The 113,313-nt window shown below is 61.2% G+C and carries 102 protein-coding genes and 1 riboswitch (1 of these 103 only partly in view); of the genes, 44 read left to right on the forward strand and 58 right to left on the reverse strand.

The annotated features are described in order from the left end of the window. Positions 1-151: 151 nt before the first annotated feature. On the reverse strand, positions 152-514 hold the full coding sequence (locus tag D6Z24_RS18300) for a winged helix-turn-helix transcriptional regulator (protein WP_129128066.1): 363 nt from the start codon (positions 512-514) through the stop codon (positions 152-154). A gap of 171 nt (positions 515-685) precedes the next feature. Between D6Z24_RS18300 and D6Z24_RS18305 the strand changes: the two genes are divergently transcribed. Both D6Z24_RS18305 and D6Z24_RS18310 read left to right on the forward strand, forming a co-directional pair. Continuing rightward, positions 686-1,321, forward strand: coding sequence for a flavodoxin family protein (locus D6Z24_RS18305; protein WP_129128067.1), 636 nt, complete (start codon positions 686-688; stop codon positions 1,319-1,321). A 14-nt stretch (positions 1,322-1,335) separates the two neighbouring features. Continuing rightward, positions 1,336-2,160, forward strand: coding sequence for a nitroreductase family protein (locus D6Z24_RS18310; RefSeq protein WP_129128068.1), 825 nt, complete (start codon positions 1,336-1,338; stop codon positions 2,158-2,160). A 62-nt stretch (positions 2,161-2,222) separates the two neighbouring features. On the opposite strand, the gene D6Z24_RS18315 is transcribed toward D6Z24_RS18310, so the two are convergent. The 3 genes from D6Z24_RS18315 to D6Z24_RS18325 all read right to left on the reverse strand — a co-directional run bounded on the left by D6Z24_RS18315 (position 2,223) and on the right by D6Z24_RS18325 (position 8,281). Continuing rightward, the gene (locus D6Z24_RS18315; protein ID WP_129128069.1) at positions 2,223-3,782 is read right to left on the reverse strand and encodes a YiiX/YebB-like N1pC/P60 family cysteine hydrolase; all 1,560 of its coding nucleotides are present in this window, start codon (positions 3,780-3,782) and stop codon (positions 2,223-2,225) included. A gap of 102 nt (positions 3,783-3,884) precedes the next feature. After that, positions 3,885-7,259, reverse strand: a complete 3,375-nt coding sequence (locus D6Z24_RS18320) for an acyl-[ACP]--phospholipid O-acyltransferase (protein WP_129128070.1) — start codon at positions 7,257-7,259, stop codon at positions 3,885-3,887. Between the two features lie 17 nt (positions 7,260-7,276). Then, positions 7,277-8,281 (reverse strand): amidohydrolase family protein, encoded by a 1,005-nt coding sequence (locus tag D6Z24_RS18325; RefSeq protein ID WP_129128071.1) that lies wholly within the window; start codon positions 8,279-8,281, stop codon positions 7,277-7,279. 305 nt (positions 8,282-8,586) lie between these two features. Between D6Z24_RS18325 and D6Z24_RS18330 the strand changes: the two genes are divergently transcribed. Next, on the forward strand, positions 8,587-10,065 hold the full coding sequence (locus D6Z24_RS18330) for a sigma 54-interacting transcriptional regulator (RefSeq protein WP_129128072.1): 1,479 nt from the start codon (positions 8,587-8,589) through the stop codon (positions 10,063-10,065). Positions 10,066-10,068: 3 nt separating this feature from the next. Here D6Z24_RS18330 and D6Z24_RS18335 read toward each other — a convergent pair whose 3' ends face one another. The 3 genes from D6Z24_RS18335 to D6Z24_RS18345 all read right to left on the reverse strand — a co-directional run bounded on the left by D6Z24_RS18335 (position 10,069) and on the right by D6Z24_RS18345 (position 11,726). Beyond that, the gene (locus D6Z24_RS18335; RefSeq protein ID WP_246014721.1) at positions 10,069-10,482 is read right to left on the reverse strand and encodes a type II toxin-antitoxin system VapC family toxin; all 414 of its coding nucleotides are present in this window, start codon (positions 10,480-10,482) and stop codon (positions 10,069-10,071) included. 2 nt (positions 10,483-10,484) lie between these two features. Further along, complete coding sequence (locus tag D6Z24_RS18340; RefSeq protein WP_129128073.1) at positions 10,485-10,730, reverse strand: antitoxin; 246 nt, start codon at positions 10,728-10,730, stop codon at positions 10,485-10,487. A gap of 117 nt (positions 10,731-10,847) precedes the next feature. After that, a complete protein-coding gene (locus D6Z24_RS18345; RefSeq protein ID WP_129128074.1) occupies positions 10,848-11,726 on the reverse strand; it encodes a GGDEF domain-containing protein in 879 nt (292 codons plus the stop codon). 209 nt (positions 11,727-11,935) lie between these two features. Between D6Z24_RS18345 and D6Z24_RS18350 the strand changes: the two genes are divergently transcribed. Beyond that, the gene (locus D6Z24_RS18350; RefSeq protein ID WP_198419374.1) at positions 11,936-12,244 is read left to right on the forward strand and encodes a TRL-like family protein; all 309 of its coding nucleotides are present in this window, start codon (positions 11,936-11,938) and stop codon (positions 12,242-12,244) included. A gap of 60 nt (positions 12,245-12,304) precedes the next feature. On the opposite strand, the gene D6Z24_RS18355 is transcribed toward D6Z24_RS18350, so the two are convergent. The 11 genes from D6Z24_RS18355 to D6Z24_RS18405 all read right to left on the reverse strand — a co-directional run bounded on the left by D6Z24_RS18355 (position 12,305) and on the right by D6Z24_RS18405 (position 26,383). Next, a complete protein-coding gene (locus D6Z24_RS18355) occupies positions 12,305-13,252 on the reverse strand; it encodes an NAD(P)-dependent oxidoreductase (RefSeq protein ID WP_129128075.1) in 948 nt (315 codons plus the stop codon). Continuing rightward, on the reverse strand, positions 13,252-14,052 hold the full coding sequence (locus tag D6Z24_RS18360) for a universal stress protein (protein ID WP_129128076.1): 801 nt from the start codon (positions 14,050-14,052) through the stop codon (positions 13,252-13,254). Before D6Z24_RS18360 ends, D6Z24_RS18355 begins: the two co-directional genes overlap by 1 nt. A gap of 31 nt (positions 14,053-14,083) precedes the next feature. Further along, on the reverse strand, positions 14,084-17,020 hold the full coding sequence (locus D6Z24_RS18365) for an NAD-glutamate dehydrogenase domain-containing protein (RefSeq protein ID WP_246014732.1): 2,937 nt from the start codon (positions 17,018-17,020) through the stop codon (positions 14,084-14,086). A gap of 104 nt (positions 17,021-17,124) precedes the next feature. Further along, a complete protein-coding gene (locus D6Z24_RS18370; protein ID WP_129128078.1) occupies positions 17,125-18,969 on the reverse strand; it encodes an aldehyde ferredoxin oxidoreductase C-terminal domain-containing protein in 1,845 nt (614 codons plus the stop codon). A gap of 183 nt (positions 18,970-19,152) precedes the next feature. Then, on the reverse strand, positions 19,153-19,377 hold the full coding sequence (locus D6Z24_RS18375) for a MoaD/ThiS family protein (RefSeq protein ID WP_162605184.1): 225 nt from the start codon (positions 19,375-19,377) through the stop codon (positions 19,153-19,155). Positions 19,378-19,517: 140 nt separating this feature from the next. Continuing rightward, entirely contained in the window at positions 19,518-20,228 is a 711-nt protein-coding gene (locus tag D6Z24_RS18380) for an ABC transporter ATP-binding protein (RefSeq protein ID WP_129128080.1), read from the reverse strand. Further along, the gene (locus D6Z24_RS18385) at positions 20,225-20,950 is read right to left on the reverse strand and encodes an ABC transporter ATP-binding protein (protein WP_129128081.1); all 726 of its coding nucleotides are present in this window, start codon (positions 20,948-20,950) and stop codon (positions 20,225-20,227) included. The genes D6Z24_RS18380 and D6Z24_RS18385 overlap by 4 nt, the downstream gene beginning before the upstream one ends. Positions 20,951-20,952: 2 nt before the next feature. Then, positions 20,953-21,954, reverse strand: coding sequence for a branched-chain amino acid ABC transporter permease (locus D6Z24_RS18390; RefSeq protein WP_129128082.1), 1,002 nt, complete (start codon positions 21,952-21,954; stop codon positions 20,953-20,955). Position 21,955: 1 nt separating this feature from the next. Next, complete coding sequence (locus tag D6Z24_RS18395) at positions 21,956-22,843, reverse strand: branched-chain amino acid ABC transporter permease (RefSeq protein WP_246014722.1); 888 nt, start codon at positions 22,841-22,843, stop codon at positions 21,956-21,958. A gap of 145 nt (positions 22,844-22,988) precedes the next feature. Continuing rightward, positions 22,989-24,230, reverse strand: coding sequence for an amino acid ABC transporter substrate-binding protein (locus D6Z24_RS18400; RefSeq protein WP_129128083.1), 1,242 nt, complete (start codon positions 24,228-24,230; stop codon positions 22,989-22,991). A gap of 371 nt (positions 24,231-24,601) precedes the next feature. After that, a complete protein-coding gene (locus tag D6Z24_RS18405; protein ID WP_129128084.1) occupies positions 24,602-26,383 on the reverse strand; it encodes a sigma 54-interacting transcriptional regulator in 1,782 nt (593 codons plus the stop codon). A 509-nt stretch (positions 26,384-26,892) separates the two neighbouring features. On the opposite strand from D6Z24_RS18405, the gene gabT reads away from it, so the two are divergent. From gabT to bfr, 3 genes are all read left to right on the forward strand, one after another. Continuing rightward, entirely contained in the window at positions 26,893-28,203 is a 1,311-nt protein-coding gene (gabT, locus tag D6Z24_RS18410) for a 4-aminobutyrate--2-oxoglutarate transaminase (RefSeq protein WP_129128085.1), read from the forward strand. A gap of 223 nt (positions 28,204-28,426) precedes the next feature. Further along, complete coding sequence (locus D6Z24_RS18415; RefSeq protein WP_129128086.1) at positions 28,427-28,909, forward strand: NUDIX hydrolase; 483 nt, start codon at positions 28,427-28,429, stop codon at positions 28,907-28,909. Positions 28,910-29,150: 241 nt separating this feature from the next. Then, positions 29,151-29,618, forward strand: a complete 468-nt coding sequence (gene bfr, locus D6Z24_RS18420) for a bacterioferritin (RefSeq protein ID WP_129128087.1) — start codon at positions 29,151-29,153, stop codon at positions 29,616-29,618. A gap of 117 nt (positions 29,619-29,735) precedes the next feature. On the opposite strand, the gene D6Z24_RS18425 is transcribed toward bfr, so the two are convergent. Continuing rightward, positions 29,736-32,720 carry an MASE3 domain-containing protein gene (locus D6Z24_RS18425; RefSeq protein ID WP_246014723.1) on the reverse strand — a complete coding sequence of 995 codons (2,985 nt, stop codon included), beginning with the start codon at positions 32,718-32,720 and terminating at the stop codon, positions 29,736-29,738. Positions 32,721-33,015: 295 nt separating this feature from the next. Here D6Z24_RS18425 and D6Z24_RS18435 point away from each other — a divergent pair, with 295 nt between their 5' ends. Both D6Z24_RS18435 and D6Z24_RS18440 read left to right on the forward strand, forming a co-directional pair. After that, complete coding sequence (locus tag D6Z24_RS18435) at positions 33,016-33,744, forward strand: AzlC family ABC transporter permease (RefSeq protein WP_129128088.1); 729 nt, start codon at positions 33,016-33,018, stop codon at positions 33,742-33,744. Beyond that, positions 33,728-34,036 carry an AzlD family protein gene (locus tag D6Z24_RS18440; protein ID WP_129128089.1) on the forward strand — a complete coding sequence of 103 codons (309 nt, stop codon included), beginning with the start codon at positions 33,728-33,730 and terminating at the stop codon, positions 34,034-34,036. The genes D6Z24_RS18435 and D6Z24_RS18440 overlap by 17 nt, the downstream gene beginning before the upstream one ends. Positions 34,037-34,708: 672 nt before the next feature. Here the strand turns inward: D6Z24_RS18440 and D6Z24_RS18445 are convergent. Then, positions 34,709-34,912, reverse strand: coding sequence for a helix-turn-helix transcriptional regulator (locus tag D6Z24_RS18445; RefSeq protein WP_129128090.1), 204 nt, complete (start codon positions 34,910-34,912; stop codon positions 34,709-34,711). Between the two features lie 272 nt (positions 34,913-35,184). Next, the gene (locus D6Z24_RS18450; protein WP_246014724.1) at positions 35,185-36,543 is read right to left on the reverse strand and encodes a Fic family protein; all 1,359 of its coding nucleotides are present in this window, start codon (positions 36,541-36,543) and stop codon (positions 35,185-35,187) included. Positions 36,544-36,665: 122 nt separating this feature from the next. On the opposite strand from D6Z24_RS18450, the gene D6Z24_RS18455 reads away from it, so the two are divergent. Both D6Z24_RS18455 and D6Z24_RS18460 read left to right on the forward strand, forming a co-directional pair. After that, entirely contained in the window at positions 36,666-37,007 is a 342-nt protein-coding gene (locus D6Z24_RS18455) for a helix-turn-helix domain-containing protein (protein ID WP_129128091.1), read from the forward strand. Further along, positions 37,004-37,216 carry a hypothetical protein gene (locus D6Z24_RS18460; protein WP_129128092.1) on the forward strand — a complete coding sequence of 71 codons (213 nt, stop codon included), beginning with the start codon at positions 37,004-37,006 and terminating at the stop codon, positions 37,214-37,216. Before D6Z24_RS18455 ends, D6Z24_RS18460 begins: the two co-directional genes overlap by 4 nt. Positions 37,217-37,412: 196 nt before the next feature. On the opposite strand, the gene D6Z24_RS18465 is transcribed toward D6Z24_RS18460, so the two are convergent. The 3 genes from D6Z24_RS18465 to mobF form a co-directional block, all read right to left on the reverse strand. Then, positions 37,413-37,796, reverse strand: a complete 384-nt coding sequence (locus D6Z24_RS18465) for a hypothetical protein (protein ID WP_129128093.1) — start codon at positions 37,794-37,796, stop codon at positions 37,413-37,415. Positions 37,797-38,078: 282 nt separating this feature from the next. Then, a complete protein-coding gene (locus D6Z24_RS21980) occupies positions 38,079-39,539 on the reverse strand; it encodes an ATP-dependent DNA helicase (RefSeq protein WP_162605185.1) in 1,461 nt (486 codons plus the stop codon). Between the two features lie 50 nt (positions 39,540-39,589). Beyond that, positions 39,590-41,179: a MobF family relaxase gene (gene mobF / locus D6Z24_RS21985; protein ID WP_162605186.1), complete on the reverse strand. Its 1,590-nt coding sequence runs from the start codon at positions 41,177-41,179 to the stop codon at positions 39,590-39,592. 175 nt (positions 41,180-41,354) lie between these two features. Between mobF and D6Z24_RS18480 the strand changes: the two genes are divergently transcribed. From D6Z24_RS18480 to D6Z24_RS18510, 7 genes are all read left to right on the forward strand, one after another. Continuing rightward, positions 41,355-41,558: a hypothetical protein gene (locus tag D6Z24_RS18480; RefSeq protein WP_129128096.1), complete on the forward strand. Its 204-nt coding sequence runs from the start codon at positions 41,355-41,357 to the stop codon at positions 41,556-41,558. A 140-nt stretch (positions 41,559-41,698) separates the two neighbouring features. Next, positions 41,699-41,917 (forward strand): TRADD-N-associated membrane domain-containing protein, encoded by a 219-nt coding sequence (locus D6Z24_RS18485; RefSeq protein ID WP_129128097.1) that lies wholly within the window; start codon positions 41,699-41,701, stop codon positions 41,915-41,917. A 332-nt stretch (positions 41,918-42,249) separates the two neighbouring features. Further along, positions 42,250-43,077 carry an SH3 domain-containing protein gene (locus D6Z24_RS18490; RefSeq protein WP_129128098.1) on the forward strand — a complete coding sequence of 276 codons (828 nt, stop codon included), beginning with the start codon at positions 42,250-42,252 and terminating at the stop codon, positions 43,075-43,077. Between the two features lie 161 nt (positions 43,078-43,238). Next, positions 43,239-44,024: a DUF2971 domain-containing protein gene (locus D6Z24_RS18495; RefSeq protein ID WP_129128099.1), complete on the forward strand. Its 786-nt coding sequence runs from the start codon at positions 43,239-43,241 to the stop codon at positions 44,022-44,024. Between the two features lie 772 nt (positions 44,025-44,796). After that, positions 44,797-45,765: a hypothetical protein gene (locus tag D6Z24_RS18500; protein WP_129128100.1), complete on the forward strand. Its 969-nt coding sequence runs from the start codon at positions 44,797-44,799 to the stop codon at positions 45,763-45,765. 86 nt (positions 45,766-45,851) lie between these two features. Next, positions 45,852-46,868, forward strand: coding sequence for a hypothetical protein (locus tag D6Z24_RS18505; protein ID WP_246014725.1), 1,017 nt, complete (start codon positions 45,852-45,854; stop codon positions 46,866-46,868). Between the two features lie 119 nt (positions 46,869-46,987). Beyond that, entirely contained in the window at positions 46,988-47,863 is an 876-nt protein-coding gene (locus D6Z24_RS18510; protein ID WP_129128101.1) for a hypothetical protein, read from the forward strand. Between the two features lie 46 nt (positions 47,864-47,909). On the opposite strand, the gene D6Z24_RS18515 is transcribed toward D6Z24_RS18510, so the two are convergent. The 4 genes from D6Z24_RS18515 to D6Z24_RS18530 form a co-directional block, all read right to left on the reverse strand. Continuing rightward, positions 47,910-49,175 carry a tyrosine-type recombinase/integrase gene (locus D6Z24_RS18515; protein ID WP_162605187.1) on the reverse strand — a complete coding sequence of 422 codons (1,266 nt, stop codon included), beginning with the start codon at positions 49,173-49,175 and terminating at the stop codon, positions 47,910-47,912. A 200-nt stretch (positions 49,176-49,375) separates the two neighbouring features. After that, positions 49,376-52,162 carry a GPMC system transcriptional regulator gene (locus tag D6Z24_RS18520; protein ID WP_129128103.1) on the reverse strand — a complete coding sequence of 929 codons (2,787 nt, stop codon included), beginning with the start codon at positions 52,160-52,162 and terminating at the stop codon, positions 49,376-49,378. Positions 52,163-52,331: 169 nt separating this feature from the next. Then, positions 52,332-54,176, reverse strand: coding sequence for a TIGR04442 family protein (locus D6Z24_RS18525; RefSeq protein WP_129128104.1), 1,845 nt, complete (start codon positions 54,174-54,176; stop codon positions 52,332-52,334). 31 nt (positions 54,177-54,207) lie between these two features. Then, complete coding sequence (locus D6Z24_RS18530; protein ID WP_129128105.1) at positions 54,208-54,963, reverse strand: GPMC system MBL fold metallohydrolase; 756 nt, start codon at positions 54,961-54,963, stop codon at positions 54,208-54,210. A gap of 156 nt (positions 54,964-55,119) precedes the next feature. Between D6Z24_RS18530 and D6Z24_RS18535 the strand changes: the two genes are divergently transcribed. The 6 genes from D6Z24_RS18535 (at position 55,120) to D6Z24_RS18560 (ending at position 60,594) form a co-directional block, all read left to right on the forward strand. Continuing rightward, positions 55,120-56,142 carry a GPMC system family 4 glycosyltransferase gene (locus D6Z24_RS18535; protein WP_129128106.1) on the forward strand — a complete coding sequence of 341 codons (1,023 nt, stop codon included), beginning with the start codon at positions 55,120-55,122 and terminating at the stop codon, positions 56,140-56,142. Positions 56,143-56,292: 150 nt separating this feature from the next. Beyond that, positions 56,293-57,798 (forward strand): methylmalonyl-CoA carboxytransferase subunit 5S, encoded by a 1,506-nt coding sequence (locus D6Z24_RS18540; protein ID WP_129128107.1) that lies wholly within the window; start codon positions 56,293-56,295, stop codon positions 57,796-57,798. A 25-nt stretch (positions 57,799-57,823) separates the two neighbouring features. Then, the gene (locus tag D6Z24_RS18545; protein ID WP_129128108.1) at positions 57,824-59,368 is read left to right on the forward strand and encodes an acyl-CoA carboxylase subunit beta; all 1,545 of its coding nucleotides are present in this window, start codon (positions 57,824-57,826) and stop codon (positions 59,366-59,368) included. 11 nt (positions 59,369-59,379) lie between these two features. Next, positions 59,380-59,580 carry a hypothetical protein gene (locus D6Z24_RS18550; RefSeq protein ID WP_129128109.1) on the forward strand — a complete coding sequence of 67 codons (201 nt, stop codon included), beginning with the start codon at positions 59,380-59,382 and terminating at the stop codon, positions 59,578-59,580. A 15-nt stretch (positions 59,581-59,595) separates the two neighbouring features. Continuing rightward, positions 59,596-60,000: a biotin/lipoyl-containing protein gene (locus D6Z24_RS18555; RefSeq protein WP_129128110.1), complete on the forward strand. Its 405-nt coding sequence runs from the start codon at positions 59,596-59,598 to the stop codon at positions 59,998-60,000. A 129-nt stretch (positions 60,001-60,129) separates the two neighbouring features. Beyond that, positions 60,130-60,594, forward strand: a complete 465-nt coding sequence (locus D6Z24_RS18560; RefSeq protein WP_129128111.1) for a CHRD domain-containing protein — start codon at positions 60,130-60,132, stop codon at positions 60,592-60,594. A gap of 257 nt (positions 60,595-60,851) precedes the next feature. Here the strand turns inward: D6Z24_RS18560 and rmuC are convergent, their stop codons facing one another. The 5 genes from rmuC to recC form a co-directional block, all read right to left on the reverse strand. Beyond that, a complete protein-coding gene (gene rmuC / locus D6Z24_RS18565) occupies positions 60,852-62,213 on the reverse strand; it encodes a DNA recombination protein RmuC (protein WP_246014726.1) in 1,362 nt (453 codons plus the stop codon). 2 nt (positions 62,214-62,215) lie between these two features. Continuing rightward, complete coding sequence (locus D6Z24_RS18570; protein WP_129128112.1) at positions 62,216-63,013, reverse strand: alpha/beta fold hydrolase; 798 nt, start codon at positions 63,011-63,013, stop codon at positions 62,216-62,218. A gap of 68 nt (positions 63,014-63,081) precedes the next feature. Further along, on the reverse strand, positions 63,082-64,884 hold the full coding sequence (recD, locus tag D6Z24_RS18575) for an exodeoxyribonuclease V subunit alpha (protein ID WP_129128113.1): 1,803 nt from the start codon (positions 64,882-64,884) through the stop codon (positions 63,082-63,084). A gap of 227 nt (positions 64,885-65,111) precedes the next feature. Continuing rightward, positions 65,112-68,486, reverse strand: coding sequence for an exodeoxyribonuclease V subunit beta (gene recB / locus D6Z24_RS18580; protein WP_129128114.1), 3,375 nt, complete (start codon positions 68,484-68,486; stop codon positions 65,112-65,114). A gap of 69 nt (positions 68,487-68,555) precedes the next feature. Further along, complete coding sequence (gene recC / locus D6Z24_RS18585; protein WP_129128115.1) at positions 68,556-71,774, reverse strand: exodeoxyribonuclease V subunit gamma; 3,219 nt, start codon at positions 71,772-71,774, stop codon at positions 68,556-68,558. Positions 71,775-72,033: 259 nt separating this feature from the next. Between recC and D6Z24_RS18590 the strand changes: the two genes are divergently transcribed. The 3 genes from D6Z24_RS18590 (at position 72,034) to D6Z24_RS18600 (ending at position 75,710) form a co-directional block, all read left to right on the forward strand. Then, complete coding sequence (locus D6Z24_RS18590; protein WP_246014727.1) at positions 72,034-73,068, forward strand: polysaccharide deacetylase family protein; 1,035 nt, start codon at positions 72,034-72,036, stop codon at positions 73,066-73,068. Next, a complete protein-coding gene (locus D6Z24_RS18595) occupies positions 73,065-74,114 on the forward strand; it encodes an endonuclease/exonuclease/phosphatase family protein (protein ID WP_246014728.1) in 1,050 nt (349 codons plus the stop codon). Before D6Z24_RS18590 ends, D6Z24_RS18595 begins: the two co-directional genes overlap by 4 nt. A gap of 387 nt (positions 74,115-74,501) precedes the next feature. Further along, entirely contained in the window at positions 74,502-75,710 is a 1,209-nt protein-coding gene (locus tag D6Z24_RS18600; RefSeq protein WP_129128116.1) for an acetate kinase, read from the forward strand. Between the two features lie 243 nt (positions 75,711-75,953). Here D6Z24_RS18600 and metX read toward each other — a convergent pair whose 3' ends face one another. The 5 genes from metX to D6Z24_RS18620 form a co-directional block, all read right to left on the reverse strand. Beyond that, positions 75,954-77,057 carry a homoserine O-acetyltransferase MetX gene (gene metX / locus D6Z24_RS18605; RefSeq protein ID WP_129128117.1) on the reverse strand — a complete coding sequence of 368 codons (1,104 nt, stop codon included), beginning with the start codon at positions 77,055-77,057 and terminating at the stop codon, positions 75,954-75,956. Positions 77,058-77,157: 100 nt separating this feature from the next. Beyond that, a riboswitch (SAM riboswitch) is annotated at positions 77,158-77,257 on the reverse strand. A gap of 87 nt (positions 77,258-77,344) precedes the next feature. Further along, on the reverse strand, positions 77,345-77,515 hold the full coding sequence (locus tag D6Z24_RS21715) for a hypothetical protein (protein WP_198419586.1): 171 nt from the start codon (positions 77,513-77,515) through the stop codon (positions 77,345-77,347). Then, positions 77,512-78,375: an NAD(P)-dependent oxidoreductase gene (locus tag D6Z24_RS18610; protein ID WP_129128118.1), complete on the reverse strand. Its 864-nt coding sequence runs from the start codon at positions 78,373-78,375 to the stop codon at positions 77,512-77,514. Before D6Z24_RS18610 ends, D6Z24_RS21715 begins: the two co-directional genes overlap by 4 nt. Positions 78,376-78,436: 61 nt before the next feature. Then, the gene (pabB, locus tag D6Z24_RS18615) at positions 78,437-80,155 is read right to left on the reverse strand and encodes an aminodeoxychorismate synthase component I (protein ID WP_129128119.1); all 1,719 of its coding nucleotides are present in this window, start codon (positions 80,153-80,155) and stop codon (positions 78,437-78,439) included. Then, a complete protein-coding gene (locus D6Z24_RS18620; protein ID WP_129128120.1) occupies positions 80,155-81,012 on the reverse strand; it encodes a TIGR02757 family protein in 858 nt (285 codons plus the stop codon). Before D6Z24_RS18620 ends, pabB begins: the two co-directional genes overlap by 1 nt. A gap of 115 nt (positions 81,013-81,127) precedes the next feature. On the opposite strand from D6Z24_RS18620, the gene D6Z24_RS18625 reads away from it, so the two are divergent. Beyond that, complete coding sequence (locus D6Z24_RS18625; RefSeq protein ID WP_129128121.1) at positions 81,128-81,499, forward strand: pyridoxamine 5'-phosphate oxidase family protein; 372 nt, start codon at positions 81,128-81,130, stop codon at positions 81,497-81,499. Here the strand turns inward: D6Z24_RS18625 and dtd are convergent, their stop codons facing one another. The 5 genes from dtd to dapF all read right to left on the reverse strand — a co-directional run bounded on the left by dtd (position 81,500) and on the right by dapF (position 84,755). Beyond that, positions 81,500-81,949, reverse strand: a complete 450-nt coding sequence (gene dtd / locus D6Z24_RS18630; RefSeq protein ID WP_129128122.1) for a D-aminoacyl-tRNA deacylase — start codon at positions 81,947-81,949, stop codon at positions 81,500-81,502. It lies immediately after the preceding gene. Further along, on the reverse strand, positions 81,949-82,464 hold the full coding sequence (locus D6Z24_RS18635) for an O-acetyl-ADP-ribose deacetylase (RefSeq protein WP_129128123.1): 516 nt from the start codon (positions 82,462-82,464) through the stop codon (positions 81,949-81,951). Before D6Z24_RS18635 ends, dtd begins: the two co-directional genes overlap by 1 nt. Positions 82,465-82,487: 23 nt before the next feature. Further along, a complete protein-coding gene (locus D6Z24_RS18640) occupies positions 82,488-83,339 on the reverse strand; it encodes a deoxyribonuclease IV (protein ID WP_129128124.1) in 852 nt (283 codons plus the stop codon). Beyond that, positions 83,339-83,773, reverse strand: coding sequence for an HIT family protein (locus D6Z24_RS18645; RefSeq protein WP_129128125.1), 435 nt, complete (start codon positions 83,771-83,773; stop codon positions 83,339-83,341). Before D6Z24_RS18645 ends, D6Z24_RS18640 begins: the two co-directional genes overlap by 1 nt. Before the next feature lie 145 nt (positions 83,774-83,918). After that, positions 83,919-84,755, reverse strand: a complete 837-nt coding sequence (dapF, locus tag D6Z24_RS18650) for a diaminopimelate epimerase (RefSeq protein WP_129128126.1) — start codon at positions 84,753-84,755, stop codon at positions 83,919-83,921. Between the two features lie 134 nt (positions 84,756-84,889). Here dapF and D6Z24_RS18655 point away from each other — a divergent pair, with 134 nt between their 5' ends. From D6Z24_RS18655 to larE, 3 genes are all read left to right on the forward strand, one after another. Beyond that, positions 84,890-85,099, forward strand: coding sequence for a hypothetical protein (locus D6Z24_RS18655; protein WP_129128127.1), 210 nt, complete (start codon positions 84,890-84,892; stop codon positions 85,097-85,099). 110 nt (positions 85,100-85,209) lie between these two features. Beyond that, on the forward strand, positions 85,210-85,668 hold the full coding sequence (locus D6Z24_RS18660) for an RrF2 family transcriptional regulator (protein WP_129128128.1): 459 nt from the start codon (positions 85,210-85,212) through the stop codon (positions 85,666-85,668). 95 nt (positions 85,669-85,763) lie between these two features. After that, the gene (gene larE, locus D6Z24_RS18665) at positions 85,764-86,570 is read left to right on the forward strand and encodes an ATP-dependent sacrificial sulfur transferase LarE (RefSeq protein ID WP_129128129.1); all 807 of its coding nucleotides are present in this window, start codon (positions 85,764-85,766) and stop codon (positions 86,568-86,570) included. A gap of 1 nt (position 86,571) precedes the next feature. Here larE and D6Z24_RS18670 read toward each other — a convergent pair whose 3' ends face one another. Continuing rightward, positions 86,572-86,994 (reverse strand): Hsp20/alpha crystallin family protein, encoded by a 423-nt coding sequence (locus tag D6Z24_RS18670; protein ID WP_129128130.1) that lies wholly within the window; start codon positions 86,992-86,994, stop codon positions 86,572-86,574. Between the two features lie 112 nt (positions 86,995-87,106). Then, complete coding sequence (locus D6Z24_RS21720) at positions 87,107-87,280, reverse strand: hypothetical protein (RefSeq protein WP_198419372.1); 174 nt, start codon at positions 87,278-87,280, stop codon at positions 87,107-87,109. A 184-nt stretch (positions 87,281-87,464) separates the two neighbouring features. Between D6Z24_RS21720 and D6Z24_RS18675 the strand changes: the two genes are divergently transcribed. The 3 genes from D6Z24_RS18675 to D6Z24_RS18685 are packed head-to-tail and all read left to right on the forward strand — an operon-like array spanning position 87,465 to position 91,359. Further along, on the forward strand, positions 87,465-87,638 hold the full coding sequence (locus D6Z24_RS18675) for a DUF4177 domain-containing protein (protein WP_129128131.1): 174 nt from the start codon (positions 87,465-87,467) through the stop codon (positions 87,636-87,638). Continuing rightward, positions 87,639-90,317, forward strand: coding sequence for a DNA polymerase I (polA, locus tag D6Z24_RS18680; RefSeq protein WP_129128132.1), 2,679 nt, complete (start codon positions 87,639-87,641; stop codon positions 90,315-90,317). Positions 90,318-90,372: 55 nt separating this feature from the next. Continuing rightward, positions 90,373-91,359, forward strand: coding sequence for a PilZ-like domain-containing protein (locus D6Z24_RS18685; RefSeq protein ID WP_129128133.1), 987 nt, complete (start codon positions 90,373-90,375; stop codon positions 91,357-91,359). Here D6Z24_RS18685 and D6Z24_RS18690 read toward each other — a convergent pair. Together D6Z24_RS18690 and D6Z24_RS18695 are read right to left on the reverse strand one after the other, a co-directional pair. Beyond that, a complete protein-coding gene (locus tag D6Z24_RS18690) occupies positions 91,343-92,194 on the reverse strand; it encodes an HDOD domain-containing protein (protein WP_129128134.1) in 852 nt (283 codons plus the stop codon). The two genes, D6Z24_RS18685 and D6Z24_RS18690, sit on opposite strands and share 17 nt — an antisense overlap. 1 nt (position 92,195) lies before the next feature. Beyond that, complete coding sequence (locus D6Z24_RS18695; protein WP_246014729.1) at positions 92,196-94,061, reverse strand: GspE/PulE family protein; 1,866 nt, start codon at positions 94,059-94,061, stop codon at positions 92,196-92,198. Positions 94,062-94,352: 291 nt separating this feature from the next. On the opposite strand from D6Z24_RS18695, the gene D6Z24_RS18700 reads away from it, so the two are divergent. From D6Z24_RS18700 to D6Z24_RS18720, 5 genes are all read left to right on the forward strand, one after another. Next, the gene (locus D6Z24_RS18700) at positions 94,353-95,060 is read left to right on the forward strand and encodes a Smr/MutS family protein (protein WP_129128136.1); all 708 of its coding nucleotides are present in this window, start codon (positions 94,353-94,355) and stop codon (positions 95,058-95,060) included. Positions 95,061-95,337: 277 nt separating this feature from the next. Next, entirely contained in the window at positions 95,338-96,240 is a 903-nt protein-coding gene (locus D6Z24_RS18705) for an ROK family protein (RefSeq protein ID WP_198419587.1), read from the forward strand. Between the two features lie 77 nt (positions 96,241-96,317). Continuing rightward, a complete protein-coding gene (locus tag D6Z24_RS18710) occupies positions 96,318-96,716 on the forward strand; it encodes an FKBP-type peptidyl-prolyl cis-trans isomerase (protein WP_129128137.1) in 399 nt (132 codons plus the stop codon). A 185-nt stretch (positions 96,717-96,901) separates the two neighbouring features. Then, entirely contained in the window at positions 96,902-97,078 is a 177-nt protein-coding gene (locus D6Z24_RS18715) for a type II toxin-antitoxin system RelE/ParE family toxin (RefSeq protein WP_456237291.1), read from the forward strand. 9 nt (positions 97,079-97,087) lie between these two features. Further along, entirely contained in the window at positions 97,088-97,393 is a 306-nt protein-coding gene (locus tag D6Z24_RS18720; RefSeq protein ID WP_129128138.1) for a HigA family addiction module antitoxin, read from the forward strand. Between the two features lie 35 nt (positions 97,394-97,428). Here the strand turns inward: D6Z24_RS18720 and D6Z24_RS18725 are convergent, their stop codons facing one another. After that, positions 97,429-98,595 carry a DUF2235 domain-containing protein gene (locus D6Z24_RS18725; RefSeq protein ID WP_129128139.1) on the reverse strand — a complete coding sequence of 389 codons (1,167 nt, stop codon included), beginning with the start codon at positions 98,593-98,595 and terminating at the stop codon, positions 97,429-97,431. 391 nt (positions 98,596-98,986) lie between these two features. Between D6Z24_RS18725 and D6Z24_RS18730 the strand changes: the two genes are divergently transcribed. Further along, positions 98,987-99,370 carry a hypothetical protein gene (locus D6Z24_RS18730; RefSeq protein ID WP_129128140.1) on the forward strand — a complete coding sequence of 128 codons (384 nt, stop codon included), beginning with the start codon at positions 98,987-98,989 and terminating at the stop codon, positions 99,368-99,370. A 775-nt stretch (positions 99,371-100,145) separates the two neighbouring features. On the opposite strand, the gene D6Z24_RS18735 is transcribed toward D6Z24_RS18730, so the two are convergent. Then, complete coding sequence (locus D6Z24_RS18735) at positions 100,146-100,442, reverse strand: MTH1187 family thiamine-binding protein (RefSeq protein WP_129128141.1); 297 nt, start codon at positions 100,440-100,442, stop codon at positions 100,146-100,148. A 212-nt stretch (positions 100,443-100,654) separates the two neighbouring features. Here D6Z24_RS18735 and D6Z24_RS18740 point away from each other — a divergent pair, with 212 nt between their 5' ends. The 4 genes from D6Z24_RS18740 (at position 100,655) to D6Z24_RS18755 (ending at position 103,568) form a co-directional block, all read left to right on the forward strand. After that, positions 100,655-101,590, forward strand: coding sequence for an NmrA family NAD(P)-binding protein (locus D6Z24_RS18740; RefSeq protein WP_129128142.1), 936 nt, complete (start codon positions 100,655-100,657; stop codon positions 101,588-101,590). A gap of 98 nt (positions 101,591-101,688) precedes the next feature. Next, positions 101,689-102,081 carry a response regulator gene (locus D6Z24_RS18745; RefSeq protein WP_129128143.1) on the forward strand — a complete coding sequence of 131 codons (393 nt, stop codon included), beginning with the start codon at positions 101,689-101,691 and terminating at the stop codon, positions 102,079-102,081. A 17-nt stretch (positions 102,082-102,098) separates the two neighbouring features. Next, positions 102,099-102,815 (forward strand): PilZ domain-containing protein, encoded by a 717-nt coding sequence (locus tag D6Z24_RS18750; protein WP_129128144.1) that lies wholly within the window; start codon positions 102,099-102,101, stop codon positions 102,813-102,815. Between the two features lie 42 nt (positions 102,816-102,857). Beyond that, the gene (locus D6Z24_RS18755) at positions 102,858-103,568 is read left to right on the forward strand and encodes a cytidylate kinase-like family protein (RefSeq protein ID WP_129128145.1); all 711 of its coding nucleotides are present in this window, start codon (positions 102,858-102,860) and stop codon (positions 103,566-103,568) included. Positions 103,569-103,598: 30 nt separating this feature from the next. Here D6Z24_RS18755 and D6Z24_RS18760 read toward each other — a convergent pair whose 3' ends face one another. The 9 genes from D6Z24_RS18760 to D6Z24_RS18805 form a co-directional block, all read right to left on the reverse strand. Further along, complete coding sequence (locus D6Z24_RS18760) at positions 103,599-105,767, reverse strand: alpha-amylase family protein (protein ID WP_129128146.1); 2,169 nt, start codon at positions 105,765-105,767, stop codon at positions 103,599-103,601. A 204-nt stretch (positions 105,768-105,971) separates the two neighbouring features. Further along, on the reverse strand, positions 105,972-108,029 hold the full coding sequence (locus tag D6Z24_RS18765; protein WP_129128147.1) for a PocR ligand-binding domain-containing protein: 2,058 nt from the start codon (positions 108,027-108,029) through the stop codon (positions 105,972-105,974). Positions 108,030-108,334: 305 nt separating this feature from the next. Then, positions 108,335-108,760 carry a MarR family winged helix-turn-helix transcriptional regulator gene (locus tag D6Z24_RS18770; RefSeq protein ID WP_129128148.1) on the reverse strand — a complete coding sequence of 142 codons (426 nt, stop codon included), beginning with the start codon at positions 108,758-108,760 and terminating at the stop codon, positions 108,335-108,337. 151 nt (positions 108,761-108,911) lie between these two features. Further along, positions 108,912-110,060 carry a sensor histidine kinase gene (locus D6Z24_RS18780; protein ID WP_246014730.1) on the reverse strand — a complete coding sequence of 383 codons (1,149 nt, stop codon included), beginning with the start codon at positions 110,058-110,060 and terminating at the stop codon, positions 108,912-108,914. 168 nt (positions 110,061-110,228) lie between these two features. Further along, on the reverse strand, positions 110,229-110,975 hold the full coding sequence (gene modA / locus D6Z24_RS18785) for a molybdate ABC transporter substrate-binding protein (RefSeq protein WP_129128150.1): 747 nt from the start codon (positions 110,973-110,975) through the stop codon (positions 110,229-110,231). 204 nt (positions 110,976-111,179) lie between these two features. Beyond that, a complete protein-coding gene (locus tag D6Z24_RS18790; RefSeq protein ID WP_129128151.1) occupies positions 111,180-111,599 on the reverse strand; it encodes a c-type cytochrome in 420 nt (139 codons plus the stop codon). Between the two features lie 5 nt (positions 111,600-111,604). Beyond that, on the reverse strand, positions 111,605-112,126 hold the full coding sequence (locus tag D6Z24_RS18795) for a HyaD/HybD family hydrogenase maturation endopeptidase (protein ID WP_129128204.1): 522 nt from the start codon (positions 112,124-112,126) through the stop codon (positions 111,605-111,607). Positions 112,127-112,144: 18 nt separating this feature from the next. Beyond that, entirely contained in the window at positions 112,145-112,813 is a 669-nt protein-coding gene (cybH, locus tag D6Z24_RS18800; RefSeq protein ID WP_129128152.1) for a Ni/Fe-hydrogenase, b-type cytochrome subunit, read from the reverse strand. 15 nt (positions 112,814-112,828) lie between these two features. Beyond that, positions 112,829-113,313, reverse strand: the 3' portion of a protein-coding gene (locus tag D6Z24_RS18805; RefSeq protein ID WP_129128153.1) for a nickel-dependent hydrogenase large subunit. Its footprint extends 1,213 nt past the window's final position; 485 of the gene's 1,698 nt are visible here — the last part of the coding sequence; its start codon lies beyond the right edge, outside the window — the gene reads right to left on this strand; the stop codon is at positions 112,829-112,831.

A 113,313-nucleotide genomic window follows, 5' to 3' on the forward strand; every position in this document is an offset into this window, starting at 1 on the left:
CCACGGATCAGGACGGAACATTTTTAATTTACTACTGCCACCATAAGCTCCGGGAGATCCGGATCGGCGATAAAAAAGTGTCACCCATGTCTCCGAACGACTGTCACCCTTGACTCCGGTCTATACAAAGGGGGGACAGGGGGGATTTGATTCAAGGTGTGTTAGCCGCCTTAAGATAGCTAGAACCCCAGTCGCACATCATCTCCAGGATCGGAAAGATGCTCTTTCCCTGCTCGGTCAGCGAGTACTCGACCTTGGGCGGGACCTGCGGATAGACTTTGCGGTGCACCAGTCCGTCGGCTTCCAATTCGCGCAACTGCTGGGTGAGCATCTTCCTTGTCGTGTCCGCGAACTGCCGCTGCAGATCCGAGAAGCGCATGGTGTCCTGTGCGAGATGCCAGAGGATGGAGGCCTTCCATTTCCCACCGACAAGAGCCAGGGTCACGTCGATACCGCACTTGTATTCCTTGTCCCGCAATGTCATTACTTCGGCCGTCGACTGGCTTTGCTGCATGTCATCTCCTTCTGGCAAAGTTCCCTGTGGGGTACTGTGTTTCAAATAAGGTACTACGTTTCGTAAAAGTACGTTATTGACGGTCCGGCACCAATGGTCCTATATAGCCCATCTGCAAGAAAAAGAAAAGCATCGGGTTGATCTGAGAGCAGCCCGACGGGAGGAGACACAATGAAGGTCGTGGCATTCAACGGCAGCCCCAACAAGGAAGGGAACACCTATCACGCCATCAAGCTGGTGGCCGACGAGCTGGCCAAGGATGGGATCGAGACCGAGATCGTGCATGTGGGGAACAAGGCGATTCGCGGCTGCATCGCCTGCTACCAGTGCGCGAAGAACCAGGACGAGAGGTGCGCCATCAAGGACGACGAGGTGAACGAGTACGTCCAGAAGATGAAAGATGCGGACGGCATCATCCTCGGTTCTCCGGTGCACTACTCAGGCGTCGGCGGCACCATGAAGTCGTTCATGGACCGCGCCTTCTTCGTAGCCGGGGTGAACGGCGGGCTTTTGCGCCACAAGGTGGGGGCGGCGGTGGTAGCGGTGCGTCGCTCCGGCGGGGTGACCACCTTTGACCAGTTGAACCACTTCCTGAACTACTCTGAGATGCTGCTTCCTACCTCTAACTACTGGAACGTTATCCACGGCAGAGCACCGGGAGAGGCGCTGCAGGACGGCGAAGGGGTGCAGATCATGCGCGTTCTCGCTAAGAACATGGTATGGCTTCTCAAGCTGGTGGAAAACGGCAAAGGGGTGGTGCCCGAGCCGGAGCAGGAGGCGAAGGTCTTCACCAACTTCATCAGATAGGGCGCGGAGGAAGGATGCTTCAATTCAAGGTAGACAAGGAAAAATGCACGAGGTGCGGCCTGTGCGTTGCCGACTGTCCGGCCCACGTCATGGACACGGCCGACGGTTACCCGGTGATCACTGCGGAGAAGGAAGCCGGATGCTACCGCTGCCAGCACTGCTTCGCGGTATGTCCCACCGGCGCCATATCGATCCTGGGGCTCGACCCGCAAGAGAGCACGCCTCTCGAGGGGGACTGGCGCCCTGACCCGGCGAAGCTGGAGACGCTGATGAAAGGGCGTCGCTCGGTGCGGCGCTACAAGCAGGAGAACCTGGAGCCGGAGCTTTTGCAGCGCCTGCTCGAGGTCGCCTGGCACGCTCCCACCGGCGTCAACACGCGCCAGGTACGCTTCACGGTCATCGACGATCGGGAAAAGCTCGCCTCCTTCCGTGACGAGCTTTTGGCCGGCATCGCGCGTCTGGTGCGTGAGAACGCGCTTCCCGAGCAGCTCGCCTTCTTCGGCGATTTCGTGAAGCTCTGGGAGGAGCAGTGCGTGGACGTGCTTTTCCGCGGCGCACCGCACCTGCTGGTCGCGTCGGTCTCGGACAAGGCGGTCTCGCCGTTGCAGGACTGCATGATCGCGCTCAGCTACTTCGAGCTCTTCGCGCAGGCAAACGGCGTCGGTACCGTCTGGGACGGCCTCGCGAAGATCGCCATCAATGATCTCGTCCCCGAGTCCCTGGCGCGCCTCGGCATCCCCGAGGACCACGCCGTCGGCTATTGCATCGCCTTCGGTAAGCCCGCCGTCCAATACGCGCGCACCGTCCAGCACAAGGGTGCCCTGATCCACCGCGTCTGACAAAAAAGGGGACCGGCTCAGCATGTGCCGGTCCCCCTTCTGCTTTTCTCCGCACCGCTAATTTACCGCGCCGCCTGCCCCCCGTTGGTCACCCCCATGAGCTTCGCCATGGTGTTGAGCGGGTCGTGCGAGACCAGATTCCCCTCGTGGTAGAAGGTCACCAACTGCAGGGTGCCCCCCTTGATCGCCTTGATGGCCACGTCGTCCGGGGTGAATGTGGTGCGTCCCAGCGACTTCTTCGTCGGCCATTCCACTCCGCTGTAACTCATGTAGACGAGTTTCGAGCAGTACACCCTCCCTTTGGACTCGACGTCGAAGTTGAAGTCGTACGGTTTCCCCACCTGGCGCAGCGCCTGGATCACCGTGTGGGCGCGGTCCTGGCGTGTGGCCGCGGTCTTGCGCAGCACCCCGATGCTGTCGATGTTGAGGAAGTGCTGCATGGTGTTCATCTCGACCCCGGAGCGCAACGCCTCGACCACCATGTGGCCGCTTTTTATCTGTTGTTGGTACGGCTTCACCACCGGATGTTCCCAGATCCCCAGCTCCCGCAACTCCTGTTCCGTGCCGGTCCACACCGCTGCATGTCCCCAGTAGCCCGGGATTAGCTTGTCGGTGAGCCGGAAGGGGGTCTTCTCCAGGAGGATGTCTCCCGCCTGCAGGTTCTTCTGCACCTCGGCCCTTACCGCTTCCTTCCCGTACAGTTTTCCCTTCCGGGTCTCCACGAGCCCCACCGCGTTGCCGAAGACCATGCTGAACAGGCTGGTGCCTTCCCGCTCCAGCCCGAGCAGCGTGTCCGTGGTCACCGCGCCGAAGAAGCCGAGCTTTCTGCCGATCACGTAAAAGGGTGACCATTTCTTCACTATGTCGTAGGAGGGACTTTGCCTTATCAGGGTGGAGACGTAGTCCATGGCGAGGGTATCCGAGGTGAAGGGGGACTTCCTGGTCTGCTTCTCGTAGAACCGGATCGCCTTGCGCACCCGCTGGCGGTTGGCGATGGAGTCGTAGTTCATTGTGACCTTGGCGAGCTCGGCGCGCCGCACCGCGTACCCCGGGTCGCGCTCGTTGAGGACCCGGCGCAGTTTCGCGTCCCCTTCGAATAGCGAGATGGCGAGCAGGTAGTTGTCGTAGAGGACCAGGGCGGAGGAGAGCGAGAGCATCACCCCCTTGAGCCGGCTCTCCTTGGTCACCCCGAGTTCGGCGAGGTCCCTGTCATCGGCATCAAGCCAGCACTCGTGCGCTTCGGCAAGCGCGAGCAGCTTCTCGCGCAGCGCCAAGTGGTCGATGATTCCCTGGTTGATGAGGGCGAGGTCGTCGCCTGAGAGCGGTTTGCCCCGCTCCATGTCCTGCTTGATGCGGATGCCGGTCTTGATGGTCTCAGCGCGCAGCGCGAGCGCCTCTTCCGCTAGGCTGCGGAACTCGTTGAGCTCACGCGTGAGCCCCTGCTCCACGCTTGCCTTGGTGCAGCCGTGTGCCTCGAGGAAGTGCCCGGTACAGGTATTGTCCGATTCCCCGCCGCATGCACCCCTTTCCACGAGCTCTTTGAGGGTGTCGACGGCCAGGACCGGCGGCGCGCAGGAGAGGGCGAAGAAGAGCGAGAGCAGGATGCAGAGCCGAAGCCTCATGTGGGGCCTCCTTGTACGGATGTTAAATTCTCCCACTACCGGGTGAGAGGGTAGACGGGGGGCAAGCGGGCAAAAGATACCGGCAACGCATCTAAATGACAACTAATTTGTTGCCGCCAGCGCGATCTCCTTCAGTCCTTTCAGGTCCAGCTTTCCCGTTCCGAGGATGGGAAGACTTTCCACCTCCACGAACCCGTCGCGTCCGGGCTTCCAGAGGTTGGGGAGCTCGCTCTCGGAAAGGTGCCGCGAGAGCGTCGCGGCATCGGTTGCGCCGCGGGTGTAGACAACCACCAGCCGCTCCCCCCTTTTCTCGTCGGGTACCGCGGTCACCGCGAGGACCCCGCTCTGCCCGAGCTGGGCGTGCAGCTCGTCTTCGATCGCCCCGTGGGGGACCATCTCGCCGCCGATTTTGCTGAAGCGTGAGATGCGGTCCGTGATCCTGACGAAGCCGTCCTCGTCCATGATGCCGAGGTCCCCGGTCAGGTACCAGCCGTCACGCACCACCTCGCCGGTCAACTCCTCTCGTCCCAGGTAGCCGAGCATCACGTTGGGACCCTTCACCTGGAGCATCCCGGCTTCCCCCGGCTTTAATGCCGCGCCGCTTTCCGGGTCGACCACGCGGATGGCTACGCCGGGGATCGGGTGCCCTACGCTCCCTGCCTTGGCGCCGTGCTGCTTCACGCCGTCGATCTCCACGTCCGGAAGGCTCAGGGTGATCACCGGGGACAGCTCTGTGGCGCCGTACCCCTCCATGGGGCGGATGCCGAACTTCTCCTCGAAGCTGTCCGCAACCTTGCTCTTCAGTTTCTCCGCGCCCGTGATCACGAGGCGCAGCGACCCGAAGTCCTCGAGCTTTGCGCGGCGCAGGTAGGAGAGGAGGAAGGTGGGAGTCGCAAGGAGGAGCGTGGAGCGGTGCTCGCGCACCACCTGGGCGATTCTCTCCCCCTCCATCGGGTTCGTGTGGTAGGCGGAGGAAAAACCGCTCGTGAGCGGGAACCAGAGCGTCGCGGTGAAGCCCAGGGAATGGAAGAAGGGGAGCGCAGAGCAGATGTTGTCGTTTAAGTCCACCTTGAACACCATGCGCAGCGCCTCGATGTTCGACATGATGTTGTGATGGCTGAGCATCACCCCCTTCGGCTCTCCGGTGCTCCCCGAGGAGAAGATCACCGTGGCGCTGCGGTCGGCGTGGAACCCTTTCGCGCGGCACAGGATGGTGGCGGGGTAGAACCGCGCCTTGATTAGGGCCATGAGCTTTGCCCGGCCGGAGATGGCGGGGGCGATGTCCTCCAGGAAGATCATGCCGTCAAGTCGCGGCAGGGTCGGGACTCTTTCCAGGAAGGCGCGCGAGGTGACGATGGTGCGGATGCCGCACTGGGAAACTGCGGAGGAAAGTGAAACCTCGGAGGCGGTGTAGTTGAGGTTCACGGTGACCCGTCCCAGCATGGAGAGGGCGAGGTTCGCGAGCACGCCCCCGGCGGACGGCGGCAGCAGAAGTCCCACGTGTTCCGCATCGTCGATCATTTCGTCGAGCTTTCCTGCCAGGGCGACCGCGGAGGTCAGGGTGCGGCCGTAGCTCAGGTTTTTTCCCGAGGTGTCGGCGATGGCGCGACGTCCCCAGTAACGGCGTGCGGTGCGGATGAAGTACTCAGGCAGCGGCCGGCGCTGCTCCTTTCTGGAGGCGAAGTAGTCGCAGGAAAGCTCGGCCACCTTCTGGCGCACCTCGACGGCGAGGCTCTTCGCGGGCATCGGGTCCCCGAAGAGGATGGTGACCGGGTAGGGGGAGAGTGCCGGGAGCCGGGAGAGGAGTTTTCCGTGGGCGTAGGAGAGGATGCTCCCCCAGGCCCCGCCGATGTACACCGGGATGATCGGGTGGCCGCTGTCCTTCACGATGCGCTCGAAGCCGCCGCGGAACTCGCCCAGCATGCCGGTCCTCGTGAGCGCCCCCTCGGCGAAGATGCAGACCATGTACCCCTCGTCGAGCGCGGCGCGCGCCCTCCTGATGAACTCGAGCATCTCCCTTTTGCCGTCCGTCGAGGAGACCGGGATCACCCCCATGAGCCGGAACAGGCCGCGTAAGAGGGGCGTGTTGTAGATGCTCCGCTCCATGACGAAGCGGATGCGGCGCTGGCAGGTGGCGGTGAGCAGCAGGGCGTCGACCCAGGTGACATGGTTCGGGATCAGGAGCGCAGGCCCCTCCACCGGGAGGTTTTCGAGCCCCTTGATGCGCAGGCGGTAGAAGACCCGCATGGTGACGAGGGCTACGAAGCGGAGCAGGAAGTCCGGGAGGATCTTGAAGGAGAGGAGCGTCAGGACCAGGGTCAGCGCGCCGACGGCGCTGAACCCCTGCGCTGCGGAGAGTCCCATCGGGCCGCTGAAGAGCCAGGTGAGCCCGGATGCGGCGAGGATGCCGACCCAGTTGATGAAGGAGGAGGCGGCCAGCACCTCGCCGCGGATGGCGGCGTCGGCTCTGAGTTGAATGAAGGTCTGCAGCGGCAGGCTGAAGACACCCGCCGAGATACCGAAGCAGACGATGACGATGAGGCTCGCGGTGAGGTTTCCGGGGAGTACGTGCAGCAGTATCGGGGCGAGGGTGAGCCCGGCTGCGCCAAGCGGTACGATGCCGAACTCGACGTCGCGGCCGGAGAGCTTGGCGGCTATGAGCGAGCCCGCGCCGATGCCGAGCGCGGCGGCGAGGAACAGGTAGCCGCTTTGCGCCTCGGAGAGCCCGAGCCTTTCCATGCCGTAGCCGATCAGGTTCAGTTGTGCGAAGGCGCCGATGAACATGAACCAGGCGAGCCCGATGATGGCGAGCATGAGGTGGCGGTCGCGGGAGATGCCTTGGAGCGTGTGCAGGATGCCGGTGGGGAGAAGGGCCACGGGACGGGCCGCGTCGCCGGGAGTGCTTTCCCCGATCATCCTCGAGCAGGCAAGCCCGGCGCAGGCGACGGCGAGACTGAAGAGCGAGGCGATCCAGAAGCTTCCTCCCGCCGCCTGGGCGAGACCGGAGGCGAGGCCGGTGCCGACGATGATGGCCAGGAAGGTGCAGGATTCCATCAGGCCGTTCACCCGGGAGAGTTCATCCTTTCGGACCAGTTCGGGGACTATGCTGTACTTCGCCGGTGCGAAGAAGGCGCTGTGGCTCGCCATGAGGAAGACGACGAGGTAGAGGGCGTGCTCCTGTCTGAAGGCGAAGGCGGCGACGGCCAGGAGGGTGACCGTCACCTCGAAGAGCTTCACGTTCACGATGAGCCTCGACTTCGCCATGCGGTCGGCGAGGCAGCCCGCCGGCGCGGAAAAGAGGAGGAAAGGGAGCACGAAGGCGGCGCCGACCGAGGCGGTGATCATCCCGGCGTGAGCGCGTCCCCGGCTGCCGATCAGGAAGAAGATGATCAAGAGCTTCAGTATGTTGTCGTTCAGCGCCCCTAGGAACTGGGTGGCGTTCAGCCAGGCGAAGGATTTGGATGAGGTGTTGGTCATGGCGGTGCTCCGGGTGATCAGGGAGTCGGGACGGGAAGTCTGAGGACGGCGTTCGCGTTGGAAAATACCTGTTCCGGCACGCCCAGCGCCTCCTTCAGGGCAACGTCCTGGTCCCACGGGTTGGCGATTTTTGAGAGTTCCACCATGCGCCGCGGCGAGAGCTTGATCGGGAACGCATAGGGGGTGACCGTGACGGTGTTGGGAAGCGGCATGTCGGTGCCGTAGAGAAGCCGCTCGGCAATCCCCTTCTTCAAGAGGCGTGCGAGGTGCCACTTCCGGTTGATCTGGGTGAGCGCCGAGATGTCGCCGTAGAAGTTTGGGAACTCGTCCAGGAGGCGAAGAAAGCGGCGGTAGTTGCTCTCCCCTTGGTTTCTGCCGCAGCTGCCGCAGTGCGCCGCGATCACCTTCACCCCGAGCGAGAGCGGGAGCCTGAGCCGCTCGGGGTCCGCGAGCTCGTTGCGCGTCATGGTGAAGGAGTGCTCGGTGCCGGTGTGGGTGAGCAGCGGAAGCCCCAGCTCTTTGAGCTTCAGGTAGAACGGGACCAGGCGCTCGTCGGCCGGGTCAAAGTGCTGGATGGAGGGGAGCCACTTGACCAGCACGGCGCCGTCCGCCGCCGCTTTCTCCAGACGCTCCAGAGCGTCACGGCGCATCGGGTTGATGCTTGCTCCGAAAAGGAGGTTCGGATACTTCGCGGTTTCCGCCGCGACGAAGTCGTTGGGGATGTACATCTCGGTGCTGTTGCGATCGAGCTCGCCGTTGCCGTCCACCGCGCCGTCCATGGCGAGGACGACGGCGGCGGTTACGCGCTGCGAGGCGGCGAGCCGCTCGGAGATGCGCCGCATGACAAGTCCGTCACCCTCCTCGATGAGCTGCTGCTCGGTCACCCAGAACGCTTTCAGGAAGACCCTGTAGCGCCAGCTTTTGCGCATGGCGGGGGAGATGAAGCAGCCGCTGTTTCCCGCGCCGATGCCGGCGGTGTGGCAGTGCATGTCGATGATCCCCTTGAAAGCTGCTGAACGCATGTCGGTCTCTCCTGTGCGTGGAATGTCATAGTCATTACAGGGACTGTGCCAATTGCTGCTTTAACTGGATCAGACGGGCAAAGTGCTGATTTGCCGTCAGGCGTTGTTGAGGTTATACGGTTCTTTAAATAGCGTGTTGACATTTTATGTCTATTGATCGTACATAAAACGAACAGTATCGTTGTGTAGGTCAGCGCCCTGACCCTCTCCCGCGTGCGGGCGAAGGTCTACGTTGGACGAAGGTCTGGAGGGATGGAGGATATGGTAACGCAAGGTGTGACCTGTCTGCACAGGGGAGTCGCTTTATGACTATAAGAAAAATTGCCGACCAAGAGTGGACGTTTCTGGAGACAGTGGCACGTGCGGCTTTTGCCAATCCCTTCGGCGAAGCGAGGGACGACCTCGACATCCTGATCGGCGGCGCATCACCCGGTGCATCCCCCGAAGAAGTGCTGGGGGCGGTACTGGCCCGTGTGACGGCGCAGGTGGAGAACCTGCGGGCGCGCGGGGTGGCCGACCTGCGCGGGCAGGAGGGGAGCCGCCGCGAGGTTTTGCGCCGGTTCTTTTTCTTCCATGTCTTTCACCGCTACGTGGACCATTTCGACCGCCTAATCCAGGCCCAGCTGAAGCAAGGGGACAAACCATGCAGGGTGGATTTCGCGCCCGAGGTGCTCGGGGAGATGGCCGGCTTCGGGCTCACCGGCGACGAGGCCGAGCGGGCCTTCGCCGTCTTCTACCAGCTGCGGCGCGCCTTCTACTTCATAAGAAACGGGCTGGTCGGCAGCTCCCCGTCCATGAAGGCCTTGCGCCGTCATCTCTGGGACTGCGTCTTCACCCACGACATCCGCTGGTTCGAAGCGGGACTTTGGAGCCGGATGGAGGAGTTTTCCATCCTCCTTTTGGGCGAGACCGGAACCGGCAAGGGGGCCGCGGCCGCCGCCATCGGTCGCTCCGGGTTCATCCCCTACGACCCGGCGAGAAACGGGTTCACGGAGAGCTTTACCAGGAACTTCGTCGCCATAAACCTCTCCCAGTACTCCGAGGGGGTGCTCGAGTCCGAGCTCTTCGGGCACAAGAAGGGGGCCTTCACCGGCGCGGTGGATAACCACGAGGGGCTCTTCAGCCGCTGCGCTCCGCACGGCGTCATCTTCCTGGACGAGATAGGCGACGTGAGCGTGCCGGTGCAGATCAAGCTCTTGCAGGTGCTGCAGGAGAGGGTCTTCTATCCGGTCGGGAGCCACGAGCCGAGGCGTTTCAGCGGACGCATCGTCGCCGCCACGAACCGCCCCCTGGACGACCTGATGCTGGGGGGACGGTTCCGCGAGGATCTCTACTACCGTCTCTGCTCAGATGTGGTCACCATTCCGCCGCTGCGGGAGAGGCTTCGCGAGGATCCGGATGAACTCGACAACCTCATAGGCGCCATCCTGTACCGGGTGGCGGGGCAACAGGTCCCGGCGCGGGAGCGGCAACTGGTCAAGAAGGTGATCAGGCGCGATGTCGGGGGGGACTACGACTGGCCGGGGAACGTGAGGGAGCTGGAGCAGGCGGTGAAGCGGATCATCCTCACCGGTCGTTATCAAGGGATGAAGCGGGAAAAGGGCGCGGGAATGGAGCGCCTGTCCGTGGCCATGCAGGATGGATCTCTCGGCGCGGAAGAACTCCTTGCCGCCTATTGCGGGCATCTCTACGACGTCTGCGGCACCTACGAGGAAGTCGCCCGCCGCACCCGCCTCGACCGGCGCACCGTTAAGAAGTACGTGCAGATGGGGACGGAGGTGTGACGGCTATGGTGTGACCAGCCAGTTTTCCACTACGAGTCCGGGAACACGGGAGAACTCGCGCACGTTATCCGTGACCAGGACCAGCCCCAGAGAGCGGGCATGAGCAGCGATCAAGAGGTCGTTAGGGCCAATAGTCAGGCCGCGCTGCTGCAGGTAGTTTCGGATCTCCGCGTAGTGGTGGTCCGCGTCGACATCCAGCGACAGCACCTCGATATTCGCGATGATCTGTTCAACCTTTACTCTCAGCGAGGGTGAACCTTTCTTCGCGGCCCCGAAGCGCAGCTCGCCGGCTACCACGATGCTTGTGCAGACGGTTTCTTCACCCTGCTCTGCAATCCGTCGCATCACCGAACCGCCTGGACGTTTGATGAGGTCAGAGAGGATGTTGGTGTCGAGGAGGTAAATGAGGGGGGACACTGCTAAAGCTCCACGTCGTCCAGCGGTGATAGACCTTGGTCGATATCGGGAAATTCCTCATCGGAAGGCGCCCAGGTGGACAGAAGGCTCAGGAGCGATTTTTTTTGCAACGGCTCGATGATGATCCGGTCGCCCTCTTTGTGCATGATCGCCTCATCCCCAGGCAGTTCGAACTCACGGGGGATGCGGATAGCCTGGTTTCTACCGTTTTTGAAAAGACGTACATGACGCTCCGCGAAGTTGCTCATACCTCCCCCTTGTACTATTGGCCTATGCTTTGGCATAGGCTAGCACTTCTCCCAGAGCATGTCCAGATTTTCAACGGAAAAAGAAGGGAGTTGCAGACCTCGCCAGGCCCGTCACTGTTACACCGCGGCCGCCTCTTGCGGCGCGTCGAAGCGCACCACCTTGTTGCGCCCCTGCTGTTTCGCCTGGTACATCCCCTGGTCGGCGCGCTGCAACAGCGACTCGGGGGTGTCATGCGCCGGCAGAAGGCTCGCGCAGCCGATGCTCACCGTCACCGTCAATTCGGTCTTCCCGCCTTGATGATCAGTGACGGTCACAGGGGTCCCGGCGATGGTGCGGCGCAGGCGCTCGGCGACGTCGCAGGTCTCGGAGGGCGGGGTGTGCGGCAGCAGTATGGTGATCTCTTCGCCGCCGTAGCGGGCCACCACGTCGGTCTGACGAAGCGATTCGATCAAAAGCCGCGCCACGTGCTGCAGGACGAGGTCCCCGGCATGGTGACCGTAGGTGTCGTTCACCGACTTGAAGCGGTCGAGATCGACCATCAAAAGCCCCAGGTCCAAGTGGTGACGCTTCGCGCGCATCACCTCGTCGCGCAGCCTGCGGTCCAAGACGCGCCGGTTGTAGATCCCCATCAGCGGATCGGTCATCGCCTCGTGCTCGAGGATGTAGATGCGCTTCAGCTCCAGGGTGGTTCGGTAGGCGAGCAGACAGACCATCAGACAGAAAACCGCGCCCAGCAGGAAGATCATCACGACGAGCATCTCGGAGTGCGTGTAGAGACTGCCGGCCTTGAGACATAAAAAGCCCACGTACCCGGAGAGGAACAGCAGCAGGAATCCCGCCAGCACGTACCACCAATTGCGGTTGGCGCCCTTCGGGAGTTCCCTGGTCAGCTTTCGCACCAGGAAGAGCGCCGCAGTCAAAAGCGCGGCTCCCCCCAGGAGCAGAATCGACATGACTTTCGCTAAAACCGGGAATATGTCTGCTGTGGTTTCCATGAGCTTCCTAAGTTAGCGGGATGGCGGATTTTACTAGCACTTTTCGGCAGCCGTCAATTAATAAACGAGTAAGGGAATGCGAAAACTCGTATACGAATTCTTGAATTAAGCGCGGGCTCATGCTAAGGTCACCGGGCCTAACCTTCTGGGATGACAGGTACAATCGCTCCTGGCCAGGCGACGGCAAATACTTTGTTCAGGAGGAAGCTGTGAAGAAAGTTCTTTACGTTGGTATGTTGGCTGGTCTCGGGATGATGTTCGGTTGTGCTTCGCCGGTGCCGATGGGCGCCCTCTACACGGAGCTGAAGCTCCCGGTGGCGGCTACCGGCAACGGTGCCGATAAAAAGCATGGCGTGGCGGAGTGCAAGAGCGTGCTGGGACTGGTAGCTACCGGCGACTGCAGCATCGAAACCGCGAAGAAAAACGGCGGCGTTTCCAAGGTTTCCGCAGTCGACTGGGAAGGGAAGAACATCCTCGGTCTCTTCGGCGAATACAAGCTGCACGTCTACGGCGAATAGTCGGTAAAAAAATAGGAAAAAAACGAAGCCGGGCCCCGAAAGGGACCCGGCTTTTTTTTGTTACACAACCAGGTTGCGCGGGTGCCCGAGAACGAACCCCTCCAGGTTCCCGATCAACTGCTCGGCCAGTGTGGCGAGGGAACGGTCGCTGATCCATGCGACATGCGGCGTGACGATCAGGTTGGGCTGTTTCAGGTCGAGAAGCGGAGACCCCTCTCGCGGCGGTTCCCGGGTCAGGACGTCGAGTCCCGCTCCCGCGATGGTCCCTTCCGCCAACGCCTGCGCCAGCGCGGCTTCATCCAGCAGTCCGCCGCGGCCGCAGTTGATGAGGATCGCGTGGCGCGGCATCAGCTCGAGCTCCGCTTTTCCGATCATGCCGACGCTCTCCTCGGTCAAGGGGCAGAGAAGCACCAGCACGTCGCTTTTCGCTAGCACCTCCGGAAACGGCGTCCGTCCCGGGCGTGCCTCCGCCGCACCCTTTCTCTCGGCGCAGAGGATCTCCATGCCGAAGGCCTCGCCAAGCGCAGCCACCGCGCTCCCGAGGGCCCCGACCCCGATGGTGCCGAGGGTCGCCCCGTAAAGGGAGCGCGGCATCGGTTCCACCTGCACCAGGTACCCCTCCGAGCGCTGCCAAGCTCCCCCCTGGACCGCCTCGTGGTAGGCAAGGAGGTTGCGCCGCAGGGCGAGGATGAGGGAAAAGACGTGCTCGGGAACGCTCACCGACCAGTTGCGCACGTTGCTTACTGCGACTCCGCGGCGCCGGCAGGCCTCCAGGTCGACGTGGTCGACGCCGGTGGCGGCGACCGCGATCAGGCGCAGTTGCGGCAGCTTCGCCAGGTGCTCCGCGGTGATGGCGACCTGATCCGTGATCGCTACCGTGGCGTCGGTGAGACGCTCCACCACCTCGGCTTCGCGCGTGTCCGGATATTCCTGCCACCGGTGCGGGAAGCGCGGCGCGCGCAGCGGCACCGAGATGCCGCCGCGGTCGAGAAAGACGATCCGCTCCATCAGTGGGACATGAGGACCGGGATGGTCATGTGGCGCAGCACGTGCTTTGCGACATCGCCCAGGACGTAGGTGCCGAAGTGCAGGTCGGCGTATCCCCCCATGACCAGGAGGTCGCTCCCCTCGTCAGACACGCGGTTCAGGAGTACGTCGCCTATGTGCAGCTCGGTGATGGCGCTCGTTTCGACCTGGGCCTTCACGCCGTGGGAGGCCACGTAGCTGCGCAGCCCCTCCATGTCCGCCATCTCGTCCTTGCTCGGGTTCACCTCGAAGATGTGGGTCGACTCCGCGTTACGCAGCAGGGGAAGGGCGTCGGTGAGCGCACGCGACGACTCGCGCCCGGTCTTCCACGCCACGAGGATGTTCCTGCCGACGCTTTGGTAGCGCCCGGCGTAGGGGACGATGAGAACCGGCTTCCCGGAGCCGAACACGACCTTCTCGGGAAGGAAATCGGTGGCGCGACGCTCCTTGGAGCCGTGTTCGCTCTGCCCGACGATGACGAGGTCGGCGAAGGTGGCGTAGTGGCTGATCGCCTCGACCACGCCCCCGCCGAGGGCCTTGGCGTCCGCCGCGATCCATTCACCCTTGACGTCGGCAGCCGCCGTCTTCTCCCTGAAGAGCTGCTCCAGCTCCTCGCCCGCCTCCTGGTCGTTCCCCCTCCGCATCGGGATCAGGGGATGCACCGCCACCTTGAGTCCCGTGACCGCCGCGCGGTGCCGTTTCGCCAGGTCGATGGCCAGCTCGAGCCGGTCCGCGGAATGTTCCAGGTTGTCCATGAAGACTAGTATCTGTTTCAACTCCATCTGGTGCGCCTCCTTGATGCATGCGGGTGAGTTACTGGATGTATGGTGCTGCCGTCGCCGGCCGGGTGAGCGCCTCGGGCCGGGTGAAGTTGCGCAACAGGTGTCCCTTGATCATCTCCTTGAAGTCCGCCTCCTGGTCTCCCCGGTAGACGAGAGACGAGGCGATCTCGGCGGCGAGGATGGCGTAGCGGCACTTGGCCGGCAGCCGCTCCAGGCGCCCCTGGTACTTGGGCTCGCGCAGCATGGCGGGAAGGTGCGCGAGGATGGCGCTTTGGAAGACCGGCTCGTCGCAAAGCTCAGGGTTCCTCTGGAAGAACGAGAAGAGGCGCGCATAGTGGCCGTTGATCTCGTGGCTTATGGCGTCGGAGATCTCGGTGTAGATGAAGCTTCCTCCCGCCTCGCGGTGGCGCCTAAAGATGAGTTCCGCTTCGTCGCGCGCCCGTCTTTCCAGGATCCTGAGCACGTCCCCCACGTAGCGCTCCTTGTGCGCCAGGAACTCCTCCTCGGAGAGCATGAGGTTCGCGATGATCTCGTAGGACGAGGAGATCACGCCGCACTTGTTGGCCGAGGCGTCGCGCATGATGACGATGCCGCGCCGCTGCATCTGGGTCCGCGCCTCCGGCGTGATGAAGGAATTCGCCCCCTCGACGATGGCGCGGGTGGTGGGGGTGCCGTCCTCGCGGAAAAAGCGCGGCCAGTTCTCGGCGTCGATGGTCTCCGGGCGCCCCCCCCCGGGGATGAAGAGGTCGGTCGGTACCGAGAAGAGGAGGTTCCCGAACTCGCGGTGGAACTGGTCCGTGGTCACCCACTGCTCCTGGACCCCCGCCCCGGTGCTGACCGCGCGTTTGAACAGCTCGCGCAGCCCGTCGGTGCGCCGCTCGTTGCGGTACAGGATGAAGCCGCCCGGGTGCAGGCGGGCCGGGTCGAAGGCGTCCAGGTCGTGCTTCAACACGATGCGGGAGAGCTCTTCGTGGTCCATCCCCTCGGGGTCGAAGATGGCGCCGGACCCGTCGAGGATCAGCTTGATGCACGCCTCGGGAGAGCGCTCGAGTATGATGCGCAGCGCGTTCCCCGCCACGTCGCCGCTCGGCCCTCCGGTGAACTTCACGCTGAAGCGGTCGCGCCTTATGTCGATGCCTAGCTGCTGCATGGCGGTCTCGGCGAACTGCATCACCCCGGTCGAGGTGACCCCGTATTCCTTGTGGTTGATCCCCACCCGCTTGCTGGAGATGAGGCCGATGCCGAGCAGGTAGCCGCGCTTTAACGACTGGCGCGCGATCATCTCGATCATCACGTCGTGCATGTTCTCGTCCGGCCCAAGCTCGATCGGCTCGTCCTCGCCGTAGTAGTCGACGACGCGGGGATCGCTCGCCTGGCCGTTCTCGGTGACGAAGATGTCCAAAAAGGCGTTGATGAAGCCGAACTGCAGCTTGTAAAGGCGCTGGGTGGAGAGGTCGCGCGCCTCGAGACGGGCGGCGTCGAGCACCACCACCATCTTCGAACCACCCTCGTAGATGTCCTTGTTCTTCAGGTGCTGGGTGTGGGCGAGGACGTAGACCTCGCGGAAGAGGGTGCTCGCCGAGGTGACGTACTCGTCGCGGTTTCTCGTTACGATGGTGCGCCAGCCGCCGCGGGCGATGTCGGAGAAGCCGATGTGGTAGCCGCAACCGTAGCGCCCGAAGAAGAAGGTGATGCGGAACGGGATCTCCGGCGGAAGGTCGGCGGTGAACTCGGGCGCCAGTTCGGCCAGGTAGGCTGGGTCGAGCCGGAAGGCGAGGGCGTGCTTCTCGCGCACGTAGAAGTTCGTCTTCAGCGTGTTCCTGATGAAGGTGATGGCGCAGCGGAAGATGGCGCGGCGCAGGTCGTCGATGTAGCGGTGCCCCGTGTTGTAGGACTCGACGAAGCGGACCGTCTCCTCGAGCGTCTTCCGGTAGAACTCCTCGCGCAGGGAGAGCCCCGGCTGGAAGCGGATCCTGAAAAGCTTCGCGAGCTGGAGCGCTATGTCCGGGTGCGAGTGGAAGGCGAGCATCACGTCCTCGTACCCGTACGGGTCGGGGTGGTGATGGGCGAGGTTCGTGTGGCAGAAGGCGATGAAGGCGTTCACGAGCGACGCCTCCTCGCCGGTCATCACCCGGCTCGTGACGAACTCGCGGTAGGTCCTCGAGGCGGTGGAGAGGATCTGGGTGTTGTAGAGCTCCATCTGCAGCCGGTCGAAGAGTTCGCTCCCCTTGGAGAGAAGCGGCGCGTCGGGGCGCTTTCTGACGTAGAAGGTGCCGAGGAAGTAGGGATGCACGCCGTTTGAGATGGTGAGGCAGTAGGCGCGCTGTACCCCGAAGCCCAGGCGGTTGAAGACCTCCATGGTCTGCAAGAGGAAGTCGTTTTGCGGCGGGTTGCCGACCGCGAAGAGGACGCGGGTCTCGCTGTCGAGCCCGAGGTCGTCGGTCTCCTCCACGTCCAGGAAGATCCCTCCCTGGCGGTTCCCCTCCTGGAAGACCCAGAGGATCTGGGCCACCCGGTTCGGGGGGGAGATGCGCACGTACTGCTCGTTGTTGAGCCACAAAAGGCGCAGGAGGGCGTCGAGCTGGGCGAGGTCGAAGAGGGGATAGCGCGTCTTCAGCGCCTCCTCGATGCCGGCGCGGATCTCCGCCGGGATCTCCGGCGCGGGCGCGTCGGCGATCTCGTTGTGTTCCTTGCGGTCGAAGTCGAAACGCTGCACCTCGAGACCCTGGGAAAGCCCCGGCACCACCCCTTTCGAGTGGGTGAACTCGGCGTAGGAGATGTCGCGCTCCTGCAGGGTGCGCAGGGTGTCGTAGAGCGAGCCGGGGCGGTTCAGGCGGGCGAGGATCAGGGTCTTCGCCCGATCCGCCACGGTGAGCCGCTGGTTCTGCGCCAGGGTCTTGAGCCCCACGGCGAGTGCGTGCACCGCCTCGGACTCTTCCTTCATGGTGATGAAGAAGTAGGAGTCCATCTGCGCCTTGAGCCAGGCGAGGTTCTCCCTGGACCTCGCGTCGCTTTCGGCGATGAGGCGGTCGACTGCTGCCAGGAGGTTCTGGTCGGCGCTTGGGCGCATGGCTACCCCTCGAGGACCGGCAAAAGTCCTTCCATTTCAGGCTTGAAGATGCTCCAGACCCGCTCGCGCAGCTGGGCCAGGAAGTCGTGGGTGATGAATTTGGGGAGCGTCACCTTGTGGTTCGGGTCGTCCATGACCTGCGAGGGGAGGGTGTACTCCTCGTGCTCGTGGAAGCCCTGGCGCAGTTCGAGGGCGAGCCCGCGCAGGTACGCCCGGCGCACGGAGGCGACGATGTCCGCGGAGGCGATCTCGAGTCCCGCCGCTTCCTTCACGGCGCGCACGATGAGGTCGTGGCCGATGCCGACGCCGACGAACTTGCAAAGGCCGATCATGTCGTAGCCTACCTGCAAGAGGCCGCCCGTCGTGATCGCCTGCACCCACTCATCCAGGGAGTGCTTCCCTTCTTTGGCGAGCATCATGTGCGTCCCCATGGACATGTGCCCGCCGGCGATGGCGAAGATGTAGCCGGGGTTCGTGTCCGGGAGGTAGGCGGGAAGCTCCAGCCCCTTCACGTGCATGGCGTAGGCGGTCTCGCCGAGCGCCTCGGAGAGGCGCTTCACGCCGCGCCCGAGTTCGGGGTAAAGGCCGCGCCCGGCGCCGTCGATGAGCGCCGCGATCTTGTCGTAGTCCCCGAAGACGGCCCCGTTCAGGACCGGCGCCTCCGGGTGGCGCTCGTTGTAGTCGAGCAGGTAGGCGATGGTGGTGCCGAGCGATATGGCGTCCATGCCGAGGAGGTCGCAGCGGTGGATCAGGTCGCAGACCTCCTTCGGGTTGTGCACGCCGAGGTTCGAGCCGAACAGGATGAGCGGCTCGAAGTCGAACTTCGCGGCGAGCTTGCCGCGGCTGCCGTCCTCGTTCTTGTGGAAGAGGTTGTTGTGGCAGCGGATGCCGCAGCGGTGGCAGGCCTCGGTGGCGACGTCGAATTCCTTCTCCACCTCGTCGCGGAACAGGCGCTCCACATTGTCGCACCCCTTGGGGCGGAAGTTGTTGAGCGGCACGGCGTGGAAGACCTGCAGCACCTCGATGTTGGCCCAGGTCCCCCCACCGCCGCCCTGGCTCGTCGGCTGGAAGCGCGCGCTCCCCCCGCTTTTCAGGATGTCGCGGTTCACGTCGCGGATCTCGGGGGTGATCTTCTGCAGCTTGTCAGGGCTCTGCGCCACGATGGCGAGGAGGTTTTTGTACCCCATGAGGCTACCCATGCCGCCGCGTCCGGCGAAGCGGCTCTTGGGCTCCCCGGATTTCAGCTCGTTGTCGGTGCTCATGACGACGGCACCCATGTAGTTGTTCTGCCAGTTCTCGCCTGCCGGGCCGATGGCGGCGAAATGGGCGTCCGGGTACTCGGCGGCGAGCGCCATGATCTTTGCGTGACCGGTGAGACCGATGAGATGCCCGGCCGGCTTCAGCTCGACCTCGGGGCCGTTCGCCCCTTCCCTGAGCACCGCGTACACCGGGGTCTCGGAGCGGTTCTCGAAGATCACCTCGTCGAGGCCGGTCCACTTGAACTTGTTGCCGAAGTTGCCGCTGCCGGTGGACCACATGGCGCCGGGGCGCCCGGTGCCTGACTGCTTCAAGGGGCTGTAGCCGGAGAAGTAGCTGCGCATTCCGGTCATCACGCTGGTGCCGGTCAGAAGGCCGGAGTTCAGGATCAGCGGGTTTTTAGGGGAATAGGCGCAGGCTATGTCCCGCTCGGCCAGGATCTGGAAGCTCCTGCCGAAGCCGCCGAGGACGTCCTCGAGGTTTCGGCACGGGACCGCGGCGAAGTCGGCGCGGCCGGTGGCGAGGTCGATGGTGCAGCGCTGGTAGACCACGCTCGCGGGATCGGTGCTCATCATTTTGTTGTCGCTCATATCTTTTTGCTCCGCAAAATCGTTATGGGGACCGGCTCCGACAGGTGCCTGTCCCCCTGGTATCGCCGGCTGGGGACTGGCTTCTAAGGTGCCTGTCCCCCTTGTCTTCCGTTCCCTTCCCCGGTCTGTCCCGTTTTTGTATGTTCCCCTATTGCGGGGATCGGGAAGCGACCCCCGGCGAAGCTAGCCTCCCCCCATGCGGGGCAAAAGCGACAGCACGTCGCCGTCCTGCACCATCTCGTCCCACGCCGCGTGCAGCCCGTTCACGAGGACGGTCCCCACGTCGTTTCTGGGAAGGCCCAACTGCTCCACGATGGAGGCGATCTTCTGCCCCGGGGTGCATTCCCACTCCGCCTCTTCGAAAAGCTTCCAGCGCAGGGAAGCGTAGAGTTTGATCCTGATCTGCATCCTTAAAACCTCGTCGCTCAAAGGTAAAAAGCCCCCGTCAGGCCGCACGGTTCCCATACGGGCGCCGGGATTGACCCGGCGCCTTCCGGAAAAGCGGTTTAAGGGAGTCTGAAAGGAACGTGTTTTTCTTGGCTGGTTGGTTAGAAGCCGAGGTAGGCCTCGCGGATGGAGGCGTCGGCTTCGAGGTCGGTGCCGGTCCCCTGTCCCACGATGCGCCCGTTCTCCATGACGTAGCAGTAGTCCGCGACCTTCAGGGTCTGGTGCACGTTCTGCTCGACCAGGAAGATGGTGAGCCCTGCCTTGTGCAGCTCCTGGATCACCTTGAAGACTTCCTGCACCATGATCGGTGCGAGACCGAGGCTCGGCTCGTCGAACATGATCACCTGCGGGTCCTGCATGAGCGCGCGGCCGATGGCAACCATCTGCTGCTCCCCGCCGGAGAGGGTCTCGGCGGTCTGGGTGCGCCGCTCCTCCAGGCGCGGGAAGATCTCGTAGATCCGCTTCAGGGTCTGCTGGCGCTTGCCGTGGGCCCTTTTCAGGTAGGCCCCGACCAGGAGGTTCTCCTCCACGGTCATCTTCGGGAAGAGCTGGCGCCCCTCGGGGACCAGGGTGATGCCGAGGTCGACCACCTTGTGCACCGGCATGCCGGTCACCTGGGTGCCGTCGTAGTGGATGGTGCCGTTCGCGGTCGGGATCAGGCCGCAGAGCGCCTTGAGGGTCGTGGTCTTGCCGGCGCCGTTCGCACCGATGAGCGCCACGAGCTGCCCCTTGGCCACCGAGAAGGAGATGTTCCAGAGGGCCTGGATGTCGCCGTAGTTGACGGAGATGCCGTTGACGTCGAGTAGATTCATGCTGCTTCCTCTCCAAAGTACGCTTGTACCACGTGCGGATCGCTGGACACCTCGGCCGGGGTCCCCTCGGCGATCTTCTTGCCGAAATTGAGCACCACCAGGCGGTCCGAGATGTTCATGATGACGCGCATGATGTGCTCGACGATGAGGATGGTGAGCCCCTGCGCCTTGAGCTTCATGATGAGCTCGACGGTGCGGTCCGCCTCGGTCGGGTTGAGTCCCGCCACCACCTCGTCCAGGAGGAGAAAGGAGGGGTCGAGGGCGAGCGCCTTGCTGATCTCGAGGCGCTTTCTGCCCGCCAGGGTGAGCCCCGCGGCGGAGAGGTGGGCGCGGTCGGCAAGACCGGTGGTTTCCAGCACCTGCCAGGCGTGGCGCTCCGCGTCCGCCTTCTTCGGGTGCTTCAGGAACGAGGCGATGGTGACGTTCTCGAGCACGCTGAGTCCTGCGAACGGCTTCACGACCTGGAAGGTGCGCCCGATGCCGACCCCGGCCAGGTGGTAGGGGGGCTTGCCGGAGATGTCGTTCCCCTGGAACACTACGCTCCCCTTGGTCGGGGCGTAGTAGCCGGAGATGACGTTGAAAAGGGTGGTCTTGCCGGCGCCGTTGGGGCCGATGAGACCGACGATCTCGCCTTTCTCGACGCTGAAGCTCACGTCGTCGACCGCGGTGAGGCCGCCGAAACATTTGGTTACCGAATTTACCTTGAGGATGGGTTCAGTCATGGTTAGTTCCCCTCTTCCGGTACTGCCACGGCGGAGAGGGCCGCGGGTTCCGATGCCGGTTCAGGCTTTTGCTGCGGCCTGGCCACCGCCTTGCGCTTGACCAGGGTGCCCCAGAGGCCGTTGGGTATGAAGATGACGCTGATCGCGATCAGCGCGCCCAGGATGATCAGGTAGAGAAGCTGGAAGTCGGACAGGTACGCCCAGAAGATGGTCTTGAAGGCGAAGATGAGGATCGCGCCGAGCGCCGGTCCGAAGAGGGTCCCCATGCCGCCGAAGACCACCATGACCACCGCCTGGTCGCTCACCAGGTCCCCCAGCGTGGAGGAGGGATCGATGAAGGTGATCCAGTAGGCGTAGATGCCCCCCAGGATGCCGGTCGGGATCGCCGAGAGGATGAAGGACTGCATCTTCAGCATGGTCGGGTTCAACCCGAGCGCCTTGGCCCCTTCCTCGTCCTCGCGGATCGCCTTCAGCTTCAGGCCGAAGGGGGCGCGCTCCAGGAGGTACCAAAGGATCAGGAAGATGACGCCGACGGTGATCAGCATCAGGTAGTAGAAGAACAGCGGGTTCAGGAACGCCTCGAGGCGCATGCCGTCCGGGCCGCCGGTGAACTCGACGTTCAGGGCGAGCTGTTGGATGGCGCGCGAGAGCGCCCAGGTGGCGATGGCGAAATAGGCCCCCTTGAGCCTCAGGGTCGGGATCCCGGCGATGAGCGCGGTGAGGGCGGCGGCAAGTCCGCCCAGGGGAAGCGCCACCCAGAAGGGGAGATGCGCCTGCATCATGAGGATGCCGATGGTGTAGGCGCCGATGCCGAAGAAGGCGCCGTGACCGAAGTTCAGGTAACCGGTGTAGCCCGCGATGACGTCGAAGGCGATGGCAAGCCCGATCCACATGATCCCCTCGGTGAGCACGCGCAACACGAAGGTGTCGTGCACGACGAGAGGCAGGATCAACAGGGCTGCGGTGATGATGGCGAGGATGGCTGCGCCGCGACTGGTTTTCATGTCAGACCCCCTTGCCGAACAGCCCGCGCGGGGAAATCAGCAGGATGATGTAAAGGATGACGAACACGGCGAGCAGGGTGTGGCTCGGGTTGAAGTAGATCATGAAGATCGACTGCACGAGGCCCAGAAGAAGCGCCGCCCAGGGGACGCCGGCCAGGTAACCCATGCCGGCGAGGACCACCACGAAGAAGGCGAAGATGGTGTACTCGTTCCCCATCTGCGCGCCGATGGAGAGGATGCACCCGAGGAGCACGCCGGTCATGGCGGAGATCCCTACGTAGATGCCGTACACGTAGGAACCGGTCCGCTTCGCGTTCACCCCCATGAGACCCGCGGCATCCTTGTGCTGTGCGAGCGCACGGACGCCGAGGCCGAAATTGGTCTTTTTGAGGAGGTAATGCAGGATCAGGGTGATCGCCACCGCGTAGGCGAGCCCCATGAGGCGCACCGTCGGGATGGTCACGGTGAGGCCGATGGAGTCGAGGTTGAAGGACCCCTCCGAGAACGCCGAAGGGATCGAGTTCGAGTAGAAGCCGAACGCGGTGAGGGCGAGCCCGCGGAACATGATGGCCAGGCCGAAGGTGAAGACGAGCCCCATCAGGAAGGGGTTCCCCTTGGTGCCCGAGAGCACCCGGTGGATCACCGGTTGGACCAGGTAGCCGACCGCGAAGTAGATGACGAAGATGACCGGAAGGAAGATGAAGGGATCGAGACCAGTCCATTTGTTCAGATAGTAGCCGGTGAAGGCCCCGAACATGATCCACTCCCCGACGGCGAAGTCGATGACGTGCATGACCCCGTAGGTGAGCGAGAAAGCGATGGCGATGGTGATGTAGATCCCGCCCAGCAGAATCCCGTCGGTCAGGGCTTGTGGCAGCAGTTCCATCATAAAGCGAGTCCTCCAGCGTTGCGATTAAAGCAAATGCGGCAGTTACTTCATGGGGGGCGCGGGACGGCGTATCGTCGTTACCGCGGCCTCAACAGTCCCTGCCGGTCAGGTGACCGGCAGGGGCGCTTTGTTTCGTCTTCGTGGCTTAGCGGGATTTCCAGTCCTTCATCGGGTACTGGGCGGCCGCTTCCACCGAGGCCTTCGGGCCGACCGTCTTGATCTGGCCGTTCTGGATCTGGATGGTGAGCGGGTCGAGGCCGACGTTCGCGTGGTAGAACTCGCCGGAGGTGGCGAACTTCACGCGGCCGTAGAAGGTCTGCACGTCGATCTGCTCGAGCGCCTGCACGAGTTTCGCGCGCATCGCCTCGTCCATGCCCGGCTTCGCGCCGACCTTCTGGAGTGCGGTCTGGAAGGCGATGCCTGCTGCGGAGCAGCCGCCCTGGGTGTAGTCGCCCGGGTTCTTGAAGGCCTTCTGGGATGCGGCGGCGTAGGCGGAAGCGGTCGGCCAGAGCACCTTGCTCTTGGTCTTGGCGGTGCCGGTCCAGCAGGTGGTGCCGAAGATCTGCTCGCCGTCCTTGCCTACCGCGTCGGTGAACGCCTTGTCGGTGATGCCGCAGTGCATGAGGAGCGCTTTCGGGGTGTAACCGATCTGCTTGAGCGCCTTCACGAACTTCACGTGCTCTTCGTCGTGGCCGCCGAAGGCGATGACGTCGGGCTTCATGCTGCGCACTGCGGAGAGAAGCGGGGTCATGTCCTGGCCGGAGGGGACGATGCTGAACTTAACGATCTTGAGCTTCGCTTTCTCGGCGGCAGTCTTGTATGCCTCTGCGGTTGCCTTGGAGAAGGCGTCGTTGGAGCCGATGATGGCGATGGTCTTCGGAGCCGGCTTCAGCTCGGTAAGGGTCTTGATGGAGGTGGCGCCGGTGAAGTTGATCGGCGGGATGGTGCCGAAGGTGTACTTGAACTTGTTCTTCCAGATGAGCGGGCTCTCTGCGGAGCCGGTGATCATCGGGACCTTGTACTTGTCGACCACCGGGGCCACTGCGAGGGTCACGCCGGAGGAGTAGGGGCCGAGGATGAAATCGACCTTCTCCTGGGTGATCAGCCTCTCGGCTGCCGCCGCGCCTGCCGCCGGGTTGCTCTGGGCGTCGGCATATACCAGCTTGACCTGGTACTTCTTGCCCTGTACCTCGATGCCCCCCTTGGCGTTCACTTCCTGCGCCCAGAGGTCGTAGCCGCGCTTGGTGATGTTGCCGCCGGTCACGAGGTCACCCGAGAGCTCGGTGATGACGCCGATCTTGTAGAAGTTCCTCTGTTCCGCGTGGACCGGGATGGCCACGAAGAGGGCCGCGATGAGCAGCAGTACCCTGACGAATCCAAACTTCATTGTGCTACCTCCTGTTTGTGATGTTGCGATTAGAGTTCAGGCCAGCGTTTCATTGCATTACATCCGGAGCTCGCGGCGCTCAGGCAGACGACGTCGGCTGTCGGCGACCGAAGGAGACCCGGCCCGCACCCCTCGGGGCAGGCTGGCCGTATACAGCAGAAAGTATGCCAAGGAGTCGGCGTCGGGTGAAAAGGGGGCGGCGATGGAGGCTTTGTGACGGGAAATCGCGCTCCGTGGGGGCTGCACAGGGGTGTCCGCAGAAAAACGCACCGGGGCCGGGCGCCGTGTTTCGACGGAACGGTTCCGTGGCGGGCGGGAAAATATTCACATCTGAATAACGAAAGGGTGTCCGTATACGGTCGGGGTGCCCGCTATGCGGTCAGTCCGTAGCGCTTCAACTTCCTGGCTATGGTCGGCTGGCTAACGCCGAGCGCCTGGGCGATGTCCGCCTGGCTGCCGTGGGCCTCAACCGCCTGCGCCAGGAGCGCCCTTTCGGTGCTTTCGATCACCTGCGGCAGCGTCATGGTCTCGGGCCACTGGGCCGGCACCGTGTCGCCTGCGGCATCGCCCTTGGCGACATCGGCGGGTAGATCCTGCAGGCTGATCACCTCGGTCTCGGTCATGACGACCAGACGCTCGCAGAGGTTCATGAGTTCCCTCACGTTACCGGGGAAGGGGTAGCCCAACAGGGTGTCGCAGGCCGCGCGGGAGAGGCGTTTGCGGGTCTTGTGTTTCTTCGCGTACCACTCGATGTAGTGGAGGATGAGGGGGAGCAGGCATTCCTTGCGCTCCTTCAGGGAGGGGACGTGGATCGGGATCACCTTCAGGCGGTAGTAGAGGTCGAGGCGGAACTTCCCTTCCTCGACCATCTGCTCGAGATTCCGGTGCGTTGCGGCGAGGATGCGCACCTTCACCTCGCGCGGGCGGGTGCTCCCGAGGCGCATGATGGTGCCGTCCTCCATGAAGCGCAGAAGCTTCACCTGAGAGGGGAGGGGGAGCTCGGCGATCTCGTCGAGGAAGAGGATGCCGCCGTCGGCGAGCTCGAAGTAGCCCGGTTTCCCGCCGGACTGCGCGCCGGTGAAGGCCCCCTTGTCGTAGCCGAAAAGCTCCGATTCTATGAGGGATTCCGGGATGGCGCCGCAGTTTATCTTGATGAGCGGCTTGTCGGCGCGCTCCGAGTTCTTGTGGATCAGGTCGGCGAAGAGCCCCTTGCCCACCCCGGAGGGGCCGAGGATGAGCACCGTCGATTCCACCTTGCTCACCTTGAGCGCCTGGCGCAAAGCCTTCAGCATGGCTGGGCTTTTAGCGATGATCTGCTGGTTTTCCAGCTGCTGTTCCTGCTGCATCTCGAGCATCTGGTTGCGGAACTGGTCCTTGATCGCCTCCTGGTCCTCGAGCTCGCGTTGCAGGTCGTCGATTTCCGTTATGTCCCGCTCGCTTACCACGATGCGGGTGATGCGGCCGGCGGAGTCATAAACCGGGGTCGCCGTGGTGATGAGCTTTTTCCCCTCGCGCGACTGCAGAAGGTTCACCCGCGAGCGGGTGCGGAGCACCTCGAGCGTCGCGGAACGGTCGAAAACCCGCTGGTTTACCAGGTCGCGCATGTTGCGCCCGACCACGTCCTTTGCCTGCACGTTGTTGATGCGCTCCGAGGCGGGGTTGATGCGCACCACGTTCGCGTCGGCGTCGCAGATCCAGAGCCCGTCCGAGGAGGAGTCGATGATGGTGTCCAGTTCCCGGGTAAGTTCCTGGAAAAACTCCATCTGTTTGGCCATGTCTTCGAGCTCGGTGCTCTCCACGAAGACGCATACCGCGCCCACCTGTTCCTGGTCCAAAAGCATCGGGCTCACCCGTACCAGGAAGTTCGACTCGATGCCGTGCACCGATATTTCCGCGTTGTTCCGGGAGGTTCCCAAAAGGCGCTGCGCCACCTTGGGCCAGAGCTCCGGGAGGACGTCGTTCAGGTGCACCCCCTGGAACGCGCCGAACCCCTCGCGGACGGCCCGGTTGGCGAGGATGATCATCCCCGAGGTGTTGACGGCAAGGATCCCTACCTCGACGGCGTTCACCATGGCCTGGTAGAAGTGGTCCGAGCGCAGATCACCGTTGCCTAAAAAACCGATCAGTTCCACGGGGTTGAGCGAGCTGTTCACGGGCTGTCGTCTCCTTCTTGCCGGCTCGTTTTGCGAGTGCTGCAAGCCGCTTAGGCTGATTCGCGACGGTCGTTCACGGTGTCGCGGAAGGGGGTGTTTCGGCGCATTATGCAGAATTGAATCAAATATTCAAGGATAAATAAAAAAGAGCCTCAAACAGTCACCGCCCTTCATACCACTGTCACAGTCGCAAGTCCTTATTTTTCGCGTATGACATTTCCGGTCCTGGAAACAGGGAAGCCCGACGGCTCCTGTCTGTGCCCGTATGTGTAGATACATAGGCCCTCCATCGTATGAGGTCGGGTTCGTATCGCAGCCTTGTTTACCTTTACGTCAAATCCTGATTTGCCGCGCATGACCGGTGGAGGGGCGATGCTTGGTACGGTCCTTGTAGTGGGGGATATCCCGACGACGCCGTCGTACGCCGTCCGTGCCGATCCGCCACGTGGGCCGGAGTCCTCATCGAGCGACCCTGGCAGTCACAAATACTAGGCAAAGGAGCTGTATCCATGACCGCTGGTAACGAACAACTGATGGAGTTACGCAACCAACATGTTCCCGGAGGGGTCGCGCTTTTGAGCAACGCCTTCATCGCCAAGGCCCAGGGGGCCATCATGACCGACGTCGAAGGGCGGGAACTGATCGATTTCGCCGGGGGGATCGGCGTCAACAACGTGGGGCACAGCCACCCCAAGGTCGTCAAGGCGATCCAGGAGCAGGCGGAGAAGTTCATCCACACCTGTTTCCATGTCGCTCCCTACCAGGGGTACGTCGAGCTCGCCAAGCGCCTGAACGAGCTCGCGCCCGGCAGCTCCGAGAAGAAGACCATGCTCGCCAACTCCGGCGCCGAGGCGGTCGAGAACGCCATCAAGATCGCCCGCTACGTGACCAAGCGCCCCGGCATCATCTCGCTTGAGAACGGCTTCCACGGCCGCACCCTGATGACCATGACCCTCACCTCCAAGGTGAAGCCCTACAAGTACGGTTTCGGTCCCTTCGCGCCGGAGAGCTACCGCATCCCGTCCGCCTACTGCTACCGCTGCCCCTACGGCGAGACCTACCCGAGCTGCCAGTGCGCCTGCGCCCACAAGCTTGACGAGTTCTTCACCGGCTACGTGGCCGCCGAGCAGACCGCGGCGGTGATCATCGAGCCGATCCAGGGTGAAGGCGGCTTCGTCACCCCGCCGAAGGAGTACTTCGAGATCGTGCAGGGGATCTGCAAGAAGCACGGCATCCTGCTCATCATCGACGAGATCCAAAGCGGCATGGGACGTACCGGCAAGCTCTTCGCCATCGACCACTGGGGCATCGAGCCCGACATCATCACCACCGCCAAGAGCCTGGCCGGCGGGATGCCGCTTTCCGCGGTGACCGGCCGCTCCGAGATCATGAGCCTGCCCCACGCAGGCGGCCTGGGCGGCACCTACGGCGGCAACCCGCTCTCCTGCGCGGCGGCCCTCGCGGTTCTCGACATCTTCCTTGAAGACGGCCTGCTCGAGCGTTCCGTCAAGCTCGGCGATCAGCTGCAGAAGCGTTTCGCGAAGATGCAGGAGCAGTACGAGATCATCGGCGAAGTGCGCGGCAAAGGGCCGATGCTCGCCCTCGAGCTCGTGCGCGACCGCAACACCAAGGCGCCGGCCGGCGACCTGGCGAAGAAACTGGTCAAGCTCTGCTTCGACAAGGGGCTCGTCATCCTCTCCTGTGGCGCCCTCGGCAACGTGGTCCGTCTGCTGATGCCGCTCGTCATTACCGACGAGCAGCTGGAGCGCGGCCTCGCCATCCTCGAGGAGTCCCTGGCAGAGGTGAACGCAGAGATCTAAGAAACCTGCGGCAACAATACGGCAACGGCAGTGTCCGGCATCTCATCGTTGGGGGAAGAGATGCACAGGCACTGCCGTTGTCGTTTTTTGCGGAACAGCGGCAGCAACTGCGGACGGCGGAGCATGACCGGGTCGGTGATGTCGGCGAGCTGGGCCCTTGCCAAGGCCGCGTTGCAAATGGCATAGTGTGCGGGGCCGTCAAGGGTAAGGAAGGAGGTGGCGCATGACCGGGAGAAGCGAGCCGCGACACACGGTAATAGTTGGTTGTCTGGTCCGCAACGCCGAGAATCAGGTGCTGCTGATCCGCCACCACAGGCGAGGCTGGGAGATCCCCCAGGGGCACGTCGAGGAAAGTGAGAACCTTGTCGACGCCGCAAAGCGCGAGGTGGCGGAGGAGGCGGGGGTGGATGTCGAGATCGGCCCGCTCGCCGCCATGTGGTCCATGGTCTCGCCGAGCTCCGTGCTCATCTTCGGTTTCCTGGGGCGCTACCTGAGCGGCGAACTGGACCCCACCGACGACAGCGAGGAAGCGATGTGGGTGACCGAGGCGACCGCCCTGGAGATGGTGGCGAGCCCCGTCATGCGCGAGCGTCTCGAGGCGCTGTTGCGTTACGACGGCGGGGTCAGCTACCGGTCCTACTCGCTAAGGCCCTACCAGTTGCATCTCGAGCGGGACCTGCTCGCCTGGCCCGATCCCACCCGGTAGGACCGGGCCCCGCCGCACCGAAATCCGGCTGTGCCGTCGTATGCCCGGTCACTCCCTCCCCGCATGATCCCGCACTCCGCAGTCTGCAGTTCACACGCCGCAGTCACAATCACAGTCACAGTGTACGCTCCGGCACCCGGCAGCAATTTGACAGTTTGAAAACCCCTGTTTCAATTGTTCAGGCGAAAGTCACAGCGAAAGCATCCGAGAGTTGCATAAGCTAACTTAGAGGAGGTCTTGCATGAAAGGGCATGAGAAAGTGATTGCCACGCTGAACGCGCGTCTGGCAGAAGAGCTCACAGCGATCAACCAGTACTTCGTCCATGCGGAGATGTGTGAAAACTGGAATTACGAGAAACTGCACGGCATGATCCGAAAGCGCTCCATCGACGAGATGAAACATGCCGAGAAGCTGATCGCGCGCATCCTGTTCCTGGACGGCATCCCCATCGTGAGCAACTACAACAAGATGCACATAGGATCCGAGGTTCCCGTGATGCACGAAAACGACCGGCAGGCAGAGGAGGGGGCCATCAAGGGGTACAACGAGAGCATCAGGCTCTGCGTCGAGCTCGGCGACAACGGGACCCGTGAACTCCTGGAGTCGATACTGCGCGACGAAGAAGAGCACATCGACCTTCTGGAGGCCCAGCTTGACCAGATCAAGCAGATGGGAATCCAGAACTACTTAACGGAGCAGATCGACTGAAAGGCGTCGCGTCGGACTCAAGCGCTGCAGGATGGCGCAGTAACGCGAGCCGGGGATGAAAAAGGGGGTGGGGAGCGCAAAAGCTCCCCTCCCATTTCATAACGGTGCCGGAGCCGGTTACCCGAGGAGCGCGTGGATCTTGTTCAGGCACTCCCGGAAATCGATCGGCTTCGAAATGTAGTCGTCCATCCCAGCCGCGATGCAGCGCTGCTCGTCGTCTTTCATGGCGTGGGCGGTCATGGCGAGGATCGGGATCCTTCCTTCGCGACCCGCCTCGATCTCGCGTATGCTGCGCGTCGCCTCGAACCCGTTCACCCGCGGCATCTGGACGTCCATGATCACCATGTCGAACGAGGCTTCCTGCCACCGCGCCACGGCCTGGATCCCGTCCTCCGCGAACTCTATCTCGTACCCGATTCTGGTCAGCATCGTCCCGAGTACCTGCCGGATGGTGGCGTCGTCCTCGGCGACGAGCAGCCGGCGCCCCTTGCCCGTGTCCGGAGAGAAAGAGGCAGGCGCGACGGCCGGACGTGCCGCTTCCGCTGTCCTTTGGGCCACACCCAGGCGCACCGAAAAGGAAAAGCAGCTCCCTTTCCCTCCCTCGCTTTCCAGGACGATGCTCCCCCCCATACGCTCTATGATCTCCTTGCTGATCGCGAGCCCCAGTCCGGTTCCGCCGTGGCTGCGGGTATCCGAGTCATCTAGCTGGCTGAAAGAGTTGAAAAGGAGGTGACGTTTCTCCTCGGGTATCCCGATTCCCGTGTCGCGCACCGAGAAGCCGACCTCGATGGAGCCGTCCGGGGCGTGCGCTCCGCCGCTCAAGATGATGTGTACGCCGCCGCGTTGGGTGAACTTCACCGCGTTGCCGAGGAGGTTCGTCAGCACCTGGCGCAGCCGGACCTGGTCCCCGATGACGTGGTCCGGCAGCTGCTCGTCGACCTGAAGGGTGAGCTCGAGCCCCTTGCGCCGCACCTCCGGCATGACGATTTCCACGGTCTGGGAGAGACAGGCGCGCAGGGCGAAGGGTTTCGGGGCCAGCGCGAATTTCCCCGCCTCGACCTTGGCGAGATCGAGCACGTCGTTCAGAATCCGCAGCAGGGAGCCGGCGGAGCGCCGGGCGGTCTCGATGTATTCGGTTCTCTCTGCGTCGTCGGCGGTATGCAGGGCGAGGTCCAGCATCCCGAGCACGCCGGTCATCGGGGTGCGCAGCTCATGGCTCATGTTGGCCACGAACCTGCTCTTGGTGTGGCTCGCCGCCTCGGCCACCTGCTTGGCCTGGCGCAGGCTCTCCTCCATCAGGTGCCGCTGCATGGCGATCGACACCTGGTCGGCAACCGCCTTCATGAGTGAGAGTTCGTCGTCATTGAAACCGTTTCTGCTGCGCGTGCCGAAGGACAGCGTCCCCAGCACCCGTCCCTGCGACAACAGCGGGTGACAAGCGTACGCGCGGACCCCCAGAGACTTTACCAGCTCCGTGCGCGGGTCCGGCGTCTCCGGGATGTTCTCGGCGACGATCCTGCAGGCATCCCGTGCCGCGCACCCGCAGATCGCTACCCCTAGCTCGAGGCGCCGGATCTCGGCCGCCCGCTCCTCGCTGATGCCCGCGCAAGCGTTCAGCTTCAGGATGCCTTCGGTCTCGTCCACCAGGTAGTTGAAAAAGACGTCGCAACCGAGGAAATTCATGACCTCGCGACACAGCTCGTCGGCCAGCTGCTGCGGTGCGCCGCTTTGCAGCAGCCGGCTCGCGGATGCCGCGAGAAGGTCGAGGCGCTGATTGCTCCGCTTAAGGGCGGCCTCGCTTTCCTCGCGCTCGGTTATGTCGACGCCCATGCAGACCGCCAGCGGGCGCCTGCCCTGCAGCACCGAGGCGCTGAAAGTCCAGTGCCGTGAGCGACCTTCGCGGGTCCGCATGGGGAAATCGGCGTAAAAGCTCTGCCTTGCCCCGCTGAAGATGTCCCGCATCTGCGCCTGCACGGCCTGGGCCGCCTGCGGGGCCACATGCTGCATAAGCCATGCGTCGAAAGTCGCCATCTCATTGCCGCTGTAGCCGGTGAGCTCAATCCAGCTCCTGCTCACCTGGAGCACCTCTCCCTGCTCGGTAAGCATCACCACCGGAATAGGGGCATCCTCGATCGCGCGACGGAACTGTTCCTCGCGTCCCCTGAGCGCTTCCTCCGCCTCCTTGCGCACAGCCGACTCACGCTGCAACTCGGCGTTCAGTTCTTCTTTCTCGATCAGCTCTCTGGTTCGCTGCTCCAGGGTGGCTTGCAGTTGCGCCTCGCTGCGCTTGAGGGCCTGCTCGCTCTGCTCGAGGCTGCGGAACAAAAGTGCCGCAGGTTCCCTCAACCCGGTAGACACGATGGCCTCATAGATCATGAAAGAGGAGAAGAAGAGGAGGATGTGCCCGACGAGGTTCGCCTGTCCGTAGACGCTCAGGTATTTCGTGAAGGCGAGGTCGGCGGCGGTACCGCTAAGCACGGCGATCAGAAGCGCGCTGAACACGTGACTGTCGAACCGATCCCTGTTCTTGTAAAGCAGGAAGGCTGCAGCAAGCAGGATGGATATGATCGCATACTCGCTGTAGATCTTGAACGGTGTAAGCCCGCTCCCCTCGATGAAGCAGTCGGGAAAGTTTCCGGAGAATATGGCAAAGACGAGCAGGGCGGTTGTGGTGACGAAGGCCGAAAGGGAAGCCTTTAGGCGGAGTTTTCGGACGATGAAGAGTGGAGCGGCAAGAAAAGAGAGGCTGACCACGTAGCGGGAGGCGATCCAAAGCTGCGTGGGGAGGTTCGCATCGTACCCGATGAAGATGCCGAGCCCCTTGAAGGAGAAGGTGTGTAGAAGCTGCAGTACCGATGAGGTGGTGAAGGCCAGGGCGAGAAAAAGGAAGTAGTGGTTGTCCAGGAATCTGCGAGAATTCCAGGCGATGAAAAAGACACCCAGGGTGACGATGGTGCAGAAGAGTTCCACCAGGGTGTGGAACAGCAGATATGAGTACAGGCTGCAGATGTATAGGATCAGGACCGCGAGCGCGAACGTGACGAAGGAGACGACCTGCGTCTCAGTCCGTTGTACCTGGTTGCCGGTGGCCACCCCGCCCACGTCTCCTCCTCACCTCTTGCAGCGAGGCTTTTTTACCGACCGTTCAGAACCCGCCGATAACGGTCGAGACCTTATCACTGTCTCATAAGAACAGTCAAAGGCTTTTTTAGGGTTTTGCGAACATTTAAATTCCGTCTGGAGTATCATTCATAGGCTTCACTCTCGAAGTCTGAGGGGCAATACAGTAAGGCTCGATTTAATGTTGGATTTGTGCCTACTGGCGACGGTTCGGCCATGGTAGTATCGACGCGGTATACAGAGCTAAACGAGGCGCGTGAGCCTTTAAGGTGGGAGTATGAAACAGAGAAAGCCAGAGTTCATAAGAGGGGCGAGGGCCAATGTGCCTGTCGCTGCGAGCGCCATGGCTTATGGGAGCGTGCTGGGGGTGCTCGCCTCGCAGAAGGGGCTGAGCTGGCTCGACATGATGTACATGAACACCGCGGTCTTCGCCGGTGCCGCCCAGTTCGTCATGGTGGACATGTGGTCGAACCATATGCCCATATTCGAGATGACCCTCGCCGTGTTGGTGATCAACCTGCGTTACCTGCTGATCGGCGCTTCGCTCGACCCGCTTTTCTCCGGCAAGCGGCTTTTGCACAAGATCGGGATGATGCATCTGGTTGCCGACGAGAACTGGGCGGTGACCATGTCCGAGCAGCGTCGCGGCAGTGCCAGCACCTGGTTCCTCTTTGGCGGCGGGGTGTTTCTGTACATGGCCTGGAGCAGCGGCACGCTCATCGGTCTGCTCGGCGGCGGCTTCATCACGAAGCCCGAAGATTACGCCCTGGACTTCGCCTTCACCGCGGTGTTCACCGCGTTGGCGGTCGGGGTGTGGCGCGGGAAGAGTGACGTCATACCGTGGGTAGCCGCTGGGGGAGCCGCCCTGCTTACCCACCACTTCCTGCCGGGAAAATGGTACATCGTGGCGGGCGGGCTTGCCGGTGCGTTGAGCGCGATGATCGGGCCGTGCGAGACCGAGGTTGAGGGCGAAGTGAAGGGGGAAGAGAATGCAGCCGGCTATTGAAACTCAGGTTGTCATAGCGGTGGCGCTTGCCGCCGCGGTTACCTACTCGCTGCGTCTGGGCGGGTTGCTGCTCGCCTCACGTTTTCCGCGCTCCGGACGTTTCCGCAGAGGCATGGATGCCCTTCCCGGCGCCCTGCTTTTCTCCCTGGTGCTGCCGTCGATCGTTGCCGAGGGGGCGTGGGGGCTCGTTGCCGCCGCAGTAACTGCGCTGGTGGTGCTGCGCTCCCGCAACACGCTGGCCGCCATGCTCTGCGGCATGCTGGTCATCTTCCTCGCGCGAAGGTTCAGTTGAGCCAAATTTTTCCATCACGTGAGCTGGCATCGCCGGCTAACGGTGATGCCGGTGCCGGGCCGCCTCCACCCCGGTGACATTACCAGACTTCCCCCGCCATCCTAAATCTTCACCGTCTTGTAAAGGAAGTGTTTTGATGTTGCATGATTTCAATGGGTTAGGTATCAAAGGTACGATATAGGCCGGATTTAATGATTAATTATTAATAAAAGAACTTTAAGAAAACTGGCTGTAACCCTGCGATCTGGATAAACTTTTTTTGTTCCGCCTTATACCCCCCTACGTTATCCCACCCACTCCAGCTTTCCTGTGTAACGACCAAAGCGACCCACCCTTCAGGTTAGCAAAACCGCGCCAAATCTGCAATTCCCGCCCCACCTTCGCCATTCCCCTCCTCGAAGGCTGCTGCAAACTGGATCAACTATATCCGTACGGACAAATTCAAACGGGCGCGGCACTCGTACCTTTATTTGTGTCCGTACGGACAATTCGTGATTGCTTTCCCTGCGGCAGGTATGACGTATTCCCTCCTGGCGGCGGCCGGCTCCGGGAGCGATACTCAAGGTGGGGGCGCACCCTGACATCCAGATCAGCCCCATGGAAGATCAGGGTTATGGCAGACCGAGGCGAACCGCCGGATAACCGGCGGAGCGCCCCGGCTGCTGGCCAAGCCTACCGCTTGCCGGGATCATGGGTACTGGTCCGAAAACGTTCATCCAGGTAATGCCGCACCGTCTCCTCCTCGTAGCGAACCGCCCCCCGCTGACTCATTTTTATGAACGGGATGCCACCACCCTCCCAGCGCTTCCTGCGCAGCCAGTGCACCGACATCCCCACCATCAGGGCCGTTTCCTTCTCCGTCATGAGCCGGTTCATAGCTCCTCCTTTCGGGCCACGCTGCGGACCCGTTTAGATTTGAATCTTCCAATTTCTAGGCATGGAATATGCCAGCGCCAACTGCCCGAATTTACGTGCTTCAGCTGGTCGTAGCAATGCCAGACTGGTCAGGGTCTGCACTGACTGCTGTTCAAGATTCGAACTTTGGATTCCTGGAACGTGCTGATGGCGATCAAGGCAGGACAGGTTCGAATGAGGATAGAAAGAGGGAGGGACGGAGGCGGTCCTTGTGAGGGAGCCGCCCCTTTATGTTAGGCACCCATAGGGAAGAGGTCGGGGAAGAGGCGTCCTGCGGCGTGCGCCGGGAACCCCATTCTGACGGGGCCTTTTGCCGAAGAAGATACAAGGAGTCCTTCAGCCAGAAGCTGAGCGAGGATGTCTCTACCCATGCGAGGGGACGGGCAGGCGGCGGCAGCTTGGCCTCGGGTCATCTCTCCACGAAGCAGCACTTCCTGGAGGATATGTGCCGCCTCCACCCTCAAGGCGGGATACTGATCGGGTAGTGGCGCCGGAGCCATCTTCAACTCGCGGAGCTTCACGTAGCCCAGGATCCTTCCCAAGAGGCCATCGAGGGAAAGCATGGACGTCATGTACTCCACCTGATCAAGACAGGTCAGCAGGAAAAACTTGCAGAAAAAGATGAGCCCTTCGTTGGACAGGTTCCCTCTTCCGTCCAAGTCATTTCTCCTGCCGGCATCGGCTACCGCCAAGGCCTCCATGTATCTGTCCTTGCCACGGGCCAAACCCCGACTGACATTCCATAAGCCATATCCAGGCAGAGGAATTGATCTCAGGTAGGCGTCGGAGAAAAGCCGCGCAACCCGCCCGTTTCCATCCAGAAACGGGTGAATCCAGACGAGCCTGTGATGAGAGGCGGCAGAGGCAATAATGGGTTCCAAGCCATGGAGCGTTTCGGCCTGGTACGCATCATGGAATCGAGCCAGAAACATCGGTAGCGAGGCGTATCCCGGAGGGAGGTGTCTTCCTACCTCTACGTCACGTTCACGGAATTTCCCACCGATGACCTCCACCTTTTCCCCGGTCTTTTCGTTGGTCACCCAGCGCATCTCATCCGGGATCAGCTTGTAGAACTCGTCATGGACCCATGAGAGGAAGTGAGCTGTCGTAGGATCGAAAGCCTCGGGAGTTTCTGCCGCCAACCCCTCTACGGCTCGCTGGCAACTGATGTGCGCCAAGCTCTCCAATTGGAGATTGCGCCTCGCGGGGTCCTGTGAGTAGTCGGCGTGCATGGCGCGCTCGATCTCCACGGGGTGGGTGCTATTGCCTTCGATGAGGTTGGAATAGTAGCTGTTGATGATCCGCACCAGCTCGACAACCCCCTCTTGTGTTTTGGGGTGCAAGATGCCGCTAAGGACGGAGGAGCGGGAAAGGAGATCTCGTGCCAAGTCCGCGAGCTCGCCCGAAGGATCAGTAGGAAGCATAGGAAACATTTTGGATGGCAAGTCAGGCATGGCGTCAATCTTATCGGCGATTGTCAGCTTAGTCAAACACTTTATTTTTTGCAGTAATTTACAATTTATGCCTGTGGATAAGCTCTTTTTCCCGTCAATCCTTCCGTCAATCCCTCTCTGGAGTGGAGGGGTGATCAAGCGCTGATGTCCGCTGATCAAATCTCGCACCGTAAAAGGGATTGGCATAATAACTAAAATATGGTAATCAATTACTACATTTTAGTAACTTCGCAGGGCATCAAACCGAGGAGAGCAACACTATGGTGTACTATCTAAGCGGACTGCTGGGCTCGAAGGCGAAGGAGTGCGTCCTCATGTTCGTCTTCGCCAGGGGCAAAGCGTACGTTTCGGAGATGGCGGCATTCTTCCCTGAACTGAGCCGTAGCGCGCTGCAAAACGCGGCTGAAGTGCTGGAGAAGGACGGTATCCTGGTCGAGGGACAGCAGGGAAACCTGCGCGTCTACGAGTTCAGCCCGCGTTGTCCATATTCCGGTTCCCTGCAACTCCTTTTGCAGGACGTGGCCAAGTGCTATCCCCCCGAGGAGCGCGAGCGCCTGTTCATTTACCGGGGCGCTCCGCGCAGGAAAGGAAAGACGCTATGACCCATCGCACCGACTTCAGTGAGGCCACTCCCGAGGAGATCGCGGCAGAGGTTTCCGAGGCACTGCGCCGACACCGCATCACCGCCGTAATGTCCGGGGGCGGCTGCGTGTCCGTCTATTCCGAGAACAAATACCACTCGGACGACCTCGACTTTATAGACAGCTACCGTGACCGCCCCGGCATCCAGCGCGCCCTACTGACCAGATGATCAAGGAGCGGGTCAGAAGACTCGGGCGCTAGCGCTAGCGAATGAACAAAGCGAAAGGATGCGGGGGGCTCAGGCCTAAAGGATAGCCGGTGCGAAGGGGGGCGCTGCAGCGCAAGCGGAGGCGCCACCCGCAGCACGGGCGGGACCGATTAAAGCTGCCGCCGCAGGCGGCTGCTTTGGTCCAAGAATTTCCCTGTTACCGGCTCCGGGACAGGAACGAGGTCCACCCTGCCGGCTGCGCTTTTTGCTCCGAGATGGCCTCTCGCAGTGCTCCGATCTGCTGCGAAAGATCCCACAGGGAGCGCTCGATCCTCTCCAGTGTCGCACCCAAAGCGGGGGGCATTTCGGGCGCCGGTAAGGGATGTTTTTCCTCTCGCTCCGCGAGCCGCAAAACCACCTCCGAAAGAGCACCAACCTGCCGCGTCAACTCCTCCACCCGCAGGCTCACAGTGAGCCCCTGGGGAGCGAAAAGGCGCTCCCTGATGAGCTCGGAGAGGGAGATACCCAGCGCCTCGGCCTGCCCGTGCAGCATCCCCTTTTCCTCCTCGGAAAGTCGCAGCGAAATCTTGTCCATGGACACTTAGGCACCCCCTTTATTACTGTCGGACGCCGCGCCGTGTTTCCGGTACCGCTGGCACCGGCCTCATTTCGAGAGGTTAACTGCGCTTTGTGGCCGCCGTGGTACCACGCGGTACCACGCAACCAACGCAAATGACAATGGTTTTTCCGGCGGACATTTTAACTCGGGTAGCTTCAGCTGCGTGAGGTGTGAGAGAAAAAAAGCCGAACGAAGCGAGGCCCGCAGTAAGCTTGTGCCGTCAGGAATAACCCGCGCCGCTGCCAAAAAAAAGTGGGAGCTGGATCACCTCTCCAGCTTCGACCCGAACCCTCTCGGCAAGGTGAGTTCGAGCTCCCTTCCCGCCACCTTCTGGACCGCTGCGATCTCCTGCGCCGGAGGCGGTGCCGGGAGTGGGGCTCCCTGCCCCGCACCGGGACCCTTTACGGATGGTTCCGGCTTTCCGATCTTCTCCCCGAGCCGCCGTTCGTTCCCCATGAATCTTCCCTGCAGCGTCGTGATCTTCTCCTCCACCGTTTCCACCGAACGCGCGAGTCCCTCCATCGAGTTGGTGAAGATGCGCGTGCCGTATTGTGCCCGCGTCACGGCGACGTTCAGGGCGTTGTAGGTCGTTCTCCCGTACTGTTCTTCCGGAGCCGCCAGCCGCGTTTTCGCGTCCTCGCTGCGGCACGGTGCGTACAGGATCGAGTGTTCAACAGTGGCACCCTGGCTCTTGTAGATGGTGAGCGCGTAGGCGTGGTCCAGGTGCCGGTAGCGCTTGAGGTCGATACGTACCTCCCGCCCGTCAAGATCAAGGCGCGCGCCCCCTGCACGATCGATCTCGATGATCGTGCCCAAGGTGCCGTTTTGCAAGTCGAGCCTGGAGTCGTTTTTGAGCAGCACGATCCTGTCCCCAGCCGAAAAGTGCCGCTCCTCTTCGCGATAGAGAGCCGTCTTCCCCGCCATGTCGGCGGCGGAGAATTCCTTGGTCACGGTACGGGAGAGTTCGCGCCCGTCGTGTTTCTTTGTATGGAAGGAGTAGGTCACCTGCACGATGTTCCGTTCCCGGTTTATTCCAGTGACCGTCGCCTCCGTGTTGAGGCGCGTCCCCCAGCGCTCCACGTGGCCGTCCGGGCGCGTCGCTCCGCAGAAGAGGACGGTGTCGCCGACGCGGTACCCTTCCACCGTGACACCTTGGCGCACCGGGACCAGCACAACGTAGGGTTTCCCTTCGGCGATGTCGCCGGCGCTGACTAGCTCCTTCCTGATCTCGCTGTTCAGTTCTCTGCGCGCAGCGTTGGTGGTAGTCAACAGGAGCACCCGCTGCGGTTCTCCCGACTCCACACGCCGGGGAAGTCTGGAAGGCTTTTTGCTCTCCTCCAGGTAGTGCCTGACCACCGCGCTCCTGAGCTGGGCCTGGTCGGCGATTTCCACGACCTCCTGACGCCGTTCAAGGGTGCGCAGCGCCCTCTGTGCGTTCTCGGCCAGCGGCCGGTCCATCCGGTTCAACCCGCGCGCAACCTCGAGGAGTCCCGGGTCCCTCTGCCGCAGGATGTCGGTCAGGTGCGCGCAGTCGATCTCACCCCTGACACCTAATCTCTGCAGGGGGCCGAGCAGATTCCCCGCCTGGATCCCCGGCATCTGCTTCGCGTCGCCGAGAAGGTGCAGCTTCACCTGTACGCCGCTCTTCCCCAGTTCCCGGACCACGTCGAGCAGGCGCTCGGTCTGCCTGGCCCCGAGAAACCCCGCCTCGTCCACCCGGATCACCACCTGCTGCTGTGGCCCCGTTGGCGTGAGAATTTTTTCACCCCTTACCACTACCTAGGCGGCTCCCCGTTTTGCCTCTGTAGGGCAAATTTGGAAGCCGGATTCTCCTTTTCGAAACTGTGGATGGTGCAGGCGGGCCTGCCGGTGGCGAGCGAGAGCTCCCGCGCCGCCTTCCCGGTATAGGAGAGGTTGATGGAGAGATGCGTGCGCCCATTGGGGCGCAGCTCCTCCTCGTTGAAACGCTCGATCAGCTTGAGCGTCGAAGTCTTCCCGGTCCCCGGATCCCCCATGGTGAGAGTGACGCCCCGGCTCCCGGTCAGTTCGCTCACGACCTCCCTTTTCTGCCCGCGCGTGGGCTGTATCCCCTCTCCAGCGATCCGGCCCAGGAAGCGCTCTACTTCCGGCAGGGAAACGAAGGCATCATGCGGCTCAAGCTCCGAGATCCGCTCAAGGTTGCGCCGTTCCAGGTCGCGCATCTCCAAGGTCGTGTAGTACTCGCGCCCCCTGGCATCCCGCCCGAGACGAAGCACCCCGGGCGTCCCCCCGTCCAGGGCCTGGTTCAGCTCGGGAACGGTGTGCCCTCCCCCGGAGATCCGCACCGCCTCGTCCAGCACCCTGGCCCGGTCCAGCACCGCCTCGCGCTCGGTGAGTTCCCGGACCGCCCGCTCGATCACCCGTGAGGGCGCCTCGGCCTCAAATGCCGGTGCGAGGCTCCGCCCCTCCTCCAGGTCCAGGCGCACCCGTTCCGGCGACGTGCCGCAGGCCTCGAAACCCCGGGCGAAGATCCCGGATACTTCCTCGCGGGAGAGGTCGCGCTTGGGCTCCTTGGTCCCCTGGCAGGCCATCTCGTAGAGCCGGGCATGCGACACCCCCAGGTACAGCCCCTGTGCCTGCCACTCCTCCACCTGACGCTCGATATCCACCCGGCGCGTGGAAAAATACCCGGTAAGCTGCGGATCAACCCCCTTCAGTTCGAAGTACATCTCGGCCCGGTCCTGGACCTCGAGCCCGAAGCCGCTTGAGGCAAGCTCGCGGGCGAGCGCCTGTCGGTACAAAAGCCCTAGGGATCTCTGGTCCTGGAAGAGCGCCTTCGGCTCGTTGGCCTTCCAGCTCCCGTCTTGTGCATGCACCACGTTCAGCACGAAGACATGGGAGTGCAGCTGCGGGTCGATGTTCCTCGAGGTGGCGTGATCGAATTTGGCCGCTACCATCCCCCCGTTCATGATGCCGCCGGGGCTACGGTAGTGGCAGTAATGCTCCTCCACGTGGGAGAGCACCGAGAGCACTGCCGCGTCGTGCGCCTCCTTGATCCCGGACACTCCGGCGACGTAGGCGATGGAAACCGACTTCGGCGCTGAAAAGGTTAGGTCGTTCCCGGCCCGGTGCCGCTCTACGAGCGCCCCCGTCTCCGGGTCCCGAGAAAGCCTGAAGGACACGAGGCGGTTACCGGCAGGATCCTCCCCCCGGCACAGAGCGCGGAACTCCTCCTCCCGGACCGGGCCTATAAGGCCCAGGTCCTGGCTTCCGCTACCGAACCACAGGGAGTTTTCCCCCAGGCCATCGCCGCGAAGGTAGTAGTCCTCCCTGGAGAAATACCCACCCGCCTGTCCTGAAGCCATCCCCGGCGATACCGACATCATCGCAGATCTCCGTTCCAAAAGCTGATTGGGTCTACTCCAAAGCCTTATACGGCATTGGCCAACTTTAACAAATGCCAAAGACATTCCAATGGGCGCAGCAGGAGTAGATTCTTATTGTTGTTCATTAACTTTGCGTGTTATGCTGCGCCTGCCAGGGGGGAGGTACGGCGCAGCGTTGCTCTACGTCCGGTATCGTTACGACGAGAAGCGCCGCGTCAGGCTGAAGACGGTGGAGATCGTCTCAGAGGAAAAGCCGTGGCACCCCCATGCCCATTTCCGTGAGGAGGAGATGGTGAAGGTGATGGTGATGGTCGGCTATTCTGAACAAGCCTTTCGCTCAATACTGAAAGCAGCAGGCGGTAGATGGAACGCGATCTAAAAGGTCTGGCAGGTTCGTTAGGGTGCCATTCTGGGCACCGCTGCTGTCCTTCTCCTCGGTGTCGGAAAGTTTTAGAACATGCATCCTATCTCACCGCCCTCTATAAATCGAAACAGTCGCAATGTAATCTGATGAGTTAGATGGAGATCGCAATGGGTACACCAACAGAAATCGAAAAAATACAAAACTACTACGAAATCAACTTGAGCCATGCTCGCTGGAGTTTTTGTGCAAGTTTAGCTTCGGTTATTGTTGGAATGGTCACGCTTCTTTCGGGGGGGGGGGTCCTCATCAACAACAGAGACTCCAACTCCGGCATCATAGCAACATCTGCTGGTGTACTTTCAGAGTTTATTTAGGCAACTTTCTTCTACTTGTACAACAAGAATATGAAACAGCTTAACTCCTTCTACGAAAAACTGATCAAATTTCAAGTACGTACTGGGCGAAGGGACTCATGAATGCGCTGCCAGAGGACCGAAAACCGAAGATGACGGAATTGATAATCACTCAACTGATAACAAGAAACGAACCAAAGACAGAAATGTCTCCTGAACTTGTTAGAGCATATGCCGAAGCAATGAAAGGGCGGGACTAGGAGGTTCAACCAGCGCCACGACAGGCCAAAAAGCAAGCCGGTCAGGCTTGTAGCGTTGGACGAACAGTGATTTAATCTTGAAGGAGGAAAACGATGGTGCCAGCAACTGCTTATGCTGCCGCGGGTGCAATTTTTGCTGCCCTAATAACTAGCGGAATTTCCGTTGTAAATATGGTTATTTCAAAGGACCAAAAAACCTCTGAGTTTAGACAGGCATGGATTGATGCTTTGCGGCAAGATTTATCAGATATGATTGGGCACCTCTTTCGCATTAGTGCATTGTGCGTGTACTATGTTGAACAACACAAAGATGAGAGAGATAAAGCTATAGAAAAGCTAGTTGAGGATGTCGGCGAAGACATTTCAACTGTATCAACGCTATATCATAGAATATTATTAAGATTAAACCCTGACGACGACAAAGAAGTTATCGCTTCTGTAACTGCATTGCATGATATGCTTTCCTCTATTGAGGAAAATATGCTTGATCAGGATAAATTGGATAAAGAATCAACTAAGTTGGTAAATTTATCAAACGGACTTTTGAAGAAGGAGTGGAAAAGAGTAAAAAGGGGCGAACCGGCGTTCTTTTATACAAAATGTTTCTTTTTCGGAACCATATTGTTATTGCCATTATTAGCATTTCATCACAGATCTGCTGTCTATGGTTATTTTAATGCTGACACCGGCAAAGAGGACTCGAAATCGTACGACCACTACCACTTTGTTTCAGCAACAAGGCTTCATGTAAGAGAAAAACCTCGGACCGACGCAGCAATCATTGCTACACCAACTCTTGGTGAAGTTGTAAACGTTGACCACACGGAAAATAGTTGGGACAAGATTTCATACTACGACAAACAGAACGAACTTGTCACTGGATGGGTACTTCACAGATACATATCTAATTTCAAAAAATGATGACACGGAAATAAACAGACGGGGATTGCAGGCGGAACCGCCCAACACAACCTTGGACACGGACGGCTGATGCCGCCGGTCAAGGCCGGAGCCGTTGGCGCTAACCGCAAACCGCAGAGAGGCAGAGACGCAGAGGCCGCAAAGGAAAGGGCTGTAGGTTTATGAAAGGTTACCCTCAAGTACTCTATCGTTACCGACATTTGGAAGGTGAGCACCGTGAGTACACTAGGCAAATCATAACTGACTCTGTTCTATATTTTGCATCCCCATCTTCGTTTAATGACCCATTTGATTGTAAAGTACACTACCAAAATTCACTATCTATGCTGCAATTGCAGGCATACTATGAGCGTTTATTACAGCAGCGGTCGCCACATCTGAGTGACTCGGAACGTAAAGAGAGAATAAATGCCGAATTACGACATATGGAACCAAGCTATTTTATCGCACAGGTTACTCAAGGAATGCAGAGTGCAGCAAATGACCTTGGGATTTTGTCGTTATCTGCAACCAAAAGTAATATTTTATTATGGTCGCATTATGCTGCTAGCCATTCTGGTATTTGCCTGAAATTTAAAGCTACAAATACTACTTTATTTTTTGGGTATGCCCAACCTGTAATTTATGCGAAGGAATATCCAAAAATAGATCTGCTAAATAACTCACCAGATGAACAAGTAGAGGCGTTTCTGCGCACAAAGGCTCTCGACTGTCAGTATGAAAAGGAATGGAGAATAATTGACACAAAGAATGGCCCAGGACTATATCAGTTTCCAGAGGAATTGTTGGAAGCTGTTATATTTGGAGCAAAAATATCAAAACCAGACAAGGATGATGTTCTAAAATGGATCGCTACAAGGAAATGTCCTGTACAGGTATTTCAGTCCTTCCTTAGTCCTGGATCATTTGGACTCTCGTTTAAACCATATGACGCTGATTATGCTTGAACCGAACCACATTAGGGGTAGTTCCGGAAGGGGACGGAAGCGGATGAACGCCGAATTGCTCCGGCCACTGGCTTGTACTTTAGCCACCGACGAATGCTTCTGAGCGCATTGGAGGAACAAGAGATGTCCCTCTCACCAAACGCAAAACTTGTTTATCGCTACCTAGTCATGGAAGTAATTCCGACCAAACAGGTCGTTACCTATGGCACAGTCAGCACTGAAACAGGCGTCCCCCTTGGCCCAGGAGGTGGGGCTGTTGCCAAGGCACTATACGAAATCTTTCGTAGATGTGATGATGAATTACTGCCCCCAATTGCCTCAATTGTTGTGCAGGATAACGACTATGTTGGCAGACATGGTATGACTGGTGGGGGTATCTCTCTGCCGAGGCGGAAAGCAAAAACCTCGTAGGTCGACGGCGTGATGATGGCTGGCAGCGATGGAAAGGAAAACCCCGGCCAGCAGATATCGAAACATGGACAATGCAGCCCATGATTGAAGCTCACCAGGATATGGTGTGGGACTACCAGTATGATTGGCCGGAGGAACTGTAATTGGGGGCGGCAGGGGCCGCCCATAAGAATATGTGCGTCCCCTGTCTTCGCACCATCTGATGGGAGCAATGGTTCTCATGCTTCCAGCCCGCATCTCTCAACAAAAACTGGTAGAGACGGACTCCACAGTCGGCGAGAGATGGTAACAACAGTCTGTAAGAGTTGGTGCGCTCCGCCGCTCACCAGCAGCCCCGTTGGTCGAAAAAACAGGAGTTGATATGACATCAGAAGAAAAAGAAAGCATCTATTGCGTTCACGATGATCTGGTCTGCGGAAATGACTCCGTCACAGATCGCTTCTGTGCGCACATCTTTATCGCGAAGAAGGACGAGTTGCTTTTTGGAGGGAATTCTTCAGTCATTCCTGAGAATGGGAATTATGCTGCAATCCGAAATGGTACCGTCACTTTTATCAAATTTAGGGGCAAAGAGTACGGCGTGACGTGTAGACATGTACAAGAACAGCTCGATCAACAAAATAGCGACAATGATAAAAAACTTGCCAGAATAGCAGAATTGCCGCTGCCGGATATAGCAAAGTACCACTTCTTCATTTCCAAGGGACAGCAGCAGATTCATTTAAACACAAGGTTTTTCCCTGTCCCATCCGAATCCGGAATGCCTAGCCCTGATATTGCAATTGGAGCGCTACCGCCTGGACTTGTTGAAAGTCTGGGTAAATCTTGCATAACCATTGGAAAAGATTGGAATTCAGTTGAACTTTTAGAAGATCGACACCTCACGGGCATTGCGTGCGGGTACCCAGAAATGAACAGAAAGCTAACGCCCTCTCCTATCCCTAATATTGATAATTTTGGCAAAAGTTTTGTTGTTGCTAGGGCAAAATTTGACACGTTTTCTGAGAGAACAATCCGAATTGTTGATGTCATAGAGCAAACAAATGGCATTAACGTGCTAAGTGGAATGAGCGGAGGCCCATTATTTTGGAGCACGCAAAGCGATTGGGGGCTAGCAGGGATTGTCAAACATGGCGGTGATTTATATCCCAATATTGAAACAGAGAATGATGACGAGTTTCCACCAGCAATAAATATAGTAGCTGAACCAGTTACCATTGCTAAACTTGAAAAATGGACAGAAAAACTCTCTCATAACGACTTTCCACCACCTCTCACAAGTAGTGTTTTTATTCCTAAAGGTTTTAAAGGCTTTAGAGTCGACAGCTAGGCCCCAAGGATTATCAAGCCATAGGCGACTTTGAGATACAAGTAATATTGGAATTGCAGCACTTTATCTTTGGAGTAGCCGAGTAAATGACAGAAAGAATGTGGAAACACTGGACTGAGCCTCGCGGGATTCTTATTACTCAGATCCCAATGGAATGGCAGTACCGAAATCCAATTGTCGAACCAAGAATCGAAGGGCCGCCGTATAGTTTTGAACCATATGAGAATGCTCTTGGATGTTTCCAGTTGAGTTGTTATCCACTCGAAGAGCTAGCACCGGATGCTAAGCCTCAAGAAAACGTGTTAAAGTGGACTCAGTCTCGAATGGACTCAGAGCAATTTGACACGTATGTATACTATGGATCAATGGGCGATCAAGCCTTAATTGGGAAGTACATATACGGTCGGAAATTGCGTGACGATTTGCGGATCCAAGTACAGTTGGATCTCGTGCAGAAAGTTCTGGAGAAAATCATCATAATTCCAGAATATGACAGGTTGCGAGCCGCTAACCTAGACAAATATGATCGCTTCTTGGGAGCTCTGGCTGCGTCATACGATCTACTCAACTCTGCGATTGAATCTGAAAGCTATGTCCAAATCGTGGTTGTTGTGACGAACCAAATTGATGCTTTCCTTCGCTTGGCTATTGTAATTGCGAAGCAGTTGCGAGATCAGACAGACCTAATTGAAGTTAAGTATTTTTCCCAGGGTGATAAGGAAAAGGGAATTTCTGAAAGAAGCATCTTCAGTGAAGCCACTGAACTCGGCGTGATCGATGTAAAAATAAAGGAAAGATTGAACGAACTGTATGACTCGCGAAATCGCATTATCCATCGGTACATCATTTCATCGATTAAGACTCGTGATATTATAAAAATTGTTGACGGGTTGTTAGAAGTCCAAGAACAGCTTCGATTATTGCTTCGCGGACTGGAGGATTGTCAGATAGGAAAAAGCTTCGGAATTTATGGCCACGGGTTTGAGCGAGTAGAAAATCTTGATGTGGTTGAAATGAAAAGGGTTCAGTCGTGGGCGAACGACAAGCATGTAATCGAAAGATTCCGTCGAAAGATTTCTAGGACAGAGGAATACGAAACTTAACAAAGCGGCGGCATCAGAGAAGCCTTGCAAAGTCGGATTAAACCCGCCTAGATGGAGAAAGCTCAACCAAGCGCGATAGCGATCAACCGCTGCGCTCTTGGTGTTGGCGTAGGAACAAAATGGAAACTAAAAAACATAAACTTTCCCTCCTAGAGAATAGCCATGCGTTCATGGCCGAAGCGGCGAGCAAGGCTCTCGCCGCGCGGCATAATGTACAGCAATGGCAGTTCGCCCTTTTAAATTTGGTCCAAGCAGTTGAGCTGTCGTTAAAGGAACTGCTTCGAAGAGAGCATCATCTTTTGATTTTTGACAATATTGACTCTCCTAAAAATACAATCTCAATAAAGCAAGCGCTTTGTCGCATTGAGAATGCAAACATACTTGGTCTGATTATTCCTGAAGAAGAAAAGAGAAAGATAAAACACGCGGTAGATATAAGAAATAAAATCACGCACTTTGAATTTGAAGTTTCTGAGGAATTTGCAATGGTCAAATTTTCGGAAATTTTTGCTTTCCTAGTATATTTTCAGGGCCGATTTTTGAAAGTTGAGGTAGAAGATATCTTACCAGGTGACCTTCTGGAATCAGTCATGGAAATAGAAAAGTGCTTTACTGAGCTTCGACATAAAGCGTTGAAGCGTATCAAAGAGGAAGGACTCTCACCAGATCTTGCTTGGCGGTGCCTAAATTGCGGGGAAGACACCTTTATAGTGGAGGATGGTAGAAATATATGTTTCCTCTGCCGAAAAACAGAAGAGGTTGTAGAATGCCCTCAATGTGGAGAACTGTGCTTTGAAGATGATATGGAGTCATTTCTTGAAGACCTTGACACAGACTATGACGAGGGTAGAACTTATATACACAATAACTATGGATATTCTGAGTTCAAGGCATGTCCGAACTGCATAGATGGAATAAAAGCTGACATTGAGCACCAACGAGTAAACGACTATTACGATTTCATGGAAATGCAGGAATGGCATAGAAATAGATAAGCAGCCAACAAAGGGCGACAGCTGGTAAGCCGCTGCGCTCTCCGCGTTAGTGGAGCTGAAGTACCTTCGCCGCCCCCTCCTTTATAAGCCTTTCGAGTTCGTTGGCAATAGTCTGTAGCGGCCTGCGCAGGTCCTCGACATCCGTGGCATCATAGTGCCTTCCTGAGATCGAGCTGTCCACATGGTTGGTGAGCCGGTCGGCGTCCTCGAAGATCTTCAGCCGCCTCGCCGTGGTTATGAAAGTTCGGCGCAAGCCGTGTACGGTGATGTCAAGCCCCGTGTTGAGCTTAAGCGCCGTCGCCATGAGCCTGACGTGCCCTGTCTTGTTGGTGCTGTAGCGAACCGTCTTCACCGCTGGGAACACGAAAGGACAACCCTCCTCGCGTTGCGCCAGCCTCCGCTCCAGTATCTCCAGCGACTGCCGGCAGAGCGGGGCGTAGAGCGGCTTACGGTTTTTGGTGTCGGGGATGGTCAAGGTCAGCCGGTCCAGGTTGACATACTCCCAGCGCAGGGTCGCCGCCTCCTGGCTCCGCAAACCATGGTAGAGGCAGAACAGGTAGCAGTCACGAATGTTCTCGTTGAACTTCTGTATCCCCTGGTAGAAAACCTGGAACTCCTTCCCCTCCAGCCGCTCGGTCCTCGCCTGGATCTTCTTCATGTGCTTTCCGAACCGCAGCACGTTGAGAGGGTTGGTGCCGATCGCGGCGGGGTACTTCACCATGGCGTAGCTGATGATGGCCGACAGCATCACGTAGGCGTTTCTCGCACCGTACGGCCCGTGCTTCCCCTCCGAGTGTTTGTAGCTCTCGATGACGACGTCCGGGGTGAGCTTTGCCACCTGAGGTAGGGTGAGCGTCAGCCAGCTGTCAAAATGGTGCGTGACGATCCTGGTGTACCCCCTGACCGTCGATGGCTTGTAGTCCTTTCCGTCGGAGGTCCGCTTCTCCGTGAAATACGCCTCCAGCATCTGCTCCAAGGTGACGTCGGAGCCGTTGGTCCTTACCTTCTCGCGTTTGAGCACGAGCCTTACCCCCGGCACGAAACCCTCCTGCTTGTCGTCGTATCCCATGAACAGCTTGCGCGCCTGCTCCAGGGTGATCTCGCCGAACCTGCCTAATACCTTGCGGACGGTCCGGTACCCCTTCTTCGTGGTCGAGTCCACCACGTCGGCCTTGGCGAAGAAGGTCTTGTTGAACTGGCCGACTCTGATCCCGAGCCCCCTGGTGTTGGTGTCGAAATAATCGACCGGCCCCTTCTTGGGGTCGAAGGTGAGCTTGTCGATGTTGCGTACGGTGAAGTTAAGTCTAGGCATGGTGCGCCTCCTGGGCGATTTTCGTACCTTTCGCATTTTTGCAAGGCTTATACCACCCAAAAGGTACGAAAAGGTACGACAGAAACGAAAAAACCCGCTAATCCTGGCTAAAAGATTAACGGGTCCTGTTTCTGGTGTCAAGTTGTAAGTTATTGAATTTTATCAGGTTTTGTGCTATTTTCTAACCCCTTCCAAACCCCTCAAATCTTCACCGTCTTGTAAAGGAAGTTCTTGAACCTGAAGAAGCGCTTCCTTTCTTCTTCGTCTTCCTGGGCGTCGCCGGTGATGGCTTTCAGGTGACGGGCGACCTCGGGCATGCTCTTGCCGGCGGCACTCCGACTCCGCTCGACTACCAACTTCACCACGTCGCGGGAAATCCTGCTCTGTGAGTAGGGCTCGTAGACTGCTTCCCAAAAATCCTTTCCAGTCTCTATCTCGGTCATGATGCTGCTGGCCACTTCTTCGGCCAAACGCTCGGAGGCCGGCACCATCTGCTCCTGTGCTCCATCCCTGATGGCTTTCCTGATGTCATCGCCGGTCACGAGCTTCCCTGTCCTGAAAAACAGCGCGCGCAGCAGGATGCTTCGCAACTCGCGGATGTTCCCCTTGTAGTTGTGGCCGACGAGGGCTTCCTTGGCGTCGTTGGAGAGGCTCGGCTCGTCGTCGCGGACCGCTTCCTCGGTGCTTCGGTAGGTCCGATAGAGCTTGCCGAGGAAGTGGGTGGAGAGGTCGGGGATGTCCTCGCGCCGCTCGTTCAATGACGGGACCATGACGGAGAGCTCGGTGAGGCGGTGGTACAGGTCTTCCCGGAAGTTTCCGAGGGCGATCTCCTTTCTCAGGTCCTTGTTGGTGGCGGCGACGAGCAGAACGCGGCTGATCCTCTCGCGGTTTTCGCCGAGACGGACGAAACCGCCGTTGTCGAGAAAACGCAAAAGCTGCACCTGGGTTTTGGGGTCGGCGTCACCGATCTCGTCAAGGAATACGATGCCGCCGGATGCCTCTTCCAGAATCCCCTTGCGGTCGCTGTAGGCGCCGGTGAAGGCCCCCTTGATGTGCCCGAAAAGCTCTGAATAGGTTAGGTCCCCGCTGTAGGCGGCGATGTTCGTCTTTTTCACCGGGAGCTCGCCGTCCGGGTTGATCTGCTGCCGGTACAGTTCGTTCAGCTTGTTGTACAGGTTGTTGAAGAAGAATTCCTTACCCGCCCCGGTGGGGCCGAGCACCAGGATGGACGGGAGCCCGATGGTGGCCTCCTGCAGGACGTGGCGGCTCCACAGGGCGATCCGGTTCGATAGCGGCTGCGAGACCGTGTTGATGAAGGCGACTATCTCCTGGGCCTTGCGGCTGTTGCCGATGATGTTGCCGAGACGGTACGAGGAAACCTTCGGGTCCTTGTAGGCGATGTCGCTTTGCAGCTTGTTCACCTCGGACTGCAGTCGCTCGATGCGCTGGATGTCGGAGATGTGCCGCGAGGTCAGGCGGTCGATGATCTGCAGGATCCGCTTGTGCTCCTCGGTGAAGTACCCTTCCTGCAGCGAGTTGAGGCAGATGACGGCGATCACCTCGTCGTCGCTGATCACCGGGACGGCCATCTCGCTCTTGATCAGCTCGTTCATGGGCCGGTGGAATCCCGAGTGCTGCGAGGTATCCGCGACCTGCCCGATTATCTTCGGCTCCTTGGTCCAGGCGACGTAGCCGGTGAGGCTGCGCTCCTGGATGGGGAGGTCATCTCCGCCGATCTTGAAAGGCGGGATTTTCTTTTTGAGCCACTCCTTGTTCTTCGCACCGACGATGGTCCCTTCCTCGTTCTCTACGACGAGCCACTTTTCCCCCTCGCGCTCCTGCACGATGGCGATGCTGCCGGTATCGGCGCCGATAAGCTCGGTCGCCTTCGATAGGACCTTGGTGAGAAACGGGTGCAGCCCCTCGTTGCGTTCCTGCAAGAGGTCGGAGATCTCGGAGAGGACCTTGATCTCCAGGTGCTCACCGCCGACCTCGTTGATGACGCGCTCCACCATTTCGGCGTGGGTCTGCAAAAGCCCCTCTTCGAACTCGGAGAAGCTCGCAAGCTGTCGGGTGAAGTAGTTGATGAGGCAGATGAGGCGGCGCGTGCCGGGCTCGAGGCGCGGCACCATGTAGAGGGTTCTCAGCCCCATCTCCTCGGTGAGGGCGCGACGCTGGATGGTCTGATCCTGCAAGTCGGCGATGAAGAGCGGTTTAAGGAGTTGGTCATCGGTGACGACGCCTGCCTCGTTGACGTAGCGGGAGACGAGGGAGGTGCCGTGTTTCAAGTCGATGTTGCCGACGTTGTCGTAGCGCTGTTTGAGCTCCGGGTTCTCCGCGTGGCTTGCCAGCACCTCCATGCCGCCGCGCACCGGGATCAGCACCGACGCAAGGGTGAGCCCGTCGATAAGGTGCACCGCGGAGCGGACCATGAAGCTCGCGGCTTCCCTTTTCTTGTAGACCTCGACGCGGCGGGCCAGCAGCAGTTGCTGGTGGTATTTCCGGGCATGATCGACCGGTTCCCCGGCGCGGGCGAGGAAGGGGATGAGCATCTCGATGCGGTCGCGGGAGAGGAGTTCTCCGTCCACGCAGGCAACCCCGATGGACTTGCCGTTACTGGTGATCGGGAGCATGGTGGTGCCGTCGATCTCAAAGCGCCGGGAGAAGTCCTGGTCTAGCGGGAGACCGCTGTCGGCCGGGCGCAGGAATTGTGCAGGCATCTGCGTTACGAAGGTGTTCGAAACGGCCGCCTCGGCGGAGATTATGGGGAAGGTTTCCTGGCGGATCTCCATGGCAAAGCTGCCGCAGGCAAAGGCGCAGGAAAGGGCGCCTCGGGTGAGGTCTTCGAGGTAAATGCGAACGCGTTCCTGATCGGAGACGAGGCGTGCTCCTTCGCCGACTAGGTGCAGCATCTCGTCGAGGTTCTCTTTCCCGTAGGCGGCGATGCGATCGCCGAGCGTCTTCAGTTGTTGCTCTGTAACAGCCATGTGCTCTCCTGAGTACATAATTTACACAGGGCACGGTAAAGGAATTGGGGGCGGGTGTCAAGGGGGCGTATGGTAGTGATGGGACTGTGATGAGGATGGGTGGAGGGGAGGGGAGGGGCGAATGATGATTCGCCCCATGAAAGCCGACGCCGTGGTGGCAGCTTCTGCTTTAGTTGAACCCTTTCCTGATCTGGTACAGCTCTTCGAGGTCCAGGCCGTTCAGCTCGAAGAACTCGCGCTCGAGTTCCTCGACGTAGAAGCGGTCGAGGCCGGAGTTCTCCAGGAAGTCCTCGCGCAGCGCCCAGCTCTTTTCCAGGATGATCTGCGGCAGCAGGTTGTGGATGTACACCGCCTCTTTCTTGATGGTGAGGATGGCCTCGCGGAACAGGTGGTCCGGGATCTCGCCGTCGATGAGCTTCTTGTTCTTCAGCTCCTCGGCAAGCTCCTTCTTGAGAGCGTCCTGGTCCCCCTTGGTGGCGTACTTGGAGTAGAAGTTGCGGATGCGGTCCTTGATGTGCGCGAGCAGGGTGAGGTGCAGGCGCTCGTCGTTGTCGATCTTAACCAACTGCTCGAGAAGCCCGCTGGTGGTGAGGCGGTTTTCCTCGATGAGCTTGAGGCCGGATGCCAGGTGGCTCACCTTTTTCCTGCCGTAGATCCCCAGGTACTTGTCCTCGAAGATCCCGGAGAGAAAGAGCTTCTTGAAGAGGTCGGGGGCGAGCATGTCGAAGGCGTGCTTGTTTCCGAGCAGGCTTCGGATCATCTCCTCGGAAATCCTGACGTTCTCCATGAAGGCGAGCTGGTTGATAGCCGAGGAGGTCGCGTCGTAGCGGTCGAAATAGGTGATGATGTAGGAATAGCCTTCCAGGATGGAGATGTCGGCGCCGTCGCGGATCTTCTCGTCGCAGGCTTTGCTGGCGTCCAAGAGCATCTCCTCAAAGGCGTGGTCGCGGTTCTCCGCCGCCTGCTTCTTTGCGTAGAGGAGCTTCAGCATGTCCTCGGCGTCGATGCTGCTCTCGATCTGCCGCTCGGAAAGGAACATCCCCTCCAGGATGGTGCGGGTCTCGGAGATGTAGTTGCTCTCCTCCAGGTCGACCAGCTTCTTGTCCTTCTTGAGCATCTCGTCCAGGGTGTAAAAAAGAGCGCCCGGGATCTTGTTGCGCACCGAAAGGGTCTTGAGGCGCGTCAGGCGCGCGTTCTCGAGCTTGTTTATCTCGCCCTTCCGGTTGCAGGCGATAAGGATGTTCTTGTACTCGTCGACGATGCGCCGGTTGTCGGGATGCTTGTACATCACGTCGATCCGGATCCTCTCCTGCTGGTAGCGGTCTATGCCGTAGCGCTCGGCGAGGACGGCCAGGGACTGGAACTCGGCGTCGGTTATCTTCTTGTTGTTGAAGTAGAGTGCCTTGAAGGCCTCGCTGTACTCGCGGTGCCGGACGTTGATCAGCTTGAAGAGGAAGAGGTGAGCGTTGGGGTCGTCGATGATGTCGAGGATTTCCCGGATGATCAGGTTATCCTGTTCCTCGCCCACGGCGCCTGAGCGTTTGAGCGCCTTGCCCAGCACCCTGAGGATGCGCTCCTGCTGCTCGTGCATCGGACCGGAGAAGTCGACCCCGGTAAGGGCGAAGAAATAGTTGAAGATGGCGTTGCCGTCGAAGAAGATCTTGTCGTAGCTTACGTACCCTTCGGTGCGTTCGCTGAACCTCAGCGTACCGCTGCGACTGTCGTAGTGGGTACCGTAGATGATGAGGCGGTTTGAGACGTCTTCCTTGGCGAGGTCCGCGATGGGCTGGTCCACCCCGAACATGTACTCGCAAAAGGAGCCGCCGTTGCCGCGGTGGCTGATGCCGTTCTTGCCGATGATGAACTCGTTGCCGGGAGAGAAGAAGCGGATCTCGCCGGGATCGGTCGGATCGGTGTTGAAGAAGTACCGGTTGTACGCCTCGCTGCCCGCCGTGATGGCGTAGAACTCGATCTGGTCGTTTGCATAGCCGTGCAGCCGAATGTCTCTGAACATCAGTTCCGTCCGTTCTTCAGGTCTTGGTTCCTCAAAGCTCGAGCGTCATGCCGTCGTAGGCGAACTCCACCCCATTCGGGAGGCGCTCGCCGTCGCTGTGGTGCACCTCGTGGGTCAGGTGGGTCAGCACGGTGCGGCGCGGTTTCAGAATCTCGGTGATCCTCAAGGCACCCTCGATGTTGAAATGGTTCGGGTGCGGAGAGAAGCGCAGGGCGTCGATGATCATCAGGTCGAGCCCATGCAGAAGCTCCATGGAGGCTTCTGGTATCTCGCTGCAATCGGTGAGGTAGGCAGCGTCGTCGAAACGGTAACCGGTGGCCATGAAGGAGCCGTGTCTGATGGGGACGGGCGTGATCCGGCAGCCGAACAGGTCGAAAGGGGCCTCCACCGGGTGCGATTCCATAAGCGGCGAGTATCCCTCCGAGCAGAGCCCCTCGAAGATATAGGAGAAGGTGCCGCGCACCTGTCCGATGGTGTCCGGGCTGCCATAGCACGGGATCACCTTGCGGTGAATGAAATGGAAGCCACGCAGGTCGTCTATGCCGTTGATGTGGTCGGCATGGGTGTGGGTGAGCAGAACGGCGTCGATCTGCGGTATCCCTTCCCTGAGCGCCTGCGTCCTCAGGTCGGTAGAGGTGTCGACGAGGATGCGTTGCCCCTGGGACTCGACCAGGATTGAGGCACGTGTTCTTTTGTCGCGCGGGTCAGAGGAGCCGCAGACCTGGCAGTGACAACCGACCATGGGGACACCGGTCGAGGTGCCAGAGCCGAGGATGGTAATTTTCATGTGTTGCACCTCGGAATGGTGCGTAAGGTACCATGAACGTTTGAGTGAGGCAAGGGTTTATCCCTTGCCTAGTGCGGGTTTTGAGGCTATTATCTGAACCTGCCGCGGTCGCGGCTTTTTAATGATGCGGTGAAAATACTCCTGCAGAGGTTCTTAATGCGTGTCGGCATTGTCGCCCCCAATTACTATCCTGCTGAAACCGGCAACGCCGTTACCGTAAGACGTATCGAGAGTGAACTGAGACTTCTTGGCTGCGAGGTGCAGGTATTCCCGGTGGACCGGCTGTCGGGAGAGCGCCTGCAGCAGGCGGTAAAAGAGTTCCAGCCGCAGCTTTTGCATGCCTTTCATGCCTACCACGGCGGGCGCGTGGCCTACGCGCTTTCCAAGCTGCTGTCCATTCCCTATCTGATTACCTTGACCGGCACCGACGTCTACCAGGCGCTGTGCGACCAGCGCGCCCTGGAGATGCACGGTGCGCTGCGCGGTGCCGCGCGGCTGGTGGCCTTCCATGGTTGCGTGAAGAAGCGGCTGGGGGAACACCTGCACAGCCTCGAGGAGCGCACCGTCCTGATCCGCCAGGGGGTTGAGCTTCCCAAGGAGTTCGCTTCCGTTGCGCCCGCGAAAGCAAACGGCGCGTTCACCTTCCTGCTTCCTGCCGGTCTGCGCCCGGTGAAGAACGTGATGTTCCCGCTTGCCCCGCTCGCCGAGCTGCACGTGCGCTACCCGCAGCTTCGTCTTGATATCGCCGGCCCGGTGCTCGACACGGCTTACGCCGCCGAGGTGATGGAGGCCTTGGAGAGCTATCCTTTCGCCAGGTATCTTGGCGTGGTGCCTCATGAGTCGATGGGACCGCTCTACCGCCGGGTCGACGTGGTGCTGAACACCTCCCTAACCGAAGGCGGGATGGCCAACACCGTGCTGGAGGCATCGGCCTACGCGAAGCCGCTCCTCGTGGCGGACATCGAGGGGAACCGCTCCATCGTGAAAGACGGCGTGAACGGTCTCGTTTACCATGGTGCGGCGGAGTTCAAGACCAAGGCCGAACAACTGCTGACCGACGCCCACCTGCGTGAACGTCTTGGTAAAAACGGACGTGACCTCGTGCGCGAACAGTGCTGCCCCGAGAAGGAAGGGCAGGCCTATTACTCCCTCTACCAGGAGATCCTCGCACTAGCTTAAAAGCTTTCCTGATTAGTCATCACCTTTCGCTCAAATAACGTCAACATCCCCTCGCTCCACCCCCACAGCCCTCTTAAAATCCAGATTAGCTATTGCCAATGAATCCGCTTCCCGTAGACTATCCCTTCGTGACAAAAAGGGAGGGAAGACATGAACCGAATCATCGACATCACCGAGCTGGCTCTGCGTGATGCCCACCAGAGCCTCATCGCCACGCGCCTCGGCATCGAGGACATGATCCCCGCCTGCGAGGATCTCGACAACGCGGGTTTCTGGTCCCTGGAATGCTGGGGGGGCGCCACCTACGACGCCTGCATCCGTTTCCTGAACGAGGATCCGTGGGTGCGGCTGAGAACCTTCAAAAAGCTCATGCCCAAAACGCCGCTGCAGATGCTGCTGCGTGGGCAGAACCTCCTGGGGTACCGCCACTACCAGGACGAGGTGGTGGACCGCTTCGTCGACAAGAGCGCTGAGAACGGGATCGACGTCTTCCGCATCTTCGACGCCCTGAACGACCTGCGCAACATCGAGCGCTCGGTCCGGGCGGTCAGGAAATGCGGCAAGCATGCCCAGGGCGCCATCTCCTACACGGTGAGTCCGATCCACACCACCCAGGCGTACGTGGATCAGGCGAAACGTCTGGTCGAGATGGGGTGTGATTCCATCTGCATCAAGGACATGGCGGCGCTCATCAAGCCCCAAGCGGCCTACGAGCTCGTGCGCGGCATCAAGGAGAACTGCGGGGAGCAGACCCGGGTGCAACTGCACGTGCACGCGACCACGGGCGTCACCATGGTAAGCCTCATGAAGGCGGTGGAGGCGGGTGTCGACTGCGTGGATACCGCGGTGAGCTCGATGAGCCTCGGCCCGGGGCACAACCCGACCGAAAGCTTCGTGGAGATGCTGGAGCATACCGGGAACAGTACGAAGATCGACCTCGCGCGCATGCTGCGCGTGAAGGAGCACTTCTCGAAGATCCTGCCGCGCTACCGCGAGTTCCTTTCCACGGTCACCGGCGTGGAGACCGAAATTTTCAGGAGCCAGATCCCCGGCGGAATGCTGTCTAACATGGAGAGCCAGCTGAAGCAACAGGGGGCGGCGGACCGGATGCACGAGGTGCTGGAAGAGATCCCGGTGGTGCGCAAGGACACAGGCTACGTGCCGCTGGTTACTCCTACGAGCCAGATCGTCGGAACGCAGGCGGTGCTGAACACGCTTATGGGGCGCTACAAGGTGCTTACCGGTGAGTTCGCGGACCTGATGCTCGGCTATTACGGCGCGGCTCCGGGAGTTTTGAACCCGGAGGTGGTCGAGATGGCGCGGCGGCACGCGAAGAAGGACCCGATCGACGTGCGTCCCGCCGATCTGTTGGAGCCTGAATGGGGCAAGCTGCGTGCGGCGGCACTGCCGCTTGAAGGGTGCGACGGCAGCGACGAGGACGTGCTCACTTACGCGCTCTTCCCGCAGGTGGCGCCGAAGTTCTTCGCCACCAGGCATGAAGGGCCCAAGAACGTCGGGCGCGACCCGGAGACCGGCGCGTCGGAAACCAACATCCCGGAGGGGCATCCAGGTAAGATCACCGGCCCCGTCACCTACACGGTCACCCTGAGCGGTCAGCAGCACAAGGTCACCGTGGCGCCGTACGGCCAGGAGTAGACGCCGCACGCGCCGAGGAGGGCTCATGTCGATAGAGGAGAAGGTCAAGGAGCTGAACGAGAGGAAAGAGAGGCTGAAGCTTGGCGGCGGACGGGCGAAGATCGACGAGCAGCACGAACGGCAAAGCCTCACCGCCCGTGAGCGCATCGAGAGCCTGGTCGACAAGGACAGCTTTCAGGAGGTCGGCCTTTTCGCCCGGCACCGCTGCACCAACTTCGGAATGGCGGGGAGGGAATTCCCGGCCGAAGGTGTGGTGACCGGAGCGGGTAGCGTCGGGGGGCGGCTGGTGCACCTGGCAAGCCAGGATTTCACGGTCGCGGGCGGCTCTGCGGGTGAGGTGCACAGCGACAAGATCGTCCAGGCGATGCTTGCAGCGCTTAAGACCGGCACCCCCTTCGTGTTCATGAACGACTCTGGTGGTGCGAGGATCCAGGAAGGGATCGACTCGTTGGCCGGCTACGGCAAGATCTTCTACCACAACGTGATGCTCTCCGGCGTGGTGCCGCAGATCTCGCTCATCTGCGGTCCGTGCGCAGGCGGCGCCGCGTACAGCCCGGCCCTCACCGATTTCATCATCCAGACGGCGAGCGCGAGGATGTTCATCACCGGCCCGTCGGTCATCAAGGAAGCGACCGGCGAGGAGATCACCGCGGAAGCCCTTGGCGGCCCGCTCTCCCAGATGAACTACGCAGGCGTCGCCCACTTCGTCGCGGAAAACGACCTGGTGGCGCTGCGCATCTGCAAGAGGCTCCTCTCCTTCCTTCCCTCCAACAACCTCGAAGACCCGCCCCAACTCGAGGCGGACGACATCGTGGTGCCGGACAAGACGCTGAACACCATCGTCCCGACCGATCCTAAGAAGAGTTATGACGTGCGCCAGGTTATCACGCGCCTTGTGGATGGCGGCGACTTCCTCGAGGTACAGCCGCTTTTCGCCGCCAACATCGTGGTCGGTTTCGCCCGCATCCTCGGACGGAGCGTGGGTGTGGTGGCGAACCAGCCGAGCGTTCTGGCGGGCGCCCTCGACATCAACGCCTCGGACAAAGGGGCGCGCTTCGTCCGCTTCTGCAACGCGTTCAACATCCCGCTCATCACGCTGGTGGACGTGCCGGGATTCCTCCCCGGCGTGCAGCAGGAGCAGGGGGGAATAATCAGGCACGGCGCCAAGATGCTCTTCGCCTATTCGGCGGCTACCGTCCCGAAGATCACCGTCATCATGCGCAAGGCCTACGGCGGTGCGTTCCTCGCCATGTGCGGGAAGGAACTGGAGACGGACCGGGTGTTCGCCTGGCCGACGGCGGAGATCGCGGTGATGGGGCCGCAGGGGGCGGTCAACGTGATATTCCGCAACGAGATCGCGCAGGCCGAAGATCCTCAGCAGAGGCGCCGGGAGCTGATCGAGTCGTATCAGAGCACCTTCGCGACCCCCTATGCGGCGGCAGCGCGGCGCGACGTTGACGACATCATCGAACCGGCGGAGACGAGACGTCATCTCGCCATGACGCTCGACATCCTGCACACCAAGCGCGAGTTCCGGCCCATGAAAAAGCACGGCCTGATCCCGCTTTGAGGAGGTTTACCGTGGAAGAACATGCCGGTGACCATGATGAGATAACTCCGGAACTGCTGATGGTGATGGCGGCGTCCATCGCGGCCTATCTGGGCAAGAACATCCGCATCCGCAAGGCCCGGTTCGTTGATACCATGCAGGTGAACGCCTGGGGTCAGTCAAGCCGCGTCGTGCTGCAGGCGTCGCACAACCTGAACCTGAGGAGAGGGTAGTAAAAGGAGACCACCGTGCAACTGACCATGACGATTGACGGAAAGAAGTATCGGGTTGACGTGGAAGTCGAAGAAGGCGAAGAGGTCCGGCTGGCGGAATCGTTTCCCACAACGACGGTGCAGGCGGTTACGCCTCTTTCGGGCACCCTGCCGATGGCCGCCCCCGTCCCGGTAACAGGCGCTCCCCCAGGCGGCACGACGGCATCGGACAAGATCTGTCGAAGCCCGATAGCCGGCGTCGTTTTCAAGGTCGTGGCGCAGGTCGGTCAGCACCTGGAGGTGAACGACCTGCTCGTCGTCCTGGAGGCGATGAAGATGGAGACGAACATCACCGCGCACATGTCAGGTACGGTGGAGAAAATCCTCGTTTCCGTGGGCGAAGCGGTGCAGCCGGGACAGCCCATCGCGGAGTTCACGTAATCCCCCGCGGGGCGTGCCCATGCTGACTCGGACCTCTACAGAGGCATGGAAATAAGATGTATAGTGTTTTTTGAATAAAGGGTATAATCGGCGGTAGTGGTAACAACAAGGCTTTAGAGGAGGCAGGAAATGAAAAGGATAAGGCTGCTTATGCTGGTGGTTCTGGCCGCGTTCTTTGCTGTCTCAACCGGGTATGCCGCTGAGCACAGCTTCAAGGCAAAACTGACCCCGAAGGAGGAAGTGGCAAAACCTGACGCCAAATCTTCCGGGAAGGCCGAATTCAAACTCAGCAAAGACGGCAAGGAGCTCGTCTACAAGCTCCACGTCAAGGACGTGGTCGACGCCAGTGCGGCACACATCCATGTCGGCAAGAAAGGGGAAAACGGTCCTCCGATTGTCGGGCTCTTCAGCGGTGGCAAGAAAGGGAAATTCAGCGGTGTCCTCTCGGAAGGGAAGGTTCGTGGCAACGACCTGATGGGCGACTACAAAGGTAAATTCGACGAGCTGGTAAAACTGCTTCGTTCCGGCGATACCTACGTGAACGTCCACACCGACAAGTACCCGGACGGCGAAATCCGCGGGCAGATCAAATAACGGCGAAACCGCCCGTAAAATAAACAAGCCCGCCGGCACTGGCCCCATGGACCATCTGCCGACGGGCTTTTCTTTGGTTCGTCTCGAAGGACTGTGTCTACGAAGCGCTGAAGGTGCCCTCGCGCTCCCCCCTTTGCGAAGGGGGGGCGGGGGGGATTTGCTCTTTGCTCCCCGTGTCCGCCGGCTGAACACTATTGCAATCACGGCAGCTGTCAGGCATCTACCGTCTACTTTTGCAGTGTGTGTAATGGACTCTTCTAAATCCCCCCTGCCCCCCCTTCGCAAAGGGGTGGACGTGATGCCATACTCACCGCTTCGGGAGTAACGACTTCGGCGTCCGCGCTGGAGGCAAAATCGGCACCAAGAAGGCCCCTGGCTTCGTGTTCAGGCAGTTCCTCGATCCCCTGCATTTTCCTCTGAATCCGCCTGGTTCTTGTGGCCGCGGTGTCGATGCTTGAGGATGCCTCGTCCAGCTTCTTCCTGGTCTTATCCAGAAGAGTCCCGAAGGTCATGAACTCGGTCTTGATGGCGCCCAGAAGGCGCCAGACGTCGCTGCTGCGCTTCTCGATGGCCAGCGTCTTGAACCCGAGGCTCAGCGAGGAGAGGAGGGCTGCGATGGTGGTGGGGCCTGCAACGATCACCTTGTGCTCGCGCAGGATGGCGTCGAAAAGCCCCGGGCGGCTCAACACCTGCGCGTAGCTAGCCTCGTTGGCGAGGAACATGACGGCGAAGTCGGTGGTCTCCGGCGGAGCGAGGTACTTGTCGCAAATCAGCTTAGCCATCCCCTGCACGGTCCTGTCGAACTGCCTCGTTGCCTCGCTAACCGCGGCCAGGTTTCCCTGCTCCTGCGCCTCGACCAGGCGGAGGAAATCCTCCTGCGGGAACTTCGCATCGATGGGGAGCCAGAGCGGCTTATCGTCCTTGCCGGGGAGACGGACGGCGAACTCTACGCGGGCATCGCTGCCCGGCTTGGTGGCCACGTTGGTGCTGTACTGGTCCGGGGTGAGGATCTGCTCGAGCAGGTTGTGCAGCTGCACCTCGCCAAGCGTGCCGCGCGTCTTGATGTTGGAGAGGACTTTCTTGAGGTCGCCGACGCCGGATGCCAGCGACTGCATCTCACCCAACCCCTTGTGCACCTGTTCCAACTGCCCGCTCACCTGCTTGAAGGATTCGCCAAGCCGTTTCTCCAGGGTCTCGTGCAGCTTCTCGTCAACCGTGGCGCGCATCTGCTCGAGCTTCTTCGAGTTGTCCTCCTGTAGCCACTTGAGCCTAAGTTCGACCGTCTCGCGCAGCTTGTCCAGTCGCTGTTCGTTGCTCGCGGTGAGGGCGCCCAACTGCTGCGTAAAGCCTTCCATCTGCCCTTTTTGCAGCGACGCGATGTCCACCATCCGTTTCTGCACCGCCTCACCGAACTGTCGCAAGCTGCCCCCCAGCTCCTCGCGGTTTCGGCGCAGCTCGTCCTGAAGGGTCCGCTCCAGTCGCTCGAGTCCCTTCTCCAGCTGATCGAAGCGCGCCTCGGAGGAGGTGAGCCGTTTCAGGTGCAGGTAGCAGAGGATCGCCACGGTGAAGGTGGCGGCGAGTAGAAGCAGCAGGATGAGTTGCAGCAGGTCGGTTCCCATGGCTACTCCGGTAGCGATTTAAGGAAAGAGATCATGGTCTCGTTGAAGAGTTCGGGCTGTTCCATGTTCACCATGTGCCCTGCCTTTTCGATGACCCTGCTTTGGCAGCCGGCAAGGCCGTGGATCAGCGTCTCGGCGGTTTCTGCCGGGGCGGCCCGGTCTTCCGCGCCTGCGATCACCAGGGCGGGGTGCTTGAACGTGGGGAGGAGGGCGGTGTAGTCCTTGCGGTCGCGCATGCCGAGCAGACCGCCGGCGAGCCCCTGGGGACGGGTTTCGCGCATCCATGCGGTGACGCGGGCGATCAGCGCCGGGCTTTCCTGCGAGGTCTCCGCCGCAAACAGCAGTTCAGCGAAGATCTTGATGATCGGGTTGGCGCCGAGCCGTTCCGCTTCCGCGGCCATGGCCGTCCTCCGCTCGCGTCCCGCTTCGTCGTCCGCGTTGCTGCGGGTTGCGATGAAGCAGGCGGCACGGACCCTTTCCGGGTAGCGCTCCAGGAGGTTCATGAGGACGTAGCCCCCCATGGACATGCCACCAATGACCGCCTTGTCGATCTTCAAGGCATCCATGAGGGCGATCATGTCGTCGGCGAGAAGGTCCATGCCGTAGGGGCCGGCTGGTGCGTCGCTTGCTCCGAATCCGCGCAGGTCCGGGGCGATGACACGGTAACCGGCGTCGGCAATGGGCTTCAGCTGCGGCTGCCACATCTGGCGGTTGAGAGGAAAACCGTGGATGAGCAGGACGGCGGGGCCGGTCCCCATTTCGTCGTAGGCGATGTTTATATCATTAACGGTGCAGTTCATGGTTGCTCCTTGGCAGTGGATGAAGTTCTCCCGTAGGGCGAGGGAGGGCTTGAGAAGGCATGCGGAGGTCAGATGATCGGCCCCCAAAGGCGTTCGCGCAGACCTGACCGTCGGACAACGCGACGCTCGACGGTGGAGAGGAACAGATCTTCTGTGGCCATAATTTCGGCGGAGCTCTTCGCCCTGGTGATCGCGGTGTAAAGCAGTTCCCGCGTCAAGACCGGCGTGTCGCGGTCGGGGAGGACAAGCAGGACGCGGTCGAACTCGGAGCCCTGGCTCTTGTGCACGGTCATGGCAAAGGCGCACTCGTACTCGGGTAGCCTGAGCGGCAGCACCTTGCGCATCCCTCCTGAGCCGGAGGGGAAGAAGGCGCGCAGCTCGCCGCCGGTCTCGGCATCGGGAAGGATGAGTCCCACGTCGCCGTTGAAGAGCCCCAGGTTGTAGTCGTTTTTGCTGATCATGACGGGCTGTCCTGCGTACCAGCGCCCGTGCGGATGGATGAGCCCGGCCTGCGCCAGGCGTTGCCGGACGAGCTGGTTGACGGCCTCGACACCGTACGGCCCGCTACGCATGGCGCACAGGATGCGGAACCGGCTGAATTTGACGAAGGCTTCTTCGGGGCTTAGCTCGTGCAGGTATTCCGCGTAGCCGTCGGTGATGCGTTTGGCGAGGGCTTCGGCCAAGCCGCCGGCGGGAGGAAGCGACGCAAGCGAGACCTCGGGCAGGGCCGGATCGAGGCAGGCGGCGAGGGCTGCGGCGGCGTCACCTGCGTTCACCAGCGCGCCGATCTTGCCGATGCCGCCAGTCGCGGAGAAACGGTAACTTTTCTTGAGCAGCACGACTGCGTCCCCAAGCGGGCCAAGCCCGGGCTGCTGAGCAACGGCATCACCGGCAACTTCCGCGGCGAGCGCTGCAAAATCGGGGGAGAAGCCGTGCACGGCGCCGGTGTCGCACATGTCGCCCAGCACCGCACCGGCCTCGACGGAGGCGAGCTGGTCCCGGTCGCCCAGAAGGATCAGGCGGGTGTCACGGCGCAGGGCGCAGAGCAGCTTGGCCATGAGCGGCAGGGAAACCATGGACGCTTCGTCCACGATGACGACGTCGTAGGGAAGAGGGTTTTCGCTGTTATGGCGGAAGCCGCTTGATCCCTTCAGGTAGCCAAGGAGCCGGTGCAGGGTGAAAACATCCTCCGGGATGAGGCCGCGCACCTCCTGTTCCGCCTTGTCCAGGCCGGCGGCAATGGATTCCTTGAGTCGAGCCGCGGCCTTCCCGGTGGGGGCGGCGAGGGCGATGCGCAGGGCGCTCCCCGCGCCCATGGCTTCCGCCTGTTCCAAAAGGAGTGCCAGCACCTTCACCACGGTGGAAGTCTTGCCGGTGCCCGGTCCGCCGGAGATGACGCAGAAGCGCCTGGTGACGGCGGCAAGGGCGGCGATCCTTTGCCAGTCCGTTTCTCCCGGCGTTGCGGGGAAGAGGCGGGCAAGCCCCTGCTTGAGGCGCTCGCGGTCGAAGTGGGCGGGCTCGCCGCGCTTGAGGATCGCCTCTGCCAGTTCGTTCTCGTAGCGCCAGTATCGCTGCAGGTAGAGCCGGTCGGCGTGGTCGAGGATGAGCGGCTTGAATTCGCCGGGAGCCCCGACCACCGGGGCGGCAGCGAGGCGCTCGCGCCAGGTCGCGACAGACTCGAGCCGGTACCCGGCGGCACGCCCTTCATCGAGCGCGCCGGAGAGGTCCAAACAGACGTCCCCGGCCGTCACGCCGCGGCTCAACAGGGCCGCCGCCGCTTCCAGATGGGGATCGCGGCTTCCCGCCTGCCTGCAGATGAAGGCGGCGAACTGCCGGTCTATATCGTTTAATTGCGCTCCTTCAGGAGTCATGGGGGCACCTAGTAAATCAAAAAAAGCATCAACACAGAGGACACCGAGGCCCACAGAGGGCACGGAGGAAAATCAATCGCTGGAGGATTTTTACGTCCACATTCCCTCTCCCCCCGGGAGAGGGCTAGGGTGAGGGCGCTGGCGGCTGCAGGTTCTCACTACGTGGCAACGCCCTCGCCCGCCCTTCGGGCACCCTCTCCCGGGGGGAGAGGGGGACTCTTTATCCCCTAAAACAGATCCAAACTCAACTGCTGGTCCGCAGCTTTTCCGCTCTTGCGGGCCACCTTTCCTCGCCCGTCGGGGGATGGCCGGGGTGAGGGGGGCACCTCCGGCTGATGCACCGCCTCCGGCAACAGCACCGCGGCCAGCTCGGTTATGAACTCCTTCGGCGGCCGGTCGGCGAAGACGCCGTGCCCCGCGCCGTCGACACCGCGCAGGAAGAGGTAGAAGATCCCGCCGAAATGGCGGTCGTAGTCGTAATCCGGGATACGCAGCCGCAGGTAGTTGTCGAGCGCCACGGTATAGAGGAGGTACTGCAGCGGATAGAAGTTCTCCTCCATCTCACGCCTGAGCGCGGCCGGGCCGTAGTCCGAAGGGGCGTTGCCCAGGTGGTTCGACTTCCAGTCCACGATGTAGTAGCGCCCGCCGTGCTCGAAGATGAGGTCGATGAAGCCGAGCAGCATTCCCCGGACCGGCGCGAAGGAGAGCCGGGAGAAAAGCTCGGCCATATCCACCGGGAAGACCGCTTCCGATCCCTGTGCGGCCATGAAACGCTCCGCCGCTTCTTTCAGCCGCTCCGAGGTAAGCGCCGCCAGGGGGAAGAAGAACTCGAGCTCTGTGAGACGCCGCTCGGGCCTTACCTCTGCCAGGGTGATCCCCTGCTCCCCAAGCGGGGCCGCAAGGACGTTTCCCACCATGTCGCACACGGCCCCTTTCCAGTCGGCGGAGAACCCGTGCTTGTCCAACTCGTCCTCGACCAGCGGTGCCAGGCGCTCGGCCTTCTGCGTGAAGTCGAGCTCCTCGAAGATCTTGTGCAGGAAGATGCCCGCCTTCGCCCCCTTTGGGAAGGCGAAGATACCGGTCGGCTCCACGTCGCGTACCGTGTTTTCCTCGCCTAAACTCTCCTCGTCGTGGTCGGGAAGCTCGGCGGTATGGGACGCGTGGTGCCGGCTGCTGGAAAGGGAGGTGAAGCTCGCAACGCGCCAGTCGCGGGAGATGGCGCCGGTGAACACCATGGATGCCAGTTCGGGCGCCTTATCCTCGCTTGCCCGGTATCCCTGCAGGTCGGCGTGCGGCATGGTCAGCACCTCGATGTTTCCGGGGGACGAGGTTGCCAGCTCGGCAAGGCGCTCCAGGATGTCGTCGTCGCAGATCGCCACCTGCCCTTTGACCGCGCTCTCCCCCGGATGCAGCAGGTAATGCAGCGAACTGTCGCCTGCGTCCTTGAAGGCGCCCCAGATGACGTAGGTGCGGTGCTTGCCGCGGGTGAGGGCGACGTAGAGCAGGCGCAGGCTCTCGGCGAGCGCTTCCTGTGCCGCCTTCGCCCGGCTCTCTTCCATCTCGGCGGAACCGATGTCGAGGACGACCCGGCCTTTGTCGTCGTGAAAGAGCGCACCCTCGTCCTTGCTGCCCGGTTCGGCCCAGGAGAACGGGAGGAAGACGATCGGGTACTCGAGCCCCTTGCTCTTGTGGATGGTGACCAGTTGAACCGCTTCCTCGTCAGTCTCCAGGCGGACCTCGTACTCTTCCTTCTTGGGGTCCTCGGTGATGCGGCCGGAGAGCCAGGTGACGACACCTTCCATCCCGAGGCGCTCCTTCACCTGGGCCTGGTGGATCGTCTCGACCGCGTGCAGCAGGTTGGTCAGGCGCCGCTCGCCCATCGGCCCGGCGAGCAGCCGCTCGCGCACCTTGCGCCGCTCCATGAACTGCAGCGCCATCGCCATGCAGCTCCCGGCGTTCCAGGTGTCGTGGTAGCCCCGGAACTCTTCCAGGATCTCCTCCCACTTCGCCTCGTCATCGATGAGCTCTGCCAACTCGGTGCCGGTGACGCCGACCAGGTCGGTCGCCAGCGCCCCGCGCAGAAGCGCCTCGTGTCCCGGCTGCGCCACGGCACTCAAAAGCCTCAGCAGCTCGGCCGCCTCGTCGGACTCGAAGAGGTTCCCCGCGTTACAAAGAACGCTCGGAATCCCCCTGCGGGTGAGCGCCTGCTGCATCAGCTTCGCCTGATGGTTCGCACGCACCAGGACGGCTATGTCACGCGGCCGGACCGGCCGACGCTCCCAGCGCTCCTCTTCGCCATCCTTTTTGAGCTCGTCGACGGCGAGCTTCCCGGCGTTTGAATCGCGCAGCAGGCGCGTGATCTCGGAAGCCACCGTCTCCGGGAGGAGTTCCCAGGCGTCTCCCTTGTTGATCGGTTTTCCCGGTTCGGTGCGGGGGGCGAACCAGAACTTTAGCGGCGCCTTGCGCTCGCCGTTCTCCTTGAGGACGCTCTTCTCCTTGGGCGCCGCCTCGACCTTGTTGAAGCCGATTTTTTCGTGCAGAAAAGGGAGCTCGCGCGAGGCAAAGACCGCGTTCACCGCCTCGATGAGCGTCGCCTCGGAGCGAAAATTCTGCAGCAGGGTGTGCCGCTTTTTCGTCGCTTCCGCCGCTCCCATGTAGGCGAAGATGTCGGCGCCGCGGAAGCTGTAGATGGCCTGTTTGGGATCGCCGATCAGGAAAAAGGGCTGTTCGCATTCCGCAGGGTAGACTGCGTCGAAGATGGCGAACTGGACCGGGTCGGTGTCCTGGAACTCGTCGATCAGGGCGGCCTGGTAGCGCTCACGTATCAGCCTTGGAAGCGTGGAGCCGGTGCGCGTCAGCGCGGCGTGCAAGTCGGCTAAAAGGTCGTCGAAGGAGCGGACGTTTTTCAGCCGCTTTCGCTTCGGGAGTTCCGCGCGCAGGTAGTCGAAGAAGTTGCGCTTGAGTGCTAGGAGCCAGTCCGGTATTTCCTCGGTGGCGGCCGGTGCCGAGGGGACGACGGCGGCGTAAGGGTCGCCGCCCACCCGCTTCACGAGTTTCAGCAGCGACTCCGGGGTCACCTTCGCCTGGTCGGCCGCGGCGATACGCGCCACAGGGGCACCGTAACAGTTGATGCGCCAGTAGTCCTGGGCGATCTCGCTTAAGATCTTTCCCTGGTCGGTGACGAGTTCGGTGTCGCAGAGCGACCCGCTCTCGAAGGGGTTGTCCTGCAGCATCCTCTGGCAGAAACCGTGGATGGTGAAGATGGCGGCCTCGTCGAAGCTGCGCACGGCGCTTGCCAGAAGCCTCCTCGCCCGGGCGTGGTCCCGGGTCCGTTCCATGATCCCCGCGATCAGGAAGTCGTCGCTCGCCCCGGTCTGGAAGCCCTCCTCCGCGTCCTTCAGCTTCTTCCTGATGCGTTCCTTGAGCTCTTTGGTAGCTGCCTCGGTGAAGGTCACCACCAGGATGCGCGACACGTCGAGCTCTTCCTCGATGACCAGGCGCAGGTACACTCCGGCGATGGTGAAGGTCTTGCCGGTACCGGCACTCGCTTCGATCAGGTTGCGTCCGGCAAGCGGGGTATGTAGGAGGTCGAATCTCTTCATTTAATTTCCTCCCTCTCCCACCGGGAGAGGGTCGGGGTGAGGGCGTTGCCATGGGCAACCGTCTCGCAGTTACTTCGTCTTCTTCACGCTCTTCATCGCCTGGTGGTCCAGCACCGGCTCCCATACCGCGAGGGCCAAGGCCCGGAACTCGTCGTCCAGCGGCGCAGCCTCGCCGAAGCACCGGCGGCAGTACGGGTCCTTTCCTTCACCCTTCTTGTAGTCGCTGCCGCGCCACACTCCCGCGGCGGCGGAAAGGGCCTTTCCTGCCTGCTTCGGGTCGCGCGTCTTCTTGACGTACTCGAGGGAGGTTTCGGGGAAGAACTTGAGCGGTGCGCGCATGCCGGTTCGGTACAGCTCGAGAAGCCGGTTCAACTCCCCGTCGCAACCCTCGATGGCCGGGGTGCGGACGGTGCCGTTGGCGGCGACGAAGGTGCTCTCGAGGGGATATCCTTCGGCCTCGACGCAGTTAAGCACCAGGTGCTCGACCCACAGCCGGAGCCGGTCCTTTGCCTTCAGGTCGGTGTAGCGGTAGCGCACCATGGCGTCGCTGCGCAGCTCCTCGATGCGTCCCACGATGCGACCGGCGGGGAGGCTGAGATCGATGTCCAGCGGGGTGAGGGGAGTGCCTGCGCACGCCTCGCGCACCTTTTCCGCGAACTCCGCCGCCGGTTCGCCGAGCTTCTGGTACAGGGCCGCCCCGCACACCCCGGGGGGGAGGTCGCCACGCGCACACGCCACCGCAAAGGGAACCTCCAGTTCGTCGCCGCGCAGCACGGCCGCGACGATCTCCTGCTCCAGCTGGTACTTCTCCAGTGAGCCGAGCGCGAACGGTTCCGTCTCTTCCAGCGGATCGTCCTTTTCCTCGATGCGGATGCCGAGCCTGCGCCGCAACAGCTCCTTTGCCGGGTTGCACAAAAAGTCGGTCAGCGCCTTGACCGTGACGGTCCCTTCCTCCTCCCATGGCTTCAGCGTGCCTGCCAGGAAGGGTTCGGCGGGAGCGGGTGGGGAGAGCTTGGCAACGGCGCCGGCGCAGTTTTGCTGCGAGTAGCTGAAGAACCCGTCGGCGCCGCTGAAGTACTTCGCGCTGAAGGGCTGCAGCGGGTGGTGCCGCACCTGCCCAGCCTTCTTCCCGTCGGCCGTCACGAAGCACCGCCCGAGGTAATCGAGGAGTTCGCTCACCAGCACGCAGGGGGGGAGCTCGGCGTTGTCCTTGATGCTCTGCCCGACGTAGCTTATGTGCAGCCGCTTGCGTGCGGAGAGAAGCGCCTCGAGGAACAGGTAGCGGTCCTCGTCGCGCGGCGAGCGGTCGCCGGGGCGGCGTTCCCTGGTCATCAGGTCGAACCCCTGGGCGGGGTTGCGGCGCGGGAACTGCCCCTCGTCCATACCGATCAGGGCAACGGCCGGGAAGGGGATGCTGCGCATCGGGAGCATGGCGCAGAAGGTGACGCCGCCGGTGAGAAAGCCCAGGCCGCGCTCGGAGCTCCCTAACTGCTCTCCCAGCCAGTAGCGCACCACCTCGATGCCGATCTCTTCCTCGAAACCGGCTTCGCTGCCGCAGGTGCCGAGCTTCTTCACGATCTCGATCAGAGAGAGGAGTTCGCGCTCCCCGTCACGGTCCGGCAGGATGAAGTCGTCCAGGATCTGGCGCAGTACCGGGACCCACTGCGCCGGGGTCCGCAAACGGGCGAGCCCCATCGTTTCGGCGAAGAGCCTGTCGCAGAAGTTCATGAAGCGCCCGAGCACCAGCGCAGCACCCCCCTCCATGTTGTCGAAGGGGAGGATTTCGTTGTAGAAGGAGCGTCCGTCGCCGCTCATGGCGTAGCCCAAAAGCAGTCGGTCGAGCCCCGCGGCCCACGAGTTTTCGTGGAAGGGGGGGACTCCCTGCTCGGCACGCTGCGCCGCGTCGATCCCCCACCTGATGTTCGCCTCCCTCAGCCAGTCGCGCACCGTCTCCAGCTCGTCCGGCGAGAGGTTGAAGCGCCGCGCCACCGGCGGGGATTCGAGGATGTCGAGTACCGTAGCGACGCCGTAGCGACCGCCACTCAGGGCGAGGATGGCAAGAAGCGCCTGCGCCGCCTCCCCCTCGTTCTTCAGGCTTCGGTCCGCGATGGAGTAGGGGATCCGCTCCGCCCCCGGCTCGGGGTTGCCGAACACCGCGGAGATGTACGGGGCGTACGCCTCGATGTCCGGCGTCATCACCAGCACGTCGCGCGGGGAGAGGGACGGGTCGGCGTCGAACATGGCCATCAGCGCATCGTGGAGGACTTCCACTTCGCGCATCGGTGAGTGGCAGGAGTGCACCTCTATGGAGCGGTCGTCCGGCGCCACCTGGCGTACCACGGCGTCGGCTCCCCGCAGCTCGACGATGTCCGCCTGCACCTCGTGCAAAAGCGAGCCCTGCGGCAGGAGAGGGAAAGTGTCCTCCCGCTCGTGTTCCCCGCAGCCGTCGATGATCGCCTCGAAGAAGTCACGCCCGAGCTTCCCCCAGGAGGCGAGGAGCGGGTTCCCGGTTTCGTACCACTGCTCCTCTCCGTCCCCCTCTTTCTCCAGCCGGGCCAGTTCCCGCTCCGATACGATCTCCCCCCAGTACTGCCGGCAGGGGTTCAAAAGGAACAGGTTCACCTCGGTGTGACGGGCGACGCGGGCCAGGATCTCGAGGTGGAAGGGTGGGAGCGACGGTATGCCGATCACCGAGATGCGGCGCTCTTCCGGGACGCTTCCGGCATCGAGCGCCTTTCTGAATTCTTCCAGCAGGCGGGCGCGGTGCTTCTGCTCCACGCCGTCGGTGAGCGCGCGCCAAAGCTGCGCCTGCCAGTGTTCTTCCTTCCCCTTTTCCCATGCCGGCAGGAACTCGGGGCGGTAGATGGTGTAGCGGTCGAAGGTGTCGGCGATGCGCCGGGCGAGCTGCATGCGCTTAAGCCCGTCCCGGTCGTCGGCAAGGTACCCCGCGATCTCCTCGAATCCCGGCTTTGCCGCCGATTGCTGCAAAAGTCCAAGCACCCGCCACGTCATCACTTCCGGGGAGAAAGCCTCCTCCGGGCACCCCGGGAGCACCTTCGCGAAGAGCTGCTCCACGAACTTGTTGGGGAAGAGGAATTCGCCGTTTGCCCACACCCCGATCCGCGTAGCGAGCTCCATGGAAAGCCAGCGCTGCATCCCCTTGCTCTGCACCACGATCAGCTCCTTCTCGAAAGGGGAGCTGTGGGCGCGACGCGGCGCGCGGACCGTCTTTTCCAGGCGGTCCACCAGGCGCTCCATTTGATTGCTGGTGTAGATGTTCAGGGGCATGGTGTTTCTCGTATCGCGGGCCTGCGGGGAGCATCCCGGTCACGCATCTCTCATGGGGCGGTCGGGGACTGGCGGAATGCGCAAAGATATCACATCCTCCCGCGGCTGTCTCGACCAAAAGCTAGGCCTCGCGGCTTTCCGTCAGCACTGCATCCGCTTGCATTGTGTGTGGCTTCGTATATATTTTGTCACTGTTTGTCTAATTAGATTCATTTCATGGCTTTGCCGTCTGCTCGGGTGACAAACAAAGGAGCGGTGCATGAAGCTGATCAGCGAAGAGACCATTGCGCGCGCCTACTACCGAGTCAAGCCGTTGATGTCGCGCCGGCTGCAGATCGTCCTGCGCAGGATTGTTGCCAAGTCAAAGCGCTACTTCTTCCGTTCGATATGGCCGATAGATCCCAAGGCCGGCGCCACCCCGCCGGGGTTCGGTGGGTGGCCCGAGGGGCGGCGCTTCTCCGTCGTGCTGACCCATGATGTCGACACGGCTCGCGGCCTGACCCGGTGCGAAGATCTCATGGCGCTCGAACGGGAACTGGGCTTTCGGTCCTCTTTCAACTTCGTCGCCCACGACTACGACCTTCCCGCTGCCCTGCGCCACAAGCTGGTTGACGAAGGGTTCGAGGTCGGCGTGCACGGGCTGGAGCACAACCGCAAGTTGTACGAATCGCCGGAGGTCTTTGCTGAGCAGGCCCTGAAGATCAACGGCTATCTGAAGGAGTGGGGCGCCGTGGGGTTCCGTTCCCCCTGCGTCTACCACAACTTCGACTGGCTCCATGGACTCGATATCCTCTACGAGGCGTCCGCCTTTGACACTGATCCTTTCGAACCGCAGTCCGACGGCCTGAGAACGATCTTTCCGGTGCACCAGACCAAGGTCCCCGGACGGGAATACGTAGTGCTCCCCTATACCCTGCCGCAGGATTTCACCATGTTCATCCTGTTCCGCGAAAAGAACATACGGATCTGGAAGGAGAAGCTCCGCTGGATCGCCGAGCACGGAGGCATGGCGCTGCTGATTACCCACCCCGATTACATGAACTTCGACGAAAATCCCGGGTTCGAAGAGTATCCGAGCGATTTTTACCGCGAGCTGCTGATGCACATCAAAACGGAATACGAGGGGCAGTACTGGCACCTGCTTCCCCATGAGATGGCCACCTTCTGGAATGAAAGCTTAGGTAAGACCTGCACTGAGGCCGAAGACGGCGCTCCCCCGGAGGGGAGGCAGGATGGAAACGGTGACGATGCGAAGGGGGATTGCTCCGGTGCTGCGTTGGGAGAAACCCGATGAAGCTGAACCTCCTCCTGGCCGTCAACGTCGCCTACATCGCCCTTATTGCCGCCCTCACCTTTCTCAACTGGCTCGGCCCGGACCGCTTTTGGATGGCGGCGCTGAACTTCTATCTCCCTCAGTTGATATGGGCCTTTCCCGGCCTTCTGCTCGTCCCGGTGACCTTTCGTTATGCGCGGCCGTGGGGCTTGTTGCCGCTCGCCGGAATCCTCTGGGTGCTGGGGCCTGTCATGGGGTGGCACTGGTCATGGCAGCCGCGCAGCGCGGCGGCTTCCGGGCCGGCCCTGCGGGTGATGACCTGGAACATCAAGTACGGCAATGGCGACCTGGCGCCGCTCATTGAGGAACTGCGGCGCAGCCGCCCGGACCTGCTGCTCTTCCAGGACGCGCAAAACGTCGGGAAAGGGCCTCTTACCGATTACCTGGCGGGGTGGCAGGTGGTGAACCGCGGGCAGTACGTCGTCGCGAGCCGGTACCCCATTACCGACGTCCAGTTGCATGAGCTCCCCTATCAGGAAGAGAGGGGAGAATCCTTCCTGCGCTGCAGTTTGAGGGTCGGTTCCCGGAATATCTCCGTCTACAACGTCCACTTCAAGACACCGAGATGGAGCCTGAACGCCTTCCGCAAGGTGAAGTCAGGCGCCTGGTACATACCCCCGGCCATCGATCTTTTCGAAGGAAACGTTCAGACGAGAATTCTGCAGGCGGAACGTGTTGCCGAGTTCCTGGGGCAGGAGCGCGGCGATTGCATCGTCGCCGGCGACTTCAACGCTCCGGACCAGTCGCTCGTCTGTGAGATCATAAGAAGCGCCGGGTTTGCCGACGCCTTCACGCAAAGCGGCAGGGGCTACGGCTACACCTACGGTCACAACGTTTTGCAGTACAGGGTGCCGTCCGTCCGCACCTCGTGGATGCGCATCGACCACATCATGACCACTACGGGGTTGAAGGCTCAGCGATGCTGGGTCGGCACCCGTAAGGCCTCCGACCACCGTCCGGTGATGGCCGACTTCGTCCTCACCGAACCGCGCAAGATGCTCCCGTAGTCCCGTCCTTGCTTCCCCGAATCTGCTCCGCCGTCACCACCTCGATCCATCATCTCCCCCCGCTGGAGCGCAAGACCATCTACTTTTGGAAGAACCGTGATCCCTGCCCTGCGGGGGCGAATAATCACTCGTCCTGTGCCATTTAACCATCGAAAAGCGCGTCGCGTTCGTTTTGTAAGACATCGTTACTAATTGCACTTTCGCGCAGATAGTGATAGTTATGGACGTTCCGCCGTGCGATAGTCCGTGAAGACCCTGTGATGACCCCCACCGATCATACTCTCCACACGTATCGTAGGTGACGTTTCCGTACCCTCCCTGAGATACGCAACAAAGCAGCGGGGCCCGCTCGATTTGTCCAGCAGGCCCGGATCGGAGTTTGGCAGCATGCTAATTCTCACCCTGAACTGCCGAAGGTTCTCGGCACAGTACCAACTTTACGACTGGAACACGCAGGCCCTTCTGGCAACCGGCAAGGTGGAGCGGATCGTGGTCGGGGACTCCTTCGTGACGCACCGGGTGCCGGGGCAGGACCCTAGGCACTTGGAGGGGGAGTGCGCCGATCACAAGGATGCGCTGCAGTTGATCCTGAACACGCTGACCAACGACAAAGACGGCGTCATCTCCGATGTCGCCCAGATCACCGCTGTCGGCCACCGCGTGGTGCACGGCGGCGAACGCTTCACCAAATCGGTGCTCATCGACGAGAACGTGATAGATGCGATCCGGGAGGTGGCGACCCTGGCACCTCTGCACAACAACCCGAACCTGGCCGGTATCCGCGCCTCCCAGGCGCTCCTTTCCGGGATCCCCCAAGTTGCCATCTTCGATACCGCCTTCCATCAGACCATGCCGGAGATGGCCTACATCTACCCGCTTCCCTACGAGTGGTACAAAAATCACGGCATAAGGCGCTACGGTTTCCACGGGCAGTCCCATTCGCACGCGGCGAGGAGGGGGGCCGAGTTGATCGGCAAACCGCTCGAGGAATGCAACATGATCACCGTGCACACCGGCAACGGCGTTTCGCTCTGTGCACTGCGCAACGGCGCATCGGTCGACACCAGCATGGGGCTTACCCCGCTTGAGGGCGTCATGATGGGGACCCGTTGCGGCGACATCGACGCCGGGATCATCCCCTTCATGGTGAACGAGGCGGGGGTCTCGGCGACCGAGCTCGACCTGTTTCTGAACCAGAAGAGCGGCCTCGCCGGCATCGTGGGGCGTCGGGTGAGCCGCCGCACCGTCGTGGACGAGGCGGTGGTCGGCGACGCCCGTTGCCAGCTCGCCCTCGACATGGAGACTTACCGTCTGCGCAAGTACCTCGGGGCCTACATCGCCGTCATCGGCAAGCCCGATGCCATCGTCTTCACCTACGGAGAGGATTGGGAGGACTGGCCGGTGCGCGGCATGGCACTGAGCGGCATGGAGCATTTCGGCATCAAGGTGGACCTGAAAAAGGACGAAGAAGCGCTCAAGGGCGAGCGGGAGATGCAGATCAGCGCGGAGGAATCTGGCGTCAAGGTCTTCGCGATACCGAGCGGCGAGGATATGGTGCTGAACGAGGACGTGGCCGCCATCATGGGGTGGCAGTAGCGGCTTCACCAAGTGGATGAAACGACAAAGGGCGGATGACCAGCGAGGTCTCCGCCCTTTTTTTCGTTACGCTGCATGAACCTTTCTTCGCTTGGATGCGTCAACTCCCCCTCTCCCTCCGGGAGAGGGCGGGGTGAGGGCGTTGACGGAGGCGGCTTTCTTTCTTCGTGGCCACTCCCTCACCCGCCCTTCGGGCACCCTCTCCCGGTGGGAGAGGGAATGACACAGGCGGACGCAGGGTTCCTACGGCTTGATCCCTTCCAGGAACTGCCGAACCATCGGCGTGAAGGTCTGGTGTTCTAGGAGGAAGGCGTCGTGGCCGTAGGCCGAGGTGATCAGGTGGTACTCCGTCTTTTTGCCGAGCTTGTTCAGCGTGTCGACCATCTCTTCGGTCTGCGCGGGAGGGTAAAGCCAGTCGGAGGTGAAGGCGAAGAACTGCATCGGCGCCGAGACCGGCGCAAAGGCCTCCTCCATCGACTCGCAACCTGCGGCGACGTCGTAAAGGTCGAGCGCCTTGGCGAGGTAAAGGAAGGAGTTGGCGTCGAAGCGGTCCACGAAGTTGTAGCCGTTGTAGTTGAGGTAACGCTCCACCTCGAACTGCCCGAAGAAGTCGAACTGGCCGTCGCGGGCCGAGAAGCGGCGCCCGAACTTGGCGGTCATCGATTCGTCGGAGAGGAAGGTGATGTGACCGATGCCGCGGGCGAGCGCCAGGCCGTCCTTGGGGTTCTTGCGGTACTCCCCCTTCTTCCAGGTCGGGTCGTTGAAGATGGCCCAGCGCGCCACGGCGTTAAGCGAGATGGCCTGCGCCGACGGCCTCGGCGTTGTGGCGAGCACCACCGCGGAGGCGATACGGTCCGGATACTGGGTCGCCCACTCGAGCGCCTGCATCCCTCCCATGCTCCCGCCCAACACGCAGAAGAGTTTCTTGATCCCGAGCCGGTCGATGAGCAGGGTCTGGGCCTTCACCATGTCGCGCACGGTGATTACCGGGAAGGCGAGGTTGTAGCGCTTGCCGGTCTTCGGGTTGGTCGAGGTAGGACCGGTGGAGCCGAAGCAGGAGCCGATCACGTTGGAACAGATGACGAAGTAGCGGTCGGTGTCGAGGAGGCACCCCGGTCCCACGATGTCGTCCCACCAGCCGCCCCGCTTCTCGTCTTCGCTGTAGCGCCCGGCCAAGTGCGCGCTCCCGGTCCAGGCGTGGGTGACCAGGATGGCGTTTGAGCGGTCCTCGTTCAGGGTGCCGTAGGTTTCGTACGCGATGTCGATCGGCCCGAGGATGCGGCCGCTTTCCAGGCGCAGCTCGGTGTCGAAGGTGGTGATCTGTTCTGTCACGATGCCGTAGGACATGTCTCTCTCGTACTCTCGGGTGCCGGCAAGCGGCACGAAAAAAGCCCCGTCTCGATGTGAGAAGGGGCTTTTCGGGTGTGACAATAGCTCAAAAGCGCCTTTCTCATCTTCGCCTTTCGGCAGGATTTAGCACCTGTCGCCCGATTGGGCCGGTTGCTGTGGCTTCGCAGGGCCTTTCCCTCCACCACTCTAGATAAGCAGGTCTTTCTATTCAATTTTGGGGTGCAGAATAAGGGAGCCGCCGCTATTTGTCAACGGCAAACTGAGCTTCAGGTTCACGAGCGCGCTTACAGATCGTGACGGTATTTCACCAGGATGTAGAAGCATGCCGCGCCGGCAAGCGCCATACCCAGATCCCTAAGCCAAGGGACCGGCTTGTCCAAGCCGGACTGGATCAGGGGATCGAGAAACGCACTGGTAAGGAGCGTTACCGCTGCAGTCGAGAGAAACTTCTTCATGACTTGATTGCCTTGTAGACGGCGCAGAAGTCCTCTTCGGCAAACCCCGCGGCTTTGGCCCGTTTGAAGTTCTCGTTGGCCGCCGCCGCGGTGAAGAGCGGCTGCCCAAGCGCATCACCCAAGGCGACGGCGAGCCGCATGTCCTTTTGCATGTGCTTGAGCGGGAACGCGGGTGCGAAGCTGCCGCCGGTCATCTGTCCACCCTTCAGCTTGAACATCGGGTTCGCCATAGCGCCCGCGTCGAGCACGTCGAGCAGGTCGGCGCTGTCTAGCCCCGCCTTGTCGGCGAGGGCGAGCCCTTCGCAGAAGATGGTCATCATCCCCCCCATGACCATGTTCACGATGAGCTTCATTTCCGCGCCGCGCCCCACCTCGCCGAGAAAGAGGCTCTTTTTCCCCATCTTCTCGAAGAGCGGCATGGTCTGGTCGAAGAGGGCGCGGTCGCCTGCGGCCAGGATGATCAGGGTGCCGTCCTCGGCCGGCTTCTTGCTCCCGGAGACGGGCGCCTCGAGGAAACGCCCACCCTTGGCGGTCACCGCCGCGGCGATCTCCTTCGCGGTGTCGGCGTCGACGGTTGACATGTCCACGTAGCCGCGCCCGGCGCCGATCCCTTCCAGCACCCCCTGCGGACCGAAACAGACCTCATAGGCAGCGGCCGGGTCGGCCAGCATGGCGATGGTGATGGCGCAGGAAGAGGCGACCTCGGCCGCGGTCGCCGCGACCTCGGCTCCCAGTGCGGCTAACTCCTCGCACTTGGCCGGAGAACGGTTCCAGACCTTCACCTTGAAGCCCGCCTTGATAAGGTTCTTGGCCATGGCGCTTCCCATGATGCCCAGCCCCAGAAAACCGTATGTTTCCATAGTGTTTCCTCCTTGTATCGATGGATATTTGTTCTTTCGGTTAGGGGAAAGCTGCCGCGTTTCAATCTAGAACCAGCGCCGCCTTGCGCCACTTGCGCACCGAGTTTACCAGATAAAGCGCCTCGGCCCGCTCGAGGTCCTCCCGCTTCAGGATCTTCTCCTCGATTTCCCCGCGCGCCAGCAACTCCTCGCGCAGGGTTCCCGGGAGAAGCCCGCACGACAGCGAAGGGGTGAAGTCGCGGCCGCCGATCCGCGCCACGACGTTGCTGTAGGTTCCCTCGGTGATCTCGTCGCGTTCGTTGAGAAAGATCACCTCCTGCACCCCGCTTCGCCCGGAGAGCTCCTGCTGGTACAGCTCGCGGCGGCTCGTCTTGTGGAAGAGAAAGGGATCGTTCGGGTCGACGCGCCGCCGCGCGAAGGCGGCCTTCACTTCGGCATCCGGCTCATGGATTTCCGCCGCCTCGCACCTCGCGGTGCCGTCCGGAAAGAGCGAAAGACGCACCTTGTAGCGCCGCGCGCGGTCCAGGCCGGCTGCCGCCTCTGCCAAGGTATGTCGCGCAGCTGCGGCGTCGAACGGAAAGGAGAAGTAGCCCGCGGAGCGGGTGAGGCGCTCCATGTGCCGCTCCAGCAGGAAATAGCTCCCCTCCTCGTACAAAAGCGACTCGATCAGGTGAAACTCGGGCCGTTTCTCCCGGGCGAAACGCCCCTTCTCCAGGCATTCGCGGTACTCCGCGTCCGGGGTGGCATCCCAGGTGACACCGCTGCCGATGCCGATCTCGCCGCACCCTGTCTGACTGTTGATGACGGCGGTCCGTATGGCGACGCTGAACTTCGCTTCGCCGCCGGGAGAGAAGTAGCCGAGGCTGCCGGTGTAGAGTCCGCGCGGGTCACTTTCCAGCCGGTCGATGATCTCCATGCTCCTGCGCTTGGGTGCTCCGGTCACCGAGCCGCAGGGGAAGAGGGCCCGGAACAGTTGTCGCGGCGTCACCCCAGCCTTCAGGCGCGACTCGATCGTGGAGGTCATCTGGTGCACCGTCGGGTGGCTCTCCACGTCGAAGAGCGAGGTCACCCGGACCGACCCGGTTCGCGACACAATCCCCATATCGTTGCGCAACAGGTCGACGATCATCAGGTTTTCGGCCGCTTCCTTCGGGGTGCGGCGCAACTGTTCCTTCCGCGCGACGTCCTCTTCCCACCACCGCCCGCGCGGCGCGGTCCCCTTCATGGGGCGGGTGATGAGCTTTTCGCCCGTGAGGGAGAAGAAAAGCTCGGGGGAGGCGGAGAGGATCCGCCACCTGCCGCACTCGAGGTAGCAGTTATAGGGCGTTGGCTGGCTGCGGCAGAGCTCGCTGAAGAAGGAGCGCGGACACCCGGCGAAGGCGAAGCGCTGACGCAGGGTGAAATTGACCTGGTATGTCTCACCCGCTGCGATCAGCTCCCGTATCGTTTCAACCGCGCTTCCGTACTGCTCCTCTCCGAGCGAGGGGCGCCAGTCGGTGCAGCGAAAAGGGGCATCGTGCCGTGGGAAAGGCTCGGCGCGGCGCTCCTCGTAGAGCCCGAACCACAAAAGCGGCATGGCGTGTGGTGAGCCGGCGGGGAGCGCTTCGTTGATGCCGGAGGCCGCCTCGTAGCAGACAAAGCCGGCGGCGTGGAGACCTGCCGCCACCCGGCGCTCCAGCGCATCGAAGGCCGGTCCCACCTCGGCCGGCGTGGCGGCGCGGATCTCGCCCACCTGCCGCGCGAAGGCGAACCCGTGCAGGTAGGCCGGAAACTGCGGCATCACTCCGTTCCCGCGGAGCAGAAATCCCCGATGGGGCAGGTGGCGCACTTGAGACGGTCCTTGCCGTCGCACCCCTCCGAGATCCCCAGGTGGCAGATGGAGAAGTCGTACTTCACCGGGTCTTGCGGGTCGAGTTCACGCAGGGCGCGCGTGATCTCGCAGGCCATGCGCCAGTCCCCCTGCTTCCTGTCGGTGAAGCCCAGGAAGCGGCAGATGCGCTGGATGTGGGCGTCCACCGGAATGACGAGCTGCGCAGGTGAGATCCCCTTCCATATGCCGAGGTCGATGCCGTCCGCCGGGCGCACCATCCATCTGAGGTACATGCAGAGGCGTTTGCAGGCGCTCCCCGAGGCGGGGGAGGGGAAGAAGAAGGGGAAGTAGGCGTCTTTCGGGACGCCGCCGGGGCCGAAGACCGGGGCGAGGTCGAGCGCTTTCACGGCATCGCTGAAGCCGGAAAGGGTCCCGGTGATGTCTTCTTTTGCCGGGTCGTGGAAGCGCAGGAGCCACTTTTCCACGGAGCCCGCCTCTTCGATCATGATGCGGCAGGCAAGGAGCAGGGCGCTTAGGTCGCGACCGTCGTTGAAGCGGTGCTTGAAGCCGGAGAAAAGGCGCATCCCATAGGCCGGATCGAACTTCTCCACGAAGCGGCGCGGCGAGGGGCCCATGGCGTCGAAGATCACCGCGAGGTTCTTCTTGATGATCTTCACGTTGCCGTAGGCGAACGAGGAGGCGATCAGTCCGGCAACCTCCTGGTCCTCCGGCTTTTGAAAGCGGTGGCAGAAGGAGAGGGGGTCGTTGGCGAGATGCGCCTGCGAGCGGTTTTGGTACAGCGCTTCCAGGATGGTCTTCAGCTCCACTTGGTCTTCCTCATTGGTGGTGCGGCGGCTCTCATGTGGGCGATGGACAAAGCTTTCGAGCCTGCTAGATTATCATAGTGGTTCAACAGCTTAAAGGAAAAAGGGGGCGGAACTCATGAAACTTGCGGAACTGTTTCCGGAGGGTGGGCGCGGCATTATCGGAACCGCTGATGCGAACGGCGTGGTCAACCTCGCCGTCTTTGCCCTGCCGCACGTGGTGGACGAGGAGACCCTGGCCTGGGGCTTCAGCGAGGGGCGCAGCATCGAGAACCTGAGGCAGAACCCGCACGCGAGCTACCTCTATCTCGCGCCTTCCAGGGGGTACAGCGGCTGGAGGCTTACCCTGACCATGACCGAGGAGAAAGGGGAAGGGGAACTTTTGAACGAGATAAAGGAGCGGACCGCGCTGGTGGCGAGCCCGCAGGCAAGCGCGCAGGTGAGCCGGGTGGCGTATTTCAAGGTGGACGAGGTGCGTCCGCTCATGTGATTACCGGGTGCGCGGGGTCTCCAGGATGAAGGTGACCGGGCCGTCGTTCACGAGCGACACCTCCATATCCGCCTGGAAGATCCCGCTTTGCACCGGGACGCCGAGTTCCCAGACCTTTCCCATGAAGTAGCTGTAGAGGCGGTTCGCCTCGGCCGGGTCGGCCGCGGTGTCGAACGAGGGGCGCCTCCCCTTGGAGCAGTTCCCCGCCAGGGTGAACTGCGAGACCGCCAGCATCTCCCCCTTCACTTCGGCCAGGGCCAGGTTCATCTTCCCCTGTTCGTCGGTGAAGATCCTGAGGTTCACGATCTTCTCGGCCAGCCAGTCCGCCTGTTTGCAGCCGTCGCCGATCTCGACGCCGAGCAGTACCAGGATGCCGTGGCCGATCTCGCCCACCACCTTGCCGTCCACCCGCACGCTCGCCGTTTTCACCCTCTGGATCACAGCCTTCACTAAAAAACCTCCTCCGTCGTTTCCCGGTAGATCTCGGCCGCCTCCGGTGAGAAGGCGACGAAGACGATGCGTGCGAGCTCGGGAGAGCTCTCGAGCGCCGACTTCGCTTCCTCCAGCGCGATGCGGCAGGCCGGACGCATGGGATAGCCGTAGACCCCGGTGCTGATGGCGGGGAAGGCTATCGTCGTCAGCCCGTTTTCGCGGGCGAGGCGGTAGCAGTTGCGGTAGCAGGAGCGCAGAAACGCGGGTTCGCCGTGGTTACCCCCCTGCCAGACCGGCCCCACCGTGTGGATCACGTGGCGCGCCGGGAGGCGGTACCCCGCCGTGATGCGTGCCTCACCGGTCGGGCACCCCCCGATGGTGCGGCACTCGGCCAAAAGTCCCGGCCCGGCGGCCCGGTGGATGGCGCCGTCGACGCCCCCGCCGCCCAAAAGCGAGCTGTTGGCCGCGTTCACGATGGCGTCCACCGCGAGCTTCGTGATGTCACCCTGGAAGATCTCCACCTTCTCGCGCATGCTAACCCCCTTTGCAGGGCCGATCAGCTTTCGACCAGGCTCCGCAGCAGTTTCAGGTTCACCGCATCCATCTCGTCGTCGTCCCCCTTGGGTGTCTCGATCACCTTCGGGACCAGCGCGAAGTGCGGGTCGTTCATGATGAGGCGGAACGCCTCGAGCCCGAGAGCTCCGGCGCCGATGTGCTCGTGGCGGTCCACCTTGCAGCCGAGCCCCTTTCTCGAGTCGTTCAGGTGGAAGGCCATGAGCCGCTCGATCCCCAAAAGGGCGTCGAACTCGTCGAAGGTCTCGCGGTAGCCGTCCCGGTCGGCGATGGGGTAGCCCGAGGCGAAGGCGTGGCAGGTGTCGAAGCATACGCCGAAGCGGGTCGGGTACGAGGAGCCTTCGATGATGGCCTTCAGGTGCTGGAATTGGTAGCCAAGGTTGCTCCCCTGACCGGCGGTGTTTTCCAGGAGCACCTTGCCGGTGAACTCCGGAACCTCGGCAAAGAGCTGGTCGAAGGCCTCGCAGACGCGCCGCAGGCCGGTCTCTTCGCCGTCGCCGTTGTGAGAGCCTGGGTGCATGACGATTTTGTCGATGCCTAGCTTCGCGCAGCGCTGCAACTCCTCCCGGAAGGCTAAGAGGCTCTTGTCCTTCACGTCCCCCGGGGCGGCCGCCAGGTTGATCAGGTAGATGTCGTGGCTCATGGCGCCGGCGATGCCGCTGGCGGCGAGCTTGTCCCTGAAGAGCTGCGCGTCGGCGTCCGAGATCGCCTTGCCGCGCCACTGGTTCGCGTTCTGGGTGAAGACCTGTATGAACCCGCATCCCGCGGCCACGCCGCGATCGACGGCGTTATGGATGCCTCCCGAGATGGAGACGTGTGCGCCCAGAAGATCCATTACCGCTCCCCCTTTGCGCCGAGTTTCTCCAGGTGGGTCCGGATCAGCGCCGCCCGTTCCAGGTACTCCTCGCTTTTCAGGATCAGCTCCTGGTGCGGCTCGCTCCAGTGCGGGCGCGGCCAGAGTGGATCCGCCGAGCGGCGCGGCACGACGTGCCAGTGCATGTGGGGCGCCATGTTGCCGAGCAGCTCGTAGTTTATCTTGTCCGGGGTGAACGCGTTGAAAAGCGCCTCGGCGACGGCGCAAACCTCCGCCATGACGCCGTTGCGGACCGCTTCGTCCAGATGGAAGAGCTCCGTTACGTGTGTCTTCGTATAGACGAAGCAGTAGCCGGGGAAGAACTGGTCACGGTTCAGGGAAACCAGGGTGTGTTCCAGCTCGACGACCCGCTGGTCCTCGTCGTCTTCCCACTTGGTGCAGATGGGGCAGGGCATAGGAATCCTCTTTCAATTGACAATTGACGGTTGACAATTGACAACGGGAACCGTGTCGCGGTCCCCGCTCTGCCATTGCCGTGTCATCCTTGATGCGTGTTGTTGCCGGTAATTTTCAATTGTCCATTGTCAATCGTCAATTAGTTCACAATTCGATTTCGCCGCTGAACACCTCGACGGCGGGGCCGGTCATGTAGATGTTGCCGTCCTCGCTCCACTCCATCTCGAGGTCGCCCCCCAGCAGGTGGTTCACTATCTTCTTCTCGGTGAGCCCGTTCAGGATGCAGGCCGCGGTCACGGCACTGGAGCCGGTGCCGCAGGCGAGCGTTTCGCCGGCACCGCGTTCCCAGGTCCGCTGGCGTACCTCGGTGCGGGAGATGATCTGGACGAATTCCACGTTGGTCCGGCGCGGGAAGAGCTCGTGGTTCTCGATGATCGGGCCGTACTTCTCTACCGGGAAGTTGCCGACGTCGTCCACGAAGATGACGCAGTGCGGGTTCCCCATCGAGGCGCAGGTGATGTTGAAGGTGGAATGCAGCACGTTGAGCGGCTGGCTCACCACCTTCTCGTCCGGGTTCCCGAGCATCGGGATCTCCTTCCTGGTGAGGCGAGGCGGCCCCATGTTGACCCGCACCTTCTCAACCTTGTCGCCGCTGTCGGTGAAGAGCTGGAGGGTGAGGATGCCGGCACCCGTCTCGGCGGTGATCTCCTTCTTGGAGACGATGCCGTGGTCGTAGGCGTACTTGGCGACGCAGCGGATGCCGTTGCCGCACATCTCGCTCTCGGAGCCGTCGGAGTTGAACATGCGCATCCTGACGTCGGCCACCTCGCTCGGCATGATGAGGATGAGGCCGTCGGAGCCTATGCCGAAGTTGCGGTTGGAAACCTTGATGGCAGCAGCGGCGGGATCCTGCACCGTTTCTTTAAAGCAGTCGACGTAGACGTAATCGTTGCCTGCGCCCTGCATCTTTGTGAATTTCATAGAGAAAGCCCCCCGGGGATAATGTCCTCTCTAAATAGCAAAAAGCGCCCCCGGCAACAAGCGAAAACGGGTGGCGCTTGACCGCCCCGTATACTTTTCAGTAAGATCATGAGAAAAATCGGGACGGAGGTCTAATGGAAATCAAGAACAAGATCTGGATGAACGGCAGTCTGGAGTGGTACGCCTACATCGACGACGCAGAGGTGTTCCTCGGGAGCAGGGAGGTGCCGACGCCGCTAGAGGAAGGGGACAAGTGGACCAACGTCTACGGTGACGTGTTCCAGGTAATCGACGGTTTCATCGTTCTCTTGGAAAGGGTTGAGCCTCCGCAGCGTTACTGGTGATATGCCGCGTGTTTGAGGGGGTAAATTCAGACATACGATTGTTTATATTGTTGACACGAAAAATGTGGTATTGTATCTTCGCTTAACACAAAACAGTGGGAGATACAGCCATGAGACTTTCGACCAAAAGCCGTTACGGCTTGAGGGCTCTTTTCGACATCGCATACAACGCCGGGAGTCAGCCCGCCCAGATCCAGGACATCTCGCGCCGGCAGGACATCTCGCCGCGTTACCTCGAGCAGATCTTCCAGGGGCTCAAGAAGCACGGCATCCTGAAGAGCAAGCGCGGGCCGCAGGGGGGGTACTGCCTCGCCAAAAGCCCGGAAGAGATCACGGTACGCGCCGTCATCGAGGCTACCGAGGGGGACACCCTGATCGTGGACTGCGCGGGGCGGAGAAAGGGGGAGTGCGGCTTCGACGGAAGCTGTGTGACCCAGACGGTCTGGGAGGAGTCGAACTCCAGGCTGAACGAGTTCTTCGAGTCGGTGACGCTGAAGACCCTGTGCGACAGGGGCGAGGCGATCGGCATCAAGCGGGAGCAGGACCACCGCTTCATGTACTTCATCTGACAAAGACAACGAAAAGTAATGCGACTGCAGCCGCGGCGCACCTGCTGTGACTGCAGGTGGGGACGCCACGTCTGACGGTGCTATCAAGAGGAAAGATGGGCACTCCCCAGGAAAAATACCGCAAGCTGCAGGAGATCCTGCGCGAAATGGGTTCGGTCCTCGTCGCCTTCTCGGGCGGGGTCGACTCCACCTTTTTGCTCAAGGCGGCCTGCGACACGCTCGGAACCGGGCGCGTCCTTGCCGTCACCGCCACTTCCCCCACCTATCCGGAATCGGAGCTGAACGAGGCCAAGCGTCTGGCCGTTGCCATCGGCGCGACGCAGATCCTCGTCGAATCCAACGAACTGGAAATACCGGGATTCAGCCATAACCCCAAGGACCGCTGCTACCACTGCAAGAGCGAGCTCTTCCGCATCTGCAGCGACAAGGCGCGCGAGAAAGGCTTCTCCTTTGTCGCCGACGGCAGCAACACCGACGACCTGGGGGATTACCGCCCGGGGCGGGTCGCCGCCTGCGAACTCAAGGTGCGCTCGCCGCTGCTCGAGGCGGAGCTCTCCAAATCCGACATCCGGGAACTCTCCCGGGGGCTCGGCCTTCCCACCTGGGACAAGCAGGCCTACGCCTGCCTGGCGAGCCGTTTCCCGTACGGAACCGAGATCACCGAGCAGAGGTTGAACCAGGTCGAGCGCTGCGAGGAGTTTTTAAAGGGAGAGGGATTCCGCGTGTACCGGGTGCGCTTCCACCTGGAGAGCGCGCGCATCGAGCTCTCCGAGGATGAGTTGCCGCGCATGCTCGAGCCGGCGCTGCGCCGGCGCACCCTCGACTTCTTCAGGCAGGCCGGGTTCACCTACGTCTCACTCGACCTGCAGGGATACCGTACCGGCAGCATGAACGAGGGGTGATTTAGGCAAGCTCCACGGTGATGGTCTTGGGGATGGTGATGGTGAGGACGCCGCTGTCGCAGCTCGCATTGAGATGCGCGAGGTCGAAGTCGGCGGGAATGGCGAAGCTTCTCTGGAATGGGCCGAAGTAGCGCTCGATGCGGTGGAAGTTCTCCTTGCGGATCTCCTCACCGTGCTTTCTTTCACCCTTGATGGTCAGGGTCTGCTCCTCGGCCCTGATGTCGATGTCGTCGAGCTCCACATCGGGGAGCTCCACCTTGATGGTGACCGCGGCGTTGCTCTCGTAGACGTCGGCGGGGGGCTGCCAGACGCCCTCCCTGATCTCCTCACCCACCTCGCGCGTCCAGGCCAGGTCCAGCAGCCGGTTCATCTTGTCCTGCATGCTTCTCAGTTCACTCAGCGGGTTGTACCTGACGATCGCCATCTCTTTCCTCCGGATGATGCGCCGGCATGGCGCATATTGCCAAACCTAAACCGCAAATTTAAGGGGAGGGAGCCGTTCTCTCAAGCCCCCTCCCCGTAGCTTCCTTCTCCTTTTAAATCCGCTTTCCCTTGGGTACGGTGTGTTTCAGTTTCTTGGAGCCATCATACAGGTGCTGTTTCACCTGCTCTCTTTGTGCCTTCAAGTCCTTTTTCTCGTAGTCGACTGCCAGGTTAACTTCCATCTGTTGCGCCAATTGGTCGATGGTCTCTTCGTCGTTTCTTGCCATGCTGGCTCCCCTTTTGCCTGGTTGGTTGACATCGAAAACCTAACTGCCTGAACTTGTTGCACCCCCTTTTAGTTTTTTGAGAATCATAACAGTTTGACCCTTTTTTGCAACAGAACATTTCGCCTTGAAGCACAAGGGTTTATCGGATAATATGGCGCGGAAATGCCAATCATGAGGAGTATTTATGCTGCAGTACAAGGTCGTCGAGATAAGCCACGTTTCGGAGGACACCATCGAGGAGGCGCTCAACGAATGGACCCGCAAGGGGTGGAAATTCGACGCCATGCAGTTCGCCATGCGGGACGCGAGCAAGCGTCCGTCCATGGCCTTCGTCGTCTTCACCAAAGAGGAGAACTAGGTGGCCGCTGAAAGAGAGACCCTGTACCTTCTGGACGGTTCATCCTATATCTACCGCGCCTACTTCGCCATACGCCACCTGAGCTCGCCCAACGGCTTTCCCACCAACGCGCTTTACGGCTTTACGCAGATGCTTCTGAAGGTGATGAAGGACCGGGCCCCGGCCCACGTGGCGGTTATTTTCGACGCCGGCAAGCACACCTTCAGAAACGAACTCTTCCCCGCCTACAAGGCGACCCGAAGCGCCATGCCCGAGGACCTAGCCCAGCAGATCGCGCCGATCAAGCAGATGGTGCGCGCCTTCAACATCCCCGCGCTGGAGCTCACCGGATGGGAGGCCGACGACATCATCGGGACCATCGCCAAAAAGGCCGAGAGTGCGGGGCTCGACTGCGTCGTGGTCACCGGCGACAAGGACCTGATGCAGATCGTCACCGAGCACGTGACCCTGCTGGACACCATGAAGGATAAAAGCTTCGGCATCCCCGACGTCATCGAGAAGTTCGGCGTCGAACCGGCGCGGGTGGTGGACGTGCTTGCGCTCTGGGGGGATACCTCCGACAATATCCCCGGCGTCCCCGGCGTCGGCGAGGTGACCGCGAAGAAGCTCCTGCAGGAGTACGGCACGCTGGACGAACTCTTGGCGCGCGCCGGCGAGGTGAAGGGGAAGACCGGCGAGCGGCTCGTCGAGTTCGCGGACCAGGCGCGTCTTTGCCGCACCCTGGCGACCATCGACTGCAACGTCCCCATCGAGTACGACATCGACGACTTCGCAGTGACCCCGCCGGACAACCGGCGCCTCGCCGCGCTCTTCAGGGAATACGGCTTCGCGACCCTTTTGAAGGATCTCACCAGTTCGCCTACGCTCTCCTGCGAGCGCTATTCCGTCGTCCTCACCGAGGACGAGCTGCGCGCGCTGGTGGAGAAGCTCGAGAAGGCTCCCGCCTTCGCCATAGATCTGGAAACCACGAGCCTCAACCCTTACGAGGCGCGCATAGTGGGTTACGCGGTGAGCTGCCACGGGCACGAGGCGTACTACATCCCGGTCGGACACCGCTACCTCGGGGCGCCAGAACAGCTCTCAGACGAGCTGGTGCTGCAGCTTCTGGGGCCGCTCCTCGCCGACCCGAACCGCAAGAAGATCGGCCAGAACCTCAAGTACGACTACCAGGTGCTGAAGCTCTCCGGCACCGAAATGGCCGGGATCTGGTGCGACACCATGCTCGCCGCCTACCTGGTGAACCCGGCGCGCAACAGCCAGGGGCTCGACGCCTTGGCCCTCGAGTACCTGGACCACCGCATGATCTCCTACTCCGAAGTGGTGGGAAGCGGCAAGTGCGAGCTGAACTTCTCCGAGGTCGACTTGGACCGGGCCGGACCCTATTCCTGCGAGGATGCCGACGCGACCTTCCTTTTGCACGAGATCCTGCTTCCCAAGGTGCGCGAGCAGGGGATGGAAAAGCTCCTCTTCGAGGTCGAGATGCCGCTCATGGGGATCCTGGCCGACATGGAGCTGCAAGGGGTGAAGCTCGACGTGGAGCTTTTGAAGGAGCTCTCGGCCGGTTTCGGCCAGCAGCTGATCGAGCTCGAGGCGAAGATCCACGCGCACTGCGGCGGCCCCTTCAACATCAACTCCCCGAAACAGCTGGGCGAGATGCTCTTCGGGCGGATGGGGCTGGCTTCCGGGAAGAAGACCAAGGGGAAGACGGCCTGGTCCACCAACGTGGAGGAGCTGGAGCGCCTTGCCGAGGAACACGAGGTGGCGCGGCTCCTGCTGCAGTACCGCAGCATCTCGAAGCTCAAGTCGACCTACACCGACGCGCTGCCGCGGCTCATCGATGCCAAGACCGGAAGGGTGCACACCTCCTACAACCAGGCGGTCACCAACACCGGCAGGCTCTCCTCCTCGGACCCGAACCTGCAGAACATACCGGTGCGCGGCGAGGAGGGACGCGGCATCCGGCGCGCCTTCATCGCCGAGCCGGGGAGCCTGATCCTTTCCGCGGACTACTCCCAGATCGAGTTGAGGGTGCTTGCGCACCTCTCGGGCGACCGGGTGCTCTGCGACGCCTTCGCGGCCGGCGAGGACATCCACCGCCGCACCGCGGCCGAAGTATTCGGCATGTTCCCGGAACTGGTGACCTCAGAGATGAGGCGCCAGGCCAAGGTGATCAACTTCGGCGTCATCTACGGCCAGGGGGCTTTCTCCCTCGCCAAGGAGCTGGGGGTCCCCCCCAAGCAGGCGAAGGCCTTCATCGACAGCTACTTCGAGCGGCACGCGGGGGCGCGGAGCTTTCTCGACAGCTGCATCGCCGAGGCGGAGACCTGCGGCTTCGTCACGACGATCCTGGGGAGGAGGCTGCAGATCCCGGAGATCGCCAGCAAAAACGGCAACGTGCGCGCCTTCGCGCAGCGCAACGCCACCAACTACCCGATACAGGGTTCTGCGGCGGACATCATCAAGGCCGCCATGATCCGGGTCTCGCACCGCATGCAGGAAGAGCAGGTGCAAAGCCGCCTGATCATGCAGGTGCACGACGAACTGGTCTTCGAGGTGCCCGAACACGAGCGGGAGCTGATGGAGGAACTGGTGCGCACGGAGATGGAGGGGGCGCTGCCGCTTGCCGTGCCGCTCAAGGTCGATTTGAACTTCGGCCTCAACTGGAGCGAAGCCCACTAAGCTTTTGGCGTGCGGCGCCGAAGAGCTTTCTATTGCATATGACAGCGGAGGAAGTATGGCCCAGGAGCTGGAACAGTACGCAAGGTACTTCCACGAGGGGGAGCGGATCCGGGTGGGGATCCCCATGGAAGGGGGCGGCTGGTTCCCCGAGTGGGGCGTGGTCGCCACGCTGGACGACGATCTCCTTTTGGTCGACCTGTCGCGCGACCAGCTACCTGAGGAGGCGCAGTTAAGGACCGGGGAGACCCTGAACGTCGGCATCCCGGAGAACGAGGGGGGGGTGACCTGTCGCGCCGTCCTCGTGAGCGACGAGACGGCGGAGCACCGACTGGTGCTGCGTCTGGTGGATGACGTCTATTCGTTCGAGCCGCGCGAGTACTACCGTCAGGACGTCTACCTGCCGCTCGACTTCCGGCTCCCCTTGAGCCAGATCGAGGCGGACGTGAAGCAGCGTTGGTTGAAGCGCCGCCTGGAGATGGAGTTCGCGGCGCAGACCCCGGAGCCGGGCGAGCCCGAGGAACTCGAGGACAGCAGGGAGGAGATCAGGGCGCGGCTTGAAAAACGCAAGGAAGCCCCTCCCGTGGTCGCCAACATGTCAGGCGGGGGGCTGCGCATCAACATCAACCGGAAGATGATCGTGGGGCAGTTCATCGAGCTGAGCCTCTACCTTCCCGGCGCACCGAGGCTCATCGAGATCGTGGGTGAGGTGGTGGAGGTGCGCGAGCTGCCGGATTCCACCCGTTTCAGCACGGCGGTGAAGTACCGCTTCATCGACGAGACGGACCGGGACCGGCTCATCGGCTACATACAGGGGCAGCAGCTAAGGCAGCTCGCCCAGAATCCCCGGGTGCTTCCCGAGCCGGAGCCGGTCGTCTCACCGTGGGTGCGGCGCCTGCAGGTGGCGTTCGCCCTGATCCTGCTTACCGCCTTCATCGGGTGCCAGGTGCGCGCCATCCTGGTGGCGAAGGAGCGCGGCGAGAAGTGGGAGGTGCAGCGGATTTTCGACGAGGGGTTCATCGACTTCCTCAAGCGGCAGAGGTGACCATCTCCATGGCGTCCTCTATCATGATTTCCAGCTCGGCTAGCATGATCTCCTTGATTCCCAATCCCTGAGCCTCGGAGGTCGCGGCGAGCATCAGGTTCGGCTCCGGCGTCCCCCCCAGTCCAAGTTTCCTGCAGGCGTGGTCCACCAGGCGCACGAGGCTTAAAAGCACGTTCCCCGTCTCCTCCAGATCCTTGTGGTGGTCCCGCACGATGTTGCAGTAAACCTCGGGTAGGTTCCACTTCTGCATCAGCTGGTAACCCGATTCGGTGTGCATGGCCGCGATGATCTCGTTGGTGAGTTCCCGCGACACCCCCCTTTGCTCGCCGTCGGTCAGCGCGATCCCCTCCAGAACTTTCAGTATCAGCAGGCTCCCGATGTCGTGAAGCAGCCCCGCGATGAACCCTTCCTGGGCGAGGTTCCGGTAACCGTTTTTCTCACACAGCCAGCGCGTGCCGATGGCGCAGCCGATGGCGTGTTTCCAGAGCACCTGGGCGTGTGACTTGAGCTCTGGGTGGGTCAGGCTGTTGTAGCTGTGCTGCTGCGAGGCGAGCATGGCGACGCTCGCCACCTCGCGCGTTCCGAGCCGCACCACGGCGTCGGTAATCGTCGTTACCTTGGCGAGCCCGCTGAAGAAGGCCGAGTTCGCAAGCCTCAGCACTTGGCTCGTCAGCGCCTGATCCTTGATGATCAGCGCCACCACCTGGTCGATGCTGAAATCCTTACCGGAGAGGATCCCCTGCAGCTTGACGGCGATCGGGTGGAACACGGGGAGGTTCAGGGTTTCACTTTCGAGCTGTTCCTTCACTACCTCAACGAAAGGCCTCTCGTGCATGTCATTCCCCCAAAAGGCGCCTGATCTCTGCGATCGGGCGTGGTTTGCCGATCCTCGGCAGAAGCCGTACCGCGTCGTGCAGGGAGACCTCTCCCCGGGCCGCCTTGCAAAGCCCCGATTCGAGAAGCGTCACCATGCCGGTCGTCTCCGTGGAGATCTTCCTGATCTCGTAGGAGGTCTTCTTGCTAAGGATGGCGTCTTTCACCAGTTCGTTCAGGATCAGCATCTCGAAGACGCCGACCCGGCCCCGGTAACCGCTGTAGCGGCACTTGCTGCACCCGCGGCCCACCTTGAACTCGGCCCCGCGCAGATCGGCGTTGCTGTAGCCGATCCGGCGCAGTTCGGTTGGGTTGGGGAGGTAGGGTTCGGCGCATTCCGGGCAGACCCGGCGCAGCAGGCGCTGCGCAAGGACGCAGACCACGGTGGAGGCGATCAGGAAGGCCTCGATCTCCATGTTCATCAGGCGCAAAAGGCCGCCTACGCTGTCCTCGGTGTGGAAGGTGGTGAGCACCTTATGTCCGGTGAGCGCAGCCTGGATCGCGATTTCGGCGGAGAAGTTGTCGCGGATCTCGCCGAGGACGATGATGTCCGGGTCCTGGCGCACGATGTGGCGCAGGGTCTCCTCGAAGGTGACGCCGATCTTCTGGTTGATGGAGCACTGGGCGATCCCCTCTATGACGTACTCGACCGGCTCCTCGGCGGTGACGATGCTGGTGGAGAGCTCGTTCAAGTGCTGTACGCAGCTGTACAGGGTCGATGTCTTGCCGCTGCCGGTGGGACCGGTGACGATGAGCACGCCGCTCGGGGTGTCGACCGCGTCGTCGATGAAGCGCTCGAGCATGCGTGCCGGCATACCGATCTCCTTGAGATCGAGGAGCTCCCCTTTCATGCTCAGAAGGCGGAGGACGATCTTTTCGCCGTGGATGGTGATGTAGAAGGAGACCCGCATGTCGAGGGTGGCGCCCGTCTTCGGGCTTTCGTAGCAGATTCTGCCGTCCTGGTGCCTTCTCCTCTCCGCGATGTCCGCCTCGGCCATGACCTTGATCCTGCTGCTTAAGGGAAGCGCCAGCTCCTTGGCGAAGTCCTTGTACAGGATCAGCATGCCGTCGCGCCGGAAACGGACACGGAGCATCCCCCTCATCGGCTCGATGTGGATGTCGCTTGCCCCTTCCTTGAGCGCCTCCTCGAAGATGGAGTTGACGATGCCGGTCACGGTGTGTTCGTCGGTGGCGGTGCCGTCCCCCTGGATGATGCCGCGCTTCAAAAGGGTAAAGGCGTCGCGGATCGCCTTCATGGTGCAAATGGCGAAGACGGTGTTCGGGCCGAACAGCTTTTCCGCGGTCTTTCTCCCTTCCATGTTCAAGGGGTCGGCGATGGCGACCGTCACCCGCCCGCCTTCCTCTTTGACCGGAACGAAGTTGTGCTGCGAGAGCCAGTGCTGGGGCACCTTGGCGAGAAGGGAACGGTCGATGTCGGCGGCGTCGAGGTCGATGAAGGGAAAGCCGAGCTGGAAGGCGAGCACCTCGGCCAGGGTGTACTCCTCGATGAAACGCTGCTCCACCAGGATCTCTCCAAGCATCTTGCAGTTGTCGCCGTCGCGCTGGATGCCGAGTGCCGCCTGCAACTCGGCCGGTTTCAGGTAGCCGAGTTCCACCAGCAGGGCTCCAAGCTTCACCGAAACGATGTTGTTGCGCAGCGTCTCGCGCAGTTGCTCACGGGTGAAAAAGCCGAGTTCGAGCAGCACGGCGATCAGCGTCCTCGGCGTGACGAGCTTTCCCTTCACCCGCTGGGCGTAGGAGAGCTGTTGCTCCGCAAGTTGTCCGGACTTGACCATCAGGGACGCTATTTCCAGGCCGGAATCGACCATACCGTCTTTTCGGGTCGTCTCATTCTGATAGTTGCAGCTCTCCATGGATCTTCCCCCGCACAGGCGCGACACCCAGCAGACCGCGGCCGTGGACACTCTTCGTTGACATCCGCCCAAAAACCTTGGTAGTATACCATGCCGATTGGAGGGGGCTAATATTTCTGCCGTCTGAGAAGGCGCAGGGATATTTCTTTGAAATCAACAAAAACAGCAGCTTATGCTGGCGCAGATCTTGAGGTTGCACCGGGTCGGACCGCAGGCAGAGCAGAAGACAGGGAAGGACTCCGCTGCATGAAAAATAAAGAGAAGCAGAAACCGAAGCAGAAAGAGTTCAGTTCGTCCCCCTTCCAGGCGCTCAAAGGGGCCTCCGTTGAAGTGCGTAGTGCAGCGGCGCCACCTCCCCGGAAAAAGGAGGAGCCTGCCGTCAAGAGCGGGCAGGAGCTCTCCGACGAGATGCTCTTTTTCGAGGCGGTCTCCGGCGTGAAACGTCTTGCCGGCACGCCCGCCGCGGCTCCCGCCAAGGTGAAGGAGCATCAGGCGGCGAAGATCCGGCGTGATGAGGAAGATCAGAACCTGTTCCTGAAGGCGCTGGATGCCTTGAAGCTCGACGTCCGGTTTGAGGATCAGTTGCACGAGGAAGACCCCGTGCCGCGTCCGGCTCCGGTGAACCGGATGCGCCAGGTGCGCCGCGGCGGGATCAGGCTCGACTTCCAGCTCGACCTGCACGGCCTGACCAGGGACGAGGCGCTTGAGAACCTGGAGCGTTTCGTCAAGGGGGCGTACAACCGCGGTCAGAAAGGGGTGCTCGTCATCACCGGCAAGGGGAACAACTCCCCGGGGGAGCCGGTGCTGAAGATGGCCGTGGCCAAGTGGCTCAGGGATAACGGCAAGGGGATGGTCGCCGAATGCGTTCAGGCTCCCAACGACATGGGGGGGAGCGGAGCGATCGTGGTCTTTTTGAAGGAGAAAAAGGTGGAGCCGGAGGAGAGCGGGGAGTAGGGCTGGTTCCACAGCCGCCTCATCGCGCAATGCGGCATCATCCGTTCATTTAGTTGACCTCTCGCCCCCTTTGGGGGCTTTTCTGTTCCTGACCAATGGCGCCTCTATCCGCACATCCCCCTCTCCCCCCGGGAGAGGGCAGGGTGAGGGCGGCGGCAGTTGAAAGTCTCTCGCTTCGTGGCGACGCCCTCACCCGCCCTTTGGGCACCCTCTCCCGGAGGGAGAGGGGATCCGGGAAGAGCTGATCCGACTTCCGCTTCATTCAGGAGTAATCAAAATGCCGGAAATGCAGAGCTACCGCATCGGGATCGATCTGGGCGGGACCAAGACTGAAGGCGTTCTTCTCGACTCGAGGGATACTGTGCTCACGCGGGAGCGCCGCGCGACGCCGCTGGCCGAGGGGTACCAGGCGATCGTCGAGTCGGTGGTGCGGCTCGTGCGCGACCTCGCTTCCCGCGTTCCGAGCGGTGCCGCCTGCACCGTCGGCATCGGCATACCCGGCTCGGTCGATGAAGTCTCCGGCCTCGTGCGCAATGCGAACTCGGTATGCCTCATCGGGCGCCCCTTTCAGGCGGACCTGGAGCGGCTTCTACAACGGAGGATCGCCGTCCGTAACGATGCGGACTGCTTCACTCTTGCCGAGTGCCGCAAGGGAGCGGGGGCGGGTTACCGGCTCGTATTCGGCGTCATCATGGGAACCGGGTGCGGCGGAGGGATCTGCCTGGATGGTGTGGTGCGCGAGGGGCCGCACCGTATCAGCGGGGAGTGGGGGCACATATCCATAGACCCGGCCGGTGCCGTGTGCTACTGCGGCAACCGCGGCTGCATTGAGACCAAGATCAGCGGCTCCGGAGTCGAGGCTGCCTACCTCACGCGTAACGGCACGAGCCTCACCATGGAGGAGATCGTGGCGGGGGCGCGTAGAGGCGAGCCACGGGCCCTGGTGGCCTTCAACACCTTCCTCGACGACTTCGGCCGCAGCCTGGGCGGGCTCATCTCCATCCTCGACCCGGACGCCGTGGTCCTTGGAGGCGGGCTATCCAACATCGATGAACTGTACGAGGCCGGCCTGGAAAGGGTGCGTCACTACGTATTCCACAACGACCTGCGCACGCCGATCCTGAGGCACCGGCTGGGGGATTCCGCCGGAGTTTTCGGGGCTGCCTGGATCGGTATCTGATTGGGTGCTGTTGCGTTTGAAATTGTTAACGTTACTATATTCTGGTTTTCATAAGACCCCTTGAAAGGTGGTGCCCCATGGAAACCGGAACCGGCAAAACGGTGAACATCAGGTACAAGTGCAGGCTCGAGGACGGCAGGGTCTACCTGGTCGGCGAACGCAACACCCTGGAGTTCGTCGTTGGTGACGGGCGGGTGCCGCCCGCCCTGGAGCAGGGGCTCCTGGGAATGGTTCCTGGAGACCACCGCATCGTCCGCGTCCCCGCAGCAGAAGCCAACCTCTTTCCTTTCCCGATGGGCTCGCATTTCGCCTTCTCGACCGAACGCTCCCCTGGAGTCGGCTACGATTTCGGCCCCGGAGCGGGAGGTGACGTTTCCCTCTCCCTCCCCGGTCGCCCGCGCGAGTACCGCGAGCCCCTTCCCGCCGGTCACGACGTCTTCTTCGAGATTGAAGTCCTCTCCGTCGAGGACCGATAGGTTCCTTTCTCGGCGTTGCCGCCCCGGTCGCATCCCATATCCGCGATTCACGTTGACCATACTTTCGTTACGCGTTAGTATGGAGGTGGCCATGATAGCCTCGTTTCATGACAATGAAACGCGGAAGATCTGGGCTGGGCAGTTTTCCCGGCGAGATTCAGGCCGTGGCTCGCCGGAAGCTTCGTATGTTGAACAACGCACACCGCATTGATGACCTCCGCATCCCTCCGCAGAACAGGCTGGAAAAACTCTCCGGAGACCGCGACGGGCAATGGAGCGTAAGGATTAATGCTCAGTGGCGGATTTGCTTCGTGTGGAGTGAGGGGAGCGCGAGCCGAGTAGAGATTTGCGATTACCATTGAGGCAAGACTATGGAAAAGCTTCCCAACATCCATCCCGGTGAAGTGCTTCGGGAGGAATTCCTGATTCCTCTCGGCATAAGCCAGTATCGTCTGGCGAGAGAAATCGGAGTCCCTGAGGCAAGAATTTCCGCTATCTGTAACGGCAAACGTGCCATTACCGCAGACACTGCCGTCCGCTTTGCGCGCTTTTTCGGCACAACTGCGGCGTTCTGGCTTGGCCTTCAGGCGGATTACGATACCGAGGAGATAGAAAGATCACAATTCGAGAGCCTCGCGTGCATCCACCAGTGGAACGCAACGGGTTTTGAAAGGTAGGCACCTCAACTCGCGCGGCGCCTACCCGGATCCAGCTACGCCTCGGGGGGCGCCGCCAGTTCCACCTTGACCGTGACGTATCCCTGGTTTTTCGGAGAATACCCGGCCAATTGCCCGCAGATGGCGCTGCAGAATTCGTTGCCGTACTCGGTCGCGCCCATCTTCCTGTAGTACGGGTCCTTGAGCATCCGGTAGGTGCCGCCCAAAAACTCCCGATACGAGTCGGTCGGCTGAGCCTGTCCAAGCTTCGCCCCATCTACCTTTTGAATGCCGGTGAAGGTGAGCCCTTTCCCCCCGAGAAGGCTCTTTCTCTGCATCCACGCAAGCGAAGCATCGGCCAGCGGGTGCTCCGCGACCTTGTAGCCGCCGCCGACATCGGCGTGGGCCCCGGCAAACCAAACCTGTTCCATCACCTGGTTGACCTTCTGCTTCGGATTCCAGATCGTCACGTCGTAATTCTCACGATGTTCGTCAATGGCGATGGCGTGGAAGGCATTCTCGACGATGGCGCTCAGCTCCTGGTCGTGGAACCGGTAGTGCTCGGCGTTGAAGGAGTCGAACAGCTTGAAGGGGATGCCCAAGGCGCCCACCGTGTCCCAAACGCCGAGCAGCTTTATCTTCACGTCCTTGCAGGCGTACCGTTCCCTGAATTTAACGGCGAAATCGATATCGGCGCCGCCGTCCCGGTTGCGGTAGAGCTGGTATGCGTCGATGATGTGGGGGACGTCCTCGGGGCTCATCTTCCTGAACTCGTCCATGCTCGGACGTTGCCAGGACGGGTACTTCTCCTCGTCTCCATCCCCTTTGGTCAGGATCTTCCTCCTGTTCAGCAGTCCGGAATTCCTGATCAGTCCCACCATGCTCCTCGCCGTATAGGCCCCGCGGCTGAAGCCGTAGGCGTAGATCTCGTCGCCCGGCTCATAGTTGTCGATGAGGAACTTGTACCCCTGGCGTATGTTGAGCGAGAGCCCGTAGCCGAAGGCGCCGCCTCGGATGTGCTCGTACCATTTGGTCCCGACACCCGAGTCGTACCATTTCAGAGTGGCGCCGTCAGACAGAGTGCTCCCCGAGTACTGTCGTGCGTCGACTCCGTCAATCGAGACAAAGAGCCTCTCCACGTTGGTATTGGAGTCTTTCCCGTCAGTTTCCTCGCCCGGCTTGTTCCAGGTTCCGTCAAAGCAGACAACGAGTTTCTTCGGCATCGCTGAACCTCCTGCTTGCGTAGTGGCGCATAAGGCGCTTTCGGCATGATTGCAGCAGTTTAGGGCAAGGTGTATCGATTGCAAGCTGTGCCTGCCTGAGTCGGTCCCTTCCGATGCACCCGCCGTCTTGTTCAAACTTCGATCGGCTGTTCAGTTTTTGCATGTTAAATGATGTTAATGATTTGCTGCGTTTCCGAGGCGGTGCGTGTGCAGATGCTGGGCAGGCGGGAGTGAAATCTCCTTTCAGCAATCTCTTCTTTAAAACAAAAAAACATTATTAAATTGTGCACATTGTCCGGCTTTCCCGCCGCGAGGGCGAATTGGCACGTTGCCTGAAAAGCTCCAGCATATGAACCGCGACACAATCCGCAGCACACACAAGGAGGAAGTCATGGAAGAATTAAGGTTCAACTCAAACGGCACGGACGCAAGGTACATGGCAAACACCAACATGTTCTTTTCGGTCTTATACGGCCTGGAAATTTTCCGGAACGGATGGCCGGAAGAGAAACTCGGGTCACAGAGCGTGCTGCAGAAATGCACCGACTGGTTTCGGCAGATGTTCGAAGGCGGGCTGACCGGGAACCGGTTGAACATCGCGGCGAGGAAAGCCGCACGGCAGGAGTTGGATCTGCGGATTCAGAAGATCCTCCACTACCTGGCAGTGATGGCGGATGAAGCAGACCTCACCGCGTTGTTGAATTCCGGCGTGGTGACACTAAAAACCGGGAAGAGAAACCGCAAGACCGCCAAATCCGTTGCGAAGCCGGCTTAAGGCACCATTCGGCGCCACTCCTCTGAGTTCAACCACCTCACGTTTGCTTCACTACACCCCGACGAAACGTTCCCTTGCAGGCGGGAACCGTCCGCCGGGGTTTTTTCGTTCAAGATCCACACGGCGGGAAAGAGTCGGCACCCCGTCCGTTCCGGTTCGCGCAGTGTTTAAGGAAATCAAGCCGTGCAAGTTCTAATGTAAGGGCGACTTTAAACAAGTGCGGGCCCGCATTTGCCAAAGTAGGTACGCTGTTAAGCGGATCGGGGGGCGCGGTTGTTAAAAGCAGGCGCCACGTCGGCTCACGAGCCTTCCCACCTTCGAGCGGCGCACCTCTGATCAGGTAGTGTGCCCACGTCCTTAGGTAGCAGCGCACCTGAACACCGTTGTCGCCCCCCCGATTTTGGTCGGCAAAGCCCATCATTTGGTCGAAGGTTCCCCTATTCTTTTACGAATGCAAGCGTCATATTTAATGAGGGCTTCGGCATTGCTTAAACGGGACCTCATTCAGCTTAACTACGTCCTGCACTTTCTCCAGTACGGTCATGTTTCTCTTAAGTGCGGCATCGCCTCCCTTATGCGGGGTGTCGTGCAGTTTAAGTGTGGCTTGCCGCCATCTGCCGGGGATGACGAAAGGCTTAAGCGCAACGTCGTGAAGCTGGAAGCGGCGTTGAATTTGCCTGTCATGCCGCCAATTACGCTTAGGTCTTCGGACTGATTTCTGAAATGTGATGCCGGTGCGTCTATATGCGCTCCACCGTGGTGCCATGCATGTCCTCTACATCTTCTCCTTAACGCTCCTGATCTTGTCCTCCATGGTCTGTTCGCGGTCGGTGCGGGTGCCGAGCTTCACCGTGGTGGTGATGCGCGGGGCTCCCATGGCGTGCACGGTCTCGTGACAACGCTTGATCGCGGCGAATACTTCGTCCCATTCTCCCTCTATGTTGGTCCCGTAAGAGTGCAGCGCGGTCTTAAGTCCCGCATCGGCGAGAACCTTCTCACAAGCTGCGATGTAACTGGAAAGGGAGACGCCGACACCAAGGGGAACGATGCACAGATCAACCATGACTTTCATTGCTTGTTTCTCCTTTAGCTGGTTAATGGAACGCTGATGGAAGTTTCTCAGCGTTCGATCCGATATAATAATCCAAGGCGGAGAGATTGTGAAACAGCAAAACTGCCGGTGACGGCACCGCTTTAGCGTCTCCGTGTGCTGTTGACAACGATTCATCTGCACCTAAACTGGTTCAGTCCAAACCAAAGGCTGGCGGTTGTCAGGAGGAACACGTGAGTGAGAGTGTGAACGCAAGGGCCAAAGTGCTGGTGACGGGTGCCACCGGTTTCATCGGCAGAAGACTGGTCGCCGCCCTCGCCGCGGAAGGGATTCCGGTGCGCTGCCTGGTGCGCAGTTCCTCGGTCACCTTTCCCGCGCAGGTCGAGGTGGCACAGGGTGATCTTCTGGAGGCCAACTCGCTTCTCGCCCCCTTGCGGGGCATCGAGACGGCCTACTACCTGGTGCACGCCATGGGGGGCGACCGCGCCGGGTTTGACGAGCGCGACCGGCAGGCGGCCCAAAACTTCGTCCGCGCCGCCGAGATGCAGGGGGTGAAGCGGGTCATTTATCTCGGGGGGCTGGGTGAGGAGAGCGATCAGCTCTCGGAGCACCTGGCGAGCCGGCTCGAGGTGGCGAGGGTCCTGCAAAAAGGGAATTTCCAAACCACCTACCTGCGCGCCGCCGTCATCATTGGCGCCGGCGGGGCCTCCTTCGAGATGATCCGGTACCTCGTGGAACGTCTCCCGGTGATGGTGACGCCGCGCTGGGTCTCGACACGCTGCCAGTTCATCGCAGTGCAGGACGTCATCGCATACCTGGTCGGTTGCCTCAAGGACGAACGCACCGCCGGACAAACCTACGACATCGGCGGCCCCGAGCTCCTTTCCTACCGGGAGATGATGGAGCGCTTCGCCGAGATCGAGAAGAAATTCATCAAGATATTCCCGGTCCCGTTTCTCACCCCCAGGCTCTCCTCCTACTGGGTCTGGCTCATAACCCCGGTGAAGCCCTCCATCTCCATGCCGCTCATCGAGGGACTCGGCAACGAGGTGATCTGTCACGACGACGCGATCAGGAAGATTCTTCCCATACCGCTCACCGGATACGATGAGGCGGTACGCACCGCACTCGAGGAGGAAGCAGCATCGGAAAACCTCAAGGTTAATTAGCAGGGACCGATAAGGAAACTTGTCAGGCGCAGGACGGCAGCGCCGAAAACAACCCTGCGCAGGCGCCCGATCGGCGGGTGTTGCGGACGAGGAGCCATATGAAGTGCTTGATCATCGAGGACAACGAGTTCCTGCGTGAGGGACTCATGCTGTTTCTGAAGGATGTTGCCGAGATAGAGGTCGCGGACAACGGCAGACAAGGGGTGGATCTCTTCACCGGCGCCCTAAAGGAAGGACGTCCCTTCGATCTCGTGCTGCTCGACATCATCATGCCCGAGATGGACGGGCAGCAGGCGCTTCGGCTGATGCGCCAGGCGGAAAAGGATGCCCAGCGCCAGGAGCAAAAGAGCGTCATCATCATGACCAGTTCCCTCAACTCCCCTGAAAACGTGCAGGAAGCGATGTGGGACGGCGATTGTACCGACTACCTCGTGAAGCCGGTCGCACGGGCCGACCTCATGGGGATGCTCAAACGCCACGGATTGCTCTAGAGCGGGGAAGACCTTACATGGATCCAAGTCATTACCGAGCCGCCATCAAGAGTTCCATCGAACAGGATCGCGCCGAGATCCTTACGCGCCTTCGTGACATGATCAAGTCCGGTGCGGGGACCCGGGTGAAGCTCGTGAACTACTACAAGGGACTCCCGATCAGCTATCCAGCCACACTGGTGGAGCTTTGCGGCGAGGTGCTCGAACTGGACGTGCACCCGCAGCAGGCGGTCGCACTCGGCCATTCCGGGCGCACCTGCATCAAATGCGGCGGTTTTCCGCAGTCGCTACTGGCCGAAGTGAAGGACTCCGACGTGCGCCGCATGATGGCTTCGCTGCACAACTTCTGCTATATCGACGTGCTCGCCGAGCAGCGCACCTCGCTGAGACTCGAGCTCGACCCCCCTTGCGAAGCCGAAATAGCGGCGCCCGGAGGGACCTTGACGGCAAAGGCCCTCGACGTCTCCCTCGGGGGCTTCTCCATACTAAGCGAGGCGCCGAGCAACCTGGCAAAAGGGGACGAGGTCGTCCTGAAGGTCATGATCCCGAACCCACTGCACAACACCGTGACGCCGCTGCAGGTGAATGCCGCCGTGGTCGACTGTACCAAGGAGGAGGGTGGCGATCTCTGCAGGTTCTCCATCTACTCCGATGCGCATATCGAGGGGGTACTCTCCCGGTTCATCTTCCAGCGTCAAGTCGACCTGATCCGGGAGCTGAAGGAGATGAGCTGACAAGGCGGGACACTGCAATGAAACGATGAAAGGAGCGGGACCATGCCGGACAACCTGTTCATCCCCTCGGTCGATCTGAGGATCGGCAGCCTCGAGGAGTACAACCGCAGACAGAAGGACAAGGCGGCCAGAAGCCAAGCGAAGCCGAAGGCCCGCCCCTGCATCACCATCTCCCGCGAATACGGCTGCACCGGCTATCCGATGGCGGAACTCTTGCGCGAGATCCTGATGCAAAGGACCGGCGATGAATGGGTCATGATCGACAAGGCGGTCATCGAGGAGGTGGCGCGCCGCCACAACCTCTCCCAGGAGATCCTCGAGACCCTGGGCGCGAACAGCCGCATGCTTTCCGAGATCCTCGCCACCTTCTCGTCACGCTGGAAAAGCAACTACGACTATTTTCTCCCCCTTTCGCAACACGTGGCCGCGCTGGCGGAGCAGGGAAACGTGCTGATCCTCGAATTGGGGGGCTCCATCATCACGAGACACCTGGAGCATTCCCACCACTTCCGCATCTTCGCCTCGGAGCGCTTCAAGATCGCCACTCTCGCAAGGCGCCTCGACATCGAAGAGGAGGAGGCGGAGAAACTCATGCACCGCCAGCAGAAGGTGCGTGACCGCTTCACCAGGGATTTCCTGAGCCAGGACGACCACGATCCCGCCCTTTACGACCTGTTGTTCAACAACGACCGCTGCGCCCCGGAGCAGATCGCCTACACCATCGCCAACTTCGTCCTCGGCCAACCGGGGTGATAGGCTGCTTTTGGGGAAGCGCGGTATGCCTCAAACCGGTTCCAGTTTCAGGTACTGCACCTCGTTGGGGAGGGTGAAAACGACGAAGATGCCGTCGTCGTAGAGGGCCTCGGCGCTGCGGGGAGCGCCCCAAAGCTGCCGGTGCGGGTCGTCCGCTACCAGGTTGCGCACCTGGTAGTTCCCTGAGAGCCTGATGGCGCTGGGAATGGCGAAGGTCCCGGCGTTGCCGTGGCGGACGTTCAGATTCACGAAAACCAGCGTCACCGCGTCTTTTTCCCCATCGTCCCGCCAGCGCGCCACGGAAAATACCTCCTCGTGAAAACCGCCCCCTGAGAGGTTCAGGAAATAGCGCTTCGGCTCCCTCAGCTCCGCCGTGGTCTCCCGAGCCTGGTTGATCCTCAGGTACATGCGTCCCACCGCCTCCCGTTCAGGGATCTCATCGCTCCACGCCCGGTACATATTCGCCCAGCTGTCCCTGAATGGGAGCTTGTCGGCAAGACCTAGCGGCTGCCCCATGAACACCATCGGGCAGCCGTACACGGCGGCGGTCACCGCGTAGCGTGCCGCCATGGCCCACTTGTCCGCGTTGCCTCCCTCGTCGTGGCTGGTTCCGTTGTGCATCACGAGCGCCTCGCCGCCGAAGAGGGTGCTTTCCTGTTCCAGTGACGCGAAGAGGTCGCTCATCCGGACCTCCTCCTGACGATACAGGTGATGGTCCTTCGAAGTGAGGACGTCGAACACCCGGTTCAGCCGGTACTGGATCACGTCCGGGTCGAGCACCTCGGCGAGGAAGATGAAGTCCCAGCGTGCCTTGCGGGTGCGGTTCACGATGTACTCCCAGAGCTGGTTGGGTAGCCCCTGCGCGAAATCGGCCCTGATTCCGGCCAGCTTGCCGCCGCTTTTCTCGATCCAGTAGGGGAGGATGTAGCCGAAGTACTGCCACAGCTTCTCCGTCTCGGTGTTCGAGGCAAGGTCCGTGTAGAAGAGGTCGCTCTCGTCCTCGGCGTTTCCCTTCGGGTCGTAGTGCGAGACCGGGTTCCCCCAGTAGTCGGCGGCGCGTCCCGGCTTGGGGCCAAGCGCCGCGTAGTCTCCGAAGAACCAGTCGACGTTCGCGTCATCCCAGATATGCTCGTTCATCCGGTCGGCAGGCGCCCATACCGCGCAGGCGAAATCCGAGTCGGCCGACTCGCGGTAGTGGGGGACGCTGTGCCCGTCGACGAAGGCGTTGCCGCGGGTGCACCAGGAAGGGTGGTGTTCCCGGATCCACTGCTCCTGGTCCTGCATGGTGCAAAAGCCGAGGTCGACGGCGCCTTCGCCGTAGATGACGTCGCGCCCGGCATGGTTGAAGGCGAGGTCTATGAAGACGTCGAGGTCCACGGCGGCGGCTTCGTCGAACAGCATTCGTAACAGCTCGAGAGCCCGTGCAGGCGCCGCATTGTCGGCGAGCCAGCGGTTGATGCTCCAGTAGTCGCGGGAGGAGTAGGGGCTTCCCGGGTTGTCGTTGGGCGCCCACTGCCACCTTGCCCGGTCCCAGCGCCATTGCGTGTTGGGGAATACCGGCATGAGCCAGAGCGTGTTGAAGCCGAGTTCGTTGTTGACGTAGGTGAGCTGGAAGGGGTTGAAGCCGTCGAAGTCGTGGATGGAGAGGAAGTCGTCGAGCGTGCTGCGGTTCTCGTAGGAGCCGCCGGCGAGCGCCTCCACGGTGAGGGCGTTCGCCTCGTAAAGCCGCGACCTGGACGCCTTGGCGGGGGAGACCACCACGGCGCAGTCGCGCTGGAGCCGATCGTTGGGGCGGGGGGCGAAGTCGTTATGCCACCACCAGGTATCGGTGCCGGTCATGCGGTAGCGTGCCGTGATGCGATAGGCCCCGCACTTGGTTACGGGGAGCTCCGCGCTGAAGACGAGGTTGTCGAAGGAGCGTCCAAGAAAGGACATGCGCCAGGGCATCCAGTAGGAAGTGGGGCCGCCCGAGTCCGCGAGCGGCTCGTGGGGCTTGGCGAAATCGCGCCGATTCAGGTTGGTGAAGAGCTCAACCTCGAACGCGTCGGGAGGCATCCCGGGACCTGCGATCTCCACCGTGACGCCGATGCGCGCCGGATTTTCCCCGGTCATGGTCTCGTCAATAAGGAGCTTTACCGTTCCGTAGTTCCCACCGCGCCCGTTCACCTTAAGGTTGCCGATCCATGCTCCGTATGCCATCGCCGCACCTCCCGCGCCGGCGGATGTGCCGTCGGCAGAGTCCTTCGTTGGGCAACAAGCAAGAACAGTAGCCAATTTTGCGGCGTTGGCAACAGCTGAAAGGGAAGCACGGTTAGGGGGGAGAAGGCGTTCGGTTGTCGGCAGGGGGCACGCGGATCGGGGATGGGAGGAGCCGAAGCCGGATCCGGCCGTCTGGAGAGTGCGTCAGTCGTCCGAGAGGAAGGTGTCCTCGATCTTGACCGAGAGGGTGCTGATGTCGAAGGGCTTCTGGATGAAGTGCATCCCTTCCTCGACGACGCCGCTTCGGGCCACGAGGTCGGCGGTGTAGCCGGACATGAACAGCACCTTCACGTCCGGCAGCAGCGACTTGATCTCCTGCACCATGTCGTTGCCGCTCATACCGGGCATGATCACGTCGGTGAGGACCAGGTCGATCTTGTTCTCCTTGGCGGTGCAAACCGCGATACCGGCCTCGGGAGTCTCGGCGACCAGGACGCGGTACCCCAGTTCCTCCAGATAAGTCCTGGTGACCTCGCGCACCATGTCGTTGTCCTCGACCAGCAGTACGGTTCCGGTGCCGATACGTACGTCGGTGCACCTGCGGTGCGGTTCCGCCGCCGTTGCGCCGTTTATGCGGGGGAGGTAGATCTTGAAGGAGGTGCCGTGCCCGACTTCGGAATAAACGTTTATGAAACCGCCGTTTTGCCGAACGATGCCGTAGACCGTGGCGAGGCCGAGGCCGGTTCCCTTGCCCAGGCCCTTGGTGGTGAAGAACGGTTCGAAAATATGCTCCAGCACCTCGGGAGGCATCCCGCCCCCCGTGTCGCTCACCGTTAGCTGCACGTACTCGCCGGGAATCGCATCGTTCAGGTACTGGCAGCTCTTCCGGCTCAGGTGCACGTTCTCGGTCTGGATCGAGAGCTGTCCCCCGTCGGGCATGGCGTCGCGGGAGTTGACCGCGAGGTTCACCAGTACCTGGTCGACCTGCGACGGGTCCATCTTCACCGTCCAGAGGTCCGCTCCCGGGCGGCAGACCAGCGTGATGCTCTCCTCGATGAGTCTCAAGAGCGTCTTGCGGGCCTCCTCTACAAGCTGGTTCAGGTCCACCGGTCGCGGTTCGATGATCTCCTTCCTCGAGAAGGCGAGCAGTTGCCGGGTGATCTGGCTCGAACGCTGCGCCGCCGCCGAGATCTGGTCCAACGCCTGCCAGAGCACGTGGTCCGGGGTGATCTTCATCTTGGCGAGCTGGGCCTGTCCCATGATCACGGTGAGCATGTTGTTGAAGTCGTGGGCGACCCCGCCCGCCAGCCTCCCCACCGATTCCATTTTCAACGCCTGCCGCAACTGTTCTTCGGTCTGTTTCGCTTCGGTTGTGTCGCGGACCGTGCCGATGGCCCCGACGATCTCGCCGCTTGCGTTTTTAAGCGGCGCCATGGTGTCGGAACACCACCCGGAACGTCCGGTGACCGGGAGCTGGAACGAGAACTCGATGGAGGGGACCGCCTCGCCTGCCAGCACCCGATGAAGCCTCTCGGTCAGTCCGGCATGTTCGATCATGGGGAAGGCTTCCTGCGGCAGCTTGCCGAGCACCTTGTCCGCCGTGTAGCCGGTCATCTGCTCCATGTAACGGTTCCAGACCTGGTAGCGCAGCCCGCGGTCGTAGACGATGATCCCCTCCCTCGCGCAGGCGATGATCTGCTGCACGCGCTCCTCGCTTTCCCGCAGGCACTCCTGCACCTCTAAGCTGCGGAGCTGGGTCAACCCCTGGATGGCGAGGAGCTCGGTGAGGTTGGCGATGAAGGAGAGGTTCTGGTCCAGTTTGTCCTGGCTGATGACCGGCACCCGTTCCATGGCGAGCAGGTAGGCGGCTTCCTCGAAGCCGTACCGTTCAGCCTGGAGCTCGAAACGCCCGCGGTCGGGCGGTTCCAGGAAGAGCTGGCCGGTGAAGATGTTGGCGAGGTGTTCCCCCTCTATGATGAGCGGGGTGGCGGTGTCGGTGAGCCCCATGGGGCAGGTGATCTGGACGTGGCGCTGGTGGTCCTGCAGTCCGCAGGTGATCTTCTGGTCGCTTTCGATGCAGAACTTTTCGGTGGCGGGATTGACGCGGTGGAACTTGGTGCAGATGTCCTGCCACCCGGAGCCGGTCAGGATGTTTCCTTCCAGGTCGATGATGGCGGACGGTATCCCGGATACCTCGTAGAGGCTGTTGAGGATCGTTTGCAGTTTCGGAATGTCGAGGAGCTCTGATATGGAATATCTCATACAGTAACCGGTTTCCCTACGTCCTGTCGAAAAGCCTCTTCAGATTCTATCATGCATAGTTTAGCTCTCCTTTTCTCAGAATGTGTCTGGAACTGTCAATGAGAGAAAAAGAAAATTTCATGGGAGACATCGCAGATTCAGAAAAAGGAGGCGGCTCTGCCAATTCGTGACAAAACGCTGACTGTTTGAAGGCAATTGCCGTCCGGTTTGGGCATAAAAAAGCCGCGTATGGCATGTAATAAGCCAAAGCGGCGGACAGGTGTGTCGGTAACGGAGAGGAAAAGCCGGAAGAAGGGGCAGGGGTGCTACGGAAGGTTGCCTCTCACCTTTCTGAGCAGGCGTATCAGTTCCTGCTGTTCCGTTTCCTCGAAGCCGCGCCAGATCCTTTCGATGAGGTTGCGCGACACCTCCTGGAATACCGGTTTGAGCGCCTGCCCCTTGGGAGAGAGTTTCACGAAGACGGTCCGCTGGTCCTGGGTGCTGCTCGCCTTCTCGACGTAGCCGTTCGCGACCAGTTTGCCGACCAGCGCGGTCACCGTCGACTTGTCGCGCCGCACCGCCTTGGCGAGGTCCTTCATGGTCACCTGGTCGTTGTTGAACAGATGGTGCAGGATGGCGCCGTGCGATGGGGCGAGTCCTTCGATCCCCAGGCGCTTTAGTTCCTGGAGCAGGTGGCGGTTGATCCCGGCGCGGGTGTCGCTTATGAGGGCGGCGATGCTCTTGGTTTCCATGGGAGGGGAATCTAGTTTGACGGCAAACTAAAGTCAAGAAAAAAAACTTGCGGAGCCGTCGGAGCCGTCGGACCAGTCGGACCAGTCGGACCAGTCGGACCAGTCGGACCAGTCGGACCAGTCGCAAGGGGCGGAAGGGGGGGGGGAGCTATTAGCTGTGCTCGAGGCGAAAGGGGATCACCATGTGGAAGGTGCTGCCGTGGTTCTTGCGGCTTTCGACCCAGATGTGCCCCCCCATGAGATGCACCAGCTCGCTGCTGATGGAGAGGCCGAGCCCGGTGCCGCCGTACTGCCTGGTGATGGAGGCATCCTCCTGGCTAAAGGGCGTGAAGATGCGCTCCATCGCCTCGGCGGCGATGCCGATGCCGGTATCGGCGACGCTGATCTTCAGGCGTGCCGTGCCTGCTGCCTGCTCATGAACCTGGACCGAGACGGTGATGCCGCCCGCATTGGTGAATTTGATGGCGTTGCCGAGGACGTTGAGAAACACCTGTTTCACCCGCAACCGGTCTCCCATCAACCCGTCGGGAACGTTGTCGTCGATGTCGGTCCTGAAGGCAAGCCCCTTCCTGTTGATGACCGACATCTGGGTCCTCACCACTTCCGCGATGCTCTGCCTGAGGCTGAAGCCGTGGCACTCCAATTCGATACTGCCGGCTTCAGCCTTCGAGAGATCGAGGATGTCGTTGACGATGGTGAGCAGCCCCTGAGAGGAATCGAGGATGCCATCCACGTATTCCTTCTGCTCCGGCGTAAGGTCGGTGAAGGCAAGGAGCTGCGACATCCCCATGATGCTGTTCATCGGGGTGCGGATCTCGTGGCTCATGTTGGCGAGAAAGTAGCTCTTCGCGCGGTTGGCCGCTTCGGCGCTTTCCCGCGCGGCGTTCAGGTCTCTCTCGGCCTTCTTCCGGTCCGTTATGTCGAAGCAGTAGCCTATGTACCCGTCGAAGCCCCCCTCACCGGAGATTACCGGACGGCCTATGTCGAAGATCCAGCGGTAATGGCCGTCGTGGCGCCGCAGCCGGTACTCGATCTCGAAGGGCTCCCGCTTTCGAAAAGCGCTGAGCCGCTCGCCCATGTAGCGTTCCCGGTCTTCAGGGTGCACCCCCGCGACCCACCCCTCGTCCAGTTCCTGCTCCATCGTCCGACCGGTGAAGGCGAGCCAGGCGCCATTGAGCCAATCGCGCCGATTCTCGCTGTCGGCACGCCAGATCAGGGCAGGCGCCTGGTCGAGTATGTCGAGGTAACGTTCGCCTGTTGAGGCGTGGTGGAGAGATTCGCGGGAAGACGTACTAGACATGGTTGACCTTTGCCGGGACTGCATGCTGCCTTTGGTGAAAACTCGCCCAAGTTGGAGTGTTGCCATTATTATCAAATAATTTAATTCCCTGAAAGGAAATTGTTATGAAAGGGGCTAATAGTGCCCAAATCTCTGACCCGGCAGCGTTTTAAGCGGTTTATGCTGTGGTTAATCGACGGCGAAACCGTACCGACTCAGTACCGACTTTGCTTCACGTCCTTTTAGATAGTGTAAAAACTCGGCAGCTTCCCTGTTCCTCGTGCCGTTTGTTGTCAGTGCCATAGGGTAGATGATAGGTGGGTAGAGCTGCTGCGGCACCGTGAAGAGGATCCTGGCGTGTCTGCCCAAGAGGGCGTCGGTGCGGTAGACGAAGGCCCCGTCGACCTCGCCGCGCTCGGCGTACATCATGCTCTCCCTTACGTCCTTGGCGAGGATCAATTTCCCCTTGAGCTGGGTCTCGAGCCCGGCCTTTCTCATCGCCTCCTCGGCGTATTCTCCGGCGGGAACGCTTTTCGGGCTGCCGATGGCGATGCTGCCCAGGGAAGGAAGATCGTGCATGCCGGAGATCTTGCGCGTCGTGGCGCCGGCAAAGACGAGGGTATTCCGGGTGAAGGTATCGATGGAGGTCGCAGCGACCAGTTTCTTCTCCTTCAGGTGGCTCATCCACTCCTCGTTGGCCGAGATGAAGATGTCCGCCGGCGCGCCGCTTTCGATCTGCTTCGCGAGGGTCCCCGACGCGGCGTAGTTCCTGGTGATCTTCGTTCCGGGGTGCTTTCGGACGAACTGCTCGGCGATCTCGTTCACCGCCTCCTTGAGGCTCGCCGCGGCGGAAACGGTTATCTCACCGGCGACTGCGGGGGCGGTGAGCAGCACCAGGGTGAGGAGGCAGAACGATGCGTGGATCATCTTTTTCATGGCGGGCTCCTTTTCTCGATGGGATAGGCAAGGGGTTACATGACGCGTGCCATGTCGGAGGGGAGGGTGATTGCTGCGCGATATCAAGAGGTTTATTGGCGGGTGCGGCGCCGGTCGTGACCGGGATCTGCAAGAAAAAAGGGCAGGTGCCGTCGTGAGGGCAGCTGCGCGGGGACGGCGAGCGTGACGGATGGGTCTGTCCGATCAGCGGAAGGTGGCGAGAATGTAATCCGCGATGAGGCGCGCGTCGGCGTCCGGGATGGTCCTCTCGTCGAAGCGGACCATCCCGGGACCGGGGTTGCGCATCTTCTTCACGATGTCGGCGGGTGTCGTGATGCCGTGGTCGGCGAGGACGCCGGCGTGCAGTGTCTTGCCGGGGGTGAGGACGTTGCCGCCGTTTGGGTGGCAGGGGGCGCAACGCTCCTTGAAAAGCTGCCTACCCCGCTCGGTTACCACGGGCGGTGACCCGTTCCGCGGGGTGTCGGTGCAGCCGCTCAAAAGGATGGCAGCGACGAGGAAGGAAGCGAGGGTGAGACAAGGCTGCTTCCCCCCTCCCAGCCTCCCCCCTCCGGGGGGAGGAGCGCTTGTGGATGCCGGGGATGGAGGTTCAGGACGGCGGCGCATCGCGGCTAGTCCCTGCAGACGTTGACGGTACGAGAGACCGGGCGGCACTCGACGCCGAACGCGGTGAGTTCCTTGAGCACCGCCCCCTTCATGGTCTCCACCTGCAGGGAGACCTCGTGGGTGAGGTCGGTCCCCATCTGGATGCTCCCCGGCTGCACGCCGATCAGCACCATCTCCCCCGGCGCCTGCCCCATGAGCCGTGCCACGGAAAGGAGGTCCTTCAGCCCCATCTGGTGCGGCGACACCTTGGTCTCCAGGGCGACCGGGAGCTCCTCTCCGGCGAGCCGCACGCAGGTGCCGGGTTCCTTTCCCGTCTCCACCGCATCGACCATGATGAGGTGGCTGCGCCCCTCGAGCACAGGGAGAAGGTCGAGCCCGAGCGTCCCGCCGTCGACGATCTCGACGCTCTTCGGGAAGCGGTACTCGCGCTGCAACTGCTGCACGACCCGTATTCCCACGCCGTCGTCCCCCATAACCAGGTTGCCTACGCCGAGCACCAGGACCTTCGGCGCCGGCTCTTGTTTCATCGAGTTTGCTTTCACCCGTCATTCTCCTTTTTGTTTGACCGTGAACTTGTAGCCGCTGAACATGCTGGAGATCTCGCCTCCGTGCTCCTTTATGTCCATGAGCCAAGCGCTGTAGATGTGGTTGACGACGAAGCCCAGGATGAACCACATGCCCATATGGTGGGCAAGGCGCATCCCCTGCAGGCTGAAAAGCGAATACATGAAGCCAAGCGACTTGAACATGATGCCGCCGGGGGTGTGGGCGGCGTACATGGCGAAGCCGGTGAGGATCATGGTGAGGTAGATCAAAAAGAGCACGAAGTACGCGGTGGTGGCGAGCGGATTGTGCCCGACCGTCTCGGGGACCTCGTGGGAGCGGAGCAGGTAGTAGTTAAGCATCTTTTTGAGCTTTTCCCTCCCCTTGGCGCTGAACATCGGGAAGAAGGCGCGCCAGCTCGCGTGCTCGTTGCCGATGAAGGCCCATACGACGCGCGAGGCGACGCTCACGGTGAAGGCGTAGGCCGCCACGAAGTGCACGAAGCGGATCCACCCCATGGCGTAATCCGAGGGGGAGCTTCCGAGCGATACCGGGTGGCCGATCAGGAAACCGGTCCCGGAGAGAACCACGATGGCGAGCACGTTGATCCAGTGAAACCAGCGCAGCGGCAGTTCCCAGACGTACTGCTTGAACTTGCAACGGTCCGACATGGCCCACCTCCTTGTCTAGGAAGCCTTCACCCTCACCATCTCCCGCCCGGTCGCGTCCAGGACGTGCACGGCGCAGGCGAGGCAAGGGTCGAAGGAGTGGATGGTGCGCAGGATCTCGAGCGGCTTTTCCGGGTCGGCGACCGGCGTCCCCAGAAGCGCCGCCTCGTATGGGCCGGCCTGTCCCTTCGCGTCGCGCGGCGAGGCGTTCCAGGTGGAGGGGACCACGGCCTGGTAGTTGAGGATCTTCTGGTCCTTGATCTTGATCCAGTGCCCGAGCCCGCCGCGCGGCGCCTCGTGCCAGCCGTAGCCGTGCGCCTCGGCGGGCCAGGAGGCGGGGTCCCACTTCTCGTTCGAGTGGATCCTCAAATCCCCCTTGGCGATGTTGCCGATCAGCTCGTCGAGCCATTTGGGCGCCTGGCGCGCGATGACGAGGCAGTCGACGCCGCGGGCCCCGGTGCGGCCAAGCGTCGAGAAGAGCGCCTCGGGACCGACGTTCAGTT

The organism is Geomonas oryzae (assembly GCF_004117875.1).
Classification (GTDB): Bacteria; Desulfobacterota; Desulfuromonadia; order Geobacterales; family Geobacteraceae; genus Geomonas; species Geomonas oryzae.

Bases quoted from the DNA above. Each gene is read 5' to 3' on its own strand.
- D6Z24_RS18675 (WP_129128131.1), top strand. From the start codon at position 87,465: ATGCTGCAGTACAAGGTCGTCGAGATAAGCCACGTTTCGGAGGACACC.
- D6Z24_RS18670 (WP_129128130.1), bottom strand. From the start codon at position 86,994: ATGGCGATCGTCAGGTACAACCCGCTGAGTGAACTGAGAAGCATGCAG.
- D6Z24_RS18375 (WP_162605184.1), bottom strand. From the start codon at position 19,377: ATGCAGATCAGGATCAAACTCTACGCTTCCCTGCGCTGGAAGCTTTTC.
- D6Z24_RS18795 (WP_129128204.1), bottom strand. From the start codon at position 112,126: ATGAAACAAGAGCCGGCGCCGAAGGTCCTGGTGCTCGGCGTAGGCAAC.
- D6Z24_RS18635 (WP_129128123.1), bottom strand. From the start codon at position 82,464: ATGCGCGAGAAGGTGGAGATCTTCCAGGGTGACATCACGAAGCTCGCG.
- D6Z24_RS18525 (WP_129128104.1), bottom strand. From the start codon at position 54,176: ATGTTCAGAGACATTCGGCTGCACGGCTATGCAAACGACCAGATCGAG.
- D6Z24_RS18515 (WP_162605187.1), bottom strand. From the start codon at position 49,175: ATGCCTAGACTTAACTTCACCGTACGCAACATCGACAAGCTCACCTTC.
- D6Z24_RS18455 (WP_129128091.1), top strand. From the start codon at position 36,666: ATGGTGTACTATCTAAGCGGACTGCTGGGCTCGAAGGCGAAGGAGTGC.
- recC (WP_129128115.1), bottom strand. From the start codon at position 71,774: ATGCCCCTGAACATCTACACCAGCAATCAAATGGAGCGCCTGGTGGAC.
- modA (WP_129128150.1), bottom strand. From the start codon at position 110,975: ATGAAAAAGATGATCCACGCATCGTTCTGCCTCCTCACCCTGGTGCTG.
- D6Z24_RS18370 (WP_129128078.1), bottom strand. From the start codon at position 18,969: ATGAGCGACAACAAAATGATGAGCACCGATCCCGCGAGCGTGGTCTAC.
- D6Z24_RS18300 (WP_129128066.1), bottom strand. From the start codon at position 514: ATGCAGCAAAGCCAGTCGACGGCCGAAGTAATGACATTGCGGGACAAG.
- bfr (WP_129128087.1), top strand. From the start codon at position 29,151: ATGAAAGGGCATGAGAAAGTGATTGCCACGCTGAACGCGCGTCTGGCA.
- D6Z24_RS18755 (WP_129128145.1), top strand. From the start codon at position 102,858: ATGCCGGACAACCTGTTCATCCCCTCGGTCGATCTGAGGATCGGCAGC.
- D6Z24_RS18780 (WP_246014730.1), bottom strand. From the start codon at position 110,060: ATGTCTAGTACGTCTTCCCGCGAATCTCTCCACCACGCCTCAACAGGC.
- D6Z24_RS18395 (WP_246014722.1), bottom strand. From the start codon at position 22,843: ATGATGGAACTGCTGCCACAAGCCCTGACCGACGGGATTCTGCTGGGC.
- D6Z24_RS18625 (WP_129128121.1), top strand. From the start codon at position 81,128: ATGAAACTTGCGGAACTGTTTCCGGAGGGTGGGCGCGGCATTATCGGA.
- D6Z24_RS18595 (WP_246014728.1), top strand. From the start codon at position 73,065: ATGAAGCTGAACCTCCTCCTGGCCGTCAACGTCGCCTACATCGCCCTT.
- D6Z24_RS18685 (WP_129128133.1), top strand. From the start codon at position 90,373: ATGGCCCAGGAGCTGGAACAGTACGCAAGGTACTTCCACGAGGGGGAG.
- D6Z24_RS18725 (WP_129128139.1), bottom strand. From the start codon at position 98,595: ATGCCGAAGAAACTCGTTGTCTGCTTTGACGGAACCTGGAACAAGCCG.
- D6Z24_RS18540 (WP_129128107.1), top strand. From the start codon at position 56,293: ATGAACCGAATCATCGACATCACCGAGCTGGCTCTGCGTGATGCCCAC.
- D6Z24_RS18390 (WP_129128082.1), bottom strand. From the start codon at position 21,954: ATGAAAACCAGTCGCGGCGCAGCCATCCTCGCCATCATCACCGCAGCC.
- cybH (WP_129128152.1), bottom strand. From the start codon at position 112,813: ATGTCGGACCGTTGCAAGTTCAAGCAGTACGTCTGGGAACTGCCGCTG.
- gabT (WP_129128085.1), top strand. From the start codon at position 26,893: ATGACCGCTGGTAACGAACAACTGATGGAGTTACGCAACCAACATGTT.
- D6Z24_RS18440 (WP_129128089.1), top strand. From the start codon at position 33,728: ATGCAGCCGGCTATTGAAACTCAGGTTGTCATAGCGGTGGCGCTTGCC.
- D6Z24_RS18660 (WP_129128128.1), top strand. From the start codon at position 85,210: ATGAGACTTTCGACCAAAAGCCGTTACGGCTTGAGGGCTCTTTTCGAC.
- D6Z24_RS18345 (WP_129128074.1), bottom strand. From the start codon at position 11,726: ATGGAAACCACAGCAGACATATTCCCGGTTTTAGCGAAAGTCATGTCG.
- mobF (WP_162605186.1), bottom strand. From the start codon at position 41,179: ATGATGTCGGTATCGCCGGGGATGGCTTCAGGACAGGCGGGTGGGTAT.
- metX (WP_129128117.1), bottom strand. From the start codon at position 77,057: ATGTCCTACGGCATCGTGACAGAACAGATCACCACCTTCGACACCGAG.
- D6Z24_RS18600 (WP_129128116.1), top strand. From the start codon at position 74,502: ATGCTAATTCTCACCCTGAACTGCCGAAGGTTCTCGGCACAGTACCAA.
- D6Z24_RS18365 (WP_246014732.1), bottom strand. From the start codon at position 17,020: ATGGACTCCTACTTCTTCATCACCATGAAGGAAGAGTCCGAGGCGGTG.
- D6Z24_RS18400 (WP_129128083.1), bottom strand. From the start codon at position 24,230: ATGAAGTTTGGATTCGTCAGGGTACTGCTGCTCATCGCGGCCCTCTTC.
- D6Z24_RS18790 (WP_129128151.1), bottom strand. From the start codon at position 111,599: ATGCGCCGCCGTCCTGAACCTCCATCCCCGGCATCCACAAGCGCTCCT.
- D6Z24_RS18690 (WP_129128134.1), bottom strand. From the start codon at position 92,194: ATGCACGAGAGGCCTTTCGTTGAGGTAGTGAAGGAACAGCTCGAAAGT.
- D6Z24_RS18385 (WP_129128081.1), bottom strand. From the start codon at position 20,950: ATGACTGAACCCATCCTCAAGGTAAATTCGGTAACCAAATGTTTCGGC.
- D6Z24_RS18315 (WP_129128069.1), bottom strand. From the start codon at position 3,782: ATGAGGCTTCGGCTCTGCATCCTGCTCTCGCTCTTCTTCGCCCTCTCC.
- D6Z24_RS18495 (WP_129128099.1), top strand. From the start codon at position 43,239: ATGAAAGGTTACCCTCAAGTACTCTATCGTTACCGACATTTGGAAGGT.
- D6Z24_RS18560 (WP_129128111.1), top strand. From the start codon at position 60,130: ATGAAAAGGATAAGGCTGCTTATGCTGGTGGTTCTGGCCGCGTTCTTT.
- D6Z24_RS18505 (WP_246014725.1), top strand. From the start codon at position 45,852: ATGACAGAAAGAATGTGGAAACACTGGACTGAGCCTCGCGGGATTCTT.
- D6Z24_RS18570 (WP_129128112.1), bottom strand. From the start codon at position 63,013: ATGAACTGCACCGTTAATGATATAAACATCGCCTACGACGAAATGGGG.
- D6Z24_RS18435 (WP_129128088.1), top strand. From the start codon at position 33,016: ATGAAACAGAGAAAGCCAGAGTTCATAAGAGGGGCGAGGGCCAATGTG.
- D6Z24_RS18735 (WP_129128141.1), bottom strand. From the start codon at position 100,442: ATGAAAGTCATGGTTGATCTGTGCATCGTTCCCCTTGGTGTCGGCGTC.
- D6Z24_RS18705 (WP_198419587.1), top strand. From the start codon at position 95,338: ATGCCGGAAATGCAGAGCTACCGCATCGGGATCGATCTGGGCGGGACC.
- D6Z24_RS18545 (WP_129128108.1), top strand. From the start codon at position 57,824: ATGTCGATAGAGGAGAAGGTCAAGGAGCTGAACGAGAGGAAAGAGAGG.
- D6Z24_RS18715 (WP_456237291.1), top strand. From the start codon at position 96,902: ATGTTGAACAACGCACACCGCATTGATGACCTCCGCATCCCTCCGCAG.
- D6Z24_RS21715 (WP_198419586.1), bottom strand. From the start codon at position 77,515: ATGAAGAAGTTTCTCTCGACTGCAGCGGTAACGCTCCTTACCAGTGCG.
- D6Z24_RS18340 (WP_129128073.1), bottom strand. From the start codon at position 10,730: ATGAGCAACTTCGCGGAGCGTCATGTACGTCTTTTCAAAAACGGTAGA.
- D6Z24_RS18500 (WP_129128100.1), top strand. From the start codon at position 44,797: ATGACATCAGAAGAAAAAGAAAGCATCTATTGCGTTCACGATGATCTG.
- D6Z24_RS18460 (WP_129128092.1), top strand. From the start codon at position 37,004: ATGACCCATCGCACCGACTTCAGTGAGGCCACTCCCGAGGAGATCGCG.
- D6Z24_RS18760 (WP_129128146.1), bottom strand. From the start codon at position 105,767: ATGGCATACGGAGCATGGATCGGCAACCTTAAGGTGAACGGGCGCGGT.
- D6Z24_RS18720 (WP_129128138.1), top strand. From the start codon at position 97,088: ATGGAAAAGCTTCCCAACATCCATCCCGGTGAAGTGCTTCGGGAGGAA.
- recB (WP_129128114.1), bottom strand. From the start codon at position 68,486: ATGAAGAGATTCGACCTCCTACATACCCCGCTTGCCGGACGCAACCTG.
- D6Z24_RS18320 (WP_129128070.1), bottom strand. From the start codon at position 7,259: ATGACCAACACCTCATCCAAATCCTTCGCCTGGCTGAACGCCACCCAG.
- D6Z24_RS21720 (WP_198419372.1), bottom strand. From the start codon at position 87,280: ATGGCAAGAAACGACGAAGAGACCATCGACCAATTGGCGCAACAGATG.
- D6Z24_RS18745 (WP_129128143.1), top strand. From the start codon at position 101,689: ATGAAGTGCTTGATCATCGAGGACAACGAGTTCCTGCGTGAGGGACTC.
- D6Z24_RS18750 (WP_129128144.1), top strand. From the start codon at position 102,099: ATGGATCCAAGTCATTACCGAGCCGCCATCAAGAGTTCCATCGAACAG.
- D6Z24_RS18710 (WP_129128137.1), top strand. From the start codon at position 96,318: ATGGAAACCGGAACCGGCAAAACGGTGAACATCAGGTACAAGTGCAGG.
- D6Z24_RS18610 (WP_129128118.1), bottom strand. From the start codon at position 78,375: ATGGAAACATACGGTTTTCTGGGGCTGGGCATCATGGGAAGCGCCATG.
- D6Z24_RS18355 (WP_129128075.1), bottom strand. From the start codon at position 13,252: ATGGAGCGGATCGTCTTTCTCGACCGCGGCGGCATCTCGGTGCCGCTG.
- D6Z24_RS18770 (WP_129128148.1), bottom strand. From the start codon at position 108,760: ATGGAAACCAAGAGCATCGCCGCCCTCATAAGCGACACCCGCGCCGGG.
- D6Z24_RS18310 (WP_129128068.1), top strand. From the start codon at position 1,336: ATGCTTCAATTCAAGGTAGACAAGGAAAAATGCACGAGGTGCGGCCTG.
- D6Z24_RS18325 (WP_129128071.1), bottom strand. From the start codon at position 8,281: ATGCGTTCAGCAGCTTTCAAGGGGATCATCGACATGCACTGCCACACC.
- D6Z24_RS18490 (WP_129128098.1), top strand. From the start codon at position 42,250: ATGGTGCCAGCAACTGCTTATGCTGCCGCGGGTGCAATTTTTGCTGCC.
- D6Z24_RS18530 (WP_129128105.1), bottom strand. From the start codon at position 54,963: ATGAAAATTACCATCCTCGGCTCTGGCACCTCGACCGGTGTCCCCATG.
- D6Z24_RS18485 (WP_129128097.1), top strand. From the start codon at position 41,699: ATGGAGATCGCAATGGGTACACCAACAGAAATCGAAAAAATACAAAAC.
- D6Z24_RS18695 (WP_246014729.1), bottom strand. From the start codon at position 94,061: ATGGTCGATTCCGGCCTGGAAATAGCGTCCCTGATGGTCAAGTCCGGA.
- recD (WP_129128113.1), bottom strand. From the start codon at position 64,884: ATGACTCCTGAAGGAGCGCAATTAAACGATATAGACCGGCAGTTCGCC.
- D6Z24_RS18590 (WP_246014727.1), top strand. From the start codon at position 72,034: ATGAAGCTGATCAGCGAAGAGACCATTGCGCGCGCCTACTACCGAGTC.
- D6Z24_RS18700 (WP_129128136.1), top strand. From the start codon at position 94,353: ATGAAAAATAAAGAGAAGCAGAAACCGAAGCAGAAAGAGTTCAGTTCG.
- D6Z24_RS18360 (WP_129128076.1), bottom strand. From the start codon at position 14,052: ATGGAGTTGAAACAGATACTAGTCTTCATGGACAACCTGGAACATTCC.
- D6Z24_RS18535 (WP_129128106.1), top strand. From the start codon at position 55,120: ATGCGTGTCGGCATTGTCGCCCCCAATTACTATCCTGCTGAAACCGGC.
- larE (WP_129128129.1), top strand. From the start codon at position 85,764: ATGGGCACTCCCCAGGAAAAATACCGCAAGCTGCAGGAGATCCTGCGC.
- pabB (WP_129128119.1), bottom strand. From the start codon at position 80,155: ATGCCGCAGTTTCCGGCCTACCTGCACGGGTTCGCCTTCGCGCGGCAG.
- D6Z24_RS18330 (WP_129128072.1), top strand. From the start codon at position 8,587: ATGACTATAAGAAAAATTGCCGACCAAGAGTGGACGTTTCTGGAGACA.
- D6Z24_RS18510 (WP_129128101.1), top strand. From the start codon at position 46,988: ATGGAAACTAAAAAACATAAACTTTCCCTCCTAGAGAATAGCCATGCG.
- D6Z24_RS18730 (WP_129128140.1), top strand. From the start codon at position 98,987: ATGGAAGAATTAAGGTTCAACTCAAACGGCACGGACGCAAGGTACATG.
- D6Z24_RS18655 (WP_129128127.1), top strand. From the start codon at position 84,890: ATGGAAATCAAGAACAAGATCTGGATGAACGGCAGTCTGGAGTGGTAC.
- D6Z24_RS18645 (WP_129128125.1), bottom strand. From the start codon at position 83,773: ATGCCCTGCCCCATCTGCACCAAGTGGGAAGACGACGAGGACCAGCGG.
- rmuC (WP_246014726.1), bottom strand. From the start codon at position 62,213: ATGGGAACCGACCTGCTGCAACTCATCCTGCTGCTTCTACTCGCCGCC.
- D6Z24_RS18305 (WP_129128067.1), top strand. From the start codon at position 686: ATGAAGGTCGTGGCATTCAACGGCAGCCCCAACAAGGAAGGGAACACC.
- D6Z24_RS18765 (WP_129128147.1), bottom strand. From the start codon at position 108,029: ATGAGATATTCCATATCAGAGCTCCTCGACATTCCGAAACTGCAAACG.
- D6Z24_RS18415 (WP_129128086.1), top strand. From the start codon at position 28,427: ATGACCGGGAGAAGCGAGCCGCGACACACGGTAATAGTTGGTTGTCTG.
- D6Z24_RS18520 (WP_129128103.1), bottom strand. From the start codon at position 52,162: ATGGCTGTTACAGAGCAACAACTGAAGACGCTCGGCGATCGCATCGCC.
- D6Z24_RS18445 (WP_129128090.1), bottom strand. From the start codon at position 34,912: ATGAACCGGCTCATGACGGAGAAGGAAACGGCCCTGATGGTGGGGATG.
- dapF (WP_129128126.1), bottom strand. From the start codon at position 84,755: ATGAAATTCACAAAGATGCAGGGCGCAGGCAACGATTACGTCTACGTC.
- D6Z24_RS18380 (WP_129128080.1), bottom strand. From the start codon at position 20,228: ATGAATCTACTCGACGTCAACGGCATCTCCGTCAACTACGGCGACATC.
- D6Z24_RS18640 (WP_129128124.1), bottom strand. From the start codon at position 83,339: ATGGATCTTCTGGGCGCACACGTCTCCATCTCGGGAGGCATCCATAAC.